The 112,866-nt window shown below is 67.0% G+C and carries 112 protein-coding genes and 1 tRNA gene (1 of these 113 only partly in view); 51 read left to right on the plus strand and 62 right to left on the minus strand.

Translation table 11 applies throughout. From position 1 onward, the window contains the following. Positions 1–345: 345 nt before the first annotated feature. The 9 genes from NFE57_RS09065 to NFE57_RS09105 form a co-directional block, all read right to left on the minus strand. Positions 346–756 (minus strand): hypothetical protein, encoded by a 411-nt coding sequence (locus NFE57_RS09065; protein WP_353653897.1) that lies wholly within the window; start codon positions 754–756, stop codon positions 346–348. 63 nt (positions 757–819) lie between these two features. Then, a complete protein-coding gene (locus NFE57_RS09070) occupies positions 820–1,353 on the minus strand; it encodes a demethoxyubiquinone hydroxylase family protein (protein ID WP_252135256.1) in 534 nt (177 codons plus the stop codon). Continuing rightward, positions 1,350–1,835 (minus strand): disulfide bond formation protein B, encoded by a 486-nt coding sequence (locus tag NFE57_RS09075; protein ID WP_252135436.1) that lies wholly within the window; start codon positions 1,833–1,835, stop codon positions 1,350–1,352. Before NFE57_RS09075 ends, NFE57_RS09070 begins: the two co-directional genes overlap by 4 nt. Positions 1,836–1,843: 8 nt before the next feature. Beyond that, on the minus strand, positions 1,844–3,223 hold the full coding sequence (locus NFE57_RS09080; RefSeq protein WP_252135257.1) for a S41 family peptidase: 1,380 nt from the start codon (positions 3,221–3,223) through the stop codon (positions 1,844–1,846). Positions 3,224–3,345: 122 nt separating this feature from the next. Next, positions 3,346–4,542, minus strand: coding sequence for a murein hydrolase activator EnvC family protein (locus NFE57_RS09085; protein WP_252135258.1), 1,197 nt, complete (start codon positions 4,540–4,542; stop codon positions 3,346–3,348). 5 nt (positions 4,543–4,547) lie between these two features. Beyond that, positions 4,548–4,970: a 23S rRNA (pseudouridine(1915)-N(3))-methyltransferase RlmH gene (locus NFE57_RS09090; protein WP_252135259.1), complete on the minus strand. Its 423-nt coding sequence runs from the start codon at positions 4,968–4,970 to the stop codon at positions 4,548–4,550. 3 nt (positions 4,971–4,973) lie between these two features. After that, positions 4,974–5,363, minus strand: a complete 390-nt coding sequence (gene rsfS, locus NFE57_RS09095) for a ribosome silencing factor (protein ID WP_252135260.1) — start codon at positions 5,361–5,363, stop codon at positions 4,974–4,976. Between the two features lie 14 nt (positions 5,364–5,377). Next, positions 5,378–5,995 (minus strand): nicotinate-nucleotide adenylyltransferase, encoded by a 618-nt coding sequence (locus NFE57_RS09100; protein ID WP_252135261.1) that lies wholly within the window; start codon positions 5,993–5,995, stop codon positions 5,378–5,380. 45 nt (positions 5,996–6,040) lie between these two features. After that, positions 6,041–7,306: a glutamate-5-semialdehyde dehydrogenase gene (locus NFE57_RS09105; RefSeq protein ID WP_252135262.1), complete on the minus strand. Its 1,266-nt coding sequence runs from the start codon at positions 7,304–7,306 to the stop codon at positions 6,041–6,043. 81 nt (positions 7,307–7,387) lie between these two features. On the opposite strand from NFE57_RS09105, the gene NFE57_RS09110 reads away from it, so the two are divergent. Beyond that, complete coding sequence (locus tag NFE57_RS09110) at positions 7,388–8,416, plus strand: DUF3667 domain-containing protein (RefSeq protein WP_252135263.1); 1,029 nt, start codon at positions 7,388–7,390, stop codon at positions 8,414–8,416. Between the two features lie 302 nt (positions 8,417–8,718). Here the strand turns inward: NFE57_RS09110 and ftsH are convergent, their stop codons facing one another. From ftsH to NFE57_RS09155, 9 genes are all read right to left on the minus strand, one after another. Continuing rightward, positions 8,719–10,683 carry an ATP-dependent zinc metalloprotease FtsH gene (gene ftsH / locus NFE57_RS09115; RefSeq protein WP_286207759.1) on the minus strand — a complete coding sequence of 655 codons (1,965 nt, stop codon included), beginning with the start codon at positions 10,681–10,683 and terminating at the stop codon, positions 8,719–8,721. 67 nt (positions 10,684–10,750) lie between these two features. Then, positions 10,751–11,767, minus strand: coding sequence for a tRNA lysidine(34) synthetase TilS (tilS, locus tag NFE57_RS09120; protein WP_252135264.1), 1,017 nt, complete (start codon positions 11,765–11,767; stop codon positions 10,751–10,753). Further along, positions 11,745–12,674 carry a tol-pal system YbgF family protein gene (locus NFE57_RS09125; RefSeq protein ID WP_252135265.1) on the minus strand — a complete coding sequence of 310 codons (930 nt, stop codon included), beginning with the start codon at positions 12,672–12,674 and terminating at the stop codon, positions 11,745–11,747. Before NFE57_RS09125 ends, tilS begins: the two co-directional genes overlap by 23 nt. Positions 12,675–12,785: 111 nt before the next feature. After that, complete coding sequence (locus tag NFE57_RS09130; protein ID WP_252135266.1) at positions 12,786–13,577, minus strand: helix-turn-helix domain-containing protein; 792 nt, start codon at positions 13,575–13,577, stop codon at positions 12,786–12,788. Positions 13,578–13,723: 146 nt separating this feature from the next. Continuing rightward, positions 13,724–15,997, minus strand: a complete 2,274-nt coding sequence (gene ptsP / locus NFE57_RS09135; RefSeq protein WP_252135267.1) for a phosphoenolpyruvate--protein phosphotransferase — start codon at positions 15,995–15,997, stop codon at positions 13,724–13,726. A gap of 161 nt (positions 15,998–16,158) precedes the next feature. Continuing rightward, the gene (locus tag NFE57_RS09140) at positions 16,159–16,893 is read right to left on the minus strand and encodes a hypothetical protein (protein ID WP_252135268.1); all 735 of its coding nucleotides are present in this window, start codon (positions 16,891–16,893) and stop codon (positions 16,159–16,161) included. Positions 16,894–16,995: 102 nt separating this feature from the next. Then, positions 16,996–18,027 (minus strand): NAD(P)H-dependent flavin oxidoreductase, encoded by a 1,032-nt coding sequence (locus tag NFE57_RS09145; RefSeq protein WP_252135269.1) that lies wholly within the window; start codon positions 18,025–18,027, stop codon positions 16,996–16,998. Positions 18,028–18,094: 67 nt separating this feature from the next. Continuing rightward, positions 18,095–18,733 carry a peroxiredoxin gene (locus tag NFE57_RS09150; RefSeq protein WP_252135270.1) on the minus strand — a complete coding sequence of 213 codons (639 nt, stop codon included), beginning with the start codon at positions 18,731–18,733 and terminating at the stop codon, positions 18,095–18,097. Between the two features lie 204 nt (positions 18,734–18,937). Further along, positions 18,938–20,191: an aspartate kinase gene (locus tag NFE57_RS09155; protein WP_252135271.1), complete on the minus strand. Its 1,254-nt coding sequence runs from the start codon at positions 20,189–20,191 to the stop codon at positions 18,938–18,940. A gap of 182 nt (positions 20,192–20,373) precedes the next feature. Here NFE57_RS09155 and ubiG point away from each other — a divergent pair, with 182 nt between their 5' ends. Continuing rightward, complete coding sequence (gene ubiG, locus NFE57_RS09160) at positions 20,374–21,099, plus strand: bifunctional 2-polyprenyl-6-hydroxyphenol methylase/3-demethylubiquinol 3-O-methyltransferase UbiG (RefSeq protein ID WP_252135272.1); 726 nt, start codon at positions 20,374–20,376, stop codon at positions 21,097–21,099. A gap of 111 nt (positions 21,100–21,210) precedes the next feature. Here the strand turns inward: ubiG and NFE57_RS09165 are convergent, their stop codons facing one another. Continuing rightward, positions 21,211–22,428, minus strand: coding sequence for a UbiH/UbiF/VisC/COQ6 family ubiquinone biosynthesis hydroxylase (locus NFE57_RS09165; protein ID WP_252135273.1), 1,218 nt, complete (start codon positions 22,426–22,428; stop codon positions 21,211–21,213). A 164-nt stretch (positions 22,429–22,592) separates the two neighbouring features. On the opposite strand from NFE57_RS09165, the gene NFE57_RS09170 reads away from it, so the two are divergent. The 5 genes from NFE57_RS09170 (at position 22,593) to NFE57_RS09190 (ending at position 28,541) form a co-directional block, all read left to right on the plus strand. Next, positions 22,593–24,902, plus strand: a complete 2,310-nt coding sequence (locus tag NFE57_RS09170) for an FtsK/SpoIIIE family DNA translocase (RefSeq protein WP_252135274.1) — start codon at positions 22,593–22,595, stop codon at positions 24,900–24,902. A gap of 97 nt (positions 24,903–24,999) precedes the next feature. Further along, complete coding sequence (locus NFE57_RS09175) at positions 25,000–25,632, plus strand: LolA family protein (RefSeq protein ID WP_252135275.1); 633 nt, start codon at positions 25,000–25,002, stop codon at positions 25,630–25,632. A 367-nt stretch (positions 25,633–25,999) separates the two neighbouring features. Continuing rightward, positions 26,000–26,794, plus strand: a complete 795-nt coding sequence (locus tag NFE57_RS09180; protein WP_252135438.1) for an exodeoxyribonuclease III — start codon at positions 26,000–26,002, stop codon at positions 26,792–26,794. After that, positions 26,791–27,864, plus strand: a complete 1,074-nt coding sequence (gene ribA, locus NFE57_RS09185; protein WP_252135276.1) for a GTP cyclohydrolase II — start codon at positions 26,791–26,793, stop codon at positions 27,862–27,864. Before NFE57_RS09180 ends, ribA begins: the two co-directional genes overlap by 4 nt. Positions 27,865–27,866: 2 nt before the next feature. After that, positions 27,867–28,541, plus strand: coding sequence for a GNAT family N-acetyltransferase (locus tag NFE57_RS09190; RefSeq protein ID WP_252135277.1), 675 nt, complete (start codon positions 27,867–27,869; stop codon positions 28,539–28,541). A gap of 5 nt (positions 28,542–28,546) precedes the next feature. Here NFE57_RS09190 and NFE57_RS09195 read toward each other — a convergent pair whose 3' ends face one another. Beyond that, positions 28,547–29,257, minus strand: a complete 711-nt coding sequence (locus NFE57_RS09195; protein WP_252135278.1) for an HAD family hydrolase — start codon at positions 29,255–29,257, stop codon at positions 28,547–28,549. After that, positions 29,254–29,922 carry a YggS family pyridoxal phosphate-dependent enzyme gene (locus tag NFE57_RS09200; protein WP_252135279.1) on the minus strand — a complete coding sequence of 223 codons (669 nt, stop codon included), beginning with the start codon at positions 29,920–29,922 and terminating at the stop codon, positions 29,254–29,256. Before NFE57_RS09200 ends, NFE57_RS09195 begins: the two co-directional genes overlap by 4 nt. A gap of 55 nt (positions 29,923–29,977) precedes the next feature. Between NFE57_RS09200 and NFE57_RS09205 the strand changes: the two genes are divergently transcribed. Beyond that, entirely contained in the window at positions 29,978–30,475 is a 498-nt protein-coding gene (locus tag NFE57_RS09205; RefSeq protein ID WP_252135280.1) for a thiamine phosphate synthase, read from the plus strand. Positions 30,476–30,487: 12 nt separating this feature from the next. On the opposite strand, the gene NFE57_RS09210 is transcribed toward NFE57_RS09205, so the two are convergent. Next, entirely contained in the window at positions 30,488–31,147 is a 660-nt protein-coding gene (locus NFE57_RS09210; protein ID WP_353653898.1) for a hypothetical protein, read from the minus strand. A 238-nt stretch (positions 31,148–31,385) separates the two neighbouring features. Here NFE57_RS09210 and NFE57_RS09215 point away from each other — a divergent pair, with 238 nt between their 5' ends. From NFE57_RS09215 to holA, 4 genes are read left to right on the plus strand one after another with little or no spacing between them, the layout of a single operon-like run. Further along, positions 31,386–31,814, plus strand: coding sequence for a DUF3576 domain-containing protein (locus NFE57_RS09215; RefSeq protein ID WP_252135281.1), 429 nt, complete (start codon positions 31,386–31,388; stop codon positions 31,812–31,814). 17 nt (positions 31,815–31,831) lie between these two features. Further along, a complete protein-coding gene (gene leuS, locus NFE57_RS09220; RefSeq protein WP_252135282.1) occupies positions 31,832–34,336 on the plus strand; it encodes a leucine--tRNA ligase in 2,505 nt (834 codons plus the stop codon). Beyond that, positions 34,333–34,833, plus strand: a complete 501-nt coding sequence (gene lptE, locus NFE57_RS09225; RefSeq protein ID WP_252135283.1) for an LPS assembly lipoprotein LptE — start codon at positions 34,333–34,335, stop codon at positions 34,831–34,833. The genes leuS and lptE overlap by 4 nt, the downstream gene beginning before the upstream one ends. Next, positions 34,830–35,849, plus strand: coding sequence for a DNA polymerase III subunit delta (gene holA / locus NFE57_RS09230; protein WP_252135284.1), 1,020 nt, complete (start codon positions 34,830–34,832; stop codon positions 35,847–35,849). The genes lptE and holA overlap by 4 nt, the downstream gene beginning before the upstream one ends. A 108-nt stretch (positions 35,850–35,957) precedes the next feature. Here the strand turns inward: holA and NFE57_RS09235 are convergent, their stop codons facing one another. The 6 genes from NFE57_RS09235 to NFE57_RS09260 are packed head-to-tail and all read right to left on the minus strand — an operon-like array spanning position 35,958 to position 41,642. Next, positions 35,958–36,854: a ParB/RepB/Spo0J family partition protein gene (locus NFE57_RS09235; RefSeq protein WP_252135285.1), complete on the minus strand. Its 897-nt coding sequence runs from the start codon at positions 36,852–36,854 to the stop codon at positions 35,958–35,960. After that, positions 36,851–37,630, minus strand: coding sequence for a ParA family protein (locus NFE57_RS09240; protein WP_252135286.1), 780 nt, complete (start codon positions 37,628–37,630; stop codon positions 36,851–36,853). Before NFE57_RS09240 ends, NFE57_RS09235 begins: the two co-directional genes overlap by 4 nt. Further along, a complete protein-coding gene (locus NFE57_RS09245; RefSeq protein ID WP_252135287.1) occupies positions 37,627–38,238 on the minus strand; it encodes a 16S rRNA (guanine(527)-N(7))-methyltransferase RsmG in 612 nt (203 codons plus the stop codon). Before NFE57_RS09245 ends, NFE57_RS09240 begins: the two co-directional genes overlap by 4 nt. Then, positions 38,235–40,076 (minus strand): tRNA uridine-5-carboxymethylaminomethyl(34) synthesis enzyme MnmG, encoded by a 1,842-nt coding sequence (gene mnmG, locus NFE57_RS09250; RefSeq protein ID WP_252135288.1) that lies wholly within the window; start codon positions 40,074–40,076, stop codon positions 38,235–38,237. Before mnmG ends, NFE57_RS09245 begins: the two co-directional genes overlap by 4 nt. 56 nt (positions 40,077–40,132) lie before the next feature. Further along, a complete protein-coding gene (gene mnmE, locus NFE57_RS09255; RefSeq protein WP_252135289.1) occupies positions 40,133–41,425 on the minus strand; it encodes a tRNA uridine-5-carboxymethylaminomethyl(34) synthesis GTPase MnmE in 1,293 nt (430 codons plus the stop codon). Further along, a complete protein-coding gene (locus tag NFE57_RS09260) occupies positions 41,406–41,642 on the minus strand; it encodes a DUF6489 family protein (RefSeq protein ID WP_252135290.1) in 237 nt (78 codons plus the stop codon). The genes mnmE and NFE57_RS09260 overlap by 20 nt, the downstream gene beginning before the upstream one ends. A 49-nt stretch (positions 41,643–41,691) precedes the next feature. On the opposite strand from NFE57_RS09260, the gene NFE57_RS09265 reads away from it, so the two are divergent. Further along, the gene (locus NFE57_RS09265; RefSeq protein WP_252135291.1) at positions 41,692–42,168 is read left to right on the plus strand and encodes a methylated-DNA--[protein]-cysteine S-methyltransferase; all 477 of its coding nucleotides are present in this window, start codon (positions 41,692–41,694) and stop codon (positions 42,166–42,168) included. Further along, complete coding sequence (locus NFE57_RS09270; RefSeq protein WP_252135292.1) at positions 42,165–42,866, plus strand: dienelactone hydrolase family protein; 702 nt, start codon at positions 42,165–42,167, stop codon at positions 42,864–42,866. The genes NFE57_RS09265 and NFE57_RS09270 overlap by 4 nt, the downstream gene beginning before the upstream one ends. A gap of 123 nt (positions 42,867–42,989) precedes the next feature. Here the strand turns inward: NFE57_RS09270 and NFE57_RS09275 are convergent, their stop codons facing one another. Continuing rightward, complete coding sequence (locus NFE57_RS09275) at positions 42,990–43,610, minus strand: YjbE family putative metal transport protein (protein WP_252135293.1); 621 nt, start codon at positions 43,608–43,610, stop codon at positions 42,990–42,992. A 206-nt stretch (positions 43,611–43,816) separates the two neighbouring features. On the opposite strand from NFE57_RS09275, the gene NFE57_RS09280 reads away from it, so the two are divergent. Further along, positions 43,817–44,512 carry a tetratricopeptide repeat protein gene (locus tag NFE57_RS09280; protein WP_252135294.1) on the plus strand — a complete coding sequence of 232 codons (696 nt, stop codon included), beginning with the start codon at positions 43,817–43,819 and terminating at the stop codon, positions 44,510–44,512. A gap of 5 nt (positions 44,513–44,517) precedes the next feature. Here NFE57_RS09280 and rho read toward each other — a convergent pair whose 3' ends face one another. The 3 genes from rho to hemE all read right to left on the minus strand — a co-directional run bounded on the left by rho (position 44,518) and on the right by hemE (position 47,419). Continuing rightward, positions 44,518–45,774: a transcription termination factor Rho gene (gene rho, locus NFE57_RS09285; RefSeq protein WP_252135295.1), complete on the minus strand. Its 1,257-nt coding sequence runs from the start codon at positions 45,772–45,774 to the stop codon at positions 44,518–44,520. 155 nt (positions 45,775–45,929) lie between these two features. Then, positions 45,930–46,385: a HemJ family protein gene (locus NFE57_RS09290; RefSeq protein WP_252135296.1), complete on the minus strand. Its 456-nt coding sequence runs from the start codon at positions 46,383–46,385 to the stop codon at positions 45,930–45,932. After that, the gene (gene hemE / locus NFE57_RS09295; RefSeq protein ID WP_286207766.1) at positions 46,382–47,419 is read right to left on the minus strand and encodes a uroporphyrinogen decarboxylase; all 1,038 of its coding nucleotides are present in this window, start codon (positions 47,417–47,419) and stop codon (positions 46,382–46,384) included. Before hemE ends, NFE57_RS09290 begins: the two co-directional genes overlap by 4 nt. Positions 47,420–47,719: 300 nt before the next feature. On the opposite strand from hemE, the gene NFE57_RS09300 reads away from it, so the two are divergent. The 11 genes from NFE57_RS09300 to NFE57_RS09350 all read left to right on the plus strand — a co-directional run bounded on the left by NFE57_RS09300 (position 47,720) and on the right by NFE57_RS09350 (position 54,677). Beyond that, positions 47,720–48,538, plus strand: a complete 819-nt coding sequence (locus NFE57_RS09300) for a pyruvate, water dikinase regulatory protein (protein WP_252135298.1) — start codon at positions 47,720–47,722, stop codon at positions 48,536–48,538. Further along, positions 48,529–49,125, plus strand: coding sequence for a Maf family protein (locus NFE57_RS09305; RefSeq protein ID WP_252135299.1), 597 nt, complete (start codon positions 48,529–48,531; stop codon positions 49,123–49,125). Before NFE57_RS09300 ends, NFE57_RS09305 begins: the two co-directional genes overlap by 10 nt. Next, positions 49,122–49,928 carry a shikimate dehydrogenase family protein gene (locus NFE57_RS09310; RefSeq protein WP_252135300.1) on the plus strand — a complete coding sequence of 269 codons (807 nt, stop codon included), beginning with the start codon at positions 49,122–49,124 and terminating at the stop codon, positions 49,926–49,928. Before NFE57_RS09305 ends, NFE57_RS09310 begins: the two co-directional genes overlap by 4 nt. Then, on the plus strand, positions 49,925–50,530 hold the full coding sequence (gene coaE, locus NFE57_RS09315; protein WP_252135301.1) for a dephospho-CoA kinase: 606 nt from the start codon (positions 49,925–49,927) through the stop codon (positions 50,528–50,530). The genes NFE57_RS09310 and coaE overlap by 4 nt, the downstream gene beginning before the upstream one ends. Before the next feature lie 7 nt (positions 50,531–50,537). After that, the gene (gene dnaQ / locus NFE57_RS09320; protein ID WP_252135302.1) at positions 50,538–51,230 is read left to right on the plus strand and encodes a DNA polymerase III subunit epsilon; all 693 of its coding nucleotides are present in this window, start codon (positions 50,538–50,540) and stop codon (positions 51,228–51,230) included. A gap of 51 nt (positions 51,231–51,281) precedes the next feature. Beyond that, on the plus strand, positions 51,282–51,869 hold the full coding sequence (gene hpf / locus NFE57_RS09325) for a ribosome hibernation-promoting factor, HPF/YfiA family (RefSeq protein ID WP_252135303.1): 588 nt from the start codon (positions 51,282–51,284) through the stop codon (positions 51,867–51,869). 93 nt (positions 51,870–51,962) lie between these two features. Then, positions 51,963–52,430: a PTS sugar transporter subunit IIA gene (locus NFE57_RS09330; protein ID WP_252135304.1), complete on the plus strand. Its 468-nt coding sequence runs from the start codon at positions 51,963–51,965 to the stop codon at positions 52,428–52,430. Next, positions 52,420–52,884, plus strand: coding sequence for a PaaI family thioesterase (locus NFE57_RS09335; protein WP_252135305.1), 465 nt, complete (start codon positions 52,420–52,422; stop codon positions 52,882–52,884). Before NFE57_RS09330 ends, NFE57_RS09335 begins: the two co-directional genes overlap by 11 nt. After that, the gene (locus NFE57_RS09340) at positions 52,881–53,222 is read left to right on the plus strand and encodes a DUF1491 family protein (RefSeq protein WP_252135306.1); all 342 of its coding nucleotides are present in this window, start codon (positions 52,881–52,883) and stop codon (positions 53,220–53,222) included. The genes NFE57_RS09335 and NFE57_RS09340 overlap by 4 nt, the downstream gene beginning before the upstream one ends. 163 nt (positions 53,223–53,385) lie before the next feature. Beyond that, positions 53,386–54,060 carry a cell wall hydrolase gene (locus NFE57_RS09345; RefSeq protein ID WP_252135307.1) on the plus strand — a complete coding sequence of 225 codons (675 nt, stop codon included), beginning with the start codon at positions 53,386–53,388 and terminating at the stop codon, positions 54,058–54,060. Between the two features lie 125 nt (positions 54,061–54,185). Beyond that, the gene (locus tag NFE57_RS09350; RefSeq protein WP_252135308.1) at positions 54,186–54,677 is read left to right on the plus strand and encodes an MmcB family DNA repair protein; all 492 of its coding nucleotides are present in this window, start codon (positions 54,186–54,188) and stop codon (positions 54,675–54,677) included. A gap of 22 nt (positions 54,678–54,699) precedes the next feature. On the opposite strand, the gene NFE57_RS09355 is transcribed toward NFE57_RS09350, so the two are convergent. Next, positions 54,700–55,332 carry an ankyrin repeat domain-containing protein gene (locus NFE57_RS09355; RefSeq protein ID WP_252135309.1) on the minus strand — a complete coding sequence of 211 codons (633 nt, stop codon included), beginning with the start codon at positions 55,330–55,332 and terminating at the stop codon, positions 54,700–54,702. Positions 55,333–55,380: 48 nt separating this feature from the next. On the opposite strand from NFE57_RS09355, the gene NFE57_RS09360 reads away from it, so the two are divergent. From NFE57_RS09360 to NFE57_RS09370, 3 genes are read left to right on the plus strand one after another with little or no spacing between them, the layout of a single operon-like run. Further along, positions 55,381–55,986 carry an SCO family protein gene (locus NFE57_RS09360; protein WP_252135310.1) on the plus strand — a complete coding sequence of 202 codons (606 nt, stop codon included), beginning with the start codon at positions 55,381–55,383 and terminating at the stop codon, positions 55,984–55,986. After that, positions 55,983–56,417 carry a YcgN family cysteine cluster protein gene (locus tag NFE57_RS09365; protein WP_252135311.1) on the plus strand — a complete coding sequence of 145 codons (435 nt, stop codon included), beginning with the start codon at positions 55,983–55,985 and terminating at the stop codon, positions 56,415–56,417. Before NFE57_RS09360 ends, NFE57_RS09365 begins: the two co-directional genes overlap by 4 nt. Before the next feature lie 4 nt (positions 56,418–56,421). After that, positions 56,422–57,096, plus strand: a complete 675-nt coding sequence (locus tag NFE57_RS09370) for a M48 family metallopeptidase (protein WP_252135312.1) — start codon at positions 56,422–56,424, stop codon at positions 57,094–57,096. A 12-nt stretch (positions 57,097–57,108) separates the two neighbouring features. Here NFE57_RS09370 and NFE57_RS09375 read toward each other — a convergent pair whose 3' ends face one another. The 6 genes from NFE57_RS09375 to NFE57_RS09400 all read right to left on the minus strand — a co-directional run bounded on the left by NFE57_RS09375 (position 57,109) and on the right by NFE57_RS09400 (position 62,898). Further along, positions 57,109–59,211, minus strand: a complete 2,103-nt coding sequence (locus NFE57_RS09375; protein WP_252135313.1) for a transglycosylase domain-containing protein — start codon at positions 59,209–59,211, stop codon at positions 57,109–57,111. 169 nt (positions 59,212–59,380) lie between these two features. After that, entirely contained in the window at positions 59,381–59,779 is a 399-nt protein-coding gene (msrB, locus tag NFE57_RS09380; RefSeq protein WP_252135314.1) for a peptide-methionine (R)-S-oxide reductase MsrB, read from the minus strand. A gap of 32 nt (positions 59,780–59,811) precedes the next feature. Further along, positions 59,812–60,909, minus strand: coding sequence for an FAD-dependent monooxygenase (locus NFE57_RS09385; RefSeq protein ID WP_252135315.1), 1,098 nt, complete (start codon positions 60,907–60,909; stop codon positions 59,812–59,814). After that, positions 60,888–61,577: a methyltransferase domain-containing protein gene (locus tag NFE57_RS09390; RefSeq protein WP_252135316.1), complete on the minus strand. Its 690-nt coding sequence runs from the start codon at positions 61,575–61,577 to the stop codon at positions 60,888–60,890. Before NFE57_RS09390 ends, NFE57_RS09385 begins: the two co-directional genes overlap by 22 nt. Positions 61,578–61,590: 13 nt before the next feature. Continuing rightward, complete coding sequence (locus tag NFE57_RS09395) at positions 61,591–62,661, minus strand: type III polyketide synthase (protein WP_252135317.1); 1,071 nt, start codon at positions 62,659–62,661, stop codon at positions 61,591–61,593. A gap of 150 nt (positions 62,662–62,811) precedes the next feature. Then, positions 62,812–62,898, minus strand: a tRNA-Leu gene (locus NFE57_RS09400). 236 nt (positions 62,899–63,134) lie between these two features. On the opposite strand from NFE57_RS09400, the gene NFE57_RS09405 reads away from it, so the two are divergent. After that, on the plus strand, positions 63,135–64,493 hold the full coding sequence (locus NFE57_RS09405; protein ID WP_252135318.1) for an MATE family efflux transporter: 1,359 nt from the start codon (positions 63,135–63,137) through the stop codon (positions 64,491–64,493). Here NFE57_RS09405 and NFE57_RS09410 read toward each other — a convergent pair. Then, positions 64,465–65,211 (minus strand): DUF3426 domain-containing protein, encoded by a 747-nt coding sequence (locus tag NFE57_RS09410; protein ID WP_252135319.1) that lies wholly within the window; start codon positions 65,209–65,211, stop codon positions 64,465–64,467. The genes NFE57_RS09405 and NFE57_RS09410 overlap by 29 nt on opposite strands. Positions 65,212–65,390: 179 nt before the next feature. On the opposite strand from NFE57_RS09410, the gene ftsE reads away from it, so the two are divergent. The 4 genes from ftsE to NFE57_RS09430 are packed head-to-tail and all read left to right on the plus strand — an operon-like array spanning position 65,391 to position 68,207. Then, positions 65,391–66,098, plus strand: a complete 708-nt coding sequence (gene ftsE / locus NFE57_RS09415) for a cell division ATP-binding protein FtsE (protein WP_252135320.1) — start codon at positions 65,391–65,393, stop codon at positions 66,096–66,098. After that, positions 66,095–66,988: a cell division protein FtsX gene (locus NFE57_RS09420; protein ID WP_252135321.1), complete on the plus strand. Its 894-nt coding sequence runs from the start codon at positions 66,095–66,097 to the stop codon at positions 66,986–66,988. The genes ftsE and NFE57_RS09420 overlap by 4 nt, the downstream gene beginning before the upstream one ends. Next, a complete protein-coding gene (locus tag NFE57_RS09425) occupies positions 66,985–67,527 on the plus strand; it encodes a YdcF family protein (protein ID WP_252135322.1) in 543 nt (180 codons plus the stop codon). The genes NFE57_RS09420 and NFE57_RS09425 overlap by 4 nt, the downstream gene beginning before the upstream one ends. After that, positions 67,524–68,207 (plus strand): lysophospholipid acyltransferase family protein, encoded by a 684-nt coding sequence (locus tag NFE57_RS09430; protein WP_252135323.1) that lies wholly within the window; start codon positions 67,524–67,526, stop codon positions 68,205–68,207. Before NFE57_RS09425 ends, NFE57_RS09430 begins: the two co-directional genes overlap by 4 nt. A 157-nt stretch (positions 68,208–68,364) precedes the next feature. Here the strand turns inward: NFE57_RS09430 and NFE57_RS09435 are convergent, their stop codons facing one another. Together NFE57_RS09435 and hisC are read right to left on the minus strand one after the other, a co-directional pair. Further along, a complete protein-coding gene (locus NFE57_RS09435; protein ID WP_252135324.1) occupies positions 68,365–69,303 on the minus strand; it encodes a prephenate/arogenate dehydrogenase family protein in 939 nt (312 codons plus the stop codon). Beyond that, positions 69,303–70,397: a histidinol-phosphate transaminase gene (hisC, locus tag NFE57_RS09440; protein WP_252135325.1), complete on the minus strand. Its 1,095-nt coding sequence runs from the start codon at positions 70,395–70,397 to the stop codon at positions 69,303–69,305. Before hisC ends, NFE57_RS09435 begins: the two co-directional genes overlap by 1 nt. A gap of 69 nt (positions 70,398–70,466) precedes the next feature. On the opposite strand from hisC, the gene metX reads away from it, so the two are divergent. After that, positions 70,467–71,576, plus strand: coding sequence for a homoserine O-acetyltransferase MetX (metX, locus tag NFE57_RS09445; RefSeq protein WP_252135326.1), 1,110 nt, complete (start codon positions 70,467–70,469; stop codon positions 71,574–71,576). Continuing rightward, on the plus strand, positions 71,573–72,160 hold the full coding sequence (gene metW / locus NFE57_RS09450) for a methionine biosynthesis protein MetW (protein WP_252135327.1): 588 nt from the start codon (positions 71,573–71,575) through the stop codon (positions 72,158–72,160). Before metX ends, metW begins: the two co-directional genes overlap by 4 nt. A 71-nt stretch (positions 72,161–72,231) precedes the next feature. Here the strand turns inward: metW and ssb are convergent, their stop codons facing one another. The 5 genes from ssb to NFE57_RS09475 all read right to left on the minus strand — a co-directional run bounded on the left by ssb (position 72,232) and on the right by NFE57_RS09475 (position 76,641). After that, entirely contained in the window at positions 72,232–72,759 is a 528-nt protein-coding gene (ssb, locus tag NFE57_RS09455; protein WP_252135328.1) for a single-stranded DNA-binding protein, read from the minus strand. A gap of 16 nt (positions 72,760–72,775) precedes the next feature. Further along, positions 72,776–74,641: a ferrous iron transport protein B gene (gene feoB, locus NFE57_RS09460; protein ID WP_252135329.1), complete on the minus strand. Its 1,866-nt coding sequence runs from the start codon at positions 74,639–74,641 to the stop codon at positions 72,776–72,778. A gap of 1 nt (position 74,642) precedes the next feature. After that, positions 74,643–74,891 carry a FeoA family protein gene (locus NFE57_RS09465; protein WP_382280178.1) on the minus strand — a complete coding sequence of 83 codons (249 nt, stop codon included), beginning with the start codon at positions 74,889–74,891 and terminating at the stop codon, positions 74,643–74,645. Positions 74,892–74,981: 90 nt separating this feature from the next. Next, positions 74,982–75,647 (minus strand): COQ9 family protein, encoded by a 666-nt coding sequence (locus NFE57_RS09470; RefSeq protein ID WP_382280181.1) that lies wholly within the window; start codon positions 75,645–75,647, stop codon positions 74,982–74,984. Positions 75,648–75,666: 19 nt separating this feature from the next. Continuing rightward, positions 75,667–76,641: a DMT family transporter gene (locus tag NFE57_RS09475; RefSeq protein WP_252135332.1), complete on the minus strand. Its 975-nt coding sequence runs from the start codon at positions 76,639–76,641 to the stop codon at positions 75,667–75,669. A gap of 49 nt (positions 76,642–76,690) precedes the next feature. Between NFE57_RS09475 and NFE57_RS09480 the strand changes: the two genes are divergently transcribed. Next, positions 76,691–77,779, plus strand: coding sequence for an alkene reductase (locus tag NFE57_RS09480; RefSeq protein ID WP_252135333.1), 1,089 nt, complete (start codon positions 76,691–76,693; stop codon positions 77,777–77,779). A gap of 267 nt (positions 77,780–78,046) precedes the next feature. Here NFE57_RS09480 and ribH read toward each other — a convergent pair whose 3' ends face one another. The 7 genes from ribH to gltX all read right to left on the minus strand — a co-directional run bounded on the left by ribH (position 78,047) and on the right by gltX (position 83,822). Then, the gene (gene ribH / locus NFE57_RS09485) at positions 78,047–78,466 is read right to left on the minus strand and encodes a 6,7-dimethyl-8-ribityllumazine synthase (protein WP_252135334.1); all 420 of its coding nucleotides are present in this window, start codon (positions 78,464–78,466) and stop codon (positions 78,047–78,049) included. Between the two features lie 78 nt (positions 78,467–78,544). Then, positions 78,545–79,678 (minus strand): 3,4-dihydroxy-2-butanone-4-phosphate synthase, encoded by a 1,134-nt coding sequence (gene ribB, locus NFE57_RS09490; RefSeq protein ID WP_382280185.1) that lies wholly within the window; start codon positions 79,676–79,678, stop codon positions 78,545–78,547. Beyond that, positions 79,665–80,285, minus strand: coding sequence for a riboflavin synthase (locus tag NFE57_RS09495; RefSeq protein ID WP_252135335.1), 621 nt, complete (start codon positions 80,283–80,285; stop codon positions 79,665–79,667). The genes ribB and NFE57_RS09495 overlap by 14 nt, the downstream gene beginning before the upstream one ends. A gap of 10 nt (positions 80,286–80,295) precedes the next feature. Continuing rightward, positions 80,296–81,252 (minus strand): bifunctional diaminohydroxyphosphoribosylaminopyrimidine deaminase/5-amino-6-(5-phosphoribosylamino)uracil reductase RibD, encoded by a 957-nt coding sequence (ribD, locus tag NFE57_RS09500; RefSeq protein WP_252135441.1) that lies wholly within the window; start codon positions 81,250–81,252, stop codon positions 80,296–80,298. A 20-nt stretch (positions 81,253–81,272) separates the two neighbouring features. Continuing rightward, positions 81,273–81,620, minus strand: a complete 348-nt coding sequence (locus NFE57_RS09505) for a hypothetical protein (protein ID WP_252135336.1) — start codon at positions 81,618–81,620, stop codon at positions 81,273–81,275. A gap of 71 nt (positions 81,621–81,691) precedes the next feature. Beyond that, positions 81,692–82,357: an energy transducer TonB gene (locus NFE57_RS09510; RefSeq protein WP_252135337.1), complete on the minus strand. Its 666-nt coding sequence runs from the start codon at positions 82,355–82,357 to the stop codon at positions 81,692–81,694. 133 nt (positions 82,358–82,490) lie between these two features. Further along, positions 82,491–83,822, minus strand: a complete 1,332-nt coding sequence (gltX, locus tag NFE57_RS09515; protein ID WP_252135338.1) for a glutamate--tRNA ligase — start codon at positions 83,820–83,822, stop codon at positions 82,491–82,493. A 100-nt stretch (positions 83,823–83,922) separates the two neighbouring features. On the opposite strand from gltX, the gene NFE57_RS09520 reads away from it, so the two are divergent. Continuing rightward, positions 83,923–84,858: a ribose-phosphate pyrophosphokinase gene (locus NFE57_RS09520; protein WP_252135339.1), complete on the plus strand. Its 936-nt coding sequence runs from the start codon at positions 83,923–83,925 to the stop codon at positions 84,856–84,858. A gap of 7 nt (positions 84,859–84,865) precedes the next feature. Here the strand turns inward: NFE57_RS09520 and NFE57_RS09525 are convergent, their stop codons facing one another. Continuing rightward, complete coding sequence (locus tag NFE57_RS09525; protein WP_252135340.1) at positions 84,866–85,210, minus strand: pilus assembly protein PilZ; 345 nt, start codon at positions 85,208–85,210, stop codon at positions 84,866–84,868. A 269-nt stretch (positions 85,211–85,479) separates the two neighbouring features. Between NFE57_RS09525 and sucC the strand changes: the two genes are divergently transcribed. From sucC to NFE57_RS09545, 4 genes are all read left to right on the plus strand, one after another. Then, on the plus strand, positions 85,480–86,679 hold the full coding sequence (gene sucC, locus NFE57_RS09530) for an ADP-forming succinate--CoA ligase subunit beta (RefSeq protein ID WP_252135341.1): 1,200 nt from the start codon (positions 85,480–85,482) through the stop codon (positions 86,677–86,679). Between the two features lie 196 nt (positions 86,680–86,875). Continuing rightward, positions 86,876–87,625, plus strand: coding sequence for an electron transfer flavoprotein subunit beta/FixA family protein (locus NFE57_RS09535; RefSeq protein WP_252135342.1), 750 nt, complete (start codon positions 86,876–86,878; stop codon positions 87,623–87,625). Positions 87,626–87,741: 116 nt separating this feature from the next. Continuing rightward, on the plus strand, positions 87,742–88,671 hold the full coding sequence (locus NFE57_RS09540) for an electron transfer flavoprotein subunit alpha/FixB family protein (RefSeq protein WP_252135343.1): 930 nt from the start codon (positions 87,742–87,744) through the stop codon (positions 88,669–88,671). Between the two features lie 337 nt (positions 88,672–89,008). Next, positions 89,009–89,560, plus strand: coding sequence for an AAA family ATPase (locus tag NFE57_RS09545; protein WP_252135344.1), 552 nt, complete (start codon positions 89,009–89,011; stop codon positions 89,558–89,560). 173 nt (positions 89,561–89,733) lie between these two features. On the opposite strand, the gene NFE57_RS09550 is transcribed toward NFE57_RS09545, so the two are convergent. Both NFE57_RS09550 and NFE57_RS09555 read right to left on the minus strand, forming a co-directional pair. Next, positions 89,734–90,258: a YceD family protein gene (locus NFE57_RS09550; protein ID WP_252135345.1), complete on the minus strand. Its 525-nt coding sequence runs from the start codon at positions 90,256–90,258 to the stop codon at positions 89,734–89,736. Continuing rightward, entirely contained in the window at positions 90,255–90,764 is a 510-nt protein-coding gene (locus NFE57_RS09555; RefSeq protein ID WP_252135346.1) for a ubiquinol-cytochrome C chaperone family protein, read from the minus strand. Before NFE57_RS09555 ends, NFE57_RS09550 begins: the two co-directional genes overlap by 4 nt. Before the next feature lie 114 nt (positions 90,765–90,878). On the opposite strand from NFE57_RS09555, the gene NFE57_RS09560 reads away from it, so the two are divergent. Beyond that, positions 90,879–91,361 (plus strand): outer membrane protein assembly factor BamE, encoded by a 483-nt coding sequence (locus NFE57_RS09560; protein ID WP_252135347.1) that lies wholly within the window; start codon positions 90,879–90,881, stop codon positions 91,359–91,361. A gap of 98 nt (positions 91,362–91,459) precedes the next feature. Then, positions 91,460–91,855, plus strand: a complete 396-nt coding sequence (locus NFE57_RS09565; RefSeq protein ID WP_252135348.1) for an RcnB family protein — start codon at positions 91,460–91,462, stop codon at positions 91,853–91,855. A 113-nt stretch (positions 91,856–91,968) separates the two neighbouring features. Here NFE57_RS09565 and pbpC read toward each other — a convergent pair whose 3' ends face one another. Next, on the minus strand, positions 91,969–94,080 hold the full coding sequence (gene pbpC, locus NFE57_RS09570) for a penicillin-binding protein 1C (RefSeq protein WP_252135349.1): 2,112 nt from the start codon (positions 94,078–94,080) through the stop codon (positions 91,969–91,971). A 104-nt stretch (positions 94,081–94,184) separates the two neighbouring features. Then, positions 94,185–99,977 (minus strand): alpha-2-macroglobulin family protein, encoded by a 5,793-nt coding sequence (locus tag NFE57_RS09575; protein WP_252135350.1) that lies wholly within the window; start codon positions 99,975–99,977, stop codon positions 94,185–94,187. A 155-nt stretch (positions 99,978–100,132) separates the two neighbouring features. Between NFE57_RS09575 and NFE57_RS09580 the strand changes: the two genes are divergently transcribed. The 4 genes from NFE57_RS09580 to NFE57_RS09595 are packed head-to-tail and all read left to right on the plus strand — an operon-like array spanning position 100,133 to position 104,298. Further along, positions 100,133–101,542, plus strand: a complete 1,410-nt coding sequence (locus NFE57_RS09580; protein ID WP_252135351.1) for a glycosyl transferase family protein — start codon at positions 100,133–100,135, stop codon at positions 101,540–101,542. Then, positions 101,539–102,564 carry a hypothetical protein gene (locus NFE57_RS09585; protein ID WP_252135352.1) on the plus strand — a complete coding sequence of 342 codons (1,026 nt, stop codon included), beginning with the start codon at positions 101,539–101,541 and terminating at the stop codon, positions 102,562–102,564. The genes NFE57_RS09580 and NFE57_RS09585 overlap by 4 nt, the downstream gene beginning before the upstream one ends. Positions 102,565–102,619: 55 nt before the next feature. After that, positions 102,620–103,534 (plus strand): sulfite exporter TauE/SafE family protein, encoded by a 915-nt coding sequence (locus tag NFE57_RS09590; protein ID WP_252135353.1) that lies wholly within the window; start codon positions 102,620–102,622, stop codon positions 103,532–103,534. Then, entirely contained in the window at positions 103,531–104,298 is a 768-nt protein-coding gene (locus NFE57_RS09595; protein WP_252135354.1) for a TIGR02186 family protein, read from the plus strand. The genes NFE57_RS09590 and NFE57_RS09595 overlap by 4 nt, the downstream gene beginning before the upstream one ends. 75 nt (positions 104,299–104,373) lie before the next feature. On the opposite strand, the gene nagA is transcribed toward NFE57_RS09595, so the two are convergent. Genes nagA through NFE57_RS09610 form a run of 3 tightly spaced genes read right to left on the minus strand, consistent with a single transcriptional unit; the run spans position 104,374 to position 107,306 of the window. Beyond that, the gene (gene nagA / locus NFE57_RS09600; RefSeq protein ID WP_252135355.1) at positions 104,374–105,504 is read right to left on the minus strand and encodes an N-acetylglucosamine-6-phosphate deacetylase; all 1,131 of its coding nucleotides are present in this window, start codon (positions 105,502–105,504) and stop codon (positions 104,374–104,376) included. Next, positions 105,504–106,511 carry an SIS domain-containing protein gene (locus NFE57_RS09605; protein ID WP_252135442.1) on the minus strand — a complete coding sequence of 336 codons (1,008 nt, stop codon included), beginning with the start codon at positions 106,509–106,511 and terminating at the stop codon, positions 105,504–105,506. Before NFE57_RS09605 ends, nagA begins: the two co-directional genes overlap by 1 nt. Positions 106,512–106,565: 54 nt before the next feature. Beyond that, the gene (locus tag NFE57_RS09610) at positions 106,566–107,306 is read right to left on the minus strand and encodes a GntR family transcriptional regulator (RefSeq protein WP_252135356.1); all 741 of its coding nucleotides are present in this window, start codon (positions 107,304–107,306) and stop codon (positions 106,566–106,568) included. A gap of 233 nt (positions 107,307–107,539) precedes the next feature. Here NFE57_RS09610 and NFE57_RS09615 point away from each other — a divergent pair, with 233 nt between their 5' ends. The 3 genes from NFE57_RS09615 to ptsP (NFE57_RS09625) all read left to right on the plus strand — a co-directional run. After that, entirely contained in the window at positions 107,540–110,284 is a 2,745-nt protein-coding gene (locus NFE57_RS09615; protein WP_252135357.1) for a TonB-dependent receptor, read from the plus strand. 146 nt (positions 110,285–110,430) lie between these two features. Further along, positions 110,431–112,677, plus strand: coding sequence for a family 20 glycosylhydrolase (locus NFE57_RS09620; protein WP_252135358.1), 2,247 nt, complete (start codon positions 110,431–110,433; stop codon positions 112,675–112,677). Further along, a protein-coding gene (gene ptsP, locus NFE57_RS09625; RefSeq protein ID WP_252135359.1) for a phosphoenolpyruvate--protein phosphotransferase crosses the window boundary here: on the plus strand, positions 112,674–112,866 show its 5' end (the start). The gene runs 2,273 nt beyond the window's last position; only the first 193 of its 2,466 coding nucleotides appear in the window; its start codon is at positions 112,674–112,676; its stop codon lies beyond the right edge, outside the window. The genes NFE57_RS09620 and ptsP (NFE57_RS09625) overlap by 4 nt, the downstream gene beginning before the upstream one ends.

Below are 112,866 nucleotides of genomic sequence, written 5' to 3' on the forward strand. Positions count from 1 at the left end.
CACGCAGGTCCATCGAATAAGGTCGCGCCATGCTCGCTGGCCTCCATGCCCAGCCAGCATCTTGAATCACATCTATACGCCCTCGTGAATCCCCTATCGATTCAATCCCACGTCATCCCGCTCTAGAACCGGATCGACGCTAAGCATGGGCTGCGCCTTTCCTGACGCCAAGACAAGATCTTACGCTTGTCGCGGGCGCCCAGGGCCGATCGACATTGGGGTCAGGTCGAGCCGAAAATGGTGGCTTTTCGTGACCCGGAGCGCAGCGTACCTCCGGTACGTGAGCACCGGAAGCACGGGAAGCCGCCATTTGCAGGCCGGCATGAGCCGAATGTCGGTCGGGCCCTACGGCGTCTGGCGCTCTTCGGCGGCACGCTCGCGATTCTCGCGCTTGGCGCGGCGGGCCTGCTGGGTGAAGCAGCCGGTCGCGCCGCCCACGCCCACCGCCGAGCAGCTGCCGATCCCCGCGCCACCGGTTTCGAGCACCGATTCGTTGCGCGCCGCCCAGCTTTCGTTCTCGGGGGTGATCTTGAGCTCGCGCAATTCCTTGGGAATGCGGAATTGTTCGTCGGCGTTGCGGCGCTTGCAGACGACGATCTCGCTGCCGTTCGAATCGGTCGGGCATTTCTGGTCGCCATAGATCACCAGCACGCCGTTTTGCGGCGCGTTCTGCGCGGCGGCGGGCATCGCTGCCGCCAGCCCGGCCCCGGCCACGACGAGCGCGGCGATGCCCTTGGCGATGTATCGAGCCATCATATGTCCACTCCGTTGGCCGTCATCAACGCATGAAGCCCCTGACTTGTCCATGCGCTGAACGGCTCAGATCCGCTTCGCGGTCGCGATCGCGATCCGGCAGCCCAGCCGGATCAGCCCGCTGAGCAAGGGATAAGCAGGGGCACGCTCCGCACCGCTCGCCAGCGCGATGTCGCGATGCTCGAGCTCCTCGGCCTGAAATTCGGCGATCGCGGCCGAAAGCTCGGGATCGTCCTCGCCCAGCGCTTCAAGCTGCTCGGTATAATGTTTGTCGATCTCGGTTTCGACCGCCGCGGTACAGGCCATTGCGGCTTCGGGGCCGATCGCCGCGGTGGCGGCCCCCAGCGCGAAGCCGGCGACATTCCACAGCGGCTGGAGCAAGGTAGGGCGCACCCCGCGCCGCGCGATCATCGCATCGAAGAACGCCTGATGGCGATCCTCCTGTGCCGCCATCCCCGCGATCGATCGCGCCATCGGATGCCGGTCGCCCATCACCGCGAGCTGCCCCGCATAGATGCGCGTCGCGCCATATTCGCCCGCCTGATCGACGCGAACCATCGCCTTGATCGCGCGCTTGGGATCACCCGGCCGCCAGCTCATATCCTGGGTCTCCGCAACCGCATCAGCAGCGTGATCAGCGCCGCGCCGCCGAGCGAGAACAGCGCGTTGAACCCCGCGAGCGAGACCCCGAACAACGTCCATTGCGCGCTGTCGCAGCGCACCAGCGGGGCGTTCATGATCTGCGCCAGCAAATCGTCGCCGGTGCCAGAGAACGGCGCGGTGCAGGCGGTCGCGCCCGCCCACCAATGATATTCGACCCCGGCGTGATAGATGCCGATCGCGCCGCTCAGCGCGATCGCGGCCGCGGCAAGCCCGACCAGCCAGCGCTGGTTGACGCGCCCCGGCACCCCGAAGGCGAGCAGCGCCAGCACCAGCGCGGCATAATGCGGCCAGCGCTGCCAATGGCACATCTCGCACGGATAGAGGCCGAAGAAGAGCTGGCCGATCCACGCGCCGCCGAGCAGCGCGGCGGGCAGCAGCAAAGCGATCCAGCGCGCGGGGCGGAGATAGGTTTCGCCCATCGCCGCGCTCACCGCTTCGGCTTCGGCGCGGCGGCCCTGGCGGCATCCGGGGCGGGCGGCTTCGAGCTGGCCGCGGCAACCTGTGCCGGGCCGCCCAGCCGGGCGATCGTCTTGACCGCATATTCGAGCTGGAAGTCCTTGATGCCCTTTTTCTCCAATTCCTCGGCGGTCGCCGAGAAGCGCGGATCGTCCTTGCTATCCTCGCTCAGGATCGGATCGTCAGCCTTGACCTCGTTGATCAGGTGGCGGCGCAGATCGTTCTCACGGAACACGGGGCGCGTCTTGTAATCGGGGTCGCTCAATTGCGGCACGGCGATATCGGGAACGATGCCGCCTTCCTGCACCGACCGGCCCGAGGGGGTGTAATAGCGCGCGGTCGTCAACCGAAGCGCCGATTTTGGCCCCAGCGGCAACAGCGTCTGGACCGATCCCTTGCCGAAGCTGCGTTCGCCCATCACCAGCGCGCGATGCTGATCCTGAAGCGCACCCGCCACGATCTCGGAGGCCGAGGCGGTGCCGGCATTGGTCAGCACCACCAGCGGCAGGCCGTGGGTGAGATCGCCCGGAATCGCCGATTCGCTGTAATAACGCTCGATATCGGTCGCTTCGCGGCCGCGCTGCGACACGATCTCGCCGTGATCGAGGAACGCGTCCGACACCGCGATCGCCTCGGTCAGCAACCCGCCGCCATTGTTGCGCAGATCGATCACATAGCCGAGCGGCCGATGCCCCAGCGCCTTGTCGATCGCGAGGATCGCCGCCTTGGTATCGGCGCCGGTGGTTTCGGAGAAGGTGTTGATGTTGAGGATGCCGACCTCGCCGCGCACTTCCCATTTGACCGGCTTCTGGACGATGATCTCGCGCGTCAGCGTCACCTCGATCGGCTTGTCGCGGCCGGGGCGCACCAGCGTCAGCGCGATTTTGGTGCCCGGCTTGCCGCGCATCAGCTTGATCGAATCGTCGAGTGACGAACCGTAGATCAGCTTGCCGTCGATATGCGTGATATAATCGCCGGCCTTGATCCCGGCGCGGTCGGCGGGGGTGTCTTCCTGCGGCGCGATGATCTTCACCACGCCGTCTTCGGCGGTCACCGTCAGCCCGAGCCCACCGTAATTGCCCTCGGTCTGGATCTTCAGATTCTCGAAATCGAGCGCATCCTCATAGCTCGAATGCGGGTCGAGCGAGGCCAGCATCCCGTCGATCGCGCCCTTGATGAGCTGCTCGTCGGTGACCTTGTCGACATAATCGGCCTTCACCCGGTTGAACACGTCCATGAAGGTGTCGAGCTGGCGGTAGCTTTCGGTATCGACCCCGGCCATCGCGCTGGTCGCGATCGGGACGAGAGCAAGCGCGCCGACGATAGCGGTGGCCTGGAGAAGGGAACGCATAGGCACGCTGATCTTCCGCTGGATGAAGAGGTTGACGCGGCCACGATAGCGGCTTTCGCCCGGCCGAGTAAAGCAACGTCGCGCGACTCCATGCGTCGCGCGCAGCGCCCGCGCGATGGGGTTCAGCCGAGCAACGGGGTGATATTGATCGGGCGACCCTTGCGGCGCAGCTCGACGGTGACGCGCGGCGCGGCGCCGTCGCGCATCGTGCCGGCGTGGCCGATGGCATCGCCCTGCGCCACGACATCGCCGGGGCGCACCGACAGCACCCCGAGCCCGGCGACCAGCGTGGTCCAGCCCGCGCCGTGATCGATGATGACGATCGGACCATAATCGCGAAAGGTGCGCGCGAAGGCGACCGTCCCGGCGGCGGGCGCAATTACCGGCGCGCCGTCGGCGGGATCGATCGTCAAGCCGCGCGAGCGCACGCCTGCGGCCGACATCGCACCGAATCCGGTCACCAGACGCCCGGCAACGGGCAGCCGATACGGCGCGTCGGCCGCAGTCCAGGGGGAGCCGTCGAGCGTCGAGGCGACCTCGCCGGGGCGCAGCGGCCGTGCCTCGGGGGCGGGCAAGGCAGCCAGCGCGGCGCGGGTCACCGCATCGTCCTGCGCCTGATCCATCAGGTCCACCAACGCGCGGGCCCGTTCGCCGAGCGCGATCGCCTGATCCGATGCCGCCAGCGCATCGCGGCCCAGCGTGCGGGCGCGGGCACGATGCGTCGCTTCGAGCCGCGCCAGCGCGAGCCGGCGGTCGTCGAGCCGCGCGCGCGCGCCCTCAAGCGCGGTCAGCGCGGTGGCCGCATCGGCCTCAAGCGCGCGCAGATCGGCAAGGTCGCGGCGCACCGTGGCGGTACGCGCATGAATCACCGGCGTCACCGAGCCGAGCACCGCGCGGATATGGACCATGTCATCGACCGACCCCGGCTGCGCGACGGCGATGATCGCCGGGCGCGACGCCATCGATTGCAGCGCGGCGAGCAACCGCACCACCGGGCCCTGCCGTGCGGCAAGCCGCGCGCGCTGCCGGTCGAGCGCGGCGCCGACGATCGCGCTGCGCGCCTCGGCGGCGGCAATATCGGCTTCGGCGGCCTGGAGCCGGGCGACGGTCGCCGCTTGCTCGGTGCGTGCTTTGGCGGCGGCGTCGCGCTGCGCGGCGGCTTCGGCATCGAGCCGCTGCGAGCGTTGTTCGGCGGCGGCCGAGGCGCGCCGGGCGTCGGCGAGCCGCTGCGCCTGAAGGTCGGTCGCGGGCGCAACCCCGACCGGCGCCGCGAGCGCCGCGCCTGCTACCCCGATCGTGGCAATCACCCAGCCGCGCATGGCGGCTATCCTTCGCGGTGATAGGGATGGTTGGCAAGGATGCTGGTGGCGCGCCACAATTGCTCGGCGAGCATCGCGCGGGCGAGCAGATGCGGCCAGGTCGCACGGCCGAACGAGAGCAGCAGATCGGCCTCGGCGCGCGCGGCATCGTCGAAACCGTCGGCGGCACCGATCAGAAACCGCGCCTCGCGCACCCCGTCGTCGCGCCAGCGCCCCAGCGTCGCGGCGATCTCGCGCGATGGTAGCACCGCGCCGGTCTCGTCGAGCAGGACGCGCTTCGTCTGCGGCTCGATCGCGGGCATCTTGCCCCCGGTATCGGGCAGTTCGGTCATCCTGAACGGCCATGACAGCCGCCTGGCGTAACGATCGACCAGCTCGGCCTCAGGCCCGCGACCGATCCGCCCGCGCGCGACGATATGCAGCAGCAAGAGTTACGCGCTGGCGGCGCCGGCTGGCGTATCGCCGAACGCCCACATCCGCTCCAGATTGTAGAAGCTGCGCACTTCGGGCCGGAACAGGTGGATGATGACGTCACCGCCGTCGATCAGCACCCAATCGGCGGTGGGCAGCCCCTCGATGCGCGCGACATGGCCGGTTTCGGCCTTGATCCGCTCGACCAGCTTGGTCGCCATCGAGGCGACCTGACGCGTCGAGCGGCCGCTCGCGATCACCATATAATCGGCGATTGTCGATTTGCCCGCGAGCGGGATCGAGATCGTATCGACCGCCTGATCGTCGTCGAGCGAGGCGAGGACGAGCCGATGCAGCGCCTCGGCACCTTCGGTGTCGGGCGGACGCGGGGCGGAAACGGGTGCAGGCAAGGGAACTCCTGGGTTCAAGGTGCATCGGTGGCATAGGGTGGCAGGAAACGGCGCTGCCACGCGGGGTCGGCCTCTCTCAGCCGGGTCGCGGAAGTCGGATCGGGGCGAAAGCGCAACAGCACGAGCGCCGGCAATCTCCACGTCGTCCAGTGCCGAGCCGTGGCTGCGGGATGGACGAAATGCCGCAGCCAGTGCATCGCGGGTGCGCGATACGCCGCGCGATCATATCCCGGTCTCGCGATCACCGCAATCGGCATCGTCCGCGCGATCCGCCGCCAGTCGCGCCATTGGTGGAACTGGGCGAGATTATCGCTGCCCATCAGCCAGACGAAGCGGTGGTTGGGGTAGCGCCGCACCAGCGCCGCGAGCGTATCGACGGTGTAGCGCGTGCCCAGCCGCGCCTCGATATCGGTCGGCCGAATCGGCGCGTGACCGCTGATCGCCCGCGCCGAGGCGAGCCGCACCGCCAGCGGCGCCATCCCCGCTTGCGGCTTGAGCGGATTGCCCGGCGAGACCAGCCACCAGATTTCGTCGAGATCGAGCGCCGCCAGCGCCGCGAGGCTGATCGCGCGATGGCCCTTGTGCGCGGGGTTGAACGATCCCCCGAGCAGGCCGACGCGGCGCCGGCTCATGCGTTTCTCACCGATTCGCCGCGCCAGCCGGCACAGGCGCAGGCGTCACGGCCGGGTCTGGCCGGTGCCGCGCACCTGCCATTTATACGTCGTCAGCCCTTCGAGCGCGACCGGCCCGCGCGCGTGGAGCCGCCCGGTCGCGATCCCGATCTCGGCGCCCAGCCCGAATTCGCCGCCATCGGCGAACTGGGTCGAGGCGTTCCACATCACGATCGCCGAATCGACGCGCGCAAGGAAATCCTCGGCCACCGCCGCATCCTCTGCCACGATCGCGTCGGTATGCCCCGAGCTGTGGCGGCGGATGTGGTCGAGCGCGGTCTCGGGCCCGTCGACGATCGCTGCCGACAGCACGGGCGCGAGATATTCGGTATCCCAATCCTCGGCGGTCGCGGGCACGGCATCGGGCACCAGCGCGCGAATCGCGTCGTCACCGCGCAGCTCGCATCCGGTCGCCGTCACGGCATCGAGCAACGCGCGCGCGCCGGGATAGGCCGCATCGATCAGCAGCGTCTCGAGCGCACCGCAAATCCCGGTCCGCCGCATCTTGGCGTTGACGACGATCGCCTCGGCCCTGGCCGGATCGGCCGAGCCGTGGACGTAGAGGTGATTGATGCCGTCGAGATGCGCGAGCACGGGGACGCGCGCTTCGGCCTGTACGCGTGCGACCAGGCTCTTGCCGCCGCGCGGCACGATCATGTCGATCAGCCCCTCGGCCTGGAGCATCGCGCCCACCGCGGCGCGATCGGTGGTGGGAACGAGCTGGACCGCATCGGCGGGGATGCCCGCGCCCGCCAGCGCCTCGGCCAGCACGGCGTGGAGCGCGCGGTTGCTGTCGATCGCCTCGGAGCCGCCGCGCAGGATGACGGCATTGCCCGCCTTCATGCACAAGGCGGCGGCGTCGGCGGTCACATTGGGGCGGCTTTCGTAGATGATCCCGATCACGCCGACGGGCACGCGCACGCGGCGCAACTCCATCCCGTTGGGCCGCACGGCGGTGTCGATCACGTCGCCAACCGGATCGGGCAGGTCGGCGATCGCCTCAAGGCTCGCGGCGATGCCGTCGATCCGGCCGTCGTCGAGCGCGAGCCGATCGAGCATCGCCTCGCTCAGCCCCTTGTCGCGGCCACGCGCCATATCCCTGGCGTTGGCGGCGATGATCGTCGGCGCAGCGGCGCGCAGCGCCCGCGCGGCGGCGCGCAAACCCGCCGACTTCTCGGCACTGGTCTTGCGGGCGAGGTCAGCCGCGGCGGCGCGCGCGCGCGCGCCCATGTCGGCGATCAGGTGAGCGGGATCCTTGGTCGTATCGAGCATGGCGCCACGCCTATCACGCCGCTTGGCCAACCGCAAAAAACGGTCGCTTGGGGGCCGCATAGCCGTTATCGTCGCCGCCGCATGACAGGGGGCATCGACGCCGCAGGCGATATCGCCACCGGTGCGCTATTGGGCCGCGCCGCCGAGCCGCGCGCGGGCGAGACGGGGCACGGCGACCACCCTTCCATTTGCCTCAATTGCGGCGCCGCGCTGATCGGCGATTTCTGCCACCAATGCGGGCAAGCGGGGCATATCCACCGCTCGCTCGGCGCGATTCTCCACGATCTCGCGCACGGCGTACTCCATTTCGAGGGCAAGATCTGGCGCACGCTGCCGATGCTGCTGTTTCACCCCGGCGCCTTGACGCGGCGCTACATTGCCGGGGAGCGCGCGCGCTTCGTATCGCCGCTCGCCTTGTTCCTGTTCCTCGTGTTCGTGATGTTCGCGATGATCCACGTCCTCGCGGGCGAGATCGACGCCAATGTCCCCGCGGCGATGCAGGAACAATCGGTCCACCAGATCGACGCGGAGATCGCCAAGGCCGAAAAAGGCGCCGCGACGGCCGCGACCGCCGACGACCGTGCGCGCTATCAGGATTCGATCGCGGGCCTGAAAATCGCACGCGAGTCGATCGCGCGCGGCGGTGAGACCTTCGAGACGGCCAGCGTCAACACAGGCTGGTCCCGGCTCGATCACGCCGTCCACAAGGCACAGGAGAATCCGGGGCTCGCGCTCTACAAGCTCCAGATGAACGCCTACAAATTCTCGTGGGCATTGATTCCGATTTCGGTGCCGTTCGTGGCGCTGATATTTCTCTGGCGCCGTCGGTACAAGCTTTACGATCACGCGATTTTCGTGATCTATTCGCTCGATTTCATGACATTGCTGGTGATCGCGCTCAGCCTGCTCGGGGCGATCGGGCTCGGTTCCGATCTGATCGCCTTCGCCGCGATGCTGCTGCCGCCGATCCACATCTACAAGCAGTTGCGCGGCGCTTATGCCCTTAGCCGCTTCTCGGCGGGGTGGCGCACGATCGTGCTGCTCGTCTTTGCCCTGCTCGCGCTCACCTTCTTCTTCATGCTGATGCTGGCGATGGGCCTGATGGGCTAGAGGTCGATCCACTGACGTGGAAGCGGCACCAGCCCTCTCCCCCACCCCTCCACCCAAGACATTATCCTGACTGGGTGGAGGGGTGGGGGAGAGGGCTGGTGCCGCGCCCGGATTCAGCAACGCTGAATCCGGCTCTAGAGCAAGGCCAAGCGCGTTAAACCACACCCGTTCGCCCTGAGCTTGTCGAAGGGCCGTTCTTCGTGCCGTGCCCGTTCGTCGGGCCGCGCAACACTCCGGTACCGATAAAAAGGGCGGCGCCGGTTCCCCGACGCCGCCCGATTTTCATCTCCCCGAACCGGCGGTTACGCGCCGAGCGGCTTGGGTGTCCCGAACGGTCCCTTGGGACGCCGCGTCTTGGGGATCGACGTGCCCGCGGCGGCAACCGGCTGCGCGCTGGCGTTATCGTCGGGCCGGCCGAGATCCTCGCCGGCGATCAGCTTCTTGATATCGTCGCCCGACAGCGTCTCATATTCGAGCAGCGCACCGGCGAGCGTATGGAGCTGGTCGATATGCTCGGTCAGCACCGTCTTGGCCTTGGCCAGCCCGCCTTCGACAATCCGCCTGATCTCATCGTCGATCAACTGCTGCGTCTGGTTCGACATCCGCACCGGCTGCGACGACGAATAGCCGAGGAAGCTCTCGCCTTCGGGCTGTGCATATTCGACCGGGCCAACCTTGTCCGACATGCCCCATTTGGTGACCATGTCGCGCGCGAGGCCGGTGGCATATTGGATGTCGCCGCTCGCGCCGCTCGATACCTTGTCGTAGCCGAAGATGATCTCCTCGGCGACGCGACCGCCCATGCTGACGGCAAGGTTCGCATACATCTTGTCGCGGTGATAGCTGTACGAATCGCGCTCGGGCAGGCGCATCACCATCCCCAATGCGCGACCGCGCGGGATGATCGTCGCCTTGTGAATCGGGTCCGACGCGGGCTCGTGGAGCGCAACGAGCGCGTGGCCCGCCTCGTGATAGGCGGTCATGCGCTTCTCGTCGTCGGTCATCACCATCGACCGGCGCTCGGAGCCCATCATCACCTTGTCCTTGGCCTCCTCGAACTCGGCCATCGCCACCAGCCTTTTGCCCTTGCGCGCGGCGAGCAGCGCGGCCTCGTTGACGAGGTTGGCAAGGTCTGCCCCCGAAAAGCCCGGCGTGCCGCGCGCGATCACCCGCGCGTCGACATCGGGCGCCAGCGGCACCTTCTTCATATGGACCTGGAGGATCTTGATCCGGCCCTCGATATCGGGGCGCGGCACCACGACCTGCCGGTCGAACCGGCCCGGCCGCAGCAGCGCGGGATCGAGCACGTCGGGGCGGTTGGTCGCGGCGATGATGATGATGCCTTCGTTCGCCTCGAAACCGTCCATCTCGACGAGCAACTGGTTGAGCGTCTGCTCGCGCTCGTCATTGCCATTGCCGAGGCCGGCACCGCGATGGCGGCCGACCGCGTCGATTTCGTCGATAAAGACGATGCACGGCGCCGATTTCTTGGCCTGTTCGAACATGTCGCGCACACGGCTCGCGCCGACGCCGACGAACATTTCGACGAAATCCGACCCCGAAATGGTGAAGAAGGGCACGCCCGCCTCGCCCGCGATCGCGCGCGCGAGCAGCGTCTTGCCGGTGCCGGGCGAGCCCACGAGCAGCGCGCCCTTGGGGATCTTGCCGCCGAGCCGGGCGAATTTGGTCGGGTCCTTCAGGAACTCGACGATCTCTTCCAGCTCCTCGCGCGCTTCATCGATGCCCGCAACATCGGCAAAGGTCACCTTGCCTTCCTTCTGCGTCAGCATCCGCGCGCGGCTTTTGCCGAACCCCATCGCGCCCGAGCCCGAATTCTTCTGCATCTGCCGAAGCACGAAGAAGGCGATGCCGAGGAACAGCAGGAACGGCAGCGAATTGTAGAGCATGATCATCCAGATCGACGGGCTCTCTTCGGGCCGCGCGGTGATCGTCACCCCCGCCTTGCGCAGGCGATCGGTGAGCTGGGGATCCTGGATCGCATAGGTGCGGAAGGCCGAATCGTTCTTGAGCGTGCCGGTGATGACCTCACCGGCGACGTTGACGTCCTTGACGCTGCCCGACTCGACCTTGTCGAGGAATTGCGAATAGGCGATCGTATCGCCGGCCGGCTGGGCGGTGCGGCCGTCGAGCAACGACACGACGAGCGCCAGCCCGACCAGGATTCCCACCCAGATCATCAGGCTTTTCATCCAGGGATTGCCCCCGCCGTCGTTGTCGGGGCCCTGTTGCTTGTCGTTGTCGTTCATGAACGCTGGTACCTTTCCTGGCCCAAGATAAGAGCGGGCAGGTTAATGGCAATGGAACAAAAGCGACTCAGGCGACACGCCGGGGCGGCGCGGGGCTGAAATCGACCCTGAGCCCCGCGGCGCGATCGTCGTCGCTTTCGATCAAGACGCTGCCCAGCGTCGCGCGGAACCCCGCACCGCCATCGCGGGCCGCGGCAATGGCGCGCACCAGCCGCATGACCTGCCCCCCCCGCGGATCGGCCGCGGAATCGACCTTGGTCACACACAGCAACACCAGGCGTCGTACCAATTCCACCGGCTGATCGTCGATGATCAACGTCGCGCGCTTGTCGCCGAACACGCAGCATTGCGCCGCCAGCCGCCGCGTGGCCCAATCGAGCGCGATCTCGGCATCGCCGAGCGCGGCGGCGCTGTGCCCCCATTGCGCGGCATCGAGCCACCCCGCCTCGGCGAGCACCTTGCGCAGCCGCGCGCGATCGAACCGGTCGTCGACATTGCTCGGATCCTCGATCGCGGTGATGCCGCATTGCGCGACGAGCGCGGCAAGCTCGGCCCGGCGCCAGCCCAGCAGGGGCCGGATGATGCGCCCGCCGACCGGCCGGATACCCGCCAGCCCGGCAACTCCCGAACCGCGGTTGAGCCGCATGATCAGCGTTTCGAGCTGATCGTCGGCGTGATGCGCGGTGGCGATTCGCGTCGCCCCGATCGCGCGCGCATGGTCCTCGAGCAAACGGTAGCGCAGCGCGCGGGCACGCGCCGACACATTGGCGGTGCGGTTGACGCGGGGCGGCATTGGTGCGGTGAGCGTCGCGTGGGCGACCCCCAGCGCGGCCGCCAGCCGGGCGACCGCTGCGGCCTCGCCCGCCGCCTCCGGCCGGAGCCCGTGATCGACGGTCGCCGCATGGCACCGGTTGCCCAAAGCGGCGTGCGCGAGCAGCAGCAGCGCAGTGCTGTCCGCTCCGCCCGAGACCGCGAGCAGCACAGGATCGCGGCCCGAAACGCCCAGCGCCGCGAAATCCTCGCGAAACCGCGCGACGAGCGCCGCGTCGGGGGTCAGCGCGTTATTTGCAGCCGGCGCGGTCACGGCCCGCCGCGATATCGACCTTCATCGTCGCCGAAATCTTGCTGCCGTAAACATCGGTCAACTCGGAATAGACCTTACAAGCATCCTGCGGCTTCTTGAGCTTCACCAGTGCATCGGCGAGATAATAGAGGCTGTCGGGAGCGCGCTCGCCGTCGGGCATCTTCTTGTAATTATCGTAGAAAGCGATCGAGGCGAGGCTCGGCTTGCCCTCGTCGAGATAGGCGCGGCCTAGCAAATTCTGCGCGAAGCTGGCTCGGCGATGCTGCGGATATTTCTGGACCATGGCTTTGAGCGCGGTCTCGGCCTCGGGATAGAGCTTCGCCGACCACAAGCGGAAACCATAGATATACGCATCCTCGGCCGGATCGCCGCTGACCGGCTTTTCCACCGCGGCGACGCGATCGGCACGGGTCGGCCCGCCCTGGCTGGCGGGCAATTGCAGGCCACTGCCCCCGGCGGGCGGCGCGCTCGCCGCCGGATTGCCGCCCAAACCGGCGTTAGCGGCGGCCCCCAGATCGCTTCCCGACGCGGGCGCCGGCGGCGGCGCGGCGCGGTCACGCTTCAGGGCGTCGACTTCATCGCGCAGCAGCCGCAGCTGGTGCTGGCCTTCCTCGACCTGGTTGGTCAGGCTCTGGAGCTGCATTTCGAGCGAATTGACCCGCACCGTGAGGTCGGTGACCGGGTTGGACGAGCCCGGCCCGGTGTAATTGGGCGTCTCGGCGGGCGTGATCTGCGGCTGAATCCATTGATCCGACCCGCCTGGAAACACCTTGCGCTGGACAGCGCGCATCTGGCCTTCGAGCCGATCGACCCGCTGGACGATCTGGCCCGATTCCTGCGCCACGGCGGCGTTCGCGCCGAATCCGAGGCTGGCCGCGGCAGCGGCGATAACGATGGTGCGGCGCATGGCTCTCCCCCGAGCTGATCTCGATTGCCTGCGCTATAGCTGACAGAGCGCTGCTGTCGCCACCATTAAGGATGACAAGCGCCGTATTCGCAGCGCTTTTCGTCCTCGGGCCTACGCCCCCGCGCCTGCCTGCCGCGCCTTCACCGCCTCGGCGCTGACGCCGATGTCCTTGAGCGGCCGCGATCCGTCGCCGAGCGGCGGCATCAGGGTGTCGTTCAACCGCACTTCGAGCTTGTCGGGACGGCCGACGTTGATCATCGGATTCTTGGCATCGGTGGGCACCTGATAACGATCCCCGGCCTGCATCGTGTTCTGGAACAGGCTGTTGCCGTCGGCATCGTACACCCGCAGCCACACCGCGTCGGTCGCGGTCAGCGTGACCTGCTCGACACGAGGCGCGGGCGCTGCCGCCGGCGGCGCGACCGCAACGCTGTCGCCCGCGGCAGGCGTGGTCGTGGCGACCGCAACAGGCTGGTCGGCGCCGCCCCGGAACCAATCGGTCCCGAGCCAGATCCCGGCGCCAATCACCAGCACCAGTGCGAGCAGCACGCCGAAGATCGCGATCCCGGCGGGCGGCAGGCGCGCAGGGTCCGCAGGCTCGTAGGGCATGGTTTCCATCGTGGGGCGGCGTGGCACGCCCGCTTCGGCGCGTACCATCCGGCCGATCTCGGCTTCGTCCACATCGATCGCGCGCGCATAGGCCTTGGCGAAACCGATCGCATAGGTGGGCGACGGCAGTTCGTCATAATGACCCTGCTCGATCGCTTCGAGATGGCGGATCGGCACGCGCGTGCGCTGCGCGATGTCGGCGATCGACAATTTCTGTTTTTCACGCGCAGCGCGCAATGTGTCTCCGGCCGATGCGGGAAACAATGTCGCGTCCTCGCGCGGGGTGTCGGTCATCCGGCTCTCCGGCGGGAGGGATGCGGCCCTGATTTCTCCCGCTTGCGCGCGAGGTGTTTCAAAGCGGGCGCCTGCTGTCAACGCTTCGTGCCCGTCGAGCGTCAGTTTATCGCCTGCGCCCCTCTCCCAAAGGGGCGGGCCGCGCGTTATGCGAGGTCGATTCCGTGATCGACCGCCCAGTGCGCGAGCGCGTCGCGCAGATCGCGCGACGGCCGCATGAGCAGCCGCTCCATCTCGGCCATCACCGCGGCGCGATCGATCGATCGGATCATCGCCTTGATCGGACCGACCGCAGCCGGGGTGATCGACAACCGCTCGATGCCCAGCCCGATCAGCGCCAGCGCTTCGAGCGGCCGTCCGCCCATCTCGCCGCACACGCCGAGATCGACCCCGGCCTCGTTCGCCGGCCCGACGATCCGGCGGATGAAGCGCAGAATCGACGGACTGAGCCAATCATAGCGTTCGGCGAGCTTGGGGTTGGCGCGATCGGCCGCGAACAGGAATTGCGTCAGATCGTTGGTACCGATCGAGAGGAAATCGAGCTTGGGCAGCAACAGATCGAGCTGTTCGGCCAGCGCCGGCACTTCGAGCATCGCGCCGTAGCGGATCTGCGACGGCAGCTTGCGGTTGCGCGACGCGACCCAATCGCGCTGCGCTTCGAACAGCGCCTTGGCCTCGTCGAACTCCCATGGTTCGGAGACCATCGGGAACATGATGTTGAGCGGGCGGCCATTGGCAGCGTCGATCAGCGCGCGCGCCTGCGCCTTCATCAGCCCGTCGCGTTCGAGCGCGAGCCGGAGCGCACGCCAGCCCATGGCCGGGTTCTCCTCGTCGCTGCCGTTGCCGTTCAGATAGGGGAGCGCCTTGTCGCCGCCGATATCGACCGTGCGAAAGGTCACCGGCCGATCGCCCGCGACATCGAGCACATCGCGATAGAGCCGCTGCTGGCGCTCGCGCTGGGGCAAGGTGGCCGAGACGAGAAACTGGAATTCGGTGCGAAACAGCCCGATCCCGTCGGCGCCGGTGAGGTCGAGCGCCGCCACGTCGTCGCGCAGCCCGGCATTGACCATCACCGTGAGGCGATGCCCGTCCTTCGTCACCGGCGGTTCGGATTTGAGCGCGGCAAAGACCGCGCGGCGTTTCTGGCGGAGCGCGAGCTTGGCCTCGAACGCCTCCTCCATCGCCGCTGTCGGCCGCACCGACAGCGTGCTCGAATTGGCATCGAGCAGCAACAGATCGCCTTCGCTGATCTGGCGGCGCACGTCGCGGACGCGGCCGAGCACGGGAACGCCCATCGCACGCGCGACGATCGTGACGTGCGCGGTCAGCGAGCCTTCTTCGAGCACGACGCCCTTCAGCCGCCGGCGATCGTATTCGAGCAGCTCGGCGGGGCCCAGATTGCGCGCGATCAGGATCGTGTCCTGCCTGAGCCCGAGTTGCGCGGCGGTGCCCATCTGGCCCGACACGATCCGCAGCAGCCGGTTGGAGAGATCTTCCAGATCGTGCATCCGATCGGCAAGCAAGGGATCGTCGATCTGACGCATCCGCATCCGCGTGCGCTGCTGGACGCGCTCGATCGCCGCCTCGGCGGTCAGCCCCGAATCGATCGCCTCGTTGATCCGCCGTGACCAGCCCTCGTCATAGGCGAACATCTTATAGGTCTCGAGGATCTCGCGATGTTCGCCATCGACGCCGAATTCGGCCTGGCTCGTCATCCGGTCGATCTGCTCGCGCATCTTGTCGAACGCGCCGTAGACGCGGTGGCGCTCGGCCTCGATATCCTCGGCAACGGTGTGCTCGATCGTGATCCGCGGCTGGTGGTAGACGGCGTGCCCCGCCGCCATCCCGTCGACGAGCCGCAGGCCAAGGATCTTCTTGGCTGCGGTCGTCTGCGGCCGGGCATGCGGCGCGCCGGTCTGATCGATCAGACCGGCATTGGCGATCAGTTCGGAGAGCACCATCGCCACCGTCTGCAACGCCTCGATCTCGACATCTTCGTACCGATGCGATTCGGTATGCTGGACCGCGAGCACGCCGACCGCCTGTTCGCGCCGGATGATCGGTACGCCCGCGAAGCTGTGGAACCTGTCCTCGCCGGTTTCGGGGCGATAGGCGAAATCGGGATGCGCGGCGGCTTCGTCGAGGTTGAGCGTTTCGACATTGGCCGCGATCGTCCCGACCAGCCCCTCGCCGGGTGCGAGCTTGGTAACGTGGATCGCGGTCTGCGACAGCCCGCGCGTCGCGAACAGTTCGAGCAGACCGTCGCGCAGCAGATAGATCGAACAGACCTCGCTGTTGAGCGCCTCGCCGATGATCTGGACGACCGCCGCCAGCTTGGCCTGCGCCGGGCTGCGCGATCCCATCACGTCGTGAAGACGTGTCAGGATTTCGCGGGCGGCGGCGGGCGCGGAAAGCGACATGGATGCGCGCTACCAGATCGGCCGCGTCCACGCCAATCGGCAATACGCCGGAATGCCCCTAGAGCCGGTCCGATTCTAATAGAACCGGACCGGCTCTGGATGATCTTTTGTTGGCCGTGATTGCCGAGTCGCCAGAAGATTCCATCCGGCTCGGCATCACTCTAAGGCATGGTGAAGATGGCGGGATCATAGCCGATGTCGGGCGTCGTGCCGGGGGCAGCCGGCGACGCGGCCGTCGCCACCACGGTGTGCGGCGCAACCGGATGAAGCGCCACCGCCATTCGATTCGCCTGCCATTGCGCGAGCGCGACGCGATACGCGTCATAGGCGCCGAACAGATCGACAAAGGGTCGATCGAGGTCGGCGATCGCACCGACAGCGAAGGCTTCGGCCGTCGCCGGCGTCACGCTCGCCGATCGCACGATCACGCCGGCCGCGGCCGCACAAAAGGCATCGTGCGCACCGGGGTGCGCCCAATAATTATAGAGCCGCGTCATCGCGTCGTCGAACCCGGCCGCGCCCTGTGCCGCAACGAGCGACTTATGGGCGGCCGCAAGTGCTGTTCCGGCGGTCTTGAGCCAGCCATTGTAGCCGGCGATGACGGTCGCTTCATCGGTGCCTCGACAACCGAGCGCCGCGACGTTGAGCGCGGTGCGCACGTGCCACAGCGCAGCAGGTGGGGTAAGCCCGGTGTTGGGGGTCGCATAACGGCCATCGGCAAGCCGTGGCGGCACGGCAAGCCCGGCGCCCGTCCCCGGTGGTGCTTGCGGCATCGGCTGTGGCGTCAGCACGGGGGGCGCAGGAGGCGCGACCGCGACCTCTTTGGGGCGCGATGCACAACCGGCTAGCGCCAATCCCGCGACGATCCCCGTCCAAAGCGACCGATTGCCCAGCATAACAACTCCTTACGCGCACTGCACAACAGGAAGCTGGCCCAATAAGGTTAACGAATCATTAGGGATGTTTCGCGGCTTATCGCGCGCTCGGGGCGCTCCGACTCAAACTGCGCGTTTGGCCAGTGCGGTGGCGGCCTCGGCCATCAGGGTCGCGATGATCTCGGCCACCGGTTCTTCGCGCGTCACCATGCCGACCGACTGGCCCGCCATCACGCTGCCGTGCTCGACATCGCCCTCGATCACCGCGCGGCGCAACGCGCCCGCCCAATAATGTTCGATCTGGAGTTGGGCCTCGCCCATCTCGATCGCACCGTCGTCGAGCGCCTGCGCCACTTCACGTTGCTTCGCGGTGAACAGCTCGGCGCCCTTGTTCCGGAGCGCGCGGACCGGGATGACGGGCAATCGCGGATCGATCTGGACGCTGGTGATGGCGTCGCGCGCCGAAGCGCGGATGAAGGCCTTCTTGAAATTGGCGTGGGCGATCGATTCGGTCGCACACACGAAGCGCGTCCCGAGCTGAACCCCGGCGGCGCCCATGTCGAGATAGCCCGCGATCGCTTCGCCCCGGCCGATCCCGCCGGCGACGAACACCGGCACCTGCGCGGCCACTTCGGGCAGGATTTCCTGCGCGAGCACGCTCGTCGAGACCGGGCCGATATGGCCGCCCGCCTCCATGCCTTCGACGACGAGCGCGTCGACGCCCGACCGGATCAGCTTCCTGGCCAGGCTGAGCGCGGGGGCAAAACAGATCAGTTTTGCCCCCGCGGCCTTGATCGCCTCAAGGCTGCCGCGCGGGGGCAGGCCGCCCGCGAGCACGATATGGCCAACCTCATGCCGGACGCAGACCTCGATCAGCTCGAACAGCATCGGGTGCATCGTGATCAGATTGACGCCGAACGGCTTCGTCGTGAGCGCCTTGGTGCCCGCGATTTCGGCATCGAGCAGCTCGGGGGTCATCGCGCCGCACGCGATCACGCCGAACCCGCCCGCATTGGAGATCGCCGCGACGAGGTGACGTTCCGACACCCAGGACATCGCGCCGCCGAGAATGGCGACCTCGCAGCCCAGAAAGTCACAGCCCCGCGCCATACGGCGCTGCAGGCGCTCGGCGCCGATCGAATGCATCTCGCTCATCTTTGCCCCGTAGCGCCGGGTGGCACCGCGGGGCAAGCATGGTTCGCCGCGACGGAAACGCCTGCGCTCAGGCGGGCTGGTTCAGATCGACGTAGCGCAGATACGGCTTGAGCGTGCGGAACCCCTGCGGGAAGCGCGCCTTGGCGTCATCGTCCGAAAGCTTGGGCGAGATGATGACCTCTTCGCCGGGGTTCCAGTTGACCGGGGTCGCGACCGATTGCGCGTCGGTGAGCTGGAGGCTGTCGATCGCGCGGATGACTTCGGCGAAGTTGCGCCCGGTGCTCGGCGGGTAGGTCAGGATCAGCCGCACCTTCTTGCTCGGGTCGATCACATAGACCGAGCGGACGGTGACGATCGGATCGGCTTCGGGATGGATCATCCCGTACAGCGCGGAGACCGTGCGGTCCGAATCGGCGATCATCGGGTAATCGAGCTTCTGGCCTTGCGTCGCCTCGATGTCCTTTTCCCAGCCATGGTGCGAATCGACCGGATCGACCGACAGCCCGATCGTCTTGACGCCGCGCTTGTCCCATTCGGAGCGCAGCCGCGCGACTTCGCCCAGTTCGGTGGTGCACACCGGCGTGAAATCCTTGGGATGGCTGAAGAACAGCCCCCACGACTCGCCGAGCCACTCGTGAAAACGAATCCGCCCGTGGGTGCTATCCTGTTCGAAATCGGGGGCAATCTGACCAAGCTGAAGCGACATATTCGTATCTCCTTCAACCGCCACCATGCGCCCCGGCCCGGAACCGGGCCAGCAAGCGTTGCTTGGGGGCGTTGCAGAGATGCTTGGCCGGGAATGCTCCCACGTATGTGGAAGCGGTGCCAGCCCTCTCCCCCACCCCGCCACCCATTGAGCATAATGTCTTGGGTGGCGGGGTGGGGGAGAGGGCTGGCACCGCACCAAAACTTACGCCGCGTCGTCTTCCGCATCGAGACCGTAAGCGGTGTGGAGCACCCGCACCGCGAGCTCGGTGTAATCTTCCTCGATCAGCACGCTGACCTTGATCTCGCTGGTGGCGATGGCGAGGATATTGATCCCGCGCTCGCCGAGCGTCTGGAACATCTGCGCGGCGACGCCGGCATGGCTGCGCATCCCGACGCCGACCACCGAGATCTTGGCGACGCGGGTATCATGCTTGAGCTCGGTGAACCCGATCCGGTCGCGCGCGCCGTTGAGCACCTCGATCGAGCGCGCGAGATCGTTCATCGGAACGGTGAAGGTGACGTCGGTCGAATCGCCCGAATGCGCCACATTCTGCACGATCATGTCGACATTGACGCCGGCATCGGCCAGCGGCGAGAAGATCGCGGCCACCGAGCCGGGCTGGTCGAGCACCGCGGTCAGCGTGATCTTGGCGTCGTTCTTGTCGTGCGCGATACCGGTGATGAGCTGGCGTTCCATTACGTCGATTTCCTCCTCGCCGACGATCAGCGTGCCGGGCTCGGCGCCCCCATCCTCGTCGAGGAACGACGAGAGCACCTGAACGCGGACCTTTTCCTTCATCGCGAGCCCCACCGAGCGCGTCTGGAGCACCTTGGCCCCGACGCTGGCGAGCTCGAGCATTTCTTCATAGGTGACGTGCTTCAACTTGCGCGCGCGCGGCACGATGCGCGGGTCGGTGGTGTAGACCCCGTCGACATCGGTGTAGATATCGCAGCGATCGGCCTTCATCGCCGCGGCCATCGCCACCGCCGACGTATCCGAACCGCCACGCCCCAGCGTCGCCACGCGCTCGCCCATCGCGACACCCTGGAAACCGGGGATCACCGCAACCTCGCCGCGCGACAGCGACGCGACCAGCGCGGTCGTGTCGATCTCGGCGATCCGCGCGGAACCATGGCCGTCCGACGTGCGGATCGGAAGCTGCCATCCCAGCCAGCTGCGCGCCGGAACGCCGGCGGCCTGAAGCGCGATCGCGAGCAGCCCGCTCGTCACCTGCTCGCCCGACGAGACCACGACGTCATATTCGCTGCGATCGTAGAGCGAGCTGGCCTCGCGGCAGAAATTAACCAGCCGATCGGTCTCGCCCGCCATCGCGGAGACGACCACGGCAACCTGATTGCCCGCCTCCACCTCGCGTTTGACGCGGGCGGCCACGTTACGAATGCGCTCGATCCCGGCCATCGAGGTGCCGCCGAACTTCATCACGATGCGCGCCATCGGGGGAGAAACTTTCCTGTGTGGGAGGGAGAGGTCGGCGCGCCTGATAGAAACCAAGCCCGCGAAAGGCAAGCGATCTGCCCAATCATGTCGGCCTGGAGCGGCGAAAGGCGACCTTTATTTCGCGCGCGGCACCGGTTGCGCAATCGACCTGCCGTCCGGGCTGGCCTATGACCCGGCCTATGGCGGAGACGACAACGATCGATGCGGCCGAGGCCGCGCATTTCGGCGCGCTGGCGAGCGACTGGTGGAATCCGGCGGGATCGTCGGCGATGCTGCACCGGCTCAACCCGGCACGGCTTGGCTACATTCGCGCACTGGTCGATCGCCACTGGGGCGGCGACGCGCAGGGTTTTACCCCGCTTGCGGGCAAGACGGCGCTCGATGTCGGCTGCGGCGCGGGGTTGCTTGCCGAACCGCTCGCCCGGCTCGGCGCCCAGGTCACCGGGCTCGACGCTGCACCCGAAAATATCGCGGCGGCCACCGCTCACGCGGCCGAATCGGGGCTCGATATCGCCTATCGCGCGGGCGAACTGGCCGGGCTTGCCGGCACCCGCTTCGACCTCGTCACCTGTCTCGAGGTGATCGAACATGTCGCCGATACGCCCGCATTCGTGCGCGGGCTCGCCGATGTGCTCGCCGATGACGGCCTGTTGATCGTATCGACCCCCAACCGCACCGCGCGCTCGCGCCTCGCGCTGATCACGCTCGGCGAAGGCAGTGGGCAGATTCCGCGCGGCACGCACGATTGGGACAAGTTCGTCACGCCCGAGGAACTGACGGCCCTGTTCGCAGATGCGGGATTGTCGGTGATCGATCGCCGCGGGCTCACGCTGTCGCCCGCCAAGGGCTTCGTGCTCAGCGACGATCTCGGGCTCGATTATTTCCTCGCGGCTGTGCGGGGATAGGTTTCCCCCCTTAATGTGGAAGCGGCACCAGCCCGCTCCCCCACTCCACCTCCCATTCAGTAGACTGCCGTTGGGAAGTAGGGGAGCGGGCCGGTGCCGCAACCAAGACGCCTAAACCGATTCACCCATCAGCAGCCGTGGCAAGTCCCCCGATTCGCCGCGCGCCTCGGCCATGAAACGGTCCTTCAGCGGCGGGAAGCGATCGACCGCCGAAATGCCGAACCGCCGGATCGCGCTTGCGGTCTTGCCCGGCACGCCGAACAGCCGCGTCAAGATGTCGGTGGAGGCGGCGACCATCAGATTGTCGAGCCCGCGCCAGCGCTGATAGCGGGCGAGCACCTGCGCATCGCCCAGGTCCATCCCGATACGCCTGGCCTCCACCAATATCTGCGCGAGCGCGGCAACGTCGCGGAACCCCAGATTGAGCCCCTGCCCCGCGATCGGATGGATGCCGTGCGCGGCGTCACCCACCAGCGCCAGCCGCTGGTCGACGATCTGCGCGGCGTGGTGAAACCCGAGCGGATAGCTTGAACGCGGCCTGAGATTGGTGAGCGCGCCGAGAAAGCCCCCCATGCTCTTTTCGGCCGCCGCAAGGAAACCGCGATCGGACAGTTTGAGCATCCCCGCCGCATCACGGGTGTGGACGCTCCACACGATCGCCGAACGGTGGCCGGCATCGTCATCGGGCAGCGGCAGCAGGGCGAACGGGCCGGCGGGATAGAAGATCTCGCAGGCGATATTCTCATGCGGCAGCGCGTGGTTGAACGCCGAGATGATCGCGGCATGATCATATTGCCAGCGCGCGACCTGAATGCCCGCGGCGACCCGCGTCGGCGAATGACGGCCCTCGGCCGCGATCAGCAGCGGCGCCGACACCGTCTCGCCAGTCGACAACCGCGCGGTGACGCCGTGCGCCCCGCGTTCGACCTGATCGGCACGCGTCTTCATCCGCAGATCGACCCGGCCCGCATCGCGCGCGGCGTCGTACAGCGCACGCCGCAACAGACGGTTCTCGTACATCGTCCCCAACGCGCCATCGTCGGCATCGGGAATGAAATCGAGCTTGCCCGGCGCGAGCCCGTCGGAAACCCGGATATGGCGGATTTCGCAGCCCTTGCCGGCAAGCGCCGCCCCCACGCCGATCGCATCGAGCATCCGCCCGCTCGAACTCGACACCGCCGAGGCACGGCCGTCGAAATCGGGCGCGAGGATACGCTCGGGGTCGGCCGGATCGACGACGATCGCCGACAAGCCGTGCACATCGAGCGCGATCGCCAGCGCGCTACCCACCAGCCCACCGCCCAGAAGGATGACATCTGCCTGTTGCATCCTTGCGATGTAGACCGCCCGATCGCGGCCTCCAACCCTCTCATTGGCCCCGGCGACCATCAGACTCGGCCCACCGCGCGCCTTCTTGACGCCGGACTCGCGAGCGGGGACAATGGAACATTGGGTGTACGGCCGCAGCCATGCGGCGTTTCGGGGGTCGAATCATGGCCAGTCGCGCGCAGCCGTCGCTATGGCGGGAATCGGTAAAAGCGGGCGCGGTGCGCTCGGGCGCGCTGTTCGCCGCGATCGCGATCGCGCTCCTCACGCTCGCGCTTGCGCTCGCGCTCGCCACCTACAATCCGGGCGATGCGGCACTCAATACCGCCGCCGGCGGGCCGACGCGCAACCTGCTCGGAATACCGGGCGCGTGGGTGAGCGACCTGCTGCTGACGATCGCGGGGCCGCCGATCGCGCTGGCGCTGCCGATCGGCCCGATCATCGCGAGCCGCTTGTGGCGCGACCGGCCGGTCGGCCCGTGGCGGCGGATGATGTGGGGCACGATCGGGGGCGCGGCGCTGATCGCGATCGCGGCCGGCTTCGTGGTCGGCTCGACGCAGATGTGGCTGCCCGCGGGATGGGGCGGCGTGCTCGGGCTCGCCGTCAGCCGCTCGGCGCAATGGGCGCTGGCCTATATCGGCGACGCGACGATTCGCGATTGGGCGACGGTGCTGCTCGCGGTGATCGCGGGGCTGAGCGGGCTGGTGATCTGGCTGCGCAGCCTCGATCTCGACCTGTCGGACCGCCAATGGCGCCGGCGCCGCCCGCGGGCCAGCGACGAGGACACCATCCTCGACAGCGACGATAACGACGCATTGCCGGTGCGCGATACGCTCAAGCGCACGCCGCAGCCGCGCCCGGTGGCGGTGCCCGAAAGCCGCCCCGCCCCCGTCATCGCCGATCGCCAAACCGCGCCCTCCCCGGCCGCGCGCGCCAAGGCCAAGCAGGCCTCGCTCGATCTGCGCGACAATTACCAACTGCCGTCGATCGAACTGCTCAAGCCGGGCCCTGCAAGCGGCAAGACGACGATCGACAAGGCCGCGCTCGAGCGCAACGCACGGCTGCTCGAGAGCGTGCTCGACGATTTCAACGTCAAGGGATCGATCGTCGAGGTCCGCCCCGGCCCGGTGGTGACGATGTACGAGCTCGAGCCGGCGTCGGGGATCAAGGCGAGCCGCGTGGTCGCGCTGGCCGACGATATCGCGCGCAACATGTCGGCGGTGTCGGCGCGCGTCGCCACGATTCCCGGCCGCAGCGTGATCGGGATCGAGCTTCCCAACGTCAAACGCGAGATGGTCAATCTGCACGAACTGGTCGCGAGTCAGAGCTTCGAGGATCTGACCGCGCAATTGCCGATCATCCTCGGCAAGAATATCGCCGGTGATCCGGTGATCGCCGATCTGGCGCCGATGCCGCATCTGCTCGTCGCGGGCACCACCGGCTCGGGCAAGTCGGTCGGGCTCAACTGCATGATCCTGTCGCTGCTGTATCGGCTGACCCCCGATCAGTGCAAAATGATCATGATCGATCCCAAGATGCTCGAACTGAGCATGTACGAGGACATCCCCCACCTGCTCGCCCCGGTCGTCACCGAACCGCCCAAGGCGGTGCGCGCGCTCAAATGGGCGGTCGAGCAGATGGAGGATCGCTATCGCATGATGGCCTCGGTCGGCGTGCGCAGCCTTTCATCGTTCAACGACAAGGTGCGGGCGGCCAAGATCAAGGGCCAGCCGCTCGGCCGCAAGGTACAGACCGGCTACCATCCCGAGACCGGCCAGCCGGTCTATGAGGAGGAACAGCTCGATTATCCGGCGCTGCCGCAGATCGTCGTCATCGTCGATGAGCTGGCCGATCTGATGATGACCGCAGGCAAGGAAGTCGAATTCCTGATCCAGCGGCTGGCGCAGAAGGCGCGCGCGGCGGGCATCCATCTGATCATGGCGACGCAGCGCCCCTCGGTCGACGTCATCACCGGCGTGATCAAGGCCAACCTGCCGACGCGGATCAGCTTCCACGTCACCTCGAAGATCGATTCGCGCACCATTTTGGGCGAACAGGGCGCCGAACAACTGCTCGGCAAGGGCGACATGCTCTACATGCCCGGCGGCAAGCAGATCGCGCGCGTCCACGGCCCCTTCGTGTCCGACGAAGAGGTCCAGGCGGTCGCCAATCACTGGCGGTCGCAAGGCAGCCCCGATTACATCCAGTCGGTCACCGAGGAACCCGAGGACGGCTTCGCGCTCGATGGCGCCCCCACCGGCGAGGATTCGGCCGAGGACCAGCAATACCGCCAGGCCCGCCAGCTCGTCGCCGAAAGCCAGAAGGCCTCGACCTCATGGCTCCAGCGCCAGTTGCGCGTCGGCTACAATTCGGCGGCGCGGCTGATCGAGCGGATGGAGAAAGAGGGACTCGTCTCCAAACCCGATCATGTCGGTCGCCGCGAAGTGTTGATGGATCAGGACGGGCGACCGCTCTAAAGCACATCAAGCTGAACGACCCCGGTCGCGGGGGTTCACCGCATGTTCAATGCGCTTGTGTAACAACCGCCGCCACGTCGATAAGGAGCCCCTCCCCGTGAAGGTCCGTTTTCTTACCCTTGCCGCCGCGCTTGCCGCGCCGGTGGCGATCGCTGTCCCCGCCACAACCGGAATCGCCGCGCCCGCAGGCGACCTCGCTGCCGTCCAGGCCTATCTGGGATCGCTCGACACGATGACCGCGCGCTTCATCCAGACCGATCGCGCGGGCAAGGTGCTCACCGGCACGCTGAGCCTGAAGAAGCCCGGCAAGATTCGCTTCCAATATGAAAAAGGCGTGCCGATCCTCATTGTCGGCGACGGCAAGGCACTGTTTTTCATCGATTATTCGGTCAATCAGGTGCAACGCTGGCCGATCGGCGATTCGCCGCTGTCGGTGTTGCTCGATTCGAAGAAAGATATCGGCACGTTCGCGCGCATCGTCCCCGGCGGCGATCCGCGGGTCATTTCGGTCGAGGCGAGCGACCCCAAGCATCCGCAATATGGGCGGATCACGCTGGTCTTCGCGCGCAACGCCGCCGCGTCGGGCGGGCTGATGCTCCAGGGCTGGGTCGCGCTCGATTCGCAGAACAACCGCACCACGGTCCGGCTCAGCGATCAGAAAACCAATGTCCCGGTCTCCGATAATACGTTCCGCTGGAACGACCCGCGGAGAACGACGCGCGGACGATGAACCGGCCATTAATGCTGGCGACAGCTTTCCACCGCTAAAACACGATGGCGGATTCGGGGTAATCCGGGATTCCCCCCTGTTGCCCGGATGCTTATGCCCCGCTTCCCGCCTGCGTGACGAACGCCAGGTTGGCCCCCGTTCCATGCCCCCGGAGCGGGGGCCTTTCTTTTTGCCGGAAGTGCGGTGCCTGTTTGGTACGGCGCCGGCCCGCTCCCCACCCGGCCACCCAACGCTGGTATTCTATGAGTGGCCGGGTGAGGGTGTAGCCCCGCAAAGTAATACTCCCGCGGGGGAGCGGGCCGGTGCCGTTCAAACAACCAAACCCCCGCACTGGCGCGCCATGATCGATATGGCTACATCGCGCCGCATGGCCGACACGCTCAAGATCGTTTCCTGGAACATCAATTCGGTTCGTTTTCGCATCGAGATCGTCGAGCGCTTTCTCAGGGAAGCGCAGCCCGACATCCTCTGCCTCCAGGAAACCAAGGTCATCGACGGCGACTTCCCCACCGCCCCGTTCCGGCGGCTGGGCTATGAGCACATCTTCCTCCACGGCCAGCGGATGCATCACGGCGTTGCGATCCTTTCGCGGCTGCCGGTGGTCGAGGATGACCGGCTCGATTGGCAGGCCAATGGCGAGGCGCGGCATATCGGCGTGCGGCTGCCGAACGGGATGCGGCTCGAGAATGTCTATGTGCCCGCAGGCGGCGATATCCCCGATCGCACGCTCAACCCCAAGTTCGGCCAGAAGCTCGATTTCGTCGACCGGATGACGCGCTGGTCCGAAACGCTCGAGGTGCCGACCATGCTCGTCGGCGATTTCAACATCGCCCCGCTCCCCAGCGATGTGTGGAACCACAAGCAGCTGCTCAAGGTCGTCAGCCATACGCCGATCGAGGTCGAGGCGCTCGATGCCCTCAAGGCCAGCAATTCGTGGGTCGATCTCGGCCGCCATTTCCATCCCGCGCCCGCCCGGCTCCACACCTGGTGGAGCTATCGCTCGCCGGACTGGACCCGGAACGACCGCGGCCGCCGGCTCGATCATATGTGGGCGACGCGCGAGATTGCCGACAAAGCCGTCGCACACCACGTGTTCGAGGATTGCCGGAGCTGGCTCAAGCCGTCGGACCATGTGCCGATCATGACCGAGCTTGCCCGGTGACCGATAGCGCCAGCGCGCGCGCCGCGGCCCGGGCGATCGATGCGCTGCGCCGTGGCTGGCCGGTGACGATCGCCGCCGGCAATGCGGCGCTGCGCCTGCTCGCGATCGAAACCGCCGACCCCGAACGCCTCGCCGGCTTCGATCCCGAAGCAACGGCACCGGTATTGCTGTCGGCGGGCCGCGCGACGACGCTCAAGCTCGCCAACCAGCGCGAGGCGGCGACCCCCGACGCACCGGTGATGGTCGATCGCGCGCCCTGGCTCGATCTCGCCGTTGCCACCGCGCTCGCCGATCCGCAACTCGATCTCGCGACCCCGATGAAGGGACCGTTCGCCGCGATCCCCGTTGCCACCCCCGATCTTGCCACAGCCGCGCTGCAACTCGCGCGAATCGCCGGAATCCTGCCTGCTTTCTTCGTCCGCACCGACGCCGCCGACACCGAGGTGACGATCACCCCCGCCGCCATCGCCGCGCACGAGGATGCCACCCGGCTGACGATTGCCGCGCGGGCACGGCTTCCCGTCGCGGGCGCCGAAAACGCGGAGATCGTCGCCTTCCGCACGCCCGAAATGCCCGGCGAGCATGTCGCGCTGCTGATCGGCGCACCCGACGGCCGGCCGCCGCTGGTACGGCTTCACAGCGAATGCCTGACCGGCGACGTGCTCGGCAGCCTCAAATGCGATTGCGGGCCGCAATTGCAGGCCGCGATTGCCGAGATCGAACGCAGCGGCTGGGGCATCCTGCTCTATCTGCGACAGGAAGGGCGCGGGATCGGGCTGATCAACAAGCTGCGCGCCTATGCGCTCCAGGATCAGGGATTCGATACGGTTGACGCCAACACCCGGCTCGGTTTCGCGATCGACGCGCGCGATTTCGCGGTCGCCGCGCGGATGCTGACCCTGCTTGGACAGCGCGAGATCCGGTTGCTGACCAACAATCCGGCCAAGGTCGCCGGGCTCGACGGTGCCGGCGTGCGCGTGATCGAGCGCGTGCCGCATCACCTGCCGCCCAACCCCCACAACGAACGCTATCTCGCGACCAAGCGCGATCGTACCGGCCACCAGCTCTGACGATGGCGCACCCGCTCGATCGCCCGATCTGGACCGCGCTGACCACGCGGCAGGCGGGGTTCGCGGTCGGCGACGCGCAGGCGCTGCGCTTCGATCCCGAGGTGGCGCTGTTTGCCGCCGCGGCGGATTCGTCCCCCGACAGCCGTGCGGCGCTGGTACGGCTGGTGCCCCCCGGCGGCACGATCGGGTTGGTCGAACGCGGCGAAACCACGCTTCCCGAGGGGCTTCGCATCGTCAAACAGGCGGCGTGCGTCCAGATGCTCGCGCCGCAGCTATCGGTTCCCGAGCCGACGTCCGATGTCCTGTCGCTGGGCGAGGCGGATGCCGCCGCGATGCTCGCGCTGGCGACGCTGACCGAGCCCGGCCCGTTCTTCGCGCGCACGCACACGCTGGGCGATTTCGTCGGGGTCAGCGAGGCAGGCCAACTCGTCGCGATGGCAGGCGAGCGGCTCAAGGTGCCCGGCTTCACCGAGGTCAGCGGCGTGTGCACGCGGCCCGGTTGGCGTGGGCGCGGCTATGCGGCGGCATTGCTCGGGCTCGTTGCACGGCGGATCGTCGCGCGCGGCGACACGCCGTTCCTCCATGCCTATGCCGATCACGCCGCGACGATCGCGCTCTATGAACGGCTTGGCTTCGTCGTCCGGGCGCGGATGACCTACACCATTCTCGCGCGCTGACCGCGTCAACCGATCCCGATCAGCCGCGCTACGCGTGCGAAATCGCCGGCAATCGCATCGACGCCGATGGCGAGCAGCCTGTCGGCATGGCCGGGCGAGCAGTGCCGCCCCGCACACAGGCCGATCACGCTTGCGCCCGACGCCACCGCACCGGTCACGCCGACGGGCGAATCCTCCAGAATCGTACAGCGCGCGATCGGTACCCCGAGCGCGGCGGCGGCATGAAGGTAGATGTCGGGCGCCGGCTTGCCGCGCGCCACATGCTCGCGCCCCGAAAACACCATCGTCCCGAAAGCATCGCGCAGGCCGAGATGTTCGAGATGCGTCTCGATCCACGCGGTCGAGCTCGACGAGGCGATCGCGCGGGGCAGATCACGCGGCAGGCCACGGACGAACGCGATCGCGCCCGCGACCGGATCGATTCCCTCGGCGAGCACGCGGGCATCTTCCTCGGCTCGCGCGGCAGCGAAATCGCGGGGCAGCGCGTGGCCGATCCGGTGTTCGATCGCGGCGATAAAATCGGCGCCCGCCAACCCCATATAATGCGCCATGGCTTCTTCGGGGGTGTGCGGATGGCCGATCGCGGTCAGATAGCGCGCGATCTGCGCATTGCCGACATATTCGCTTTCGAGCAGCACGCCGTCGAAATCGAAGATCAGCGCGTCGGCCGTCAGCACCGGCGCTTGCTGGCGGGTGACCGCTTCGGCCGCGGTCATGCACGCGCACCGAACAAGGCGGTACCGACACGGACATGCGTCGCGCCCAGCGTCACCGCGGTCGGATAGTCATTCGACATCCCCATGCTCAGCCCGGCCACGCCTTCATCACGCGCGAGCTTGGCGAGCAACGCGAAATAGGGTGCGGGCTCAAGCTCGGCGGGGGGAAGGCACATCAGCCCGGCGACCGGCAGATCGACGCCGCGCGCCGCCGTGAGCAATGCTGGCAGATCGGCGATCGCAACCCCGCCTTTCTGCGCTTCGGCGCCGATGTTGACCTGAATGAAGCAGGCGGGTCGCCGCCCGGCCTTGTCCATCGCCTTGGCCAGCGCAGTGACGAGCGAGGCGCGATCGACCGAATGGATCGCATCGAACAGCGCCACCGCTTCATCGGCCTTGTTCGACTGGAGCTGCCCGATCAGGTGGAGCGCGATATCGGGCGTGGAATCTCGCAACGCGGGCCATTTGCCCTCGGCTTCCTGAACGCGATTCTCACCGAACACGCGCTGGCCGGCGTCGATCAGCGGCTGGATCGCGGCGGTGGGATGCGTCTTGGAAACCGCGATCAGCGTTACTGCATCGGGCTTGCGTCCGGCCGACCGCGCGGCCTTGGCGATAGCGGCATGAACCTCGGCGAGGCGGTGGGCAGGGTCGTCGTTGGGCATGCGCGCTGCTATAGGCATCGCCGTGCCACGCCGCCACCCACCTCGCCTCTGGCTGATGACCGACGAGCGGCTCGGCGATGGCCTGTGGACGGCGATCGACAAACTGCCGCCCGGCGGTGGCATCGTGTTCCGCCATTATCGTACCCCGCTGGCCAAACGACGGCGGCTGTTCGCAGCGATCCAGGAGATCGCCGATCGGCGCGGGCTGCTGCTCGTCCGCGCCGGCGCCGATCGCCTCGCCGCGCGCGAGGACGGCCTCCACAATGCGGCCCGCCGCCCGGAGCACGGATTGCTGTCGCGTGCCGTCCATTCGCGGCGCGAGGCACTGGCCGCCACCCGCGCGGGCGCCGATCTGATCTTCGTATCGCCGGTGTTCACCACCAGATCGCACCCCGGCGCCGCTGCGCTCGGCCTCGCGCGCGCGCGCGCGATCGCACGGCACTTCCCCGGCCCGACGATCGCGCTCGGCGGCGTCACACCGGCGCGCGGGCGACGGATGATGCGATTCGGATTTTACGGTTGGGCGGCAATCGACGCCTGGATCGCCGACTAACGACGCCAGACGTCAGAAGCGGAAAGCGGTGCCGATATAGACGGCCTGGCTGTCGTGCCGATCGTCGGCCAGCCGCTGGAGCCGATCACGATCATGCTCGGCCTTGTAGCGCACGCCCGCGGTGACATCGAGGTTGCGCGTCAGCGAATAGGAGCCGCCGACATCGATCGAATAGCTCGGATCGTCGGCGATCAGGCGCGGCGTATCGGCGAGCGGGCGCGTCGAGGTCGCCTTGACGCGGCCCGAGGCACGGCGCCCGGTGTAGCTCAGCCCCATGTCGATCGATTGGACGCTGCCCGGCTTGCCGCCGAGATCGACGTGCGTGACGTCGCCCGACAGCGCGAATCGTTTCCAGCCCACCGCCACGCCCAGATTATAGGCGATCGGCGCGACGCTGACCGTGCTCGCAGGGGCAACCGTGCGCGCATTGCTCTCATCGCTGCTGCGCGAAATGCGCTTGTTGACCGCGACCGTCACCCGGTGCTGCGACTCCTTGCTCGCCTCGGACGGCGTGAACCGGAAGCCGTTGGCGGTGAGGCCGCTGCGCGCGAGCACCGCGGCAAGCTGGGGATCGGCGGAGGCCGGAGTGAACGATCCGATGCCGCTTTCGATGCCGATCGAGAGCGAGCGAGGCGGCGCTGCGCGGTCTTGGGCGCCAAGGGCCGGAGACACGGCGATCCCGGCAGCGACAAGCGCCACCAGTCCCATGCCCCCGAGGACTCGACCAACAACCACGTACAGACCCTTCGTTATCGCTATCGCGCCTACCACGATTCACGCCTGCGGTTCCACCACCAAAGAGTCGTTTCTATCCAAGTGTTGCCTCTTCTCCACAACAGCGCCGCGCTTGCGACAATCGCGGACCATCTATAGAGGCGTAGCAACCCCCAATTCGCTCAGGGAACCGCCAATGAACCGCCCGTTGCGCACCGCGATCGTGGTCTCGCTGCTTCTACCACTGGTTGCCTGCGGCGGCCGCGAGCGTCCCAAGGCCGATCTTGCCGCTGCCCGCACCACCACGATCGGCGTCAACGCCTATCTATGGCGCGCCAGCCTCGATACCTTGTCGTTCATGCCGCTCCTGCAGACCGATTCGAACGGCGGCGTCATCGTCACCGACTGGTACGTCAATCCGAACACCCCCGCCGAGCGGATGAAGGTGACGGTGACGATCCTCGATCAGGATCTGCGCGCCGATGCATTGCGCGTCGCAGCACTTCGCCAGATCAACCAGGGCGGCACCTGGGTCGACGCGCCGGTCAAGGCGGCGACGACGCAGAAGCTCGAAGACATCATCCTCACCCGCGCCCGCGACCTCCGCCGCGCCGCCATCAACTAACCAGAGTAAATCACCCCATGGCCTCTCGCTTCAACGCGCTGAAGGCGGACGCGGCCTGGCAAAAGGTGTGGGACGACAACCACACCTTCGCCGCGCGCAACGATTCGTCCAAGCCCCATGCCTATGTGCTCGAGATGTTTCCCTATCCGTCGGGGCACATCCATATGGGGCATGTCCGCAATTACACGATGGGCGACGTGCTCGCGCGCTTCAAGCGGATGACGGGGCACGAGGTGCTCCACCCGATGGGCTGGGACGCGTTCGGGATGCCCGCCGAGAATGCGGCGATGGAAAAAGGCGTCCATCCCGGCGGCTGGACGCGCGCCAATATCGCGACGATGAAAGCGCAGCTCAAGCGGCTGGGCTTCGCGCTCGACTGGACGCGCGAACTCGCGACCTGCGACCCCGATTATTACGGCCACGAACAGGCGCTGTTCCTCGATCTCTATGCGGCGGGCCTCGTCTATCGCAAGGAATCGGCGGTCAATTGGGACCCGGTCGACATGACCGTGCTTGCCAACGAGCAGGTGATCGACGGGCGCGGCTGGCGCTCGGGCGCCTTGGTCGAGAAGCGCAAGCTGAACCAGTGGTTCCTCAAGATCACCCAGTTCGCCGACGAACTGCTTGAGGGGCTGAAAGCGCTCGATCACTGGCCCGACAAGGTCAAGCTGATGCAGGAAAACTGGATCGGCCGGAGCCGCGGGCTGACCTTCGGGTTCAAGCTCGCCGATGGCATTGAGACGATCGAGGTGTTCTCGACGCGCCCCGACACGATCTTCGGCGCCAGCTTCGTCGCGGTCGCGGCCGATCACCCGATCGCGCAGGCGCACGCCGCCGACAGCCCCGAGGTCGCCGCGTTCATCGCCCGCTGCAAGCAGGGCGGCACCACCGCGGCCGAGATCGAAACGCAGGAAAAGCTCGGCTTCGATACCGGGCTCAAGGCGATCCACCCGCTCGATCCATCGATCGAACTGCCGGTCTATATCGCCAATTTCGTGTTGATGGAGTACGGCTCGGGTGCGGTGATGGGCGTGCCCGCGCACGACCAGCGCGACCTCGATTTCGCGCGCAAATACGGGCTTGCGGTGCGCCGCGTCGTCGCCGAGGGCGACAAGACGGGCGCGGTGTTCGAGGGCGATGAGGCCTATTCTGGGCCCGGCGCGCTGGTGAATTCCGGCTTTCTCGACGGGATGCCCGTGGAAGAGGCCAAACGCGCCGTCATCACGCGCGCCGAGGCCGAAGGCTGGGGCGAAGGCTCGACCGTCTATCGCCTGCGCGACTGGGGGGTGAGCCGCCAACGCTATTGGGGCACCCCGATCCCGATCGTGCATTGCACCGCCTGCGGCCCGGTGGCGGTGCCCAAGGATCAGTTGCCGGTGACGCTGCCCGAGGACGTCAGCTTCGACGTGCCCGGCAACCCGCTCGATCGCCATCCGACGTGGAAGCATGTCGCCTGCCCCGCGTGCGGCACACCCGCGCTGCGCGAGACCGACACGCTCGATACGTTCGTCGATTCGTCGTGGTATTTCATCCGCTTCGCCAGCCAGCCCGACGACAAGCCCTTCGATCGGGCGACCGTCGAGAAGTGGCTGCCGGTCGGCCAGTATATCGGCGGGGTCGAGCACGCGATCCTCCATCTGCTCTACGCGCGCTTCTGGACGCGCGCGCTCAAACATCTCGGCATGATCGACGTCGACGAGCCGTTCGCCGGGCTGTTCACGCAAGGGATGGTGACGCACGAAACCTACAAATCGAGCGAGGGCCGCTGGCTCGCCCCGACCGAAGTCGATGACGGAATCGAGATCGCCACCGGCCTGGCCGCTACGGTCGGCCGGGTCGAGAAGATGTCCAAATCGAAGAAGAACACCGTCGATCCGGGGCCGATCGTCGATCAATATGGCGCCGATGCGGTGCGCTGGTTCATGCTCTCCGACAGTCCGCCCGAACGCGACCTGCCGTGGAGCGAATCGGGAATCGAGGGCGCGTGGCGTTTCGTCCAGCGCTTGTGGAGGCTGTTCGAGGACGAATCGTCGGTTGACGATGGCGCCCGCGACGCCGCGCTCGACCACAAGCTTCACCAGGCGATCGCGGGCGTTGCCGAAGATATCGAGGCGCTGTCGTTCAACAAGGCCGTCGCCAAGCTTTACGCGCTGACCGGCATCATCGAAAAGGCCGCGCCCTCGGCTTCGCGCAGCGAGGCGACGCGGACGTTGATGCGGCTTGTCGCACCGATGGTCCCCCACGTCGCCGAAGAAGCCTGGGCCGCCGCGGGGCATGAAGGACTCGTCGCCGATGCCGCCTGGCCCACGGTCGATCCCGCGTTGCTGGTCGAAAACGACGTGACGATCGCGATCCAGATCAACGGCAAGCTGCGCGACACGCTGACGCTGCCCAAGGGAATGGATCGCGCCGATGTCGAGGCTGCTGCGCTCGCCAGCGACAAGATCGCCCGCGCGCTCGATGGCAAATCGCCGCGCAAGGTGATCGTCGTGCCCGACCGGCTGGTCAATCTCGTCGCATGATCGCGCGCGCCGCCCTGTCATTGGCGCTGCTGGGCCTGACGGGGTGCGGGCTCCAACCGCTCTATTCGGGCGGCAGCAGCGGCCCGGTCGCCACCGCATTGGCCCGCATCGAGGTCGCCCCGATCGCGGGGAAATCGGGTTGGCTGGTCGCCAATGCGCTGCGCGACCGCTTGCCCGAAAGCGACGGCAGCACGCCACTCTACCGCCTTCAGGTCACGCTCGACGACCAGATCTCGGGCCTCGGCGTGCGCCGCGATGACAGCGTCACGCGCGAGCGCCGCACCCTGCGCGCGCGCTATCAACTTGTCGCACTCGACGGCAGCAAGGTCGTGATCGACGATACCGCGGGTTCGGATGCCGGGGTCGATGTCGTCGGCTCCGAATATGCGACCATCGCGGCTGAAAATACCGCGCTCGAACGCCTGTCGGAAACCGTTGCCGACCAGATCGTGACGCGAATTGCGACCTATGCGCGGGCGCCGCGTTCGGCCCCGTGAAGGCCAACGCCAACCAGATCCGCGCCGCGCTCGACGCCCCCAGCGCCGATATCCGCCTTTTCCTGCTCCACGGGCCGGACGAAGCCGGCGCGGCCGAGCTCGGGCTGCGCCTCGCGCGGGCGATGGGGCCAGAGGCGGAACGCATCGACCTCGAGCCCGCCATGCTCAAGAGCGATCCGGGGCGGCTTGCCGATGAGGCCGCCTCGATCTCGCTCTTCGGCGGTGCGCGCCACCTGCGCGTGCTGGGCGCGGGCGAGGATACGCTCGAAGCCTTCACGCTGTTGCTCGGCGCCGAACAGGCAGGCAATCCGGTGATCGCGATCGCCCCCAATGTCAAAGCCAGCGGCAAGATCGTCAAACTGGCGATCCAGTCCCCGCGCGCGATGGCCTTCGCCTGTTACGTCCCCGACGGCGCCGATGCCGACCGGATGGTGGCACAGATCGCGCGCGACCATGGCTTGCGTACCACCGGCGACACCGCGCGACGCCTCGCCAGCGCAAGCGGGGGCGATCGGGCGATTGTCGCGCGCGAAATCGAGAAGCTCGCGCTCTATCTCGACGCCGGCCCCGACCGCCCCGGCGAGATCGATGACGCCGCGCTCGACGAGATCGGCGCCGACCTCGGTGAAGCCGAGATGAGCCGCGCGATCGCCGCCGCGGTGGGCGGAGACGTCGCCGTGATCGGCCCCGAACTGGCGCGCTTGCGCGATGCCGGCGTTTCACCAATCCCGTTGCTGCGCGGGCTGGTCCGTCGGCTAATGACGATCGCCGCGCTCCGTGCCGAAATCGACGCGGGCGGCGCCATCGACGCCGTGATGGAGCGCAACCGCGTATTCTTCCGTGAGAAAGCCGCGACCGCGCGTGCGATCCGTACCTGGTCGCCGACACGAATCCAAGCCGCGATCGATCGCATCCGCACCACCGAACGCGCCATCATGGCCCCGGGTACGGCGGGCGACATTCTCGCCGAACAGACCTTCCTCAGCGTCGCGCGGCTGGCAGCTAGAAACCGTTAAGCTACGGGTATTTATTGATAATATATCTAGCGCCTGCTGATTCTGGATTATCTTTTGTTGGCCGCGATTTCCGAGTCATCAGATGATTCCATCTGGCTCGAAACCACTCTAGATCGTCTCGCCGCTGAGCCGCTGGCAGATCATATCGAGCTGATCGAGCGTCGAATAAGCGAGCGTCAGCGTGCCGCCCTTGTCGCCGTGGGTAATCTTGACGTGAAGCCCGATCAGATCGCCCAATTGCCGTTCGAGCGCGGCGATATCGGCGTTCGGTTCGCCACGATCGCGCGGTGCAGCATTCGTACCCGCGCCGCCGGTCTTGACCTCGCGTGCCAGCTTTTCGGTCTCGCGCACCGACAGATCGCGATCGATGACTTCGGCCGCGAGCCGTTCGGGATCGCGCGCACCGATCAGCGCACGCGCCTGTCCCATGCTCAACCGACCATGAGCGACATGGTCGCGCACCGGCGCGGGCAGATCGAGCAGGCGGATCAGATTGGCGATATGGCTGCGCGATTTGTGCACGAGCTTGCCCAGCGCTTCCTGCGTGTGCCCGAACTCCTCGATCAGCTTGTGATAGGCCTCGGCCTCTTCGATCGCGTTGAGGTCTTCGCGCTGGATATTCTCAAGGAGCGCGATTTCGAGCGTCTCCGAATCTCCAAAATCACGAACGATTACAGGAACTTCATGTAGACGTGCCCGCTGCGCCGCCCGCCAGCGGCGTTCGCCTGCGACGATCTGATAGGCATGGCCGTGCGGCCGGACGACGATCGGCTGGATCAACCCGCGCGTTGCGATCGACTGCGCCAGTTCGTCGAGCGCATCCTCGTCGAAATAACGGCGCGGCTGATCGGGATGCGGCGCGAGCGAGGCGACCGGCAACGTGCGGATGCCCGCCACGCTCGGCGCACCATCCGGCGTCACCGGGGCTTCGATGGCGATATCGCCCATCAGCGCCGACAGCCCACGGCCGAGGCCCGAGCGCGGTTTGCGCGTGCCCTCGCTCATGCCGCCTTGGCCGGCTTGGGCAGCCGCCCGATCAGCTCCCGCGCCAACGCGATATACGCTTCCGAGCCCGCGCAGCGATGATCGTAGATCAGCGCGGGTACGCCGTGGCTCGGCGCCTCGGACAGCCGGACGTTGCGTGGAATCACGGTTTCGAACACCACCCGCCCGAGCACCGCGCGAACGTCGTCCGACACCTGCTCGGTCAATCGGTTGCGGCGGTCATACATCGTCAGCACCACGCCGAGGATCGACAACCCCGGATTGAAGCGCGAGCGGATCCGTTCGACCGTATTGAGCAGCTGGCTCAAGCCTTCGAGCGCGAAGAATTCGCACTGGAGCGGCACCAGCAGCGAATCGGCGGCAACCATCGCGTTGAGCGTCAGCAGCCCCAGCGACGGCGGGCAATCGATCAGGATGACATCCCACGCGCCGTCATCATGGGTCAGCACGCGATCGAGCCGATGCGTGCGCGCGTCGAAATCGACCAGTTCGATCTCGGCGCCCGACAGATCCTCGGTCGCGGGAATCAAATCGAGCCGCGGGACGCGCGAGGCAATCGCCGCGTCACGCAGCGAAACCTCGTTGATCAGCAGATCGTAACTCGATTTGGTGCGCTCAGCACGCGGTACGCCGAGCCCGGTCGACGCATTGCCCTGCGGATCGAGATCGATCAGCAACACGCGCAGCCCGACCGCCGCCAGCGCGGTACCAAGGTTGATCGCCGTCGTCGTCTTGCCGACGCCGCCCTTCTGATTTGCCACCGCAATGCAGGTCATCGGGGGTACACGCCTCTCGCCACGATGATCAGCGCGTCCGGATCGGTCACGCTGCGTTCCACGTGAAACGAACCATGCCATGCTTGGCGCGCGGACGCTACCTCTTCGCGCGCGCTGCGCCCTTTGGGAAGCACCCAGATCGTGTTGCGCGCGGCATTATGGGACGCGGCAGCGAACAAATCGGGAAGTGCCGCGACCGCACGCGCGGAAATGACGGCGAACCGCCCCGTCAACGCCTGCACTTTCGATGCCGCCACGGTCACGCGATCACCGATTCCAAGCGCGGTTGCGGCATCGTCGAGAAAGGCGGCGCGGCGCTTGCGCGGCTCGCACAAGGTCACGGCCCGATCGGTGAGCAGCGCGACGATCATCCCCGGAAATCCCGCGCCTGCACCAATATCGAGCCAGGAACCTTCGGATGTGGCATGATCGAGCAATTGCGCCGAATCGACGACATGGCGTGCCCAGATCGACTCGAGCGTCGACGCGGCGATGAGATTTTGCCGGATCGATTCGGCACGCACCAAATCGCAAAAATGCGCAACCGACGTTTCACGTGGAACACCATAACGGTCGCGCACCCAAGTGCGGGCCTCGTCCTCGGTCATGCCGCGCGACGACGAACGTGGAGCAGGATCGCCGACAAAGCCGCAGGCGTTACCCCGCGCAGCCGCCCCGCCGCGCCCAAGGTGGCGGGGCGTGCGGCGCCCAGCCGCTCGACCATTTCATTCGAGAGCCCGGCGATCGCCGCGTAATCCAGCACGGCGGGCAGCCCGATCGCATCGCTCGCGCGCATCTCGGCAACCTCCGCGCGCTGGCGTTCGAGATAGGGCGCGTAATGCGCGTCCTCGATCGCTTCGGAGACAAGACCCGGATCGATACCCGCAAAGCCTTCGGGCACGAGGTGATCGAGCGTGACATCGGGAAAACGCAGCCATTCTGCAAGCGAACGGCGCACGCCGTCCTGCTTCACCGGCGCGCCCTTTTGCGCGAGTTCGCTCGGGCTCGCGATGGTGGCAAGCCGTTGATCGATGGTCGCGCGCTGGTGCACCCGTGTCTGCTGATGCCGCAACCGTGCCTCGCCCAGACACCCCAGCGCCGCCGCGATCGGGCCGAGCCGCGTCTCGGCATTGTCGACCCGCAAGCGCAGCCGGTATTCGGCGCGCGCGGTGAGCATCCGATAGGGTTCGGTCACACCCTGCAGCACCAGGTCGTCGATCATCACGCCGATATACGAATCGGCACGATCAAGCGTCAGCGGCGCGAGATCACAGGCGGTTGCCGCGGCGTTTACGCCAGCGACCAGCCCCTGCGCCGCCGCTTCCTCATATCCCGTGGTGCCGTTGATCTGGCCCGCGCAGAACAAGCCGGGCACCGCCGACACTTCCAACGTCGGCGCCAGCGCACGCGGATCGATATGATCGTATTCGACGGCATAGCCCGGCACGACGATCCGCGCGTATTCGAGCCCCTTGATGCTGGCGACGAGCGCCGCCTGGACGTCGGGCGGCAGCGAACTCGAAATGCCGTTGGGATAGACCAGACCGTCGTCGAGCCCCTCTGGCTCGAGAAACACCTGATGGCCGTCGCGGTCACCGAAGCGGACGATCTTGTCCTCGATCGACGGGCAATAGCGCGGCCCCAATGCCTCGATCGCCCCCGAATAAAGCGGTGAGCGATCGAGCCCGCCGCGAATGATGGCGTGCGTCCGGTCGTTGGTGCGCGTGATCGCACAGGCGAGCTGGGGCAACGGCCGCCCCACGCTCATCGGCGACATCGTCCATCCACCACCATCGGAAGGCTGCCGCTCCAACACCGCCCAGTCGATTGTGCGCGCATCGAGGCGCGGCGGCGTCCCCGTCTTGAGCCGCGCCATCGGCAGGGCGAGCCCGCGAAGCTGATGACCGAGCGCGGTCGCCGCCCGATCGCCGGTGCGGCCACCGATCCCCCGCTCCTCGCCGCAAAACAGCCGCCCGCCGAGAAACGTACCCGTAGCAAGGATCACGGTCGGGGCCCGCATCCGCATGCCGTCCGCGAGTGTAATGCCCGCCACGCGCCCCCCGGCGAGATCGAGCGCCACGGCCTCACCCTCGATCACCGTCAAACTGGGCTGTGCGGCAACCATCGTCTGCACTGCCTGCGCGAACCGGCGGCGATCGGCCTGGACGCGCGGCCCCTGCACCGCGGCGCCTTTGCTGGCGTTGAGCATCCGGTAATGGATCCCGCCGGCATCGGCCGCGCGTGCGATCAGGCCGTCGAACGCATCGACTTCGCGGACGAGATGGCCCTTCCCCAAGCCCCCGATCGCCGGATTGCAGGACATTGCCCCGATGGTCGCGGCGTCGAAGGTCAACAGCGCCACCCGCACGCCCCGCCGCGCGGCAGCACAGGCCGCTTCGGTACCGGCGTGCCCGCCGCCGACGACGATAACATCGAAGCTGGTCATGCCGCGGCGCTATGCTTCCTGGGGTGGAAAGTCAAAATCGTTCCACGTGGAACATCTCACTTCCCGATGCAGAAACGCGAAAAAAGCGCGTCGAGCATATCCTCGGTACCCGCACGGCCGGTGATCCGGTCGAGCGCAACGCGCGCCCGACGAAGCCGCTCGGCGACGATCAGTGGATCGTGAACATCGCCGATCACCGCCAATTCGTCATACGCCAGCCGGCACAGATCGCGCTGACGCTGGTTGAGAACCGGCTGATCGAGACGCGGCAGAAGCGCCGTCGCCCGCGCCGCGAGCGCGTGCCACAACGCAATGATGCCCTCCCCTGTCGCAGCAGAAACCACGAGCCGCCCTGAAGGCGGCGACTTCCGCTCGGGCATATCGACGCGTGCATGGATCGGCAGTGCATTCGCATTTGCCGGCGGCGGGGCATCATCGAGCCACAACACGATGTCCGCCGCCTCGATCGCGTCGCGTGCACGATCGATCCCGATAAGTTCGATCGGATCGTCGCTGGTGTCGCGCAGCCCGGCCGTGTCGGTAAAGACATAAGCGATACCGTCGCGTGCCACCGGAATCTCGATCCGGTCGCGCGTCGTTCCCGAGATCGGCGACACAATCGCCGCTTCGCGTTCAACCAAAGCATTGAGCAGGGTCGATTTTCCGGTGTTCGGTGCGCCTGCCAGCACAATGCGGATACCGTCGCGCAGCCGTTCGATCGTCGGCGCATCGAGCAAGGCCGCCATCTCGTCGGCAAGTGCAATACCATCGGCAGTCACCCCCGTCAGATCGACGGCAACATCATCCTCGTCCGAGAAATCGATCGCCGCCTCAACCTGCGCTGCAAGCACGACCAGTCGGCGGGTCCATCCCGTCACCGCGCGACTGATTGCCCCTTCGGCCGTAGCCATTGCGGCGCGGCGCTGGGTTTCGGTCTCGGCGGCGAGCAGATCGCCAAGCCCCTCGGCCTGCGCGAGATCGATCCGGCCCGCAGCAAGCGCACGACGGGTGAACTCGCCCGGCTCGGCCCGTCGCACCCTCGCATGACGCAGCAGCGCCGCTTCAACCGCGGCGACCACCGCGCGGCCACCGTGACAGTGAAATTCGACCAGATCCTCGCCGGTCGCCGTTGCCGGGGCGGCAAAAGCAAGCACCAGCGCCCGATCGAGCAACATGCCATCGTGGCCTCGCAGCCCCCGCAACACCGCTTCGCGCGGTGCGGGCAACGGCCCTGCCACCGCCGCCGCCACCGCGAAGGCATCGGGACCGCTCAGCCGGATAATGCCGATCGCCGCCGGTGGCGCACCGCTCGACAGCGCAACGATCGTATCAGCCGCCAGTGCCGCCATTCTTACCCTCGAACATCCGTCGCCAGAACGTCATTGCTCCCTCGCCCATCGGCGCCCAGCTCCGCATCATCTGCTCGATCAGTTCGGGATGTGCAGCCGGGTCCATCATGTCGCCCATCGTCGCGACATATTTCTCGTGCAGTGGTGTCAGGTCCGGAAGCCCCATCACCCGGCGCGCCTCTTCGGGGGTGCATTCCACCTCTACGTTGATCTTCATTGCCCGTCTCCGCTTGAGCGCATCGCGCCGAGGCTGCATAACATGCGCCATGTATGCGCAGGACCAGGCGGTGATCGCAACGCCGATCGGCGCGGTGCGGATCATCGGCGACGATCGGACGATCGCCCGCATTGCCATCGGCGGCACGGCGGCGCCCTTGACGGGGCACGCCGACGCCGTGCGTACCGCCGCCGACCAGTTGAGCGCCTGGTTTGCCGGTAGGCTGACGACGTTCGATCTTCCCCTCACCCCCGCCGCGACGCCGCGCGGGCAGGCGTTGCGCGACGCGATGATCGGCATCGGCTATGGCGAGACGATGAGCTATGGTGCGCTCGCCCGCGTGGCCAATTCAGGCGCGCGCGCGATCGGGCAGGCCTGCGCGCGCAACCCCTTCCCGATCATCGTCCCATGCCACCGCGTGCTGGGCGCCGGCGGCGCGCTGGGCGCCTATTCGGCAGGCGAGGGCCCCGCCACCAAGCAATGGCTGCTCGATCACGAGCACCGAACCAAGGGAACGCAAGGATGACCGAGATGCTGACGATCACACCATTGGATGGCGCGGGTAGTTTCATGGCCTATTGTGCCCGGCCCGCGAGCGCCCCCCGTGCAGCGATCGTCGTCATCCAGGAGATTTTCGGGGTCAATGCCGGCGTCCGCCGCAAGTGTGACCGGCTGGCCGAGGCCGGCTATCTCGCGATCGCGCCCGATCTGTTCTGGCGGCTCGAACCGGGGATCGAACTCGATCCCGATGTCGCCCCCGAATTCGAGCGGGCACTGGGGCTGATGGGCAAGTTCAACCAGGATGCGGGGGTCCGCGATATCGAATCGACGATCCGCGCCGCGCGCGCGGCGCTGGGCGGCACCGGCAAGGTCGGCGTGGTCGGCTACTGCCTCGGCGGACGGCTGGCCTATATGACCGCGGCGCGCACCGATATCGATGCCAGTGTTGGTTACTATGCGGTGGGTATCGATAACCTGTTAGGCGAAAAACACGCGATCGCGCACCCGCTGATGCTCCATATCGCGGGTGCCGACCATTTTGTCGATGCCGCCACGCAGGCAAAAATGCACGCGGGGCTCGACGATCATCCCAAGGTGACACTGGTCGATTATCCGGGTGAGGATCACGGTTTCGCGACCGAGTTCGGCAAGCGACGGTCGGAAGCAGCGGCCCAACGCGCCGACGAACGCACCGCGGCATTCTTCGCAACGCACCTCGGCTGACCGTGAGCGGTATCCAGCTTCCCTGAAACAGAGACGGCACCAACCCGCTTCTCCACCTCACCTCTCAAGCAATCATGCTGGGTGAGGTGGGGAAGCGGGCCAGTGCCGCTACCTCAAATAAATCTACATCAGTCGCCCGATCAGCCCCAAATGGTGGTCGAGCAGCCCTTCATAGATCATCCGGAACGCCACCCAGACGATCACCGCAAGCCCGACATAAGCGATCCAGCGATACCGGTCGACGACACGCGCGATCAGGCTTGCGGCAAGCCCCATCACCGCAACCGACAGGATCAGCCCGAACACGAGGATCGACGGATGGTCGCGCGCCGCACCCGCGACGCCCAGCACATTGTCGAGGCTCATACTGACGTCGGCGAGCGCCACCGCCCAGGCCGCCCTGGCAAAGCTCTTGGGCGGCGCGGTAGCCGTTTCGTGATCCACGACATCGTGCGCACGCAGATCGCGCCACATCTTCCACGAAACCCAGAGCAGCAACAGCCCGCCTGCAAACAGCAACCCGACGATCTGAAGCAGTTGCGTCGCGATCAGCGCGAAGATGATCCGCAGCACCAGCGCGGCGCCGACCCCGACCAGCACGACCTTTTTCTGCTGCGCACGCGGAAGCCCGGCCGCGAGCGTGCCGACCACGACCGCATTGTCCCCCGCCAGCACCAGATCGATCATGACGACCTGCACGAACACGGCAAAGCCGGCAGGTGTGAAGAACGATGCGATATCCATGCCGGCCCCCAGTGCGCCTCACCGGCGCCGGGATCAACCCACCCGCCCGAAAATCCGCACGCGCGTCATGGCTGCCGGTATCGATCAGATCGCCTGCCCCGCCGTCTCGAGCACACCCGACAGGACCGCTCCGCCACGAACGCCCGCGATCGCAGCCTTGACAGGTGTATTATCTTAACAATACAGACGGGAAGAGGGAGGCTTACATGAATAACACACCTGCTCACGGCACGGCGCTGTTCCTCGCATCGCTCGCAACCCCCACGGCATCGGCGGCGGACGAGACCCCGACCGCGCAAGCCTTCCAAACCTATCTCGACCGCTGCCATGCCGCGCATGTCTGCAACGGCGCGTATCTGGCGGCGCGCGACGGCAAGACGATCTTTATCGGAGCGGTGGGTGATGCCGGCGACGCCGCGCGGACGCCGCTGACCATCGACAGCGCCTTCGACATCAACAACGCGCAGGACGACAGCGTCGACGATCATGTCGCCCTGCTCGCCGCGCTGGCGATGGGCGAGCCGGCATCGCCCGTCCGCCCGTCAATCGCCTGGGCCTTGCCCGAGCGGCTCGACAAAGACGATGCCCCATCGATTGCCATGTGGTTCGATCGCGAGCTTGCCGCCACGCCGCGCCGCTACGTGATCGACGACCGCGATCTCAACCAGCTCGGCTACGATCTGTTACGGCACAAGCGGCCGGCGGATGCAGTCACGGTGTTCGGCCTCCTCACGCACGCTTATCCCGAAAAGCCCAATGGCTATGACAGCCTGGCCGATGGTTATGAAGCGCTCGGCAAACGCGACGCCGCGATCGCCGCGATGCGCAAGGCGGTATCGTTCGATCCGGCCTCGGTCCAATATCAGCGCCACCTCGCGGCGCTGACCGACGGAAAGGACTGAATCCTCTACTGGTTCATCGAGTCGAAGAAATCCTCGTTGGTCTTCGAATCCTTCATCTTGTCGAGCAGGAATTCCATCGCGTCGATGGTGCCCATCTGCATCAGGATCCGGCGCAACACCCACATTTTGGAGAGCTTGGCCTTGTCGACCAGCAGCTCTTCCTTGCGGGTGCCGGACTTGCCGACGTCGAGTGCCGGGAAGATGCGCTTGTCCGCGACCTTGCGATCGAGAACGATTTCCGAGTTGCCGGTGCCCTTGAATTCCTCGAAGATCACTTCGTCCATGCGGCTGCCGGTATCGATCAGCGCGGTGGCGATGATCGATAGCGAGCCGCCTTCCTCGATGTTGCGCGCCGCGCCGAAGAAGCGCTTCGGGCGCTGAAGCGCGTTGGCGTCGACGCCGCCAGTCAACACCTTGCCCGAGGACGGAACAACGGTGTTGTAGGCACGGCCGAGCCGGGTGATCGAATCGAGCAGGATTACCACGTCCTTCTTGTGTTCGACCAGCCGTTTGGCCTTTTCGATCACCATTTCGGCGACCTGGACGTGGCGGTTGGCGGGCTCGTCGAAGGTCGAGGAAACAACCTCGCCCTTCACCGATCGCTGCATGTCGGTGACTTCCTCGGGCCGCTCGTCGATCAGCAGCACGATCAGGAAGACTTCGGGATGGTTGTCGGTGATCGCCTTGGCGATGTTCTGGAGCATCACCGTCTTGCCGACGCGCGGTGGGGCCACGATCAGCGTGCGCTGCCCCTTGCCCTGCGGGCTGACGATGTCGATGACGCGCGCCGATTTGTCCTTGACGGTCGGGTCCTGCGGATCGAGCGTCAGTTTGCTCTCGGGATAGAGCGGCGTCAGATTGTCGAAATTGACGCGGTGGCGAACCACATCGGGATTGTCGAAATTGATGCTGGTGAGCTTGGTCAGCGCAAAATAGCGCTCGCCATCCTTGGGCCCGCGAATCTCGCCTTCCACCGTATCGCCGGTGCGCAAGCCGAATTTGCGAACCTGATTGGGCGAGATGTAGATATCGTCGGGGCCGGCGAGATAGTTCGCCTCGGGGCTGCGCAGGAAACCGAACCCGTCGGGCAGCACTTCGATCGTGCCGAGCCCCATGATCTGATCACCAAGATCGGCCTGCTCCTTGAGGATACCGAACAGCAGATCCTGCTTGCGGAGCGTCGACGCACCCTCGACCCCCAGCGCCTCGGCCATTTCGACCAGCTCGGCGGGAGTCTTCTTCTTGAGGTCTTTGAGATGCATGGGAAAAGTCCGGTGCGGGCTTGTGATAGAGGCGCGTCGGTCGACGGAAGACGACGATGCGAGAAAGGAGGGCCGGCAACGGGGTGGTCCACCGCGTACCGGATGCTTCGCGAATTAGGAGGCGTCCCCCGTCAAGTCAAGCGCGCACGCGCGGTTCAGAACGGCCGCACGATCACCAGGATGACGATCAGAACAACGAACAGCGCCGGGATTTCGTTGGCGATCCGCAATTGCCGGTCCGACAACCGCGCTTCACCGCGCGCAAGCTTTTTCGAATAGCCGACCGCCCAGCCGTGATAGCCCGACAGGATGAAAACGAGCGCGATCTTGGCATGGAGCCACCCAAGCCCCGCGAACCCGTCGAACAGCCCTATATTGACCGCCAGCAGGGCGCCCAGCACCCACACCATCAGGATCGAGGGGGTGATGATCATCCGGCGCAGCGTGGCCTCCCGATCGATCCACAGCTTCTCCTGTACCGCATCGCCGAGCGCCTGCTGATGATGGATCAGATAGCGCGGCAGGATGAACATCGACGCCATCCAGAAGATCACGAAAACGACGTGCGCCGCTTTCACCCACAGATAGCTGGCGCCGAGAAAACCGGTCATGCTGCTCCCCTTACCCGCGCCAGCAATTGCTCGACATGCGCGATCGGCGTGAACTGGCCGATGCCATGCCCCAGATTAAAGATGTGCGGACGATCCTGGAACGCGGCAAGAATGCGGTCAACGCCCGCGTCGAGCGCGGCACCGCCGGCCAGCAACGCCAGCGGATCGAGATTGCCCTGCACCGGTAGCCCCTCAGGTAGGATCGAGTCGGCCCAGACCGGATCGACCGTCTCGTCGAGCCCGATCGCATCGATCCCGGTCTCCCGCGCATAGGCGCCAAGCTTGCCCCCCGCTCCCTTGGGAAAACCGATGATCGGCGTATCGGGATGGCGCGCCTTCAGCCCGCGGACGATCGCCACCGTCGGTGCGATCACCCAGCGTTCGAACTGTGCCGGCGAAAGGCTTCCCGCCCAGCTGTCGAACAATTGCACCGCCTCGACACCCGCGTCGATCTGGCCGGCGAGATAATCGATCGTCATCGCCACGATCGCATCGATGATCGCATCGAATTTCCGGGGATCGCCATAGGCAAGCGCGCGCGTCTCGGCCTGATCGCGGCTGCCCTGCCCGGCAACCATATAGGTCGCAACCGTCCAGGGCGATCCGGCAAAACCAAGCAACGTGGCGTGCGCGGGCAATGCCGCCGCCACGCCGCGCACGGTGGCGTAGACCGGATCGAGCCGCTCGGGGTGGCGCGCAAGACCATCGAGCGCGGCATCGACCAGTGGCGGGGCCAGCCGTGGTCCCTCACCCGCCTCGAACCGCAGATCCTGCCCCAGCGCCCAGGGAACGATCAGAATGTCCGAGAACAGGATCGCCCCGTCCATCGCGAACCGGCGAATCGGTTGCAGTGTGACCTCGGTTGCCGCCTCGGGATCCATCGCCAGTTCGAGGAAGCCGCCCTTGGTTTCCCGCAGCGCGCGATATTCGGGCAGATAGCGTCCGGCCTGGCGCATCATCCAGATCGGCGGCACCGGCTGACGGGTACCGTTGAGAACCGCGAGCAGCGGCTTGGTTTCAAGCGAGCGGGACAGTCTGGATACTCCCTACTTCTATCTAAGAGATAAGATTCTAAAAGGATGTAGATGTAGATGGCGGGTTAATGTCGGGGCTTATGCGGTCGTGCCCGATATGCCAACAGCTTGACCGCGCGCAGGCACCACAGCCCGGCGATTCGATTCACTTTTCCCCGTTATCCACAGCCTGTGCACCGAACCCTGCCCTGTCGACGACATTGTGGATGAATCGAACCTTATCCGCAGCGTTTCGCTCGCTTGGCGGGCGCGGCATGTTGCGCTAGCGGTTGCGGGCATGTTGTCCACAGATTCATGCCCGTGACGCGGCTGCACCTTCATCTGCTGTCCGATTCGACCGGCGAGACGCTGGAGAACATCGCCAAAGCCGCGCTCGCGCAATATGACGATGTCGAAACGATCCGGCATTTCTGGCCGATGGTGCGCACCGAAGCGCATCTCGAACGTATCCTGCAAGAGATCGCCCAGAATCCAGGCCTCGTCATCTATACGCTGGTCAACAGCACGACGCGGCGGATTCTCGAACAGCGCTGTCGCGCGCTCGGGCTGCCCGTGGTGGCGCCGCTCGATCCGGTCAACGATGCCCTGTCGGCGATGCTGGGCCAGCAGGCCAAGGCGCGCCCCGGCCGCCAGCACGTGCTCGACGCCGCTTATTTCGCGCGGGTCGATGCGATTCAGTTCACGATCGCGCACGATGACGGGATCGGTGCGGAGGATTGGGAAGAGGCCGATATCGTGCTCGCGGGCGTCTCGCGCTCGTCGAAGACGCCGACCTCGATCTATCTCGCCAATCGCGGCTTCAAGACCGCCAACATCCCGATCGTGGTCGAAAGCCCGCCGCCGCCGGCGCTGTTCTCGCTCAGGAACCCGCTCGTCGTCGGGCTGACGACCAGCGCCGATCGACTGATCCAGGTCCGCCGCAACCGCCTGCTGTCGCTCAACCAGGCGCCCGAGACCGATTATGTCGATGCCGATGCGGTCCAGCGCGAGGTCGCGTTCGCGCGGCGGATGTTCGCCGACAACGGCTGGTCGGTGATCGACGTCACCCGGCGCTCGATCGAGGAGACGGCAGCGGCGGTGATCGCGCTCGTCCAGCAACGTGATGCCCTATGCGTCTGATCCTCGCCTCCAAAAGCGCATCGCGCCGCGCGATGCTCGATGCCGCCGGGGTGCCCTATGAGGCGCTGGCGGCGAACGTCGACGAGGACTCGGTCAAGCGTGCGATGCGTGCCGAAAACGTCAAACCGCGCGACCTCGCCGATGCGCTCGCCGAACTGAAAGCGATCAAGATCGCGCAGGCCATGCCGGGGGCGCTCGTGCTGGGGTCGGATTCGCTGGTCGCGCTCGATGATGGGTCGATGCTCGACAAGCCTGAAAGCCGTGAGCAGGCCGCCGCGCATCTGCGGGCGATGTCGGGTCGGCGCCACGACCTGATAAGCGCGGCGGTGATCGCGGAGAATGGCCGGCCGGTGTGGCGGGTGGTTGATCGCGCCAAGATGTTCGTGCGGCCGCTGTCGGAAGCGTTCATCGCCGAATATCTCGATGCCGAATGGCCCGCGATCGCCGGTTGTGTCGGCTGCTATCGGATCGAGGGGCCGGGTGCGCAGTTGTTCAGCCGGATCGAGGGTAGCCAGTTCACCGTGCTGGGCATGCCGTTGCTGCCGGTGCTCGACTATCTGCGGACGCGGGGAGTGTTGACGTCATGAGTTACGCCGAGGTGATCGGAGATCCGATCAAGCACACCAAATCCCCGGTGATCCACAATTTCTGGCTCGATGCGCTCGGGCTCGACGCCAGCTATCGTGCGACCCACGTCACCCCCGAGGGGCTGGCTGCGTTTTTCGATGAGCGCCGCGCCGATCCCGCATGGCGTGGCTGCAATATCACGCTGCCGCACAAACAGGCTGCGCTCGATCTGATCGAGGATCGCGGCGGTGTCCGCGATACGATCGGTGCGGTGAACACCGTCTTCCGTGCCGAAGACGGGGCGCTGGTCGGCACCAACACCGATGCCGGTGGTTTCTTCGCGCCGATCGCCGAACTCGATCTCGAGGGCGCGCCGGTGGTGGTGGTCGGCGCGGGGGGCGCCGCGCGCGCGATCCTGTTTGCGCTGTCGAAGATGCAGGTCGGCCGCGTGACCTTGCTCAACCGCTCGCCGCTCAAAGGCGCCGCGTTGCTGGCGTCGTTCGGGTTGAAGGGCGAGGCGCTGCCGCTTGATGCCAAACTGCCGCCGGCCGCGCTGCTGGTCAACACCAGCCCGCTCGGGATGGTCGGCCAGCCGCCGCTGGTGCTCGATCTGGCACCGCTTCCCGACGATGCGGTGGTATACGACATCGTCTATGCCCCGCTCGAAACCGAGTTGCTGGCCCAAGCACGTGCCCGCGATCTCGATACGGTCGACGGGCTCGACATGCTGGTCGGGCAGGCCGCGCTCGGCTTCGAGATCTTCTTCGGCGCCACCCCTCCGCGCGATCGCGACGACGAATTGCGCGCGCTGCTGACGGTATGACCGCCCGGCCGCTGACGATCGGCCTGACCGGCTCGATCGGGATGGGCAAAACCACCGCCGCGGCGATGTTCGCGGCCGAAGGCGCGCCGGTATTCGATGCCGATGCCGTGGTGCACGCGCTTCAGGGCCCCGGCGGGCGGCTGGTCGCGGCGATCGAGGCGCTGTTTCCCGGTACGACCGGTCCCGATGGCGTCGATCGCGCCGCGCTTGGTGGCGCGGTGCTCGGCGATCGCGAAAAATTACGCCAGCTCGAGGCGCTGGTTCATCCCGCGGTTGCCGAGGAACGTCGGCATTTTCTGGCGACCCATGCCGATGCACCGCTCGTCGTGCTCGATATTCCATTGCTGTTCGAAACCGGGGGCGAGGCGCATGTCGACAAGGTCGTCGTCGTCTCGGCACCCGAGGCGGTGCAGCGCGCGCGCGTGCTCAAGCGTCCCGGGATGACCGAGGCACGGTTCGCGGCGATTCTGGCGCGCCAGACCCCCGATGCCGAGAAGCGCGCGCGCGCCGATTTCGTGATTCGCACCGACTGTCCGATGGATGCGACGCGCGCGCAGATTCGCGCGGTGATTGCTTGCCTCCGGCAGCCTTCGGGGCAATAGTATCGGGATGCGTGAAATCGTCTTCGATACCGAAACGACGGGGCTTAGCTTCGGCGGTGGCGACCGGCTGGTGGAGATCGGCTGCGTCGAACTGATCAACCGCGTCGAGACCGGCCGGACCTTCCATGCGTATTACCATCCCGAGCGGTCGATGCCCGCCGAGGCGCAAGCGGTCCACGGGATCAGCGAGGCCTTTCTTGCCGATAAACCGCTGTTCGCCGATGCGGTCGAGGAATTGCTCGATTTCCTCGGCGACAGCCCGCTGATCGCGCACAATGCCGGGTTCGATTTCTCGTTCGTCAATGGCGAACTCGGGCGCTGCGGCCGGCTTGCGATCGGCATGGAACGGATGGTCGATACGCTTGCGATCGCGCGCCAGCGCCATCCCGGCGCCAAGCATACGCTTGACGCCTTGTGCTCGCGCTTCGGGATCGATCGCAGCCACCGCGTCCTCCACGGCGCGTTGCTCGACGCGCAATTGCTTGCGCAGGTCTATGTCGAACTCACCGGCGGTCGCCAGATCGGCCTGGGGCTGGTGGTCGAGCCCGACACTGTATCGGAAACCGTGCGCGTCACGCAGACGCCCGCGATCGTGCGTCCACCACGCACCTTCGTGCCGAGCGATGCGGAACTTGCGACGCACGCGGCGTTTCTGAAGGATATCGTCAATCCGCTCTGGAACTCCGGCGCACCGGGTTGACGATTCCGGGGGACGTGCCCACGTCCCTTATTCAGGTTGGAGAAGATCGCTATGGATATCCGGGTTTCGGGCCATCAGGTCGATGTCGGTGAGGCGCTCAAGCAGCAGTGTCGAGATCGACTCCTGGGAATTTCGAGCAAATACTTCTCACGCGCGATCGCGGCACAGGTCACATTCGGCCGGGGCCCGCACGACAACCGCTTCACCTGCGACATCGTGGCGCATGTGATGCAGGGGCTGGTGCTCAAGGGCTCGAATGACGGTACCGACGCTTACGCCGCATTCGACGGCGCCGCGCACAAGATCGAGAAGCAATTGCGCCGCTACATGCGGCGGCTCAAGGATCGCAATCAGGGCGAAGCCTTGGCCACAGCCGATTCCTTCTCGTACGATAACGCCGGCTATACGATCTTCTCCGAAGTCGAAGGGGAAGAGGAGATCGAAATCGATCATCCGCTGATCGTCGCCGAAACCCGCGCCAATATTCCCGAGGCCAGCGTATCGGATGCGGTGATGATGCTCGATCTGCGCAACACCGCGGCCTTGCTGTTCAAGAACAGCGGCACCGGGGTTTACAACATGGTCTATCACCGCGGCGACGGCACGATCGGTTGGGTCGAACCCAACCGCGCCGGCTGAGGGCCGCAACCGGCACCGCAGCTTCCTGTCTTCATGGCCGCCGCCCGACATTTGGATGCGGGGGGCGGCCATGCCATACCATATGGTATTTAAATGACTGATTTCAGCGATATACTCTCTGCCGATGCGGCGCTTGCGCAAGTGTCGGCGCCCACCAAGAAGCATTTGTTCCAGACGCTGGCGACGGCGGCGGGCGAAAGCTACGGGGTCGATCCGCAGGCGGTGGCCGAAACGCTGGCCGAACGCGAGAAGCTCGGTTCGACCGGGTTCGGTGGCGGCGTCGCGATTCCGCATGGCCGGCTCGATGGGCTCGATCGCGTGGTTGGCGTCGTCGTCCAGCTTGCGCAGCCGATCGATTACCAGGCGATCGACGATCTGCCGGTCGATCTCGCGTTCATGCTGCTGTCACCGCCACAGGCGGGCGCGGCGCATCTGAAGGCGCTCGCGCGCGTGTCACGCGGGCTGCGCGACGGCGGTTTCGTCGCCAAGTTGCGCGGCGCCGGTTCGCCCGACGCGCTTTACGCACTCCTCACCGACAGCGGAGCACGCGATGCCGCCTGACGCGCTGGCGGGTGAGGACGCGCATTTCCGCGCGCTCGAATCGCTTTACGCCGCTGCGCCGATCAATGGCCTGTTCGATTCCCGGCTCGAGATCACCGCGCCGGGTATGTCGCGAATCCACTTCACGATCGAGCCCCGCCATTTCCACGCTGCCGGCGCGGCGCACGGCACGAGCTATTTCAAGATGCTCGACGACGCTGCTTTCTATGCCGCGAACAGCCTCGTCACCGATCGCTTTCTGCTGACCACCGCTTTCACCTTGTTGTTCACCAAGCCGCTGCGCGAAGGGCCTGTCACCGCCGAGGGCCGCTGGGTGAGCGGGCAGCGACGCGTGTTCGTCGCCGAGGCCCGGCTGATCGATGCCGATGGCGAGGAAGCGGCGCGCGGTACGGGCACCTTCATGCGCTCGCGAATCCCGCTCGCCACGCTGGCGGGTTACGGCACTGGCGCATGAGTGCGCGGTTGCCGAGCGGGGTCGTGGTCGGTGCGCTGCTCCGCCGGGTAAACGATTCCGGTGGGCTCGGCATGGTGCTCGCCAGGGGGGACGCGCAGGCGGGTTCCATTCTCGTTTTGACACGGAAAAATGGCGGAAATCCGCGCTTTCTGGAGCGTGGAATCGGTTTTGACGGAACCGAAACTCTGGTGGTGTCCGGACCTCAAGATACTGATAACGAACAGGAAATTATGGAATATTGCGCGCGCCGGCGCCGGTCCGACCCCGATTTGTGGGTGATTGAACTGGATAGCCCGGCGGCAGAACGGTTCGCCGCTGAAACGATCCTCGGGCGTTGACTCTTCTGCGGCGCACAATCAGGAGCTTTTTCCAGCAAAAAAGCACGCGTTGTGCCGTCGGGGTCAGAGGCCGCCGGTGACGCAGTCGGGGGGTTACCCGGCGGATCGATTGTTGAAGGCATGATCGTTCCGGCCGTGAGCCAACCGCATTCAAATCGTGATCATGACCGTATCTCAACGCGTCGCGGCAGCCGCGGCGTTTCTTCTTTGCGTGAGCGGTATTGGCGCCCTCACGTCTCCGGGTGCCGCGTCCGAGCTGGCCAGTGCCGCGCTCGACGGATCGAGCCCCGCATCCGATCTTGCCAACGTCCCGACATCGATAACGGTTCCCACGCTGAATCTCACCACCAGGCCGGTGCCCGCCCCCGATGGCGTGCAGGTGCAGATGATTCCCGTTGAGGACGCGGTCGCCGACGCCGATTATGCATCGCTCGCCGAGGCGGTTGCCGCACAAGCAATGCCCGATGAGGTCGATCCGCAACTCAGCTGCCTGGCCGGCGCGATCTATTTCGAATCGAAGGGCGAGCCGCTCTCGGGCCAGCTCGCGGTCGCCAATGTCATCATGAACCGCGTCGAATCGGGTCGCTTCCCGTCGACGATCTGCGGCGTTGTGACGCAGCCCGGCCAGTTCTCGTTCGTACGCGGCGGCAAGATTCCGTCGATCGATCCTGCCCGCAAGGCGTATCGTACCGCGATGGCGGTGGCGCAGGTCGCGATGACCGACGATTGGAGCAAGGACCCAGCGCCCGACGCCTTGTTCTTCCACGCCAAGCGCGTCCGCCCCGGCTGGGGCAAGGCCCAGGTCGCAACGATCGGCCACCACGTCTTCTATCGCTGAGACTGTTTTCAGTTTCTGCCGACACCACGCCGGCCCGCTTCCCAACCGGAGCGGGCCGTTTTGACGTGTAGAATCCGTCTTCCATGGGGTTGGTGTCGTTCGCGTCTTGTTCTATCATTGCCGCGATGATCGCGCCGCCCGCCTCCTGCATCGATGATCCGCCATCGGCATTGTGCGCGGCGGATGTCGCGCGCGGGGTGACGCGGCTGCTGTTGCGCCACGGGATGATCGCGATGGGTGAGGTGCCGCTGGAGGGCGGGCGCCGTGCCGATCTGATGGCGATCGATGCCAAGGGCGAGATCGTGATCGTCGAGATCAAGGTATCGCGCGCCGACCTGCTCGGCGACGGCAAATGGACCGACTATCTCGATCATTGCGACCGCTTCTTCTGGGCATTGCCGGCGGGGTTCGATGCGAGCCCGCTGGCGGGTGCCGCGTTCCTGCCCGATCGCGCGGGGCTGATCGTCGCCGATCGTTACGATGCGGCGATCGTGCGCGATGCCGATCGGGTCGGCGTGCCCGCGCATGTCCGCAAGCGCTGCACGCTCGCCTTCGCGCGCCGCGCTGGCCGGCGGCTGATCGCGACGCTCGATCCCGAGGCGGCGGCGCTGTTCTAGTGGGCCGGTACCGGTCTCGGCTCTAAAGAGTCGGCCCTGAAACGGCAGTGCGGCCGGGGCGTTCGGTGGTTTCGATCGCCTGGAGCAGCGCCGGGCTGCGCTTGTCGTTGCGCGCGTAATCGCGCGCCGACAGCCCCGCGAGGTGATCGGCCTGATCGGGGTTGGCTCCCGCCTTGAGCAGCGTGCGCACGAGATCGAGGTTGCGCAACTGCACCGCACGGATCAGCGGGGTCTCGCCGCTGCCGTTGGCGAGGTTGACGTCGGCGCGCTTGCCCCCCTTGGGCGGATTGAGCAACGCCGTGACGCAAGCTGCCGCATTCTGCGTAATCGCGAGCATCAGCGGCGTGGTTCCCTGGTTGTCGCGGATGTCGGGGTTGGCGCCGTGCTCGAGCAGGAAGCGCACATAGGTGGGGTCGTTGCGCTTGATGACGATGTGGAGCGCGCCCTCGCCGGATTTGCGATCGCGTGCGTCGATCACCGTTGTCCCCGGCTTGGCGAGCAGATCGGTGACATCCTGCCCCTTGGCGTCGCGCACCGCCTCAAGGAATTTATAGCCTTCGGAATAATTGAGTTGCGCGTGCGCTCCTGTCGCTGCGGCGAGCAACGCGCCTGCAAATGCGATCCGAATAAAGCCCAGCGACATGATGCGTCCCATCCCATACTCTTGCGCCATCGGTCTTAACCGATCATGGCTGGCGGCGCCATGAACCAGCTACGCCCCGCCTTTTTTTCCGCCCTCCTCCTAGCGGTTGCCGCCTGTTCGCCGCAACCCGACGCGACCAACACGGTCCAGGCCGATCCGCCGCTGGAAGGCGCTGCCATCGGCGGTCCGTTCACGCTGATCGGCGAAGACGGCAAGCCGGTGAGCGACAGCGCGTTTGCGGGCAAATATCGGATCATGTATTTCGGCTACACCTTCTGCCCCGATGTGTGCCCGGTCGACATGCAGAATCTGGGCGCGGCGATGCGGCTGCTCGATCAGAACAATCCCACGCTGTCGGCGAAGATCCAGCCGATCTTCGTAACCGTCGATCCCGCGCGCGATACCCCGGCGGTGCTGCGCGAGTTCACCGATGCCTTCTATCCGCGGTTGCTTGGGCTGACCGGTGATCCCGCAGCGATCGCGGCGGTGACCAAGGAATATGCGGTCTATTCCAAAATCCATGCCCCCGGACCGGGCGGCGGTTATCTCGTCGATCACACGCGCACGGCGTATCTGATGAGCCCCGAGGGCAAGCCGCTTGCGCTGCTGCCCGTCGAAGGACCGCCGCAACCGATCGTCGACGAGATCGAACGCTGGGCGAAATGAGCGCGCGCTTCTGGGAAGACGTGCCGCTCGAAAGGCTCGATCGCGCTGAGTGGGAGGCATTGTGCGACGGCTGCGGCAAATGCTGCCTCCACAAGCTCGAAGATGCCGACACCGGCGAGTTTGTCGCCACCAACGTCGCGTGCCGCCTGCTCGATCGCACCAGTGGCCAATGTTCCAATTACCGCCACCGCCGCGCCTTTGTCAGCGAATGCGTGCGGCTAACGATGGCGAACGTCCGCGATATCGCCTGGTTGCCCAGGACCTGCGCCTATCGGTTGCGCGCGGCGGGCGAGCGCCTGCCCGAGTGGCATTATCTGGTGTGCGGCGATCGCGAGGCGGTGCACCGTGCCGGTGAATCGGTGCGCGGTTGGACGGTATCCGAGGACGTGGCCGGCGATCTCGAACACCATATGGTCGATCGCGAGCTGTAACGCCGTGGCACCCGCGATCCGCATCGTCCGTCATGCGCGGGCGCGGCGTGCGCGGCTCTCGATCGACCCCACCAGCGGCGAGGCACGGCTGACGGTGCCCGCGCGCGGCTCGGTCAACGCCGCGCTGCGCTGGGCCGAGACGCAGCGCGCATGGATCGCCGCGCAGCAATCGCGGCTTCCCGAGCCCCGGCCGTTCGCGCCTGGCGCCGAGATTCCTTTCGGCGACACCAGGCTTATCGTCGATTGGGACGCCGCGCTGCCGCGCCGTGTCACGCGCGACGGCGATCGTCTCGTCTGCGGTGGTCCGGCCGACGGGCTCGCGCGGCGGATCACGACATGGCTGCGACGCGAAGCACTCAACATACTCAGCGGCGACACCGCTTATTATGCGGCGCGTGCCGGCGTCGTCGTCACGCAGGTCACGGTGGGCGATCCGCGCGGGCGGTGGGGAAGCTGCGCGGCGTCGGGCGCGATCCGCTATAGCTGGCGGCTCGTTCTCGCGCCCGAGCATGTCCGTCGCGCTACCGTCGCGCACGAAGTCGCGCACCGGCTCCACATGGATCACAGCCCCGCCTTCCACGCCGCCGCCGCACGCATCCTCGGCGATGATCCCGCCCCGGCACGCGTATGGCTGCGCACCCACGGCGCCGCGCTGCATTGGATCGGACGGGACGTTTAGCGCTGGCCCGCGCTAATTCGCGCGTGGGCGCTCGGTTGGCGGAGGACTGCGCGGCGGAACCGGTGTCCGCGCGGGTTCGGGGGTGCGGCCGAGCGCGCGATCCATCCACGCCTGGTCGAGCCGTTCGGACGGCTGCTGGATCGCCGGCTGGCGCGCCGTCGGGTCGCCCTCGGTCGGCGGATAGGTGCCGCCGGGATAGGCGTCGGGATAATTTTCCTGCGGCGCCGTGGCAGGCGGCGTGTCGCCCGGATAGCTGCTGGGGCCGATCGGATTGCCGTTCTCGTCGACGAACATGCCGTTGTCGGGCTGGCCGAAATAGCTCTCCTCGTCGGGTTCGAGTTCCCATTCGGGCAGCGTGACCTGCGTGTCGAACTGTTCGACCGGGCGGCCCGCGACCGCCTTGATCATATAATCGTGCCACGCGCGTGCGGGCGCGCGACCGCCGGACAAGCCGGGGACGCGCGCGGCATTGTCCTTGCCCATCCAGACGCCCGTCGTCAGCCCACTCGAAAAGCCGAGGAACCAGCCGTCCTTGTTCGAGGTCGTGGTGCCCGTCTTGCCCGCGACCGGGCGCCCGATCTGCGCCGCGCGGCCGGTGCCGGTGGCGACCGCGGTCTGGAGCAGGTCGGTCATCTGCGCGGCGACATAGGGGGCGACGAGCACATGGCTGCGATCGACCTCGTGGCTGTAGATCGTCACGCCGTTGGCGGTCACCTTGGTGATGCCGAAGGGGGTGACGGCGACGCCCTTGTTGGCGACGCTCGCGAACGCACGCGTCATGTCGATCAGGCGGACGTCGGAGGTGCCGAGCACCATCGCGGGGGTGGTATCGATCGGCGTGGTGATGCCGAACCGGCGCGCCATGTCGGCGACGGTATTGAAGCCGACATCCTGCCCCAGCTTGGCCGCGACGGTGTTGACCGAATAGGCGAGCGCGGTGCGCAGCTTCATCGCGCCCGAAAAATGCCCCGAATCGTTGCGCGGGCTCCAGCCCTGGATCGTCACCGGTTCGTCGACCACCATGTCGTCGGGCTTGTGCCCTGCTTCGAGTGCGGCGAGGTAGACGAACAATTTCCACGACGAGCCGGGCTGGCGCACCGCGGTGGTCGCGCGGTTGTAGATCGACGAGACGTAATCCTTGCCGCCCACCATCGCGCGCACCGCGCCATCGCGATCGATCGAGACCAGCGCGCCTTGCGTGCCGTTGGGGACATTGGCCCTGATCGCGGCATCGGCGGCGCGCTGCATCGAGAGGTCGAGCGTCGTCCACACGTCGAGCGGCGCGTTGGTCTCGTCGATCAGCATCTCGAGCTGGGGCAGTGCCCAATCGGTAAAATAGCGCACGCTGTTCTGGTGCGGTTCGGGCGCGAGCTTGACCGATTTGGGATCGGTCGCGGCCGCCTGTTCGGGGGTGATCGCCCCGGTTTCCGCCATCAGCGACAGCACCACGCCCGCGCGGCCGACCGCGGCTTCGGCATCGGCAGTGGGCGAATAATGCGACGGCGCCTTGACCAGCCCGGCAATCACCGCCGCCTCGCCCAGGCTCAACTGCTTCGCCGAATGGCCGAAGAACTTGCGCGACGCGGCGTCGATGCCATACGCGCCGCCGCCGTAATATACCTTGTTCATGTACAGCTCGAGCAGCTGATCCTTGGTGAATTTGCGCTCGAGCGCAAGCGCGAGGATCGCTTCCTGAACCTTGCGCGATACCGTGTATTTGTTCGACAGGAAGATCGTTCGCGCGACCTGCTGGGTGATCGTCGAGGCGCCCTGCATCCGTCGGCCGGTGCCGTAATTCTGGATCATCAGCTTGATCGAGCGCAGCACCCCGATCGGATCGACGCCGATATGCGATCGGAAGCGGCGATCCTCGACCGAGACGGTCGCGTCGCGCATCACCTTGGGGATCTCGTCGTAGCGCAGCCATTCGCCATAGCTCGGCCCCATCGATACGATCACGGTGCCGTCGGCGGCATGGACGCGGATCATCTGGCCGTTGGGCGAGGATTTGAGCTGGTCGTAACTCGGCAGCTGCGCGCGCGTCATATAGACGGTGACGACAAGCGCGATCAGCCCCAACGCCCCGAGCACCCCCAGGATCTTGAGCGCGAGCATCAGCCGGCGACGCCAGCGGCGCGGGGGCGGCTTTCTTTTCGGGGAGGACGCGCGGGCCATAAGGTCGTTTGGCGGGATAGCGCCTTAACCTGCGCCGAACAAGCGGCCCGGCATGGGAGGCGGGGTGGGGGAGCGGGCTGGTGCCGCCTCCACGAAAGTCGAATAAACCCTATTCCTCGCGGGCGTGGAAATCGAGCGAGAGCGAGTTCATGCAATAGCGCAGCCCGGCAGGCGGCGGACCATCGGGAAAGACATGCCCGAGGTGCCCGTCGCAGCGCGCGCAGCGCGCCTCGGTCCGCGTCATGCCGTGGCTCGAATCGTGGTGCTCGCTGACGCGGTCGGCGGCGATCGGTGCGGTGAAGCTCGGCCAGCCGGAGCCCGAATCATATTTGGTGGCGCTGTCGAACAAGTCGTTGCCGCAGCCCGCGCAGCGATAGAGGCCGTCGGCCTTGTTATGGTAATAATGGCCGGCAAAGGCGGGTTCGGTTCCGGCCTCGCGCAGCACATGATATTGAGCCGGCGAGAGTTTGGCGCGCCATTCGGCTTCGGAAAGCGTGATGTGATCCATGGCGGCCTCTTTCGAATCTGGGAATGCCTGCATTACATGGGGATCGACCCAACCCGGGTCAATCGCGCGACCAGCCGCACCAGCCATGGGCAGGTTGCGGCGGCGATGACGAGCGGCGGTGCGGTGACCGGGCTTTCGGCCAGCCGCCGGACGCCCCCCGCGACGCGCATCGCGCCCGCAATGTGGCGCGCGAAACCCGGCTGCCACGCCCCCGAGGCATCGTGGCCGTCGCGCAGATAGGCCTGCGTCGCCGCCGCCGCGCCGGCGATCGCGATGCCGATCCCTTCGCCCGCGAGCGACGGGATCACCGCTGCCTGATCGCCGAGCCGGAACAGCCCTGGAAGGCCGCGCGTCGCGCGCCAGCCGTAGGGAATGTTGGCGACCGCATCGATTGGCGCGGCTCCCCTCCACGCGAGCCGTTCACCGAGTGCCGGATTCTCGATAGCGAGCCGATCGAGCAACGCGGCCGGGCTGCCCGCGCCCAATCGCGAGCGATGCACCGCGAGGCAGCAATTGGCGGTGCCGTCCTCCAGAAGCACGATCCCCGCATAGCCGCGATCGAACAGATGCAGCTCGATGCGATCGCCGATCAGCCGGTCGAGCGCGGGGGCAGGGCCAAGCCGGGTGCGCAGCCCGAGCACGCGATCGGTATCGCGCGCGGGCACCGGCCGCGCCGCACCGCGCAGATCGTGCTTGCCGGTGGCGAGGAACAGCGCGTCGGCGGTGATCTCGCTACCGTCATCGAGGCGGATACCGCCGTCGATCGTCGCCCGCGCGCCGATACCGCGCTCGATACGCGCCCCGGCGCGGGCGGCATGGTCGAGCAGGAGCGTATCGAGCCGGTGCCGCGACACCGCAGCGGCGGCGTGCGGCAGCGCGACGATCGCGCGCCGCGTGCCCGCAAACAACGCGACCTGCGTCACGCTGCGCGCGCCGAGCGCGTCACCCTCGATGCCGAGCCGGGCGAGTACCGCCAGCGTTCGCCAGCTCAAAAACCCGCCGCACAGCACGTCCCCGGTTTGGGCCTGTCGCTCGATCAACAGATGCGGTGCTCCGGCGCGTGCGAGCAGCAACGCGGCGATCGCCCCGGCGGGGCCGCCGCCGACGATCAGCGCAGGCGTTCGACGCATAATCTGAACGGAAAGGCACGAAACACGCGCGCCTGCTCGATCCCCGCCTCGGCCAGGATCGACGGCCATTCGGCGGGGCGATAGGCGCGCGCGATCGAGAGCGTCCCGTCGTGCCGCACGATCTCGTGCCAGCGCATCGCCCGCGCGAGCAGCGGAAAGGCGGCGTGCGCGAACCCGTGGCGGTGGAGGTCGTTGACCAGCCAGCCGCGCGCGGCCTCGGCCTGCATGAAGCGCAGGAAGGCGACCAGCTCGGCGTGCGTCATATGGTGCGCGACAAGGCTCGAGATGATGACATCCCACCCGCCGCCGGCCAGATCGGCATAATCCCCCGTCACCCAGCGGATCGGCAGACCGGGAGGGGTGTGCAGCCGCGCCGCGCGCGCGCTGCGCGGGTTGAGATCGACCCCCACCAGTTCCGCCGCGATCCCGCGCCGCGCGGCCCAGCGCGCGATCCGACGCAGCATGTCGCCATCGCCGAACCCGACATCGAGCACGCGCACCCGCGTCATTCCGCGGGTCGCGCGCGCAAGAAAGCCAAGCGTCGGCCGCGCCGCCATCGTCACGACGTTCACCTTGGCGAGATCGCCGACCACCGCGGCATAGGTGTCGGCGTCGAGATCGTCGGCGTCCATCCGTTCCTCGGCGATCGCGCGGACGACGAGGCTCATCGGCTGGTTCCGATCATCGGGCGCTCGCAAAGCCGAAGCCCTCGGCGGCCAGCCCGGGGCCGAAGGCGAGCGCAACGCCGTTCTGGATCGGCGGCCCGTCGAGCAACCGCGCCAGCACGGCCATCAACGTCGTCGACGACATATTGCCGTAGTCGCGTAGCACCCCGCGCGAGGCTGCAAGCGCGTCGGGCGGCAGATCGAATGCGTGCTCGACCGCATCGAGGATCGAGCGCCCGCCGGCATGCACCGCCCAGCCATCGATCGCCGATGGCGCCCGTCCCCCGGTCGCGGCGGCGGCGAATGCGGGATCGGCGAGCCCGGCGGCGATCCGCGCCGGCACCTCGCCCGACAGATGCATCGCGAAGCCGTGGTCGGTGATCGTCCAGCGGATCAGGCCGTCCGAATCGGCCAGCGTCGTCGCGAAGGGTCGGCCCAAGGCGAACCCGCCCGATTCGCTCGTCACCAGCGCCGCGGCGGCACCGTCGCCGAACTGGAGCATCGCGAGCAGCGGCTCGAGCGCATTGTGGTCCTGAAGATGGAGCGTCGACAGTTCGACCGTGAGCACGAGCACGCGCGCGCCGGGTTCGGAGCGGACGATGTGGCGCGCGCTCCGCAGCGCGGTGATCGCGGCATAACAGCCCATAAACCCGATCAGCAGCCGCTCGACGCCGGGATCGAGCCCGAGCCGCGCGGCGATGATCTGGTCGATCCCCGGCGCAACGAAGCCGGTGCAGCTCGCCACGACGAGATGGGTGATCCCGTCGAGCGCCACCTGCCGGCGCAAGGCGTCGATCGCGGCGAGCCCCAACGCGGGCGCGGCGTCGGCATAAAGCGCCATCCGCGCCGCAGTGCCGGGCATCCCCTCGGCATAGAAACCGCCGGGCATGATCGGCGAACCGCCATCGCGTGCGCGCGCCAGCACCGACCAGCGATGCGCAATGCCCGATCGCGCCGCCATCCGATCGAACAATTTCGCCGCGCGCGGATCGTCGATCCGGTCGCGCGCCCAGTCGATAAAGGGCTGGTGGATGTCGTGATCGGGGATCGCGGTGCCGATCGCATGGAGATAGGCGGGATAAGCCACGAACACCTTTCCGTCGGTGTAGGTCGGCCGGACGGAGCATCCCCGCCGACCGCGCCAAAGCGCGCCCGCATTCTACGCGTTCCGTGTGCCGCCCGATAGCGTTTCCGCACGTTGGCCCCCACAAGGGGAGACATTCACTTTGTCAGGAGATGGTGCGGTCGAGAAGACTCGAACTTCCACGGGCTTTCGCCCACAACGACCTCAACGTTGCGCGTCTACCAGTTCCGCCACGACCGCACGTGAATTGAGCACCGGCGAGAACCGCCGGTGGCTGGCAGGCGCGAGCCCCTAGCATCGCGTGCGCGGGCTTGCAACCGATTGCTGAGGTGTTCCCTGGTGCGGCGCCGGCCCGCTCCCCCACCCGGCCACCCATAGGATAATCGCATTGGGTGGCCGGGTGGGGGAGCGGGCCGGCGCCGCCTCGGAAATCGCTCTTTCGCGATTACCCGAACAGCAGCTAAGCAGCGCGTCCCATGGCCGATCGCCGCTTCCTCACCGCCGAGACGCGCCGCATTCTCGCGCTGGCCTGGCCCGTGGTGCTCACCAGCCTCAACTGGACGATCCTGCACGTCACCGACATCGTCGTCGTCGGGCTGGTCTCGACCGAGCAGGTCGCCGCGCTGGGAGCAAGCCGCACGCTCACCTTCATCCTGATCGTGGCGGCGCTGGGGGCAATGTCGGGGGTGCTCGTCTTCGTCGCGCGCGCCGATGGCGCGGGTGATCTCAAACGCACCGGGCGCGTGTTGCGCGAAGGGCTGGTGCTCGGGCTTGGATTCGGCATGGCGGCGTGGTTCGTGCTGTTCGCCTTCGCCTCTCAATTGCTCGTGGGCGTCGGGGTCGCGCCTGCCTTGGTGCCCGATGCCGCGCGCGTCGTGCGGGTGATGGCGTTCGGCTTTCCGTTCCAGCTCGTTATCGTCGCGGCGAGCTATTTCCTCGAAGGGATCAGCCGCCCACGCCGGGTGATGGTGGTCAATCTCGGCGTGCTGCCGTTCAACGCTGTGCTCGCCTGGGTGCTTGCGGACGGCCTGCTCGGTTTTCCCGAGATGGGCGCGGTGGGAGCGGCAACCGCGACCGTGATCGCCTCGGCATTGGGGGCGGTGGCGATGCTGGTCGCGGTGTGGACGCTGCGCCACGCCGACGCGCGCGGGGTCCATGATCTCGGCCGCGCGGCCTGGGCGGGGGCCGGGCGCGGCGCGGCGGCGCTGGCGCGGTTCGGGCTGGTGCCCGCGATCGCCTCGGCGCTCGAACTGGCGGGCTTCTCGATCCTGATCGCGCTGTCGACCCAATTGGGCGATGCGACCGCGCACGCCTTCCAGATCGTGTTCTCGGTCCATAACGTCACCTTCGGGCTTGCGCTCGGGCTCGGCTCGGCGGCCGGGGTGCGCACCGGCAATGCGGTGGGCGAAGGCCATCCCGAAGCGGCGATGCCGCGTGCGGGAATCGCGATCGGGCTGGCGGGGGCGGCGATGGCGGCGCTGGCCGGGGTGCTCGTGCTGGCGGCGCCGATGATCGTCGCCGGCTTTCCCGCGACCGCAGAGGTTCACGCGCTGGCAGGGGCGATGCTTCCCGTCTGGGCACCGTTCATCGTCTTCGACGGGTTGCAGATCGTGCTGGTCTACACGCTACGCTCGCTCGGCGATCAGGTGGTCGCCGGGGTCAACTCGATCATCGCCTATTTTCTCGTCACCGGCGGGCTCGGCTGGGCGCTGGTCCATCACGGCGCCGGGCCGATGGGGCTGGTTTATGCGTCGGGCACCGGGATGCTGGTTGCCGCCTTGCTCAACGGCAGCCGTTTCTGGCGGCTCAGCCGCCGCTTTCACCGGCAAAGCTGAGTTCGAGCATCTTCGAATTGGCCGGCACATCGAGCTTGCCCGAGTTGAATTCGATCGTGCCGCGCGGGCCCAGCGTGCGCTGTTGCGGGGTGATCGTCCAGCTATAGACCAGTCGCCCCTGCGCATCGCGCAGTTCGGCGCGGATGTCGGGCACGCGCTGGCGCTCGGCGGTGGGGTTCACCACCGTGCCCGAAACCGCGAACAATTCGGCGCCCGAGGGCAGGTTGCGGCGGTCGATCGCCTTGTCGGCGAAGCGCAGCGGCGTCTCGACCGGGCCGATCGGAATCCCCAGCCCGGCGACGATTCCCGGCGCGCCCGAATAGAGGATCGCCCCCGTGCCCGCGAGCAGCACGATGCCGGTGGCGACCGCCGCGATCGTCCAGCGCCGCGCGGGGTTGCGGCGCGGGCGGAACGGTGGCTGGTGTGCAAATGCGTCATAATCGCGTTGCGTCGCGGGCTTGGTATAGCCGGGCTCCTCGCCGAACACGCGTGGCGCGGCGGGGGCCACCGGGGCAGCCGCCCGCGGCGGTGGTGCGGGCCGGGCGCGCGGGGCCGGTGCTACTGGTGCGGGCGCTGGCACCGCGTCGTCGTCCGCAGGCGCGGGCGCCTGATACCAGCTGAACTTGCAACTCGCACAGCGCACCGTGCGGCCGTCGGCGCCGATCGCGCTGTCGGGGACGAGGTAGCGGGTGTGGCATTCCGGGCATTCGAGGATCATGGGAAGACGGTTACCTGTGAACGCGAGATACGGCCAGACCGCGCCGTATGCGCGCCTTGAGGCGAATCTAGTCTGGGCGCGGCCACGCGCGCAAGAGGCGCCGGCGCGCTTGAAGCGCATCGCGGCCCGTGCGATGGCACCAAAAGGATCAGCAATCGAACCGAGAGCGTCTGCGCCGCATGGCGAATATCGTCCAGTTCGAAAATGTGGGACTGCGCTACGGCACCGGGCCCGAGACGCTGTCCGACATCAGCTTCACGCTGGAGGCGGGCGCTTTCTATTTCCTCACCGGCACCAGCGGCGCGGGCAAGACCTCGCTGCTGCGGTTACTTTACCTTGCACAGCGCCCCAGCCGGGGCATCATCAGGCTGTTCGGCGAGGATGCGGTGATGCTGCCGCGTGGTCGCCTGCCGGGGTTCCGGCGGCGGATCGGCGTGGTGTTCCAGGATTTCCGGCTGGTGTCGCATCTGTCGGCCTATGACAATATCGCGCTGCCGTTGCGGATCGCCGGGGTGCCCGAACCCGATATCGACGTACCGGTGCGTGAGATGCTCGCCTGGGTCGGTCTGTCCGATCGGATGGAGGCGCGCCCGCCGACGCTGTCGGGCGGCGAGCAGCAGCGCGTGGCGATCGCGCGCGCGGTGATCGGCCGACCCGAGATCCTCGTCGCCGACGAACCCACCGGCAACGTCGATCCCGCGATGGCCGAACGGCTGCTCCACCTGTTCGATTCGCTCAACCGGCTCGGCACCACGCTGGTGGTGGCAACGCATGATATGAACCTGATCAGCCGGATCGCCGACGCACGGATGATGCGGCTTGACAAGGGGCGGCTGAGCGACCCCACCGGCGCGCTGCGCTTTCCGCCCCGGCGCGACGAATCGTGAAGCTCGGTATCCTCACCCGGCCCGCCGACCGGCGCGTGCTCGACGACGATCGCCAGACTCGCGCGATGCGCTGGATCATGGCGGTGATGCTGTTGCTGACGGTGCTCGCCGCCGCGCTCGGGCTCGGTACGCGCGGCGCCGCGCACTTGCTCGATCGCCAGCTTGCCGGACGGCTGACGGTGCAGATCGTCGAGGCGGATGCACGCGATCGCGAGGCGCATGCCGCGGCGGCGCTGGCACGGCTGCGGGCAATGCGCGAGGTGGCGTCGGCCACTGCAGTTGATCGTGCGGCGCTGGCCGAATTGCTCAGGCCGTGGCTCGGCAGCGATGGCGCCGATCCCGATCTGCCGATTCCCGCGCTGATCGATGTCGATCTCGCTGATGCCGGCGCGGCCGCGATCCAGCGGGTCGAGGCCGCGATGGCGCGTATCACGCCGGCCGCGCATGTCGATCGGCACCAGCGCTGGATGTCGCCGGTCAGCCGTTTCATGGACACGCTGGTGTGGCTCGCGCTAGGTCTGGTCGTGTTGATGGCGGGCGCGACCGCGGCGGTGGTGATCCTGGCCGCGCGCGCGGGGCTGGAGGCGCATCGCGACACGATCGAGGTGCTGCACATGATGGGATCGACCGATGTTCAGGTCGCGCGACTGTTCCAGCGCCGGATCGCGCTCGATACGCTGGCCGGCGGAATCATCGGCACGGTCGTCGCCGTCGCGGTGATCGCGCTGGTCGGCTGGCGGATCGCGGCGCTGGGATCGGATCTGCTCGGCGGCGTTGCCCTGGGCGCAGGCGAATGGGTTGCGCTCGTGGCGCTGCCGTTCGCCTTCGCCTTGCTCGCGCTTGGTGCGGCTCGGGTTGCGGTGCTGGTCGCGCTGGGGAAACGGCTGTGATCGTTCGCGCGCTCGGGCTCGTCGTCCTCGTCTGGACGCTCGGTTTCGCGGTGTTCATGCTGACGCTGCCCGCCCCGCTCGATCCGGCCCGCGCCACCGATGCGATCGTCGTCCCCACCGGCGGCGCGGGGCGAATCGATCGCGGTATCGCGCTGATCGAACACCGCGCCGCGAAGCGGATGCTGGTCAGCGGCGTCGCGCCGACGGTGCGCCCGATCGAACTCGCGGTCGAATACAAGACCCGGCCCGCGCTGTTCGAATGCTGCATCGATCTGGGGCACGAGGCGGTCGATACGCGCTCGAATGCCGAGGAAACGGCGGCATGGGTCCGCAACCATGGCTATCGTTCGGTGCGGCTGGTGACGTCGGATTGGCACATGGCGCGCGCGCGGATGGAATTGCGCCACGCGCTCGATGCCGATGTCGATCTGATGTCCGACGGTGTCCCGCAGAAAGAGCCGGGCCTGTCGCTGCTGCTCGCCGAATATAACAAGCTGATCCTGCGCCGGATCGCCTTGTGGACGGGGGTCGGCGGATGATCGCACGGGCGCGGACGATTCTGTTCCTGATCGTCTTCTATACCCTGTCGGTCGCCATCGTCGTCGCCGCACCGGTCCCCGCGTTGATCGGGCAGCGTCAGATGATCGGCTATGCGCGGATATGGGCGCGCCTCCATCGCTGGACGACGCGCTGGATCCTCGGCATCCGCACCCGCGTCGAGGGCATGTCGCCGCCGCCGCCGGTGCTCTACGCCGCGAAGCATCAGGCGATGTTCGAGACGATCGAATTCGCGTTGATGCTCGACGCACCCGCCTTGGTGATGAAGGCCGAGCTGGCGCACATTCCGATCTGGGGGTGGGCGGCGCGGCGCTACGGCATCATCGTCATCGATCGCGGATCGTCGGGTGCGGGGCTGCGGCGGATGATGCGCGAGGCGCAGGCGACGATCGCCGCCGGGCGCTCGGTCGTGATCTTTCCCGAGGGCACGCGCGTCGTGCCCGGTGCGCGCCCACCGCTGCGTTCCGGCTTCGCGGGCCTTTACCGCGCGCTGGGGGTCGATGTGGTGCCGATCGCGCTCGATTCGGGCCGGCTGCTGCCCAGGAAGGGGGTGAAGCGCGCGGGCGTGGTACGCTTCCGGTTTGGCACACCGATTCCTCCCGGTCTGTCGCGCGCCGAGATCGAACAACGCGTCCACACGGCGATCAACATTCTGGATTGAGGCGGTCGGTGTCGCGATTCTGGACCATCGCGCCCATAATCCAGATCACCACCATATTCCGTTCGTGCTGAGCTTGTCGAAGCACCGTTCTTCCTCGCACGAAAGAGCAGCCCTTCGACAGGCTCAGGGCGAACGGGTTATATTAAGGCTCGCCGCTCTAGTCGTGCGTCCGGCCGAAATCGGGCTTGGCGTCGTCCTGCCCCTGCTCGACGATCCCGCGACGGATCGCGCGGGTGCGCGTGAACAGGTCGAACAATTCGTCGCCCTTGCCCCAGCGGATCGCGCGTTGCAGCGCGGTCAGGTCCTCGGAGAAGCGCTGGAGCATCTCGAGCACGGCCTCGCGGTTGGTGAGGAACACGTCGCGCCACATCGTCGGGTCCGACGCGGCGATGCGCGTGAAATCGCGGAATCCCCCGGCCGAATATTTGACGACCTCGCTCTCGGTCACGGCCTCGAGGTCGCTCGCGGTGCCGACGATCGTATAAGCGATCAGATGCGGCAAATGGCTGGTGATCGCGAGCACGCGATCATGGTGGTCGGCCGCCATCTGTTCGACCTCGGCGCCGAGCAGACGCCAGAAGGCAGCGACGCGCGCGATCGCGCCGGGGTCGGTGCCCTCGGGCGGCGTCAGGATGCACCAGCGGCCGTGGAACAGCGAGGCGAAGCCCGATTCGGGGCCGCTCTGTTCGGTCCCCGCCACCGGATGCGCGGGCACGATCACCGCCTCGGGCAATGCCGCGCGCAGCGCCGCGGCAACGGCTTCTTTGCAGCTGCCGACGTCGGAGACGATCGCCCCGGCCGGCAGCGCATCGGCGATCGCGGCGGCGGCGCCCCCCATCGCGCCCACCGGCACGCACAACACGACCAGATCGGCGTCGGTGACGCTCGCGCCGGCCGAATCGGCCACATCGTCGCAAAGATCGATCGCGCGCGCGGTGTCGCGCACCTCGGCGCTGGCGTCATAGCCCGTCACCTGCACGCCGGGCATCCGCGCGCGCACCCCGCGCGCGATCGACGAACCGATCAGCCCGAGGCCGATGACGGTGACGCGCGCAAAGGGCGGCGGCGATCCGCCTTCAGGCGATGTATCGGCCATCAGGCGGCGACCAGTTCGCGGATCGCCTGCGCGACGCCGCGGGTCTCGTTCTCGGTGCCGATCGTGATGCGCAGCCCGTTGGCGAGCCCCTGGCCGGGCAGCCAGCGGACGATATACCCCTTTTCCATCAGCCCCTTATAGGCGTGCTCGGCGGTCACATCGCCCTCGAACAATACGAGCACGAAATTGGCCTTGCTCGGTACCACGCGCAGGCCGGCATTGCCCAGCTTGCCGATCTCGTCGCTGAACCACGCACGCCACCGGCTGTTGTGCGCGCGGGTGTGATCGACGAACGCCTGATCGCCCACTGCCGCCACTGCCGCGCGCTGGCCCGCGATCGTCATGCTGAAGGGCAAGCGGATGCGGTGCATCGCCTCGATGATGTCGGCATGGGCATAGCCCCAGCCGATCCGCTCGGCGGCAAGGCCATAGATTTTGGAGAAGGTGCGCGTGACGAGCACGTTGGCTGCGCGCGCGGCCAGTTCCATGCCGCCGTCCTCCTCGCCTGCATCGAGATATTCGGCATAGGCATGGTCGAGCACGAGCAGGACGTGGCCCGGCAACGCTGCGTGAAGCCGGGCGATCTCGGCGCGCGGCGCGAAGGTGCCGGTCGGATTGTTGGGGTTGGCGATAAAGACGATCCGGGTGCGCTCGGTGACGCTGGCGAGCACCGCATCGATATCGGTCGCATAGTCCGTGTCGGGGGCGATCACCGGGGTCGCGCCCACGCGCCGCGCTGCGATTTCGTACACTGCAAAGCCGTAATGGACGAAGATCACCTCGTCGCCCGGCCCGGCAAAGGCGCCCGCCGCCAGGTGCAGCACCTCGTCCGAGCCGTTGCCATAGATGATGCGCGCCGGATCGAGCCCGTATTTTGCCGCGATCGCCTCGCGTACGATTGCGCCTGAGGCATCGGGATAGCGTTCGAGTTCGTCCGCGCCGGAGGCAAAGGCGGCGCGCGCGGCCGGGCTGGTGCCGAGCGGATTCTCGTTCGACGACAGCTTGGCGACCTTGCGGCCGTCATCGGTGGTCGAACGGCCGGGAATATATGGCGCGATGCCCATGATCCAGGGCTTGGGTTGCGGTGCGGTCATGGTTCCGGCGCATAGACCCCGCGCGTCTGCGTTGACAAGGCGACGCGCGGCTTCCAAGCGCGCGGGGGTATGGATGAACGTTTCGGCCTCGATCGCCATGTGACGCTGCCCGGCCCGCTCGTGCTCGATAGTGGCGCGGTGCTGGCGCCTGTCGAGATCGCGTATGAAACCTATGGCGCGCTCGATGCCGATGCGTCGAACGCGATCCTGATCTGCCATGCGCTGACCGGCGATCAGCATGTCGCCTCGCCCCATCCGCGCACCGGAAAGCCCGGCTGGTGGGCGCGGATGGTGGGGAGCGGGCTGCCGATCGATCCCACCCGTCACTTCATCGTCTGCGCCAATGTGCTCGGCAGTTGCATGGGCACATCGGGCCCGGCGAGCACCAACCCCGAAACCGGCGCGCCTTATGGCATGGCGTTCCCGGTCATCACGATTCGCGACATGGTGCGTGCGCAGGCGATGCTGCTCGATCATCTCGGGGTGCATCGGCTCGAGGCGGTGGTCGGCGGCTCGATGGGCGGGATGCAGGCGCTGTCATGGCCGGCGACCTTTCCGGATCGCGTTGCCGCCAGCGTCGTGATCGCGGCGACCGCGCGGCATTCGGCGCAGAATATCGCCTTTCACGAGGTCGGGCGGCAGGCGGTGATGGCCGATCCCAACTGGCGCGACGGCGCTTATTACCCCGCCGATCCTCCCGCTGCCGGCCTCGCGGTCGCGCGGATGGCGGCGCATATCACCTATCTGTCGGAAGCCGGGCTCACCGCCAAATTCGGCCGCAAGCTTCAGGATCGCGGCGCCAAGACCTTCGGCTTCGATGCCGATTTTCAGGTCGAAAGCTATTTGCGCCATCAGGGGCTGTCGTTCACCGATCGATTCGACGCCAATGCCTATCTCTACATCACCCGCGCGATGGACTATTTCGATCTCGCGGAGGAACATGGCGGGATGCTCGCCCATGCCTTTCGCGGCACGCAGACGCGCTTCTGCGTCGTCAGCTTCGATACCGACTGGCTCTATCCGACGCGCGAATCGCGCACGATCGTCCAGGCGTTGAACGCCGCGGGCGCGCGCGCGAGCTTCGTCGAATTGTCGAGCCCGTTCGGCCATGATGCTTTCCTGCTCGAATCGCCCGAATTGCGCGCGATCGTCGATGGCTTCCTGCGGGCGCGCGCATGAGTCTCCGCCCCGATCTCGCGATCATCGCCGATCATGTCGAACCGGGCGCGCGGGTGCTCGATATCGGCTGCGGCGACGGCGCGCTGATGGCGGCGCTGCGCGATGCCCGCCAGATCGATGCGCGCGGGTTGGAGATCGATCCCGCCAATGTCTCGGCGGCGATCGCACGCGGGCTGTCGGTGGTGCAAGGCGATGCCGATGTCGATCTCGCGGGCTATCCCGACAAGAGCTTCGATTACGCGATCCTCAGCCAGACGCTGCAAACCGCGCGCAGCCCGCATCTGGTGCTCGATCAATTGCTCAGGATCGGCGAGCGGGCGTTCGTGTCCTTCCCCAATTTCGCGCATTGGCGCGTGCGCGCCTCGTTGCTCTGGGGGGGCCGGATGCCGGTGACCAACCTGCTGCCCGAACGCTGGTACGACACGCCCAACATCCACCACGTCACGATCGACGATTTTCGGGCGCTGCTCAGGGAGCGCGATATCGCGGTCGAGGGGGCATGGTTCCTCAACCGCGGCCGCCCCACCAGTTCGGCCGCCGCCAATTTCCGCGCCGAACACGCGGTGTTCCTGCTGAAACGCTAGGGTTTTGTTTAGCGGCGCCGGCCCGCTCCCCCACTCGGAGTCAGCAGCGCTGACTCCGAGTCAGCCTAATCCTAGAACGGCACGTCGTCGTCGAGATCGTCGGCGAACCCACCGCTTTGGCCAAGGCCGGTCGAGCCGCCGCTGCCGCCGCCGCCTGAGCGCCCGCTGCCGAAATCGTTGCCGCGACCGCCGCCGCTGCCCCAATCGTCACGGCTGCCGCCGCCCCCGCCGCCCGGGCCACCGCCGGGCGCGCCGTCGAGCATCGTCAGCACGCTGTTGAAGCCCTGCAGCACGATCTCGGTCGAATACCGGTCCTGCCCGTTCTGATCCTGCCATTTGCGGGTCTGGAGCTGGCCTTCGATATAGACCTTGCTGCCCTTGCGCAGATAGCGTTCCGCCACGTTGGCAAGGCCTTCGTTGAAGATCGCGACCGAATGCCATTCGGTCCTTTCCTTGCGCTCGCCGGTGTTGCGATCCTTCCACGATTCGGAGGTGGCGATGCGCAGGTTGACCACCTTGCCGCCGTTCTGGAAGGTCCGGCTTTCGGGATCGCGGCCGAGATTCCCGACCAGAATCACCTTGTTTACACTGCCGGCCATGTCGTCTCCCGTTTCACTACAAACCGATTGCTGATGCGATCCAGTATGTAGCGCCCGATGCGATGTAGGCCAGCACAAACAGATAGCTCACCATGAAGGCGGGCCACTTCCATCCGTTGGTTTCGCGGCGCGTGATCGCGATCGTCGAGATGCATTGCGGCGCGAACACGAACCACACCAGAAAGGCGAGCGCGGTCGGCAGCGTCCAGCGCTTGCGCAGATTCTCGATCATCGTGTTCTGGCCCGAGGGGGCTTCGGGATCGTCGATCGCATAGACCGTCCCGATCGCTGCCACCGCCACCTCGCGCGCCGCCATTGCGGGGATCAGCGCCAGCGTGATGTCGCGGTTGAAGCCGATCGGCTCGAACACCGGGGTGATCGTGTTGGCGATCCGGCCAGCGACCGAATAATTGACCTCGGATATGTCGCTTCCCACCGGCGGCTTGGGAAAGCTCAGCAGCGCCCACAGGATGATCGTCGAAAACAGGATGATCGTGCCCGCGCGGCGCAGGAAGATCCACGCGCGTTGGTACAGCCCGATCAGCACGTCGCGCAGGCGCGGCCATTGATATTTGGGCATCTCCATCATGAAGCCCGACGAGGCGCCCTTGGTCACCGTCCGCCGCAGCACGAGCGCGGCGACGAACGCGCCGAGGATTCCCATGATGTAGAGCGAAAACATCACGAGCCCCTGCAACCGGACGAAGCCGAACACGGGGGTATTGGGAATGAAGGTGCCGATGATCAGCGTATAGACCGGCAGCCGGGCCGAACATGTCATCAGCGGCGCGATCAGGATCGTCGTCAGCCGGTCCTTCTCATCCTCGATCGTGCGCGTCGCCATGATGCCGGGCACCGCGCAGGCAAAAGACGACAGCAGCGGGATGAAGGCACGCCCCGACAGCCCGACGGCGGCCATGATCCGATCCATCAGGAAGGCGGCGCGGACCATATAGCCCGAGGCTTCGAGCAGCAGGATGAAGAAGAACAGGATCAGGATCTGCGGCAGGAACACCACCACCGCGCCCACGCCCGCGATCACGCCGTCGACGATCAGCGATCGCAACAGCCCATCGGGCATCGCGGTGCGGACCACATCGCCCAATTGGCCAAAGCCGGCATCGATCGCGTCGGCGGGCACGATCGCCCAGCTGAACACCGCCTGGAACATCAGAAACAGGATCGCGGTGAGCAGGATGACCCCCGCCACCGGATGCAGTGCGATCGCGTCGAGCGTGTGCGTCCAGCGGCGAACCGGCGTTTCGGAGACGGTCGCGGCGATCGCGATCGCCCGTGCCCGGCGCTGGAGCGTGACGATATCGTCGGCGACGCTGCCGTCGCTGGCGGCAAGCCTTACCGCCGCGCCGGGGCGGATCACGCCGGCAAGCGCCGCGCGCAGCTCGTCGATCCCGCGGCGGCGGACCGCGACGGTCGGCACGACGGGGACGCCCAGCTCGCGCGCGAGCGCTTGCGGGTCGAGCGTCAGGCCGTCGCGCGTCGCCAGATCGATCATGTTGAGCGCGACCACCACCGGCAGCCCGAGCGCGATCAATTGCAGCGCGAAGCGCAGATGATTGTCGAGATTGGCGGCGTCGACGACGACGATGATCGCGTCGGGCAGGCGTTCGCCGGTCTGCGCGCCGGTGATGACGTCGCGCGTCACGCGCTCGTCGGGGGACGACGGCTCGAGGCTGTATGCGCCGGGCAGGTCGATCAGCTCGACCGGGCGGCCATCGGCGAAGGCCATCCGGCCGACATGGCGTTCGACGGTGACGCCGGGATAATTGCCGACCTTCTGCCGCGCCCCGGTCAGCGCGTTGAACAAGGCGCTCTTGCCGGAATTGGGGTTTCCGACCAGCGCCACCAAAGGGGCGGGCGTCATGCTAGCCGGCGGTCGAAACGTGGATCGCGCTGGCCACCGCGCGCCGCAGCGCCACCGTCATCCGCCCGATCCGGCACGCGATCGGGCCGCTGCCCAAAGTGGCGCGGTGGAGCACTTCGACGGCGACGCCCTGGTCAAAACCGAATTCGCGCAGCCGCCGCGCCTCGGGCACCGCGAGCTTCGTCCAGTCGATGTCCGCCACCGTCGCAGGTTGGCGGCGTGGCAGCTTGGCAAGGGTCAGCGGAATCATTGCGCTTCGGGCCATATCCATACTGCGAGTGATTATCAATAACGATGTGCGAAGGGAAGCCCCGTCCTCGCGCCCAGGCAGGACGAATTGTCACACCACCGGATAGCGCAGCCGGCCGATGAAGCGCGACAGGCTCGGGCGGTGTTCGACGCGCTTGAGGAAACCGGCCTTGGCCTTTTCGAATCGCATGATCCCCTCGATCCGGCGCGCGAGGAAGCCGCGCGTGTCCGCCCAGCCCGCGCTCTCGTCGTTGACGAAGACGGTGATCGTCGCGGCGTAGATGCCGCCCAGCATCGCGCGCTTGGTATAATGGTTGTAATCGGTCGCTGTGTCGCCCGCGGCGCGCCACATCGCGTTGGCGGCGCGCCAGCCGAGCGTGGCGGCGCGTGTCACGTGCTGCGGCAGCGCCAGGATCGCGAGCGCGCGCCGCAGCGATTCGCGGTTCGGCGCCAGCAAGGTAAGCCGCGCCTCGACCAAGGCGGTGATCTTGCCGCGAACCTTCATCGCCGCCAGTCGTGTGGGCGGGACCGCCGCCAACATGTCGCGGTCGATGCCCGCAAACCATGCATCGATCATGTCGACCGCGCCGCCCGGAAAGGCGAGCCGCGCGACATCGGCATCGATTCCCGCCGCTTGCGCCGCAGCGGCGACCGCCGCGTCGCTCCAGCCGTCGAACGCAGCGTTCGCGGCGATGCCCGGCGCAAGGCCGTCGCGGATTTCGTCGAGCGTCGGATCGGGGGGAAGGCTGGTCATCATGCGTCTCCTGCGCGCCCTTCTACCCGCTCGCCTCGCGCGAAGTCGAGCGATCGGCGGGGGCGCCGGTCTCGTCGCGTTCGCATCCCACCGGGGCAAGCTGGACCGGCGCGGGTGACCGGCGGCGCACCAGCACCAGCGCGAGCCCGACCAGGATCGCGCCGACGAAATCGGGGGCGCCCAGCACCTCGTCATAGGCGAACCAGCCGATCGCGCCCGACACCACCGGCTGGGTCAGCAGCGCGATACCGATGACCAGCGGCGACAATTTGCCGAGCGCGTAGATCATCAGGCTCTGCCCCACCACCTGGCTGAGCAGCGCGAGTGTTACCAGCGGCCCCCAGTTGGTGGGCCAGATCTTTTCACCCAGCGCCAGCGCGAACAGCAGCAGCGGCAATGTGCTGACCAGCGACGACAACGCCAGCGCGGGCAGCGGCGCGGTGGTCGCGCTGACGCGGGCCATGATGATGAAATAGCCAGCGTACAGCACGCCCGCGAACATGCAGAGCAGGTCGCCCGCGAAATTTTCGGGCGACAGATCGTAGCTGCGGCCCATCAGCAACGCGCCGCCGGCCAACGCCATCAACAGCGCCAGCCCCTGCATCCGCGTCGGCCAGGCGCGCGCGATCAGAAAGCCGTAGATCGGGTAGATCAGCGTTGCCGAATTGCCGAACAGCGTGGCGTTGGCCATCGTCGTCTTGAGGATGCCGACATGCCACGCGCCGAGGTCGCCCGCGAAGCACAGCCCCGCGAGCGCGAGCGGGAACCACGTGGCGCGGCGCATGGTGCGTGGGCGCCAGTCACCGGCAACCGCGCCCGCGAACAGCAACGGCACCGCGAGCGACAGCCGCCAGAATCCCGCGGCGACGGGGCCGACATCGGTCAGCCGCACGAACCAGGGGCCGAACGCGAGCGCGATATTGCCGACGATCAGCGCCGTGATCGGCAGCAGGCTTGGCCGGTCGGTAGTTTTTCTTGAAGCTGTTGCGTCGTGCATGACGCCTCCCAGCGCCTATCTGAGGCGGCTAGTAGCAAAAGGAAACTCGATGCCAAGCCTCTTTGATCCGGTGCAGCTCGGCGCGATCGCTGCCCCCAACCGTATCCTGATGGCGCCCCTGACGCGCGGTCGCGCGACTCGCGAGCATGTGCCGACACCGATCATGGCCGATTATTACGCCCAACGCGCCGGCGCGGGGCTGATTATTTCGGAAGCGACCGGGATCAGCCGCGAAGGCCTCGGCTGGCCCTATGCACCCGGGCTGTGGAGCGACGAACAGGCCGAACATTGGGCCCCGATCACGCGCGCGGTCCACGATGCCGGCGGCCGCATTTTCGCGCAGCTCTGGCATATGGGGCGCATCGTCCACCCCGATTTCCTCGACGGGGCAAGGCCGGTCTCCTCCTCGGCGACGACCGCGCCGGGCGAAGGCCATACCTATGCGGGCAAACAGGCCTATGCCGAGGCGCGCCCGCTCGACGTGGCCGAAATCCCGCGCCTGCTCGACGATTACGCGCGGGCGACGCGCCATGCGCTCGCCGCCGGGTTCGATGGCGTCCAGCTTCACGCCGCCAATGGTTATCTGATCGACCAGTTCCTGCGCGACGGCACCAATTTCCGCAACGACCTTTACGGCGGCAGCGTGGCGAATCGGATCCGGCTGCTGATCGAGGTGGTCGAAAGGATCGCGGGCATCGCGGGGGCGGATCGCACCGCGGTGCGCTTCTCGCCCAATGGCGATTCGCAAGGCGTGAAGGATAGCGATCCCGAATCGGTGTTCGTCCCCGCCGCCAAGGCGCTCGACGAGATCGGCATCGCGTTCCTCGAACTGCGCGAACTCGGCCCCGAGAGCACCTTCGGCCGCTCGCGCCAGCCCAAGATATCGCCCGCGGTGCGGCAGGTCTTTACGCGCCCGCTGGTGCTCAATCAGGAATATGGGTTCGCCGATGCGCAAGCTGTGCTCGATTCGGGGGTGGCCGATGCGATCGCCTTCGGCCGCCCGTTCCTCGCCAACCCCGATCTGCCCGAACGCTTCCGTCTGCGCGCGCCGCTCAACCCCGACGTGATGGCGACATGGTACAGCCGCGGTCCCGAAGGCTATACCGATTATCCGACGCTGGCGGTGGCGGCGGAATAGATCCTTCGCGACCGTTCGCCCTGAGCTTGTCGAAGGGCCGTTCTTCTTCTCTCGCGTCGGAAGAAAGAACGGTGCTTCGACAGGCTCAGCGCGAACGCGATTCGTGGGCCGCCTTGCCCCCGCCGCACGCGCCACGCCTCGGCATGGGTCAATGCGCTGCCCATATACAGCGTCGTCTCGGTATCGTCGGCGAAGCCGGCGTATCCGTCGCAATCGTTGCCGTTCAGCCGGCGCAGTTCAGCCGCCCGGTCAACGGCACCGGCAGGATCAGCCGAACCGGCCCTGCAGCGCGAGCATCGCCAGCGCTGCCTTGGCGGCCTCGCCGCCCTTGTCCTTCTCGTCGGGGCGTGCGCGCGTCAGTGCCTGCGCTTCGTTCTCGACCGTCAGGATGCCGTTGCCGATCGCGAGGCCATCCATCGACAGCGCCATCAGCCCGCGCGCGCTTTCGCCTGCGACGATCTCGAAATGATAGGTTTCGCCGCGGATGACGACGCCCAGCGCGACATAAGCGTCGTAATTGCCGCTCTCGCTCGCCAGTGCCACCGCACCGGGAATTTCGAGCGCGCCGGGCACCGTCACGGTTTCGTGGCTGTGCCCCGCCGCGTCGATCGCGGCGCGGGCGCCTTCAAGCAGCAGGTCGTTGAGATGCTCGTAAAAGCGTGCTTCGACGATAAGAATCTTGGCCATATATGCTCCGTTGGTCCCGCCTGTGTCGCAGGGCCGGTCTGATCGCAAGGGTGGGCGGCGCCCGAACGGGTCTACGCGTCAGTCGATCGGTCGCTCGCCCACGATCGACAGGCCATAGCCGTCGAGCCCGACCAGAATGTGGTGCGAATTGGTGAGCAGCACCATCTCGCCGATGCCGAGCCCGGTCAGGATCTGCGCCCCCACGCCGTAATCGCGCAATTCGTCCATGTCGGCGGGCGGCAGTTTGCCCGCATTGGCCTGCACCGCGCGGGTGAAGGTGTCGCCGCGCTGGCTGGCGAGCAGCACCACCACGCCCGCGCCTTCCGCGCCGATGATCTCCATCGACCGGCGCAACATGTCGCCGCGCTGGCCCTCCTCGCCGAAAATGTCGGAAAAGGGCGACAGCACGTGCATCCTGACCAGCGTCGGCGTGGTGGGGTCGACCTTGCCCTTGACGAGCGCGATCTGATCGGTGCCCTCGGCCTTGTTGAAAAAGCTGATCGCGCTCCACTCGCCGCCCCAACGGCTGTTGAAGCGCGTCTCGGCGCGGCGCTCGACGAGATGGTCGTGGCGCCGGCGATAGGCGATCAGGTCGCGGATCGTGCCGATCTTGAGCGCATGGCGCTGCGCGATCGGCACCAGATCGTCGAGCCGCGCCATCGTGCCATCCTCGTTCATGATCTCGCAGATCACGCCCGAGGGATTGAGCCCGGCCAGCCGCGCGACATCGACCGCGGCCTCGGTATGCCCGGCGCGCACCAGCACGCCGCCCTCGCGCGCGACCAGCGGAAAGACGTGGCCCGGCGTCACGATCTCGTCGGCGCCCTTCGAGGCGTCGATCGCCACCGCGACGGTGCGCGCGCGATCGGCCGCCGAAATGCCCGTGGTCACCCCCTCGCGTGCTTCGATCGAGACGGTGAAGGCGGTTTCGTGCCGCGTGCTGTTCTTGCGGCTCATCAGGTCGAGCCCGAGCGCATCGACGCGCTGCTTGGTGAGCGCGAGGCAGATCAGCCCGCGGCCGTATTTGGCCATGAAGTTGATCGCATCGGGGGTCGCCATCTGCGCGGGGATGACGAGATCGCCTTCGTTCTCGCGGTCCTCGTCGTCGACGAGGATGAACATGCGGCCGTTCCTGGCCTCGTCGATAATCTCTTCGGGGCTCGACAGGAAGGCGTGGCGCAGGTGCGCGAGCGCGGGGTTAGGCTTGGCCACGATAATGCTCCATGCGTTGCAGATAGCGGGCAAGGACGTCGATCTCGATATTGACCGGTCGGCCGGGCTCAAGCGCGCCCAGCGTCGTCACTGCCTGCGTGTGCGGGATGATGTTGACGGTGAAATGGGTGCCGTCGGCGCGATCCGCCACCGCGTTGACCGTCAGCGACACGCCATCGAGCGTGATCGAGCCCTTGGCAGCGACGAACGGCGCCAGGTCGCGCGGCAAACGGACGCCGATCCGCTTCGAATCGCCGTCACGGACGATCTCGATCACCTCGGCGACACCATCGACATGGCCGGTGACGATATGGCCACCCATTTCGTCGCCCAGCTTCATCGCCCGTTCGAGGTTGAGCGCGGCGCCCTCGCGCCACTGGCCTTGCGCGGTGCGGGCGAGCGTCTCGCCCGACACATCGACCGCGAACCAGCCCGTGTCGCCCGCCGCCGCCTTGTCGACCACGGTCAGGCACACCCCCGAACAGGCGATCGACGCGCCAAGGTCGATGGTTGCGGTGTCATAGGCGGTCGCGATGACGACGCGCAGGTCGCCGCGCTGCTCCAGCGCCGTGATGGTGCCGATGTCGCTGATGATTCCGGTGAACACGCTGGTCTCCTTAACCGCGCTCGTAGACTTCGAGCCGGTCGCTGCCAAGCTGGCGCGCATCGGTCTGCCGCCAGCGGCCATGCGCGTCGGCCAGCGATGTCAGCCCGATGTCGCCCAGCGCGGGCAGGCCGCCCCCGATCAGGATCGGCGCGCGATACAGCAGCAGCCGGTCGATCAGATCGGCGGCCAGAAACGCGCTTGCCGCGCCCGCGCCACCCTCGACGAGCAGATGATCGACGCCGGGGAGCGAGGCGATCTCAGACGGCGCATTGATCCACGCTACCTCGTCACCCCCGCCCTCGCGGGGATGACGGGAGGACAGGACGATCCGCCGCGGCGCCCGCGCCTCGAGCCCCGCCAGCCGTACATCGAGCGCGGGCGCATCGGTTTCCCACGTGCCGCGCCCCACCAGAATCGCCTCATGCCGCGCGCGTTCGAGATGCGCGTGCGCGCGCGCCGCGGGGCCGGTGATCCAGCGGCTCTCGCCGTCGGCGCGTGCGATCGCGCCATCGAGCGAGGTGGCGAGCTTGAGCGTGACATGCGGCCGCCCCAGCGCCTGCCGGGTCAGGAACCCCGCCATCGCGCGGCGTGCCTCATCGGCAAGAACACCGGGCGTCACCGCGATTCCCGCCGCCTCAAGCTGGGCGTGCCCGGCGCCATCGGTGCGTGGATCGGGATCGGTGATCGCCGAGACGACACGCGCGATCCCCGCCGCGATCAGCGATGTGGCGCAGGCGGGCCCGCGCGCGCTTTGGTGCGCGCACGGCTCGAGCGTGGTATAAACAGTTGCGCCGCGCGACTTTTCCTCGGCCTCGCCCAGTGCCATCGCTTCGGCGTGCGGGCGACCGCCGGGCTGCGTCCAGCCGCGCCCGACCACGCGCCCGTCGCGAACGATCACGCAGCCGACATTGGGGTTGGGGGCGGTGCGCCCGCGGCCGCGCGCGGCAAGCGCCAGCGCGGCGGCCATCCAGCGCGCGTCGGCTTTGGTCAAAAGCCCCACGCGGTGAGTTGGTTGTCGATCCGCTCGAACTGGGCGCGGCGCTTCTCGCGCGCGGCCTCGAATTCGGCGATCTGCTTGGCCTTGATTTTCATGTCGATCTTCTGCTGCGCCAGGATTTCGGCATCGCTGCGATCGGCGCGCCATTGCTCGACATAGATGATGTTGCGTTTGTACGGCTTCTCGAAGTGCGAATCGTGGTAGAAACCGCCCAGGATCAACCCCGTCACCACGATCGCAAGCAGGCCGAACAGCACTTGGTGCGGGTGGCGCTGGCCGAGGAACAGCCGAAGATCGCGATACGCCCGCAGCGGCGACATGAAGCGGAGAATTTTCACAACCCGCTAGATAGGCCCCCGGCGCCGGTCATGCCAGCCCCGGGGGGGGGGATTGCGTGGAGGCTATGGCCCTAATCGCTCAACACGAAGCGGACCGTTCGGGTAACCCAGCTTTCCTGCGCCATACCGCCGCGCGTGGCGGGCTTGAAGCGCCAATGGCCCAGCGCCTGGCGCTGCGTCGCCTCGAAAAAGGCATCGCTCGTCGCCGACACGCGCTCGACGCGCTTCACCCGGCCATCGGTGCCGATCAGAACCTTGACGACGACCTGCCCCTCGCGATTGGCGCGGCGCTCGGCCGAGGGGTAAGCCGGCTGGAGCGCGGCGGCGTAGCGCGGATCGGTTTGCGCCGGGATCAGCGCGGGAAGCGGGGGTGGCGGCAGATCGACCGCCACCGGATCGGCGCCGGTGCCGGTCGTCGTGCCCGTCGTCGGGCCGATGGCGATCACCAGCGGGCCGGGATCGGGGCGCGTCACCGCGACCTCGATATGCTGCGGCACCGTGATGTGTTCGGGCATTGGATCGGCGCTGGCGCGCCGTTCGGGGGTCGGGATCGGCTCGGGCGGTGGCGGCGGCGGTACTTTGATGTTGTAAATGTCGATCGGGCCGGTGCCCGTGATCGTCTCGATCACCGGTGCCGAAAAGACCAGCGCGCCCATTACGGCGGCGTTGATCGCGATCGCCAGCCCCATGCCGACGGGGTTGAGCCGGTGGTGGCGCGTATAGCGGTCCGCGTACATCTGCCTCTCCTTCGCAACGTCTCGGGGCGGCGCGCGTCGTGGGCGTCTACCGTATAGGTATGTTACAACATATCGTCACGATAAGGAAGCGATCGTTTCGGGCGGCAGGCGGCACGTCGCGACGCGGCAGGGTTCAGGCGATCGTCAGCCGCGCCAGCGCTCGCGTGCGGCCGATCAGCGGCAGCAAGTGCGCCATGTCGGGCCCCGAGTCGCGGCCGGTCAGCGCGCGGCGCAGCGGCAGGAACAGCGGCTTGCCCTTGCGCCCGGTCGCCTCTTTCAGCGCGCCGGTCAGCGCGTGCCAGGGGTCGGCTGCCCAGTCGATCGTGTCCGCGATCCGGTGGGCCTCGGCCAGGAAGGCGCGGTCGTCGGCATCGAAATCACAGGCCGCGATCGGCCCTTCGACGACGTGCCACCAATCGGCGGCGTCGGCGACGCGCGTCAGATTGGGCCGCACGGTTTCCCAGCCCGCAGCGTCCATACCCACGGGCAGCACATCGGCGACGCGCTCATAGGCAAGCTGGTGGACGATCCGCGCGTTGAGCGCACGCAATTCCTCGTCGTCGAACCGCGCCGGTGCGCGCCCGAAGCGCGCGAAATCGACGCGCGCGACCAGCGTGGCGACATCGGTGATCGGCTCGACCGGATCGCTGGTCCCGATCCGCGCGAGCAGCGCCCGCACCGCCTCGGGTTCGATTCCCGCCTCGCGAAACGACTCGACTCCCAGCGACCCGAGCCGCTTCGACAGCTTGCCTTCGCTGCCGGTCAGCAGCGCTGCGTGCGCGAAGGCGGGCGCCGCCGCCCCCAGCGCCGCGAACATCTGCAATTGCAGCGCAGTGTTCGACACATGGTCCTCGCCGCGCACGACATGGCTGATCCCCATCGCGGCATCGTCGATCGCCGAGGGCAGCATATAAAGCCACGATCCGTCGGCGCGCCGCACCACGGGGTCGCTCATCGTCGCGGGGTCGAAATGCTGCGGCCCCCGGATCAGGTCGGTCCAGGTGATCGGCGCCTCGTGATCGAGCCGGAAGCGCCAATGCGGCTTGACGCCATCGGCCTCCAGTGCCGCGCGCTCGGCGTCGCTCAGCGCCAGCGCGGCGCGATCATAGACCGGCGGCAGCCCGCGTCCGAGCTGGATCTTGCGCTTGAGCTCAAGCTCCTGCGCGGTCTCATAGGCGGGATAGACACGCCCCGCCGCGCGCAATGCGTCGAAACGCGCCTCGTACAACGCGAACCGCGCCGACTGCCGCTCCTCGCCATCGGGGATCAGCCCCAGCCAGTCGAGATCGGCGCGGATCGCGTCGACATGGCGCTCCTCGCTGCGCTCGGCATCGGTATCGTCGATCCTGAGCAGGAAGCGCCCGCCATTCTTGCGCGCCCACAGCCAGTTGTGGAGCGCGGTGCGGATGTTGCCGACGTGCAGCAATCCGGTGGGCGACGGCGCGAAACGCGTGATAACGGTCATGCCGCCGCTCTAGCACCCGGCCCGGCGGCGGCAATGCCCCCTTTTCGATTCCGATCCCGCCGCCTAAGGGGAGGGCCGGGTACCGAGGGAGCTTCACGATATGAAATTGATGGCCGGCAATTCGAATCTGCCGCTTGCGCGTGCGATCGCCGACTATCTCGAGATTCCGCTCACCAAGGCCAATGTCCGGCGCTTTGCGGACGAGGAAATCTTCGTCGAGATCCTCGAGAATGTGCGCGGTGAGGACGTGTTCGTGCTCCAGTCGACGAGCTTCCCCGCCAACGACCATCTGATGGAATTGCTCATCATGGTCGATGCGCTGCGCCGCGCCTCGGCCAAAAGGATCACCGCGGTGATTCCCTATTTCGGTTACGCCCGGCAGGATCGCAAACCCGGCCCGCGCACGCCGATCTCGGCCAAGCTGGTCGCCAATCTGGTGACGACCGCGGGCGCCGATCGCGTGCTCTCGGTCGATCTCCATGCCGGCCAGATTCAGGGCTTCTTCGATATCCCGACCGACAATCTCTACGCCGCGCCGGTGATGTCGGCCGATATCAAGGCGCGTTTCGCCGATCACAATCTGATGGTGGTGTCGCCCGATGTCGGCGGCGTGGTGCGCGCGCGCGCGCTCGCCAAGCGGCTCGATAACGCCCCGCTCGCGATCGTCGACAAGCGGCGTGAGCGCGCTGGCGAATCCGAGGTGATGAACATCATCGGCGATGTCGAGGGGCGCTTCTGCATCCTGATCGACGATATCGTCGATTCGGCGGGGACGTTGTGCAACGCGGCGGCCGCGCTCAAGCAGGCCGGCGCCGAGGACGTGATCGCTTATTGTACCCATGGCGTGCTGTCGGGCGGCGCGGTGGCGCGCGTCGAGGCCTCGCAGCTGCGCGAACTCGTCATCACCGATTCGATCGGCAATGAGGAGGCGATCGCGGGCCCGTCCAACGTCCGCCATCTCACGATCGCGCCGCTGCTCGCCGAGGCGATCCGCCGCATCGCCGACGAATCGTCGGTCTCGAGCCTGTTCGACTGAGATCCTGTTATTGCGGCACCGGCCCGCTCCCCTGTTCCTCGCTCAGCCGCACGAGGTGGTCGAACACCGCGGGGTGGAGCGGGTTGGTGAACGCACAGCCGTAATGCAGCCCGTCGCGCCACGCGACCGTCGCCTCCAGGCTCGATAGCCCGGGCAGCGTCAGCCACACGATATGGTCCGGCCACAGCGTGAAGCTCGTCTCGGCGCGAAAGCCGGTGGTCGACAGGTCGAGGATATCGATCTCGAACCTGGTGGTGCCGCGATCGCGCAACTGAGCCTTCAACCGCACCGGCTTGCGCAGTGCGTGGCGGTTGTCGCCGCTCCCGTCGGACCCGCCCGGTGTTGATACCATCGGTGCTACTCTGAAACCTTCCCTCCCCCGCCTAGCCGCGATCGGCGATGGCGCCAAGATGCGGGATCATCCCCGCCACGGCCGCAAGAGGCCGCGTCATGGAGGCGGGATTGCCGCTGTCCGAACGTGGTCGTCCCGGCCCATGCCCAATATTGAGAACGCGACGCAATACCAACAACCGATCAAATTGCGGCCGTGGGGGTGGATTTGCCCGCGCGGCTGTGCTTAAGCGCCCCGCAAACCGTTCCGTCGTGAAGGACCGATCGCCGATGAACATCCACGAATATCAGGCCAAGGAATTGCTCGCGAAGTTCGGCGTGCCGGTGCCCGCCGGCTATGCCGCGTTGAGCGTCGAGGAGGCGGTCGAGGCCTCGAAGAAGCTTCCGGGCCCGCTCTACGTGGTCAAGGCGCAGATCCATGCCGGCGGTCGCGGCAAGGGCAAGTTCAAGGAACTCGGCCCCGATGCCAAGGGCGGTGTCCGCCTCGCACGAACCGCGGAAGAGGTGCGCGCTGCCGCCGCCGACATGCTCGGCAACACGCTGGTGACGGTGCAGACCGGCGACGCGGGCAAGCAGGTCAACCGTCTCTACGTCACCGACGGCGTCGATATCGCGCACGAATTCTACCTCGCGTTGCTGGTCGATCGCGTCACCGGCCGCGTCGCGTTCGTCGTCTCGACCGAGGGCGGGATGGATATCGAGACCGTCGCGCACGATACCCCTGAGAAGATCCACACCTTCGACGTCGATCCCGCGACCGGCTTCATGCCGCACCACGGCCGCGCGGTCGCCAATGCGCTCGGCCTCACCGGCGATCTCGCCAAGCAGGCACAGCGCCTCGCGGGCAAGGTCTACGATACTTTCCTCGGCACCGATGCCGCGCAGATCGAGATCAACCCGCTCGCCGTCACTGATGACGGGAAGCTGATGGTACTCGACGCCAAGGTCGGCTTCGATTCGAACGCGAGCTTCCGCCACAAGGATCTGCTCGACCTGCGCGACGAGACCGAGGAGGACCCGCAGGAGCTCGAGGCGTCGAAATACGACCTCGCCTATATCAAGCTCGATGGCAATATCGGTTGCATGGTCAACGGCGCCGGGCTCGCGATGGCGACGATGGACATCATCAAATTGAACGGCGAATTCCCCGCCAATTTCCTCGATGTCGGCGGCGGCGCCAACAAGGAAAAGGTGACCGCGGCGTTCAAGATCATCCTGTCCGATCCGGCGGTGAAGGGCATTCTGGTCAACATCTTTGGCGGCATCATGCGCTGCGACATCATCGCCGAAGGCATCGTCGCCGCGGCGAAGGAAGTGAATCTGTCGGTGCCGCTGGTCGTGCGACTCGAAGGCACCAATGTCGACAAGGGCAAGGAAATCCTCGCCAATTCGGGGCTCGCGATCGTTCCCGCGAACGATCTGGGCGATGCGGCGAAGAAGATCGTCGCCGAGGTCCGCAAGGCGGCGTGACCCCGGCCGTGCGATACCGCGATCAGGGGGCTCGGGCGGATACGTCCGGGCCCCTCGTCGTTTGAAGCGATGATATGGGCGGGGTAGGATACGGCTGCTTTCCATACCCGGCTTGTGAAATTGACGATTTATCGCCAAGGGGGCGCATACCGCGCCCAAGAATGGCGACAGAACCGACGAACGGAGGAGGCTCGAGATGAAAGTCCTGGTGCCGGTCAAGCGGGTGCTTGACTATAATGTGAAGCCTCGGGTGAAGGCGGACGGGACGGGGGTCGATCTGGCCAACGTCAAGATGAGCATGAACCCGTTTGACGAGATTGCGGTCGAAGAGGCGATCCGGCTGAAGGAGAAGGGCGCGGTCAGTGAGATCGTGGCGGTCTCGATCGGCGAGGCGAAGTGCCAGGAGACGCTGCGTACCGCGCTGGCGATGGGCGCCGACCGCGCGATCCACGTCCAGACCGACGATCGCGTCGAGCCTTTGGGCGTCGCCAAGATCCTCGCGAAGATCGTCGCGGAGGAGGCGCCTGAGCTGGTGATCCTCGGCAAGCAGGCGATCGACGACGACAACAACCAGACCGGCCAGATGCTCGCCGGGCTGCTCGGCTGGGGCCAGGGCACCTTCGCCTCGAAGGTCGAGATCGCGGGCGGCGTCGCCAAGGTGACGCGTGAGGTCGATGGCGGGCTCGAGACCGACGATCTCAAGCTGCCCGCGATCGTCACCACCGATCTGCGCCTCAACGAGCCGCGCTATGCGTCGCTGCCCAACATCATGAAGGCCAAGACCAAGCCGATGGCGGCCAGTACGCCCGCCGATTACGGCGTCGATGTCAGCCCGCGCGTCACCGTCACCAAGGTCGTCGAGCCGCCCAGGCGCAGTGCCGGGGTCAAGGTCGCCGATGTCGATGAACTGGTCGCCAAACTCAAGGCGATGGGCGTCGCCGGTTAACCCCAAACCGTTCGTGCTGAGCTTGTCGAAGCACCGTTCTTCTTTACTCCACCGGCAAAGCGGCCCTTCGACAAGCTCAGGGCGAACGGTGGGGAGGCAACGAAAGGTTTCTGAACATGAAGACTTTGGTTTGGGTCGAGCATGACGGCACGGCCGTCAAGGACGCCACGCTCGCCGTGGTCACCGCGGCGGCGAAGCTGGGCGAGGTCCATCTGCTGGTCGCCGGGCAAGGCGTGGACGGCGTTGCTGCCGCGGCCGCGGCCATCGCCGGCGTGGGCAAGGTCCATGTCGCCGACGATGCGGCTTATGCGCACGCGCTGGCCGAAAACGTCGCGCCCTTGGTCGCCGATCTGATGGGGCATCACGACGCGTTCCTCGCGCCGGCCACCACCAATGGCAAGAACATCGCGCCGCGCGTCGCCGCGCTGCTCGATGTGATGCAGATCAGCGATATCCTGTCGGTCGAGGGTGCCGACAGCTTCACGCGCCCGATCTATGCGGGCAATGCGATCGCGACGGTCAAGACCAGCGACAAGAAGCTCGTCATCACCGTGCGCACCACCGCGTTCGACAAGGCGAGCCCCACCGGCGGCGCGGGCAGCATCGAGGCGGTCGCGTCGACCGGCGACAAGGGTCTGTCGAGCTTCGCAGGGGCGGAGATCGCCAAGCTCGAACGTCCCGAGCTGACCAGCGCCAAGGTGATCGTCTCGGGCGGCCGGGCGCTGCAATCGAGCGAGAATTTCACCACGCTCATCGAACCGCTCGCCGACAAGCTCGGCGCCGCGGTCGGGGCTTCCCGCGCGGCGGTCGATGCGGGCTATGTCCCCAACGATTATCAGGTCGGGCAGACCGGCAAGATCGTTGCGCCGGAAGTCTATATCGCGATCGGCATTTCGGGCGCGATCCAGCACCTCGCCGGCATGAAGGATTCCAAAACCATCATCGCGATCAACAAGGACGAGGACGCCCCGATCTTCCAGGTCGCCGACATCGGCCTCGTCGGCGATCTCTACAAGATCGTCCCCGAGTTGATCGAGAAGCTCTGACGATGCGCGCGGGATAGCCAGCCTATCCCGCGCCACGCCCCGCCGCACGCTTCGTCACCCCGGACTTGTTCCGGGGTTCAGGCCGCCGCACGCACCAATCCTTGCGACGGCGCGAGCCCGTCCGGCCCGACAAACCGGGGCAACCCCGCCCCTATGAATGTTGGAAAATTGCTGTCACACCGTCGGTCATGCGCGGCCGGTCGACTCCCGTTTCCGCTATTCTACGCCACGACAGGGCTTTTTCAGCCTCGCGGCGTCACCCCCTCCAGAGCGTCAACTTTGTCAACTTAGGCCACTGGAAGCGCCTGTTTCCAACGTCTTACCAAAAGCGGTCCGCATGACCCCCAGCGATTCGCTCCACGTCGTCACCGGTGGCCCCGGCTCGGGGAAAACGACGCTGATCGACGCGCTCGCCGCCAGCGGGGTCGCCACTTCGCCTGAGGTGGGTCGCGCGATCATCAGGGAAGAAATGGCATCGGGCGGCACCGCGTTGCCATGGCGCGATCACCGCGCGTTCGCCGAAAAGATGCTGGTACGCGAGGTCGCCGCACACCGCGCCGCGCTTGCGATGGCGACCACGGTGGTGCTCGATCGCGGGGTGCCCGATGTGATCGCCTTCCTGCGCATTTCCGGGCTCGCGGTGCCGTCGCCGATCGACCGCGCGGCGCGCACCTGCCGTTATAACCCCCGCGTGTTCATCGCGCCCTGGTGGGACGCCATCTTCACCACCGACGCCGAGCGCAAGCAGACTGCGGACGAGGCGCGCGCCGCGTTCGCGGTGATGGCCGAGACCTATCGCGATTACGGCTACCACCTCGTCGAGCTGCCGCGCGCCAGCGTTGCGGCGCGGGTCGCGTTCGTCCGCGATCGGCTCAGCGACTTGCGATGAACGTGCGGCGGCTTGCCCCAAAAAGTAAGCCCCGTCGCGTTGGCGGCGGGGCTCCCTTTGATGATCCTCGGCGCAAGGCGTCGGATCGATCAAATTGCCTGGTCTTTCGATCAAGCCCATCATCAACGCGCAGGCATGCACGCGGTTCCCCCGGTGCGGAAAGAATCGTGTCGTCAGCGGCCGCGTGCGAGCTTTTCCTTGAGCCCCGCGAGCGCACCCAGCGGCCGCGCCTGCTCCTCGCTCAGCACCCCTGCGGCGCGCAACACCGCCTCGGCACCCGGCGCGCGCGGGAAGGGATCGAGCGCCAGCGCTACCGTCTCGGCGGCCGCCTCGCCCAGATCGATCGCCCCGCCGGTGATCGCGATCGTGTCGAGCGCATCGTCGCTCAACTCGATCTCGTCCTCATCGGGCTCCACGCCCTGGACGAACCGCAGCGCGACCGGTTCGTCGACCATGGCCGGGACCGGTTCGCCGGTGACGACGCACGCCTGGCTGACCGCGGCCGAAACCTTGCCCTTGGCGACGATGCCATCGGCCTCGCGCTGGAGCGTGAACGTGGCGGCAAGCCGGTCGATCGCGATCAGCCCGAAGCGTTCGGCAAGCGCCGCGCGCTCGGTGGCGTCGGCTTCGATCGCGATCCGGCGGGGCTGCTCGCCGATCGTATCGAGCCGGATGGGGCGCGAGAATTCGGGGGTCACGGCAATTGCCCCGCGAGCAGCGCCGCTGTCGGTTGCGCGTCGAGCGCGGTGCGCAAGACGACCAGTTGGTCGCGCGTATGGGTGAGCGCGGCAGCGGCGGGGGCGTTGTCGCGATACAGGTTGCGCACCAGCGCGGGGCCGAGATCGCCCTCGGCAAGCCCGGTGCGATACGCGCCCAGCCGCCCGCCGAGCATGCTCATCATCCGGCCGATGTGCTTGCCGACGACGACGTCGCCGATGCCGAGCTCGCGCAACTGGCCGTCCATATCGTCGACGAACCGTTCGGCGAGCTGCGTACTCGGCAGCGCGGCCGCCGGATCGGACTCGAGCCGCAGCAGCACCATCGTCAGGATCGCGGCGACCATATCGAACCGCCCGTCGACCGAATCGGGCACGCCGCCCTCGATATACCAGTGCGGTGCGCGCGCGCGGGCGACGATGGCGGCATAAAGCGCCGCCGTCGCGCGGTCGCCGCGTCTGCCCAACAGCCGGTCGATCAATCCCATCACATTACTCTTTCGACATACCTGCGGCCTTGTTCGGCTGGCCGGCAGCGCATATTGAGGCGATCGGCGCGCGATGCAATCCGCGTCGCGTTCCACCACGCCCGGGAGATCGGCATGCGTTTCAGTTCTACCCTCCTGATGGGCGCGGCGCTCGGTCTGGCCGGCGTGATGGCAAGCGGGTGCACCCCGCTCCGGTCGCATCAGGGCTATGTGGTCGATGTCGATCTGGTCAATTCGGTCCAGCCCGGGGTCGATAATCGCGAATCGGTGCTGGCGACGCTCGGCACACCCAGCTTCACCAGCCAGTTCAACCAGGGCGACTGGTATTATGTCGCACGCGACAGCCGCAACCTTGCCTATAACAATCCGCGGCCGGTCAACCAAAACACGCTCCAGATCAGCTTCGACAATGCCGGGACGGTGAGCAGTATCCGCCGCATCGGGCTCGAGCAGGTCGCCTCGATCCATCCGATGGGCAAGAAAACCCCGACCCTCGGGCGCGAGCGCGGCTTCTTCGACGAATTGTTCGGCAATATCGGCGCGGTCGGTGCACCGGGGGCGGGCCAGGTCGGGGGCGGCGGGCGCGACACCCCCTGACGCTAAGCGGAACTGTCGGGTCGCTTAAGACCTCATTCGCGCGCCGTTCAGCGTGCGCTGCCCATAAGGCTCTCTCATGTCGTTGGAGGGAGACTTGTATGTGTAAATTCCTCATCCTCGCGCTCGCTGCGGCGGTTGCCGTCCCGATGGCCGCGACCCCGGCGGCGGCGCAGCATCGCGACCATCCGGGCTGGCAGAATCGCGATCGCGGCCATCATTACGGCCGCGACGATTGGCGTGGCTGGCGACAGCAGAATCGCCAGACCTTTGCGCGCGGGCATTGGCAGGCGCCGTTTCGCTATGCCGCATTCCGGCCGGGGGTACGGATCGACCGTGCCTATTACGGCCCGCGCTATCGGATTGCCGATCCCTATCGCTATCATCTGCCGCGTCCCGGCCGGTATCGTCACTGGGTCCGGCATTATAACGATGTGCTGCTGATCGACACGCGGCGCGGCGTGGTGATCGACGTGATCCGCGATTTCTATTGGTAAGGGCTGGGGTGGCCGCGCCAATGATACGCTTTGGCGCGGCCGGTGCCTGTAACGACAGGCACCAGTCCCGAAAGGGAAAGGACCAATTTTAGAACGCCCGGCACGCGTTTTGGTTACCGCACCGTGAAAAGAACCTGGTCGACGACCGCGCCGTCCAGGTCGACGAGCCGCAACCGGTGCTGGCCGGGGCTCGCGAAGACCAGCGGTGCATCGGCCGCCGCCCCCAGATCGCGCCCGTCGAGCGTCAACCGGTGCGCGGTCACGTCGCCCGTTACGCGTATCCCCAGCCGCTGGCGGTCGATCGGAATGTCGGGATCGATCGCATAGACGCTGCCCGACACCGGATTGGCGATGCGCGGTCGCCGCGCGATCTCGGGCGCGGTCACGATCCGGCGCTGCCCGGTGCCGGCGATGAAATAATCGGTGCGGGGTTGCTCGCTGGTTCCCGCGAAGCCGACGCGCTCGGCCACCACTGCTTTGGGCCGCGCCGGCGCCGCTGGGCGCGCGTGCTCGTGGATCGCGAGCATCACGTCGCGCCATACCGGCGCTGCCCCGCTGGTGCCCGAGACGCCGCGCATCGGATCGCCTTCCTTGTTTCCCACCCACACGCCGACGGTGTAGCGGTCCGAATAGCCGATGCACCAATTGTCGCGCATCGCCTTCGAGGTGCCGGTCTTGACCGCCGCCCAGAACGGCAGCCTGAGCGCGCTGTCGATCCCGAAGGTGGCGACGCGGGCATTGGGATCGGCCAGCATGTCGCCGACGATCCACGCCGCCGCCGGGGTGGTGATCGCATGGGGGGCGGGCGGCGGATCGTCCTCGGTCAGCCTGAGGGCCGACCAGCGCCCGCCCTCGGCGAGGCTGCGGAACGCCGCGACCTGCTCCATCAGCGTAACCTCGGCTGACCCCAAAGCGAGCGAATAGCCGTAATATTGGCCGTCCTCGGTCAGCCCGCGAAAGCCGGTATCCCACAGCCGATCACGGAACTGATCGACCCCGACCAGCACCAGCGCGCGGACCGCGGGCACATTGAGCGATCCGGCCAGCGCGGTGCGCGCCGACACCGGCCCCTTGAAACTGCGGTCGTAATCCTGCGGCACGTAGAGCCCGCTCGCGGTATCGAGCTGGACGGGTGAATCGTCGAGGATCGAGGCGGCGGTCAGATAGCCTTTCTCGATCGCGTCGGCGTAGAGGAACGGCTTGAGCGTCGATCCCGCCTGGCGATAGCTGTTGGCGCCATCGACCGCGGGTGCGGTCGATTCGCTACCCGCGCCGCCGACATAAGCAAGCACATCGCCGGTCGCGTTATCGACGACGATCACCGCGCCGTCGCGCGCGCGCCCGGCGAGTCCGTGGAGCTGGCGGGCAAGGCTCGCGGTCGCGATCCGCTGCACCCGCGCGTCGAGCGTCGAGGTGACGCGGAGCCCTGGCCTGGTCAGCAGCCGGACCGCGAGATGCGGGGCCAGTTCGGGGTCGAGCTGGAGGCTGCGCGTTGGCCCGAGCATCCCCCAGGCCGCGGCCTGAAGCCGGTCGCACGGCACGCTGCCATGGCCCAGCGCGCAGGCGCGGCGCGCGATCGCGTCGGCCGAACCTTGCGGGTTGGGCAGCAAGGCGGTGAGCAGCAGCGCGTCGTCATGGCCGATCGCGTCGGGGGTTTTGCCGAACAGCCCCAGCGCGGCGGCGCCGATCCCCTGCGCCTCGCCGCGAAAGCCGGCGAGGTTGAGATAGGCTTCGAGGATCTGGTCCTTCGACCAATGCGCCTCGATCGTGCGGGCGGCGCGCATCTGGCGCACTTTGTCGAACCAGCCGCGCGTGCCCGGCGCGGCGATATCGGGGGCGAGAAAGCCCGCGAGCTGCATCGTCAGCGTGCTCGCGCCGCGCCCGCGCCGTCCCGCAATCCGATCGCGCGCCGCGCCGAACAGCGCCAGCCAGTCGATCCCGTGGTGGCGTCGAAAGCGCTGGTCCTCGGCGGCGATCAGCGTGTCGCGCATCACCGGCGACACCGTGTCGAGCGGCGTCCAGGCGAGCCTGCGGACCTGAAAGTCGACGCGCACGCTATCGATCAGCACGCCGTTGCGATCGTAAAGCCACGCTTCGGAAGGATGCCACGCCGCCTTGACCGCCTTGTACGACGGCAGCAGCGGCGGCCGGGTGACATAATCCCCCACCGCCACCAGCGCGGCGATCAGGAGGATCGCGATCAGCGCGATCCGGGGTCCATTCAACCACCGTTCGCCCTGAGCCTGTCGAACGGCGGTTCTTTTGCGCCACCGGCGGAACGACGAACGGTGCTTCGACAGGCTCAGCACGAACGGCTGAAGTGACAGCCTCACCGCTGGCGCACCGTCACCGGCTGGTTGGGCAGATCGGCATGGATTTCGGGCGAGTACATCGCCTCGACATGCGTCGGCGGCAATTGGAAGTGGCCCGCGCCATTCAGCCGCACCAGATACGAGACCTCGAACCGGCCGCGCGGCACCCAGTCGAAATAGGCGCGCCACGCATCGTTGCGCCGCTCGATATAGGCGGCCTGCACGCCGGCCTGCACGTCCCACAATTTACCGGAGCCGTCGGTCGCGAGGAAGCGGATGCCGCCGCCGTCGCTGCCCTGTTCGGCGAGCATCTGCGATTGGCCGCCGAGATCGCCGATGATCGTCGCGCCGGCGGGGATCGGGTCGCTCACCACCACCCAATTGCGCTCGGCGGTCGCCTCGACCTGGATCGTGACCTTGAGCACGTCGCCGCGTGTCAGCACGCCTTTGGTGCGCTGGCTGACCGCCGAGACCTGGCGCTTGACCTGATAGCCCGCCGCCAGCGGCTTGGTCAGCGGCACCGCCGCCGATACCGACACCGTTGCCCATGGTCCCTCGCCGCCGGTCTGGCGCAGCACCAGCGAGGTCTGCCGCGCCGGCAGCGGCAGCGCGATCGCGCGCGCGTCGCTCGCCAGCGGCCAGTCGCGGCTCACCGTGCGCGTGCCCAGCGTCAGCGTGGTCGTGCCGGTGATCGCGGTCGCCGGATAGAGTTGCGCGAACTTGCGCACCGCAATCGCACCCCAGGCGTTCGATGGCGTTGTGTCCCAGCGCCCGCGGAGTTGGCGCTGCGCGACGCCGACCATCATTTTCGGCGCATCGTCCTGCCAGCCGGGGCGGCCGAGCGTCGCGATCAGCGCCTTGATCGCGGCCTCGTCGTTCGACGACATCAGCCACCACGGCGCCTTGCTGCTGTCCGAAATGTCGAGCCGCGTGCCTTCGTAGACCAGCCTGGTGCGCAGCGCCGCGGCGACGCTCGCCTTGAGATCGGCGCCGTTCGCGAGCCCCTCGATATGATCGAGTGTTATCAGATAATCGGCAAGCACGCCGGTGGGCATCTCGCCCGGCGGCATCCCGATCTGGCCGAGCATCGCCGGGCTGGCCGCGCCCGCGCGCGCCAGCGCCGCCAGCGCGGCCAGCCGGGTCAGCCGCGGATCGCCGTAGCTTTGGTTGCGCAGCCGCCCGTCGATCACCGCGCCCAGCGCCTCGATCATCCGCGTCCGCACGCCGTCCGGCAGCGGCAGCCCGGCTTCGCTGCTGATCGACAGCACATAGGCAGTCAGCGCTTCGGAGCCATCGAGCGTGTCCGACGGGAAGTATCGCAACAGCCCGTCGGGGGCCTGATAGAGCGGCAGTTCGGCGGCCAGGCTCTGCCACGCGGCCTGATCGTCGAGCACGATCGCGCGCGAGAGCAATTGCTCGATGCAAACATACGGATAGGCGGCCATGAACGCGCGCACCCCCGCCATCGGCGGCGCCAGCGTGTCGCTGAGCCTGATGTCGATCGTACCACGCCCCGGCAGCGCGCCCGCGGGTGCGGCGATCGGAATGTTCCCACCCGAAACCCGCGTCAGCGTCGCCGCCCAGACCGAGACCGGCACCGCGGGGATCACTTCCTGATCGACCGTGAGCTGATCGGTCTTGCCGTCGGTCGAGCGTGCGGTGACATGCCATTTGAGGTTGGACACCCCTTCAGGCGCGGTCAGATTCCACGCGATCGGCGCGGCGCCGCCCGCCGGAATCGTCAGCGTCAGCGGCTTGCCGGTGGCGACGCGCGGTTGCACGTCGACCGTCGCCGTCACCGTCATCGGCTTGTCCGATCCGTTGCGCAGCGTGAAGCCGGCAGCGAAGAAATCGCCGCTGCGCACCAATGGCGGCAGCCCCGAGTAAAGCGACAGATCCTGCGCGGTTCGCACGCTCGTCGATCCGGTGCCGAACAGATTGGCGCCCTCGGTCGCGATCGCGACGAGTTTGAACGATGACAGCGAATCGGACAGCGGCACTGCGATCCGCGCATGGCCCTGCGCATCGAGTGCGACATGCCCCTTCCACAGCAGCACCGGCTGGAAATTGGTGCGGTTGAGCCCGGAAAGGTCGCCCTCGCCGCCGCCACCGCCCGGTGCGAGCGCCTTGCGCCCGTAATGCCGTTTGCCGACGACCTGCATCTGCGCGGTCGAGGTGAGGACCGACAGCGGCCGCTCGCCCATCATCGCGTCGAGCACGTCCCAGCTTGGGTTGGGCGCGAGCTGCAACAAGGCTTCGTCGACCGCGACGAAGGCCACATCGGCAGCCCGCGCCGGCGTGCCGTCGGGGCGCTTGACCTGCACGTCGACATTGGCCGTCGCCCGCGCGGCATAGCGCTCGCGATCGGCCTTGACCGCGACCTCGAGCCGATGCGCTTCCCAGCCCACTTTCACCTTGGCGATGCCGAGGCGATAGGCGGGCTTGGCGAGATCGACCGTTGCGGTGGGCCTGGTCGCCACCGGCGACCCGAACGGCAGCCCCCATTTATAGGCGAGGTGCGACAGCCACGACCAGAAGCCGTCGACGCGCCCGCGCACCGCGAGCACCGAGACATAGACGTCGGGCGCATAGCTGCCCGGCAGCTTGACCTCGATCACCGGGTCCTTGCCCGAAATCGCGGTGACATAGCTCGCGAGCACGCCCTCGCGCTCGACCGTCACCAGCGCGTGCGCGGATCGGAACGGCATCCGCACCTGGAAGCGCGCGGTTTCGCCGGCCTTATATTCTTGGCGTTCGGGGATGACGTCCATCCGGTCGCCATTGTCGCCGCCGAACCACCAATCGTCGTCGCCCGCCAGCCATACCGATCGTGTCGCGCGCGCCTGATTGCCCGCGCTGTCGGTGGTGGTCGCGACGACATAGACCTCGCCCGACACATCGGGGGCGAGGGTGCACCAGGCGAGCCCTTGCGCGTCGCTCGTCGCCGAGCAGCGGGCGTCGAGCCTGGTCGTCTGCATCTGGTTGTCATAGGCGTAGAAGCCGCCGATCAGCCGCCGCCGCGCGGTCAGGATCTGGCGGCTGTAGACCGCGACCGAAATCTTGCGGCCCTTGACCGGCTTGCCCGCGGTATCGAGCGCGACCAGCCGCAGCCGCAGATCGTCCTGCTTCATCATCCAGCCGTCGGTCTTGACGCCGAGTTGAATCGCCGACGGATAGAGCGCGATCTGCTGCGAGGCGGTGAGCGTCTCGCCGTTCGCGTCCTGATAATCCATCTCGACCCGCATGCTCGCGGGGCCGTCGAGGCTCTGCGGCACGTCGACCGCGCTGCGCGCGGTGCCGTCGGCACCCAGCGTCAACGGGATCGTCTGCGTCGGCGGCAGCGGGCTCGCGGTCTCCTCGCCATCGGGGTTGAGCGGCTTGACGCCCTCCACCACCTTGGCGCCGCCGAAGCTGTAGCCGTCATAGCCTTGCGGCGATGGCACGCTGTCGAACCAGCCGACCCTGAGGCTGACCGGCAGGCGCGAGGCGCCGCCGCCCGAAAGATAACCGACGAACAGGTCGAGCGGCACCGATTTGGGTTTCACCTGCGCTTCTTTGGGCCCGGTGATCGTCGCGCGCATCGTCGGCAGGCGATATTCGTCGACGCGGAAGCTCTGGTCGGTCCAGACCGTGTTGTCGTCGGTAACGACGGTGAGATCGTAATCGCCCATCGGGGCGCCCTTAGGCACCACCCATGAGGATTCGCCGGTGCCGTTGGCGTCGATCTTGAGCGGTAGTTCGAACTGGGTGTCCGATCCACGATGCGACAGTTTGAGCGTGCCGGTGAAGGCGGGCGATGCCGCGAAGCCGGTGGCCTTGGGCTGGCGCACGATATGCTTCATGTGGATCGTCTCGCCCTGGCGGACGAGCGCGCGGTCGAACACGGTATGGAACACCGGTTCGGTTGCTGAATAACCATAAGGCAGGTCGAAATCGTATGGGCGGATGCCCTCGTCCCAGCCGGTCAGGACGAAGCTCATGTCGTCGCCCAGCCGCGCGCTGACGATCAGCGGGTGGGGCGCGCTCTGGCTTTCGCAATTGCCGTAATTTTCGGGTTCGGGCAGCCCGGCGGGAATGTTGAGACCGCCGCTGCGATCGGTCACACCCTTGGCGAGCAGCGTGCCGGTGCAACTGTCGCTGATCTGGACGCGCGCATTGGCGATCGGCTTGCCGGTGTCGAGCGCGGTCACCCAGACGAGCGAGCGGTCGCGGCCCCATTTGAAATGCACCGACATGTTGGTGACGAGCGCTGCCGCGGCGACATAGCGCGGTGCATCGCGGCCGAGCAGCGCCTTGCCGAGCGCCGGACTCGCCAGTTCGACGACATAGAATCCGGGTTGTTTCAGCGGTATCCCGACAACTTCGAAAGTCTTGCCCTTGCCCGGCAGCGCGAGATTCATCGGCGTGCCCGTTCCATCGCTCAGGATCGGTTCGGCCCCGGTGTCGTTGATCCGCACGCGCTCCTTGCCGCGCGTCTCCTCGTGGCTCTTGTAATTGTCGGCCTGGTCGACCTTGCGCAGCCATTCGGCGATCTCGCGGTCCGATCCGTTGACGCGCAGGCGCTGGCCGCTGATTGCCACGTTACGGCCCTGTAGCGCGGGTTCGACGTTACGGACCGTGACGGGCAAGACGCCGCCCTGGCTCGCCTCGAGGATGCCGAATCCTGCGGCAAATTTTACCAGCGGCGGCGCCTCGTCGATACGCACCTCGAGCGGAAAGCGTTCGGCGTTCGACAGCATCCGGCCGCTTTCGTCCTTGATATCGGCGGGCAGTGTCAGCTTGGCGGTAACCGCGGGGGGTAACGGTGCCTTGAAGGTGAGGTCGGCGATCGTCGCCTTGCCCCTGGCGCTCTTGTCGATCGTCGGCGCGATCTGCGCGCCGTCGGGCATGACCAGCCGGATCGCGTTCGCTTGGTCCATCGCGATCGGCGCCGAGAAGCGGACATGCGCGTCCTCGACGGGGTTGCAGCCCGCCTGCGGGTTGACGCGGCCGCACTCGAAGCGGGCCGCGAAGGCCTTGCGCACGGTGAAGTCGAAGCGCTGTTCGGCACCGGCAGTCTTGCCGTTGGCACCCTTGATACCCGCGCCCCAGACCAGCGCCATGTCGCGCCCCGGCGGTAGCGGGCGACGGCATTTGAGTGCAGTCACGCCGGCAAGGAGTTGCTCACGCTGGCCGACGTCCTCGGGCAATGTCTGGGGCATGCCTGCCTGATCGAGGAAGTGACCGATCTCCCATAGATCGGTGCCCATTGCGCCGAGCAGCTTGGCGGGCACCGATCTGTCGAGCACGTCGACGGCGATTTTCTCGCCGATGCCGTCGACCGCGCAATAGGCGCCCGTGGCCACCGATTGCGGTGTCGCGGGCATATTCGCGGCGACGAGGAACACCTGATCTTCCTCGATGTCGCCGCCATAGCGATAAGGAAGCACGGCGCGCGCGACGGGGCCGCCGCTATCGACGGTGAAATGGCGCTGGCCGCCGATCGCATAGCCCGACAGGCTTTTCAGATCGTCGCGCAGATCGAAATTGCACGTGACGCCACCCGGCAGCGGGCGTGCGAATTCATGGACGAAGGTGGTCTGATCGACCCAGCGCCCCTGCCCCTCGACCGGGCATTTGACAGTGAAGGGCGTGGCCGCGCGCGGATCGCCCAGCGGCACCATCGCCTGATTGAAGCGCACCGTGAATCGTTCGATCGCGCCGTCGCCGATCCCAGGTGATGCCATCACCACCTGCGGTCCGCTGTCGCCGAGTGCGGCAAATGGAGCGAGCATGGCAGCAAGCAGCGCCGCGCGAGCGAAAAGCTTCATCGGTCGTTCCCCGTTCTGCGCGCCCCAAACGGACAAAACTACCCTGCGAGACCGGCAAGTCCAGCGCAAGTTTTTCGCATAATACGAAAAACTTGCTTAACGTCTTGGGTAGCGCGACCATCAGGCTTTCCGACTCGGGGGGAGGCTCGGAAGCCGTGGACTGGGGCTGGGTCGTCTGGGGGCTCGATGCTGTGGTGCGTGAGGCGATGCTGTTCGCAGCGGTCGGCTTCCTGATCGGCGGCATTGATGATCTCGCGATCGATGCCATCTTCTTCGTCCGCACTGGCTGGCGTCGGGCAACCGTGATGCGTCGTTACGCGCGCGCGCGGCTCGCCGATTTCGTCGTCGCGCAGGACGCCGACCGGCTCGTCATCTTCGTTGCCGCATGGGACGAATCGCGCGTGATCGGCGCGATGCTGGACACCGCATTGGCGCGGATCGATCATCCCAATTACCGGCTCTATGTCGGCGTCTATCCCAATGATCGCGCCACCATTGATGCCGTGGCCGAAATCGCAGCGGGCGATGGGCGTGTACGGCTGGTGATCGGCCCGCGGCCGGGTCCGACGACCAAGGCCGATTGCCTCAACGCGTTGTGGCGGGCGCTGCTGCGCGATGAGACGGCCGAAGGAGGACGCGCCAAGGCGGTCGTGCTCCACGATGCTGAAGATGTCGTCCATGCCGGTGAGCTTGCGATCTTCGATCGCCTGATCGATCGGCATTGGGTCGTTCAACTCCCCGTTCTCCCGCTCCCCGACCAATGTTCGCGGTTCGTCTCGGGGCATTATCTCGATGAATTCTCGGAGGCGCACACCAAGCAACTGGTTGTCCGTGAAGCATTGGGCGCGGGACTGCCGCTCGCCGGGGTCGGCTGCGCGATCGCGCGCGCCGCGCTCGATGCGATCGCGACGCTGCGCGGTGGCGTGCCGTTCGACGAATCGAGCCTGACTGAGGATTATGAGTTCGGGCTGCGCGTCGGTGTGCTCGGCGGCAGCGGTATTCTGGCGCGTATCCCCGAATATCCCGGCGGGCCGGTGGTCGCGGTCCGCGCCTATTTTCCCGCGACGCTCGACGCGGCGGTGCGGCAAAAGGCGCGCTGGCTGGTCGGCATCGCGCTGGCGGGGTGGGATCGCACCGGCTGGGGGCAGCGGCGCCATCTCGGCGAGCGCTGGATGCGGATGCGTGATCGCCGGGCGCCGCTCGCGGTGCTGGTGCTCGCGGCTGCTTATTTCGCGCTGGTGGTGTGGGGCGCGGCAACAGCCCTCCATTGGTCGACCGGAATCGCGCCGCCGCGGCTCGATGGGATGTTTAGTCTCCTGCTCTCGATCAACGCGATCCTGTTGGTGTGGCGGCTCGCGATGCGCGTCTGTTTCACCGGGCTCTCTTATGGTCGTCGCGAGGCATTGTGGGCACTGCCGCGCGCGTTTGTCGGCAATGTGATTGCAATGTTCGCGGTGCGCCGCGCGATCTGGCGCTATCTCGGGATGCTCGCAGGGCGTGCGCCACGTTGGGACAAAACGGCGCACCACTTTCCCACAGACGATGCGACCGAGCCGGTGCTGTGAGCGCCGGTGGCCGCCCGCTGCGCTTTCTCGCGATTGTGCTGGGTGGCTGGATCACGCTGCGGGTGGTGATGCTGTGGCCGGCGCTCAAAACCCCCGCTGCTGCCGTCGCCGTCTCCCTCCCGTACCGGGTGACCGCGAAGATCCCCGATCATGCATTCGTACCGCACCCGCCGTCCCGACGCGTCGAGGATCGGCGGCCGGGGGCGAGTCCGGTTTGGATGCGCCGCCGCGGGGTCGCGGTGCGCGCGCCGATCATCGCGGCATTGCGTCTTCCGCCTTCCGAGGTGGCTCGATCGTTGTCCAACACGACGGATACGCTCGCGCTTGCCCAGCGTACCGGGCATGACCCCGCCAGCTTACCGCTCGCCCCGCGCGCGGCGGCACCCGATTCGCGCTGGCTGGCAAGCGGCTGGATCGTACTGCGCGGCGATGGCGCGCCCGGTGCGGCGTTTGGCGGTAGTCAGCTTGGCGGCAGTCAGGCTGGCGCGCGGCTCGTCTATACGATCGATCAGCGCCGTCACATTGCGCTGGTCGGGCGCGTGGCGACGCCGCTCCGGGGGAACGGGCGCGAGGTAGCGCTGGGGGTTGAGTGGCAACCGATCCGCGCGCCAGTTCGGATGGTTGCCGAGCAACGGCTCGCCATCGATGGCGGCAAGGGCGGCCCGACGATCGGTGTGATCGGTGGTGTTGGTCCGGTAGCGGTGGCGCCGGGTGTGACGCTTGAGGCTTATGGCCAGGCCGGCGCGATTGCTCGTCGCGGCGGAGAGGGATTCGCCGATGGTGCGGCGCGGCTTGCGCATCGGGTCGCCACGATCGGGGGTGTCGGTATCGATCTTGGTGCAGGGGTTTGGGGTGCGGCGCAGCGCGACGCGGCGCGCCTTGATGCAGGCCCCTCAATGGCTGTCGATCTGTCGCTGGGGCAGCGTGCGCATGTTCGCCTGTCGCTCGATTGGCGGGCCCGGCTGGCGGGGGATACGCGGCCGGGGTCGGGGCCGGCGCTATCGCTCGGCACCGATTTTTGACGCACCGCGACATGCCGATGCTATCGCCGCGACGACGAACGCGATACCATCGGGGATGGACGTCTACCTGCCCATCGCCAATCTCTCGGTAAATGCGTTCGTGATCGTCCTGCTGGGCGGCGGCGTCGGGATATTGTCGGGGATGTTCGGGGTCGGCGGCGGCTTTCTCACGACTCCGCTGCTGATCGTCTACGGTATCCCGCCCACCGTCGCTGCGGCGACCTCGGCCAGTCAGGTCACCGGCTCCAGCGTTTCGGGTGTTCTCGCGCATGTCGGGCGTCAGGGCGTCGATATGAAGATGGGGGTTGTGCTCGTTACCGGCGGCATCGTCGGGACGGTTGCGGGCGGCTGGTTGTTCGCGTTGCTCCAGGCCACCGGTCAGATCGATACCGTGATCGCGCTGATCTACGTCGTGCTGCTCGGTGGCATCGGCGGGATGATGGCGGTCGAATCGCTGCAGGCAATCGCGGTGGTGCGTGGCGCCACGCCGCGTCGGCCGCGCAAGCGCAGGCATCATCCGATGATCGCGGCATTGCCGTTTCGCACGCGTTTCTATGCCTCGGGGCTCTATATCTCGCCGCTGGGGCCGTTGATGCTCGGCTTCTTCACCGGTATCCTCACGGTGCTGCTCGGCGTCGGCGGGGGTTTCATCATGGTGCCGGCGATGCTCTATCTACTGGGGATGAGCACTGCGGTGGTGGTTGGTACATCGTTGTTCCAGACCCTGTTCGTCACCGTGATCGCGACGATGGTGCACGCCACTACCACCAAGGCGGTCGATATCGTGCTCGCGGTGCTCCTGTTGATCGGATCGGTGGCGGGCGCGCAGATCGGCGCGCGGCTGGGGACGCGGATCAAACCCGAATATCTGCGGCTGCTGCTCGCGGTGATGGTGCTCGCGGTCGCGGTGCGTATGGCGGTCGGGCTCGGCTGGCGGCCGCCCGAACTCTATTCGGTCGACCTGCTGTGAGGCGGCGTATCTGGCCGTTGGTGCTGCTCGCGCCGCTGCTGATCGGGGCCGAGAAACCGACTCTGGTGCCCGATGTGTCACAACGCGATATCGAGATCGCGTACAGCTTCACCGGCGCCCAATTGCTGCTGTTCGGGGCGATCCTTTATCCCGGCGGGCGCGTGCCCGACGCGAAGGAGACGCCCGCCGAGGTGGTGGTCGTCGTCAAGGGCCCGACCCAATCGATCCTGCTGCGCGAGAAGCAGAAGATCGCCGGCATCTGGATCAACGCGGCAAGCATGCGTTTCCGCTCGGCGCCGTCCTTCTATGCGATCGCCTCGCCCGAGCCGATCGAGAAGCTGGTCGATGCGCGCACCCGCGCGATCTACGAACTCGGGCTCGACAGCCTCCAGCTATCGCCCGCCTCGACCGCGCCGATCGCCGAGCAGACGCGGTTCGCCAAGGGGTTGGTCGACGTGCGCCACCGCACCGGCCTCTATGTCGAGGAACCCGCGGCGGTCGAGATCACCGATGGCGTGCTGTATCGCGCCCGGATCGCGATCCCCGCGCGCGTCCCTGTCGGCAAGTTCACCGCCGAGACTTTCCTGATCCAGGACGGCCGCGTGCTCGCCGCGGCGGTGCGCGAGATCGATATCCGCAAATCGGGCTTCGAGCGCTTCGTCGCCAGTGCGGCCGAGCATGCCTCGATCCTCTACGGCCTCACTGCCGTTGCGATCGCGATCGGGCTCGGCTGGTTCGCGGGCTGGATCGCGCGGCGGATTTAGAGTGATGTCGAGCCGGATGGACTCATCTGGCGACTCGGAAGTAACGATAAACGAAAGATAATCCAGGCGCTGGCCTTAAGCCGCCTGCCCGGCAATCCACGTCCGTTCCACCGTCAGCGCGTCATCGGCCAGCACCAGGTCGGCGGCGAAGCCTGCGGCGATCGCGCCGGTGCGATCGGCCAGCCCGAGAAACGTCGCCGGGGTCGCCGACGCCATCGCGACCGCGGTCCTGAGCGACACCCGCCCTTGCGCGATCATATTGGCGACCGCTCCCGCCATTGTCAGCGTCGATCCCGCGAGCACGCCGTCGGCGCCGCGCAGGATGTCGCCCTCGCGCCGGATCGTGCGACCTTGCAGCAGGAAGGTCGCTTCGGTCGAACCGACACTCGGCATCGCATCGGTGACGAGCATCAGCCGGTCGGTCCGCTTGGCGCGCACCGCGACGCGCACCGTCGCGGGATGGAGATGGTGGCCGTCGACGATGATCCCCGCCCAGGTCGCATCATCCTCAAGCGCGGCGCCGACCATGCCCGGCGCGCGGTTGGCGAGCTGCGACATCGCGTTGAACAAATGGGTGAAGCCAGTCAGTCCGGCGTCGATCGCGCCGCGCACGGTCGCATAATCGGCGTCTGAATGCCCGGCCGAGACGATCACCCCGGCCGCCACCAGCCGCGCGATCTGCGCCGGTGTCGCGCGCTCGGGCGCCAGCGTCACCAGCGTGCGGCCGCGATGCGGGGTGGCGAGCAGATCGATCAGCCCGTCCTCAAGCTGGCGCAGCTTGGCTTCGGGATGGATTCCGCGCCGCAGCGGATTGAGGAACGGGCCCTCGATATGGATGCCCAATATCCCCGGCACGCCTTGCGCGATTGCCGCGTCGATCGCCGCGATCCCGCGTTCGACCACCGACAGATCGTCGCTGATCAGCGTCGGCAGCAGCCCCGTGGTACCGAAACGGCGGTGTGCGGCGGCGATCGTGGCGATCGTCGCGACGCTCGGATCGGTGTTGAACAGCGCGCCGCCGCCGCCATTGACCTGACAATCGATGAACCCCGGCAACAGCAATTTGCCGCCAAGGTCGACGATCGTCGCATCGGCGGGCGGCGACGAGGAGATCTCGCGAATGTGCGCACCGTGGATCACGACGCAAACATCGTCGCGCAGCCCCGACGGCAGCAGCACGCGAGCGTTGCAAAGCGCTATTGCCATCAAACGGTCTCGGTAACCTTGGCCAGATGCGGCGGCGAATCGGGATCGTGCCCGCGCGCGAGCGCGAGCGCGTTGGCGAGGCGGTAGAAGCTCTCGATCATCAGCAGCGGCTGGATCGCGGGGTCGGCGTCGAGCACGGGCAGCGCCATCCCCGGCGCATCGCCGAGCCCGGCGTGGAACAAGGTCGCGCCGCGTGCGGCAAATTCCTGCGCGAGCGCGGCAACGCTCGGGCGGGTCGCATCGTCCTGCGCGAACAGCAGGACCGGGAATCCCTTGCCGACCAGTGCCATCGGCCCGTGACGGACCTCGGCGGCGCTGAATGCTTCGGCGTGGAGGCCGCACGTTTCCTTGAGCTTGAGCGCGGCTTCCTGTGCGATGCCGTAACCCGGCCCGCGCCCGACGACATAAAGGCTCGTCGCGCGGTCGAGCGGGCCGAGCGCGGCGCCCCAATCGCAGTCCCAGGCACGACCGAGTGCATCGGGCAGCGTGTCGAGCACGCATGCCAGCGACGTATCGTTGCTCCAATGGGCGACCAGATCGAGTATTGCCGCAAGGCTCGCGACGAACGATTTGGTTGCCGCGACGCTGCGCTCGGGCCCGGCGTGGAGCGGCAGCGAGAGATCGGCACCGGCGGCGAGCGGCGATGTTTCGGCATTGGTCAGCGCGATGCCGTATGCGCCGCGCGCGCGCGCCGCCGCGAGCCCGCTCACTAGATCGGGGCTTTGGCCCGATTGCGAGATCGCCAGCATCACCATCTCGGCCATATCGGGCGCGGCATTATAGACCGACGCGACCGAGGGCGGCACTGAACTGGTCAGCACCCCGAGCCGGGTTTCGATCAGATAGCGCGCGAAAGTCGCCGCATTGTCCGAACTGCCGCGCGCGAGTGTCGCCACCGCGCAGGGGCGCCGGGTACGCAAACGCTCACCCAGTGCCACCAGCGCCGTACGATTGGCGTCACGCTGCCGCTGCACCACCGCGCCGGACTCGGCGGCTTCGTCGAACATCAGCGTGCGATCGGGGGAGGAGGGCAAGGACGCGAACTCCGGGTTCAGGGATAGCTATACGGGGCCGACGCTCAGCTCGGCCACGAAATCATAGGCGTCGCCGCGATAATAGGATCGCGTGAATTCGACCGTGCGCCCGTCCTGCGCGAAGCCGCGACGTTCGATCTCGAGCCCCGCCGAGGCCGGCTTGATCCCGAGCAACTCGGCCTGCTCGGGGGTGAAGAGCACCGCGCGCAGCCGCTGGAGCACGCGCACCGGGCGGTTGGCACCGAGCGCTTTGTAGAGCGAATCGGATACCAGATCGGGTGAGGCGAGCGCGCGCGCGGGGATCGTCGCATGTTCGAGCGCCATCGATTGGGTGTCGGCGTAGCGGATGCGGGTGAAGCGATAGACCGGGCTGCCCGGGCTCAGCCCCAACGCCATTGCTTCCTCGGGCGTGACACTGCCCTCGGAACGCGACAGCCATTCGCTGCGCGGCGCGCGCCCCCGCGAGAGCATGTCCTCGGTGAAGGATGAAATGGTGGCGAAATTCTTCTCGACGCGCGCAGCGACGAAGGTGCCCGCGCCCTGCCGGCGCGTCAGCAGCCGCGCGTCGACCAGCCCGTCGAGCGCCTTGCGCACCGTGACGCGCGACACCTTATAGGCCTCGGCAAGATCACGCTCCGGCGGCAACGCCTCGTCGGGGCCGAGCACGCGGTGTTCGATCGCCTCGCGCAAGACGCGCTGAAGCTGAAGATAGAGCGGCGCCGCGCTCGCCGTGTCCAGCCTGCCGATCCGTTCGACAATCATGTTCATCGCCCCCTGCACCAGCGCACCTTAGAGCGAGATGTAATGCCTATTCAATACCAAAATAGAAAAAAAGCACATTGGCATCATTTTTGGTATTGCATTCGGCGGTCGATCCGCGCCTTATGAGGGGGCAGAAGGCCGATCAGAGCCCGAAGGCGCCGAAGTGCGTGGGTTCATCGACAAGGTTGGTCGTATTTTGGTCCTGTCCATTGGGCGGGGCCGGAGAAGGGGGAGAGGACATGTTGCACACCAGCAGGATGATGTTCGCCGGCACCGTGAGCGCGCTCGCGCTCGGTATGGCCGCGCCAGCCTATGCGCAGGACACGACCGGCGCCGCGACCGCCAACCAGGGCGATGCACCGGGCGAGATCGTCGTCACCGGCATCCGCGCCTCACTGGAGGCCGCGATCGACGCCAAGCGCAACGCCAATGCGATCGTCGATTCGGTATCGGCCGAAGACGTCGGCAAATTCCCCAACACCAACGTCGCCGAGGCGCTGACGCTGGTGCCCGGCGTCACCGTCGATCGGGCGTTCGGCCAGGGCGAGAAGGTCTCGATCCTCGGCACCGATCCTGCGCTCAACCGCACCTTGCTCAACGGGCAGACGGTCGCGTCGGCCGATTGGTTCATTCTCGATTCGCCGGGGCGCACCTTCAACTACGCGTTGCTCGCACCGCAGCTCGTCAACCGCGTCGATGTCTACAAGTCGCCCGAGGCGCGGATCGACGAGGGCTCGATCGGCGGCACCGTCAACGTCGTCACACGCAAACCGCTCGATCTCGATCCGTTCACGGCGGCGGCGGCGGTCGGCTATCTCTACAACGACCGCTCGAAAAAGGGCGATCTGCAAGGCTCGGCGCTGCTGAGCTGGCGCAACGAGGCCGGGACGATCGGCCTGCTCGCGTCGTTCCAGCGCGCCAAGGATCGGCTGCGCCGCGACGGGCTCGAAAGCTATGGCACGATCACCGCCGATTTCTGGGATGGCAAGAACGACGCCAAGGCCGGCTCACGGCCGCAGGACGCCTATCCCGTTCCCACGAATCCTGCTGATACGAGAATATCGGGGTCGGGCAATTGCACCGATGCTTGCGCGTCGACGCTCGCTGCCAATCCCGGCGCGCGTTTCCCCAATGCGTTCGGCACCAGCTATTTCGAGCAGGAGCGCGAACGGCTGACCTATTCGGCGACCGCGCAGTGGAAGCCGGTCAGCCAGCTGACGCTCACCGCCGACTGGCTCAGGATCGACGCCGATTACAACAATTTCAACCAGTCGCTATATGCGTTCCCCGGCAATACCTGGAACAGCGCCAACAAGCTAACCGGGCTCAATGTCGAGGATGGCATTGTTACCAGTGCCAGCTTCACCAACGCGCTGTCGGTGTTCGATGCGCAATATCGCATCGCCTCGATGCATTCGGAGACATGGCACGGCCAGGCCGAGTGGGAAGACGATCGCTGGGCGCTCAACGTCGAGGGCGGCAGTTCGAAGGCCGATGGCGGCAGCAAGCACCAGGTGTTTCTCGAATTCCTCAACTGGTCCGATTACACGGTCGATATCGGCGGCGCCCCCAAGGCGCCCGGCACGATCAGCTATCCCGGCGACGTGCTCGGCAACCCGGCCGCGTTCGCGACCGATCCGGGTTGGAGCGGCAATCTCGTCGACAAGCCGACGCGCGACAAGGAACGCTATGGGCAGGCCGATCTGACGCTCAAGTTCGACGGCAGCCTCAAGAGCATCCAGCTCGGCTACAAATATCGCGACCATCAAACCAGCCAGGCCTATGCGGGCGTCACCGTCGCCGGGGTCAGCGCGCCAGCGTCGCTGTTCGATCCGAGCGGGGCGGGCAGCAATTATCTCAACGGCTTCGACGGTGTGAACGATCAGATGACCGGGCGATTCAAAATCGATGGCGGTGCGATGGTCGATTATGTCGAGGGCGGGGACTGGCTCGCGCCCGGCGCGGCGTTCCCGGTGCCGTCGATGTTCGCCGCGGCCGAATTCACCGCGGGCAATTGGGACGTGAAGGAGAAGATCCACGCGGCCTATGCACAGGTCAATTTCGAACAGGGCGCGCTGCGCGGCAATGTCGGCGCGCGCTATGTCGATACCAAGAGCGCCAGCGCGGGCTTTGTCTGCAATCCCGGCGCGCCGTGCAATTCGGAACCCGACTGGACCTGGCAGACCACGTCGAAACATTATTCGAACGTGCTGCCGAGCGTGAACGTCGCGATCAACCTCCAGCCCGATCTGATCGTCCGCTTCGCTGCCGCGCAGGTGATCGCGCGGCCGAACTATGCCGACATGACCAATTATTTCTGGCTGTCGGATCAGATCCTCACCGGCGGCGGCGGCAACCCCAATCTCGATCCGTACGAATCGAGCAATTACAACGCCTCGCTCGAATGGTATTTGGCGCCGCGCGCGATCCTGGCAGCGGAGGTGTTCTACAAGGATGTCGGTAATTACATCCTTCAGAAGACCGCGCCCGAGGATTATTTCAATCAGTCGCAAAACATGGTGACGACCTATCAGATCAGTCGCCCGTACAATGCGGGATCGGCCAAGGTGAAGGGTTTCGCGATCGCCTATCAGCAGAGCCTGCCGATGGGCTTCGGCGTGCTCGCCAATTACACCTATTCGGACGGCAGCGGCCAGAACGGCGCCGACCTGCCGTTCAATTCGCGGCATCAGGCGAGCCTCAGCCCGTTCTTCGAAAGTGGCCCGGTGGCGGTACGCGGCACCTATACGTGGCGGTCGAAATATTTCACCGGCATCGATCGCGGCGACCAGATGTACGTTCGCGACAGCGCCAATCTCGACGTGTCGGCAACGTATAATTTTACCCGCAACGTCGGGCTGACGCTGTCGGGCATGAACCTCACCGACAGCCAATATTATGCCTATGCCAACACCCCGCGGCTGCCGCGCGGGGTGTACAAAAGCGGGCGCAAGTTCATGGCCACGGTCAATTTCAACTTCTGATCGTGCAGCGGCGGCGGCGTGTACCATCACGCCGCCGCCCGTCATCGCCGGGCCGGTCCACCGCGGGCCGGTACTTGGCATTAGCGGCGCCCGGCGCTTTCGCGGTATGGCGTCGATCGGCATGTCCGCTTGAAGGGGTTTCCCAGATGCGTACCATATTCGCCGCGGCCGCGCTGTCGCTGATCCTGCCGGCGGCGGGGCACACCCAATCGAGCCTGCCGCTGCTGCCGATGCCTGCCAGCGTGACGCCGCAAAACGGTTTTTTCACGGTGGCGGGGGCCGGGATTGCGGTGGTTGATGACGGCAGTCTCGCGGCGGCCGGGCGCCTGCGCTCGCTGGTCGAGCGCACCGGCGGGCCGGATCTGGCGTTGACCCGAACCGGGCGTATCCGCTTCGCGCGCGATCCCGCCATCAAGGGTGCCGAAGCCTATCGACTGGTGGTCACCCCCACCAGTGCCACCATCTCGGCCTCCACCGACGCGGGGCTCTTTTACGGCGCGGAAACGCTGTGGCAGTTGATCGCCGCGAGCAAGGACGGCCGGATCGCCGCGGTTACGATCGACGACACGCCCGCCTTCGCCTGGCGCGGCGTGATGCTCGATTCGGCGCGCCACTTCCAGCCGCCCGCCTATATTATGGCGCTGATCGACCGCATGGCGATGGCCAAGCTCAACACGCTCCACTGGCACTTAACCGACGATCAGGCGTGGCGGATCGAGATCGATCGCTATCCCAAGCTCACCGAGGTCGGCGCGTGGCGGCAACCCGCGGGCGCGGCGGGGGTGGATGCCGCGGGCAATCCGGTGCGCTACGGCGGCTTCTACACCAAGGCCGAGATCCGCGACATCGTCGCTTATGCCACGCAGCACCACATCACGATCGTCCCCGAAATCGAGATGCCCGGCCACGCGACCGCGCCGATCGCCGCCTATCCCACGCTTGCCTCGACCTCCAACCCGCCCACGGCGCCAAGCCACGACTGGGGCATCTTGCCCAACCTCTACAATGCCGATGACGCCACCTTCACGTTTCTGAAACATGTCCTCGATGAAGTGATGGCGCTGTTTCCGGGGCGCTATATCCATGTCGGCGGTGACGAGGCGGTCAAGGGTCAGTGGAAGGCCAATCCCGCGATCCAGGCGAAAATCACGGCGCTCGGGCTCAAGGACGAGAACGCGCTCCAGGGCTGGTTCACCGCCCGGATCGGGGCGTATCTCGCGAAGCACGATCGCAAGCTGATCGGCTGGGACGAAATCCTCGACGGCGCGGTGCCTGCCGACGCCACGGTGATGTCGTGGCGCGGGATCGACGGCGCGATCACCGCCGCCAGGGCCGGACACGATACCGTGCTCTCGCCGGCGCCGACGCTGTATTTCAACTATCGGCAGAGCGTGTCGCCCGACGAACCCGGTGGCCCCGGCGAACTGGTCGACTGGCGCAAGCTCTACGCCTTCGATCCGGCGCCCGCCGCGCTGACGCCTGCCGAGCGCAAGCATATCCTCGGGCTTCAGGGCAATCTGTGGACCGAGCATCTCAGCACCACTGCTTATGCCGATCGCATGATGTGGCCGCGCGCCGCGATTCTGGCCGACATGGCCTGGTCCAGCGCGCCGCGCGACTGGGACGGGCTGTCGGATCGGCTGGTCGCCGCGTTCGGCCGCTGGCAGCGCATGGGGCTTGCCTACAACGTCACACCGCTGGTCCCGCTCGCCCGCTTTGCCGGCCGGGGCGATGCGATCGAGGTGGTGCTGGATCAGCCGGCTGGGATCGGTACGGTGCGAGTCACCACCGACGGTAGCGCGCCGACGGCGACGTCGTCCGCCTATACCGTCCCGCTGAAGCTTGCGTACGGCACGATCGTGCGTGCGCAAAGCTTTGCCGGCGATGTCGCGCTGGGCGATGAAATGCGCTGGGCGGTGACGCCCGATGTGCTGCGCACGCGCGCCGCCGCCGAAATGGATCTATGCTCCAACGCGATTCCTCTGCGGCTTGAGGATGACGGCGTGACCGATGGCGTCCGCCGCATCCACTGGGTCGATATCATGAAGCCGTGTTGGATCTGGAAAGACGCGCCGCTCGATGGTGCGACGCGGATCACCGCCGAGGTGGGGCAGATGCCGTTCAACTTCGCGATCGGTGACGACATCAAGCACATCACCCACGAAGCCCCCGCAACACCGGCGGGCGAATTCAAGGTGCGGCGCGATTCCTGCGACGGCCCGGTGATCGCCACCGTGCCGCTCACCGCCGCCCTCGCCAGCGCTGGCGTCACCACGGTGTCGGGCAGTATCGCGCCGCAACCGGGGACGCACGATCTGTGCCTCACCTTCGCGCAAACCGGGATCGATCCCTATTGGGTGCTCGATCGGCTGACGCTGGGCGCGCCCGAATGATCCCAATCGCGAGCCCGCTCGCCGGCTGGGTGACGCCGCTTGCCGAGGTTCCCGATCCCGTCTTTGCCGATCGCATGCTGGGCGACGGGGTGGCGATCGACCCGATCGACGGGCGGCTGGTCGCACCCGGCAATGGCGTGATCGACAGCGTCCATCCGGCGGGCCATGCGGTGACGATCACGCTCGATA

This window comes from Hephaestia sp. MAHUQ-44 (assembly GCF_023806085.1).
Lineage (GTDB): Bacteria > Pseudomonadota > Alphaproteobacteria > Sphingomonadales > Sphingomonadaceae > Sphingomonas.

Bases quoted from the DNA above. Each gene is read 5' to 3' on its own strand.
- NFE57_RS09390 (WP_252135316.1), bottom strand. From the start codon at position 61,577: ATGAGCCTCGTCGTCCGCGCGATCGCCGAGGAACGGATGGACGCCGAC.
- NFE57_RS09340 (WP_252135306.1), top strand. From the start codon at position 52,881: ATGAGTGCGCGGTTGCCGAGCGGGGTCGTGGTCGGTGCGCTGCTCCGC.
- NFE57_RS09235 (WP_252135285.1), bottom strand. From the start codon at position 36,854: ATGAGCGAGGGCACGCGCAAACCGCGCTCGGGCCTCGGCCGTGGGCTG.
- NFE57_RS09470 (WP_382280181.1), bottom strand. From the start codon at position 75,647: ATGATGACCAGCCTTCCCCCCGATCCGACGCTCGACGAAATCCGCGAC.
- NFE57_RS09475 (WP_252135332.1), bottom strand. From the start codon at position 76,641: ATGCACGACGCAACAGCTTCAAGAAAAACTACCGACCGGCCAAGCCTG.
- NFE57_RS09305 (WP_252135299.1), top strand. From the start codon at position 48,529: ATGCGTCTGATCCTCGCCTCCAAAAGCGCATCGCGCCGCGCGATGCTC.
- NFE57_RS09080 (WP_252135257.1), bottom strand. From the start codon at position 3,223: ATGCGTTCCCTTCTCCAGGCCACCGCTATCGTCGGCGCGCTTGCTCTC.
- sucC (WP_252135341.1), top strand. From the start codon at position 85,480: ATGAACATCCACGAATATCAGGCCAAGGAATTGCTCGCGAAGTTCGGC.
- NFE57_RS09245 (WP_252135287.1), bottom strand. From the start codon at position 38,238: ATGACCGAGGACGAGGCCCGCACTTGGGTGCGCGACCGTTATGGTGTT.
- NFE57_RS09270 (WP_252135292.1), top strand. From the start codon at position 42,165: ATGACCGAGATGCTGACGATCACACCATTGGATGGCGCGGGTAGTTTC.
- NFE57_RS09525 (WP_252135340.1), bottom strand. From the start codon at position 85,210: ATGGTATCAACACCGGGCGGGTCCGACGGGAGCGGCGACAACCGCCAC.
- metW (WP_252135327.1), top strand. From the start codon at position 71,573: ATGAGTCTCCGCCCCGATCTCGCGATCATCGCCGATCATGTCGAACCG.
- NFE57_RS09180 (WP_252135438.1), top strand. From the start codon at position 26,000: ATGGCCGACACGCTCAAGATCGTTTCCTGGAACATCAATTCGGTTCGT.
- NFE57_RS09560 (WP_252135347.1), top strand. From the start codon at position 90,879: ATGCGTTTCAGTTCTACCCTCCTGATGGGCGCGGCGCTCGGTCTGGCC.
- NFE57_RS09465 (WP_382280178.1), bottom strand. From the start codon at position 74,891: ATGATTCCGCTGACCCTTGCCAAGCTGCCACGCCGCCAACCTGCGACG.
- NFE57_RS09215 (WP_252135281.1), top strand. From the start codon at position 31,386: ATGAACCGCCCGTTGCGCACCGCGATCGTGGTCTCGCTGCTTCTACCA.
- msrB (WP_252135314.1), bottom strand. From the start codon at position 59,779: ATGGATCACATCACGCTTTCCGAAGCCGAATGGCGCGCCAAACTCTCG.
- coaE (WP_252135301.1), top strand. From the start codon at position 49,925: ATGACCGCCCGGCCGCTGACGATCGGCCTGACCGGCTCGATCGGGATG.
- NFE57_RS09200 (WP_252135279.1), bottom strand. From the start codon at position 29,922: ATGCCCAACGACGACCCTGCCCACCGCCTCGCCGAGGTTCATGCCGCT.
- hisC (WP_252135325.1), bottom strand. From the start codon at position 70,397: ATGACCGCACCGCAACCCAAGCCCTGGATCATGGGCATCGCGCCATAT.
- NFE57_RS09430 (WP_252135323.1), top strand. From the start codon at position 67,524: ATGATCGCACGGGCGCGGACGATTCTGTTCCTGATCGTCTTCTATACC.
- NFE57_RS09375 (WP_252135313.1), bottom strand. From the start codon at position 59,211: ATGCTCGCGCTCAAGATCCTGGGGGTGCTCGGGGCGTTGGGGCTGATC.
- NFE57_RS09410 (WP_252135319.1), bottom strand. From the start codon at position 65,211: ATGATCCTCGAATGCCCGGAATGCCACACCCGCTACCTCGTCCCCGAC.
- nagA (WP_252135355.1), bottom strand. From the start codon at position 105,504: ATGGCAATAGCGCTTTGCAACGCTCGCGTGCTGCTGCCGTCGGGGCTG.
- NFE57_RS09290 (WP_252135296.1), bottom strand. From the start codon at position 46,385: ATGACCGGTTTTCTCGGCGCCAGCTATCTGTGGGTGAAAGCGGCGCAC.
- NFE57_RS09140 (WP_252135268.1), bottom strand. From the start codon at position 16,893: ATGCTGGGCAATCGGTCGCTTTGGACGGGGATCGTCGCGGGATTGGCG.
- NFE57_RS09360 (WP_252135310.1), top strand. From the start codon at position 55,381: ATGAACCAGCTACGCCCCGCCTTTTTTTCCGCCCTCCTCCTAGCGGTT.
- leuS (WP_252135282.1), top strand. From the start codon at position 31,832: ATGGCCTCTCGCTTCAACGCGCTGAAGGCGGACGCGGCCTGGCAAAAG.
- feoB (WP_252135329.1), bottom strand. From the start codon at position 74,641: ATGACGCCCGCCCCTTTGGTGGCGCTGGTCGGAAACCCCAATTCCGGC.
- NFE57_RS09155 (WP_252135271.1), bottom strand. From the start codon at position 20,191: ATGGCGCGCATCGTGATGAAGTTCGGCGGCACCTCGATGGCCGGGATC.
- NFE57_RS09275 (WP_252135293.1), bottom strand. From the start codon at position 43,610: ATGGATATCGCATCGTTCTTCACACCTGCCGGCTTTGCCGTGTTCGTG.
- NFE57_RS09345 (WP_252135307.1), top strand. From the start codon at position 53,386: ATGACCGTATCTCAACGCGTCGCGGCAGCCGCGGCGTTTCTTCTTTGC.
- NFE57_RS09540 (WP_252135343.1), top strand. From the start codon at position 87,742: ATGAAGACTTTGGTTTGGGTCGAGCATGACGGCACGGCCGTCAAGGAC.
- NFE57_RS09145 (WP_252135269.1), bottom strand. From the start codon at position 18,027: ATGAGCGAGATGCATTCGATCGGCGCCGAGCGCCTGCAGCGCCGTATG.
- NFE57_RS09130 (WP_252135266.1), bottom strand. From the start codon at position 13,577: ATGACCGACACCCCGCGCGAGGACGCGACATTGTTTCCCGCATCGGCC.
- NFE57_RS09100 (WP_252135261.1), bottom strand. From the start codon at position 5,995: ATGAGCCGGCGCCGCGTCGGCCTGCTCGGGGGATCGTTCAACCCCGCG.
- NFE57_RS09350 (WP_252135308.1), top strand. From the start codon at position 54,186: ATGATCGCGCCGCCCGCCTCCTGCATCGATGATCCGCCATCGGCATTG.
- NFE57_RS09110 (WP_252135263.1), top strand. From the start codon at position 7,388: ATGACAGGGGGCATCGACGCCGCAGGCGATATCGCCACCGGTGCGCTA.
- NFE57_RS09075 (WP_252135436.1), bottom strand. From the start codon at position 1,835: ATGGGCGAAACCTATCTCCGCCCCGCGCGCTGGATCGCTTTGCTGCTG.
- NFE57_RS09610 (WP_252135356.1), bottom strand. From the start codon at position 107,306: ATGAACATGATTGTCGAACGGATCGGCAGGCTGGACACGGCGAGCGCG.
- NFE57_RS09265 (WP_252135291.1), top strand. From the start codon at position 41,692: ATGTATGCGCAGGACCAGGCGGTGATCGCAACGCCGATCGGCGCGGTG.
- NFE57_RS09405 (WP_252135318.1), top strand. From the start codon at position 63,135: ATGGCCGATCGCCGCTTCCTCACCGCCGAGACGCGCCGCATTCTCGCG.
- NFE57_RS09355 (WP_252135309.1), bottom strand. From the start codon at position 55,332: ATGGGACGCATCATGTCGCTGGGCTTTATTCGGATCGCATTTGCAGGC.
- NFE57_RS09510 (WP_252135337.1), bottom strand. From the start codon at position 82,357: ATGTACGCGGACCGCTATACGCGCCACCACCGGCTCAACCCCGTCGGC.
- NFE57_RS09335 (WP_252135305.1), top strand. From the start codon at position 52,420: ATGCCGCCTGACGCGCTGGCGGGTGAGGACGCGCATTTCCGCGCGCTC.
- rho (WP_252135295.1), bottom strand. From the start codon at position 45,774: ATGCATCTCAAAGACCTCAAGAAGAAGACTCCCGCCGAGCTGGTCGAA.
- NFE57_RS09065 (WP_353653897.1), bottom strand. From the start codon at position 756: ATGATGGCTCGATACATCGCCAAGGGCATCGCCGCGCTCGTCGTGGCC.
- mnmE (WP_252135289.1), bottom strand. From the start codon at position 41,425: ATGGCGGCACTGGCGGCTGATACGATCGTTGCGCTGTCGAGCGGTGCG.
- ftsH (WP_286207759.1), bottom strand. From the start codon at position 10,683: ATGAACGACAACGACAAGCAACAGGGCCCCGACAACGACGGCGGGGGC.
- NFE57_RS09535 (WP_252135342.1), top strand. From the start codon at position 86,876: ATGAAAGTCCTGGTGCCGGTCAAGCGGGTGCTTGACTATAATGTGAAG.
- NFE57_RS09150 (WP_252135270.1), bottom strand. From the start codon at position 18,733: ATGTCGCTTCAGCTTGGTCAGATTGCCCCCGATTTCGAACAGGATAGC.
- dnaQ (WP_252135302.1), top strand. From the start codon at position 50,538: ATGCGTGAAATCGTCTTCGATACCGAAACGACGGGGCTTAGCTTCGGC.
- NFE57_RS09435 (WP_252135324.1), bottom strand. From the start codon at position 69,303: ATGGCCGATACATCGCCTGAAGGCGGATCGCCGCCGCCCTTTGCGCGC.
- NFE57_RS09205 (WP_252135280.1), top strand. From the start codon at position 29,978: ATGACCGACGAGCGGCTCGGCGATGGCCTGTGGACGGCGATCGACAAA.
- NFE57_RS09280 (WP_252135294.1), top strand. From the start codon at position 43,817: ATGAATAACACACCTGCTCACGGCACGGCGCTGTTCCTCGCATCGCTC.
- NFE57_RS09480 (WP_252135333.1), top strand. From the start codon at position 76,691: ATGCCAAGCCTCTTTGATCCGGTGCAGCTCGGCGCGATCGCTGCCCCC.
- NFE57_RS09070 (WP_252135256.1), bottom strand. From the start codon at position 1,353: ATGAGCTGGCGGCCGGGTGATCCCAAGCGCGCGATCAAGGCGATGGTT.
- NFE57_RS09365 (WP_252135311.1), top strand. From the start codon at position 55,983: ATGAGCGCGCGCTTCTGGGAAGACGTGCCGCTCGAAAGGCTCGATCGC.
- NFE57_RS09195 (WP_252135278.1), bottom strand. From the start codon at position 29,257: ATGACCGCGGCCGAAGCGGTCACCCGCCAGCAAGCGCCGGTGCTGACG.
- NFE57_RS09085 (WP_252135258.1), bottom strand. From the start codon at position 4,542: ATGCGCGGCTGGGTGATTGCCACGATCGGGGTAGCAGGCGCGGCGCTC.
- ptsP (WP_252135267.1), bottom strand. From the start codon at position 15,997: ATGTCGCTTTCCGCGCCCGCCGCCGCCCGCGAAATCCTGACACGTCTT.
- NFE57_RS09545 (WP_252135344.1), top strand. From the start codon at position 89,009: ATGACCCCCAGCGATTCGCTCCACGTCGTCACCGGTGGCCCCGGCTCG.
- NFE57_RS09330 (WP_252135304.1), top strand. From the start codon at position 51,963: ATGACTGATTTCAGCGATATACTCTCTGCCGATGCGGCGCTTGCGCAA.
- ribD (WP_252135441.1), bottom strand. From the start codon at position 81,252: ATGGCCGCCGCGCTGGCGCTTGCCGCGCGCGGCCGCGGGCGCACCGCC.
- NFE57_RS09105 (WP_252135262.1), bottom strand. From the start codon at position 7,306: ATGCTCGATACGACCAAGGATCCCGCTCACCTGATCGCCGACATGGGC.
- ribH (WP_252135334.1), bottom strand. From the start codon at position 78,466: ATGGCCAAGATTCTTATCGTCGAAGCACGCTTTTACGAGCATCTCAAC.
- NFE57_RS09190 (WP_252135277.1), top strand. From the start codon at position 27,867: ATGGCGCACCCGCTCGATCGCCCGATCTGGACCGCGCTGACCACGCGG.
- ssb (WP_252135328.1), bottom strand. From the start codon at position 72,759: ATGGCCGGCAGTGTAAACAAGGTGATTCTGGTCGGGAATCTCGGCCGC.
- NFE57_RS09260 (WP_252135290.1), bottom strand. From the start codon at position 41,642: ATGAAGATCAACGTAGAGGTGGAATGCACCCCCGAAGAGGCGCGCCGG.
- NFE57_RS09310 (WP_252135300.1), top strand. From the start codon at position 49,122: ATGAGTTACGCCGAGGTGATCGGAGATCCGATCAAGCACACCAAATCC.
- NFE57_RS09605 (WP_252135442.1), bottom strand. From the start codon at position 106,511: ATGTTCGACGAAGCCGCCGAGTCCGGCGCGGTGGTGCAGCGGCAGCGT.
- NFE57_RS09520 (WP_252135339.1), top strand. From the start codon at position 83,923: ATGAAATTGATGGCCGGCAATTCGAATCTGCCGCTTGCGCGTGCGATC.
- lptE (WP_252135283.1), top strand. From the start codon at position 34,333: ATGATCGCGCGCGCCGCCCTGTCATTGGCGCTGCTGGGCCTGACGGGG.
- NFE57_RS09240 (WP_252135286.1), bottom strand. From the start codon at position 37,630: ATGACCTGCATTGCGGTGGCAAATCAGAAGGGCGGCGTCGGCAAGACG.
- NFE57_RS09615 (WP_252135357.1), top strand. From the start codon at position 107,540: ATGTTGCACACCAGCAGGATGATGTTCGCCGGCACCGTGAGCGCGCTC.
- NFE57_RS09170 (WP_252135274.1), top strand. From the start codon at position 22,593: ATGGCCAGTCGCGCGCAGCCGTCGCTATGGCGGGAATCGGTAAAAGCG.
- ftsE (WP_252135320.1), top strand. From the start codon at position 65,391: ATGGCGAATATCGTCCAGTTCGAAAATGTGGGACTGCGCTACGGCACC.
- gltX (WP_252135338.1), bottom strand. From the start codon at position 83,822: ATGACCGTTATCACGCGTTTCGCGCCGTCGCCCACCGGATTGCTGCAC.
- NFE57_RS09565 (WP_252135348.1), top strand. From the start codon at position 91,460: ATGTGTAAATTCCTCATCCTCGCGCTCGCTGCGGCGGTTGCCGTCCCG.
- NFE57_RS09125 (WP_252135265.1), bottom strand. From the start codon at position 12,674: ATGCGCCGCACCATCGTTATCGCCGCTGCCGCGGCCAGCCTCGGATTC.
- hpf (WP_252135303.1), top strand. From the start codon at position 51,282: ATGGATATCCGGGTTTCGGGCCATCAGGTCGATGTCGGTGAGGCGCTC.
- NFE57_RS09590 (WP_252135353.1), top strand. From the start codon at position 102,620: ATGGACGTCTACCTGCCCATCGCCAATCTCTCGGTAAATGCGTTCGTG.
- NFE57_RS09165 (WP_252135273.1), bottom strand. From the start codon at position 22,428: ATGCAACAGGCAGATGTCATCCTTCTGGGCGGTGGGCTGGTGGGTAGC.
- NFE57_RS09555 (WP_252135346.1), bottom strand. From the start codon at position 90,764: ATGGGATTGATCGACCGGCTGTTGGGCAGACGCGGCGACCGCGCGACG.
- ubiG (WP_252135272.1), top strand. From the start codon at position 20,374: ATGGCGGAGACGACAACGATCGATGCGGCCGAGGCCGCGCATTTCGGC.
- metX (WP_252135326.1), top strand. From the start codon at position 70,467: ATGGATGAACGTTTCGGCCTCGATCGCCATGTGACGCTGCCCGGCCCG.
- mnmG (WP_252135288.1), bottom strand. From the start codon at position 40,076: ATGACCAGCTTCGATGTTATCGTCGTCGGCGGCGGGCACGCCGGTACC.
- NFE57_RS09620 (WP_252135358.1), top strand. From the start codon at position 110,431: ATGCGTACCATATTCGCCGCGGCCGCGCTGTCGCTGATCCTGCCGGCG.
- NFE57_RS09575 (WP_252135350.1), bottom strand. From the start codon at position 99,977: ATGAAGCTTTTCGCTCGCGCGGCGCTGCTTGCTGCCATGCTCGCTCCA.
- NFE57_RS09385 (WP_252135315.1), bottom strand. From the start codon at position 60,909: ATGCGTCGAACGCCTGCGCTGATCGTCGGCGGCGGCCCCGCCGGGGCG.